This is a genomic window from Vitiosangium sp. GDMCC 1.1324, from assembly GCF_003044305.1.
Lineage (GTDB): Bacteria > Myxococcota > Myxococcia > Myxococcales > Myxococcaceae > Archangium.
The window spans coordinates 1-113,361 of the sequence record NZ_PZOX01000006.1; the positions used below are offsets into that span (position 1 = coordinate 1).

General features: G+C 68.8%; 96 protein-coding genes and 1 pseudogene (1 of these 97 only partly in view). 47 read left to right on the plus strand and 50 right to left on the minus strand.

The genetic code is table 11. The features are described from left to right. Positions 1-973 precede the first annotated feature (973 nt). On the minus strand, positions 974-1,822 hold the full coding sequence (locus DAT35_RS18925; protein WP_108068467.1) for an alpha/beta hydrolase: 849 nt from the start codon (positions 1,820-1,822) through the stop codon (positions 974-976). A gap of 131 nt (positions 1,823-1,953) precedes the next feature. On the opposite strand from DAT35_RS18925, the gene DAT35_RS18930 reads away from it, so the two are divergent. Continuing rightward, on the plus strand, positions 1,954-2,988 hold the full coding sequence (locus DAT35_RS18930) for an alpha/beta hydrolase (RefSeq protein ID WP_108068468.1): 1,035 nt from the start codon (positions 1,954-1,956) through the stop codon (positions 2,986-2,988). A 114-nt stretch (positions 2,989-3,102) separates the two neighbouring features. Here the strand turns inward: DAT35_RS18930 and DAT35_RS18935 are convergent, their stop codons facing one another. From DAT35_RS18935 to DAT35_RS18945, 4 genes and pseudogenes are all read right to left on the minus strand, one after another. Then, entirely contained in the window at positions 3,103-3,645 is a 543-nt protein-coding gene (locus DAT35_RS18935) for a hypothetical protein (RefSeq protein WP_146209775.1), read from the minus strand. A gap of 54 nt (positions 3,646-3,699) precedes the next feature. Next, a complete protein-coding gene (locus DAT35_RS60765; protein WP_233261561.1) occupies positions 3,700-4,188 on the minus strand; it encodes a hypothetical protein in 489 nt (162 codons plus the stop codon). 168 nt (positions 4,189-4,356) lie between these two features. Further along, positions 4,357-4,455 (minus strand): annotated as a pseudogene (locus tag DAT35_RS62395) (zf-HC2 domain-containing protein); the annotation flags it as partial. Between the two features lie 18 nt (positions 4,456-4,473). Beyond that, entirely contained in the window at positions 4,474-5,013 is a 540-nt protein-coding gene (locus DAT35_RS18945) for a sigma-70 family RNA polymerase sigma factor (RefSeq protein ID WP_108068471.1), read from the minus strand. A 130-nt stretch (positions 5,014-5,143) separates the two neighbouring features. On the opposite strand from DAT35_RS18945, the gene DAT35_RS18950 reads away from it, so the two are divergent. From DAT35_RS18950 to DAT35_RS18965, 4 genes are all read left to right on the plus strand, one after another. Then, positions 5,144-5,695: a DoxX family protein gene (locus tag DAT35_RS18950; RefSeq protein WP_108068472.1), complete on the plus strand. Its 552-nt coding sequence runs from the start codon at positions 5,144-5,146 to the stop codon at positions 5,693-5,695. 130 nt (positions 5,696-5,825) lie between these two features. After that, the gene (locus tag DAT35_RS18955) at positions 5,826-5,990 is read left to right on the plus strand and encodes a hypothetical protein (protein ID WP_199242961.1); all 165 of its coding nucleotides are present in this window, start codon (positions 5,826-5,828) and stop codon (positions 5,988-5,990) included. Between the two features lie 79 nt (positions 5,991-6,069). Then, positions 6,070-6,990, plus strand: a complete 921-nt coding sequence (locus DAT35_RS18960; RefSeq protein WP_233261562.1) for a fatty acid desaturase — start codon at positions 6,070-6,072, stop codon at positions 6,988-6,990. A 43-nt stretch (positions 6,991-7,033) separates the two neighbouring features. Then, positions 7,034-8,476 (plus strand): radical SAM protein, encoded by a 1,443-nt coding sequence (locus DAT35_RS18965; protein ID WP_108068474.1) that lies wholly within the window; start codon positions 7,034-7,036, stop codon positions 8,474-8,476. 59 nt (positions 8,477-8,535) lie between these two features. Here DAT35_RS18965 and DAT35_RS18970 read toward each other — a convergent pair whose 3' ends face one another. From DAT35_RS18970 to DAT35_RS18990, 5 genes are all read right to left on the minus strand, one after another. After that, positions 8,536-10,506 (minus strand): hypothetical protein, encoded by a 1,971-nt coding sequence (locus DAT35_RS18970; RefSeq protein ID WP_233261563.1) that lies wholly within the window; start codon positions 10,504-10,506, stop codon positions 8,536-8,538. A 12-nt stretch (positions 10,507-10,518) separates the two neighbouring features. After that, entirely contained in the window at positions 10,519-11,478 is a 960-nt protein-coding gene (locus DAT35_RS18975) for a DUF6624 domain-containing protein (protein WP_108068475.1), read from the minus strand. A 168-nt stretch (positions 11,479-11,646) separates the two neighbouring features. Further along, complete coding sequence (locus DAT35_RS18980) at positions 11,647-12,846, minus strand: extracellular solute-binding protein (protein ID WP_108068476.1); 1,200 nt, start codon at positions 12,844-12,846, stop codon at positions 11,647-11,649. After that, entirely contained in the window at positions 12,843-13,649 is an 807-nt protein-coding gene (locus DAT35_RS18985) for a hypothetical protein (protein WP_108068477.1), read from the minus strand. The genes DAT35_RS18980 and DAT35_RS18985 overlap by 4 nt, the downstream gene beginning before the upstream one ends. Positions 13,650-13,682: 33 nt before the next feature. Next, positions 13,683-15,377: a substrate-binding and VWA domain-containing protein gene (locus DAT35_RS18990; protein WP_108068478.1), complete on the minus strand. Its 1,695-nt coding sequence runs from the start codon at positions 15,375-15,377 to the stop codon at positions 13,683-13,685. Positions 15,378-15,596: 219 nt separating this feature from the next. Here DAT35_RS18990 and DAT35_RS18995 point away from each other — a divergent pair, with 219 nt between their 5' ends. After that, positions 15,597-16,415, plus strand: a complete 819-nt coding sequence (locus tag DAT35_RS18995) for a hypothetical protein (RefSeq protein WP_233261564.1) — start codon at positions 15,597-15,599, stop codon at positions 16,413-16,415. A 9-nt stretch (positions 16,416-16,424) separates the two neighbouring features. On the opposite strand, the gene DAT35_RS19000 is transcribed toward DAT35_RS18995, so the two are convergent. Genes DAT35_RS19000 through DAT35_RS19010 form a run of 3 tightly spaced genes read right to left on the minus strand, consistent with a single transcriptional unit; the run spans position 16,425 to position 18,426 of the window. After that, the gene (locus tag DAT35_RS19000) at positions 16,425-17,132 is read right to left on the minus strand and encodes a hypothetical protein (protein ID WP_108068479.1); all 708 of its coding nucleotides are present in this window, start codon (positions 17,130-17,132) and stop codon (positions 16,425-16,427) included. After that, a complete protein-coding gene (locus DAT35_RS19005) occupies positions 17,129-17,533 on the minus strand; it encodes a hypothetical protein (RefSeq protein ID WP_108068480.1) in 405 nt (134 codons plus the stop codon). Before DAT35_RS19005 ends, DAT35_RS19000 begins: the two co-directional genes overlap by 4 nt. A 26-nt stretch (positions 17,534-17,559) precedes the next feature. Then, positions 17,560-18,426 carry a WGR domain-containing protein gene (locus DAT35_RS19010; protein ID WP_108068481.1) on the minus strand — a complete coding sequence of 289 codons (867 nt, stop codon included), beginning with the start codon at positions 18,424-18,426 and terminating at the stop codon, positions 17,560-17,562. Between the two features lie 127 nt (positions 18,427-18,553). Here DAT35_RS19010 and DAT35_RS19015 point away from each other — a divergent pair, with 127 nt between their 5' ends. The 4 genes from DAT35_RS19015 (at position 18,554) to DAT35_RS19030 (ending at position 23,954) form a co-directional block, all read left to right on the plus strand. After that, positions 18,554-19,027 (plus strand): GNAT family N-acetyltransferase, encoded by a 474-nt coding sequence (locus tag DAT35_RS19015; RefSeq protein ID WP_108068482.1) that lies wholly within the window; start codon positions 18,554-18,556, stop codon positions 19,025-19,027. A gap of 125 nt (positions 19,028-19,152) precedes the next feature. Then, positions 19,153-22,320: a serine/threonine-protein kinase gene (locus tag DAT35_RS19020; protein WP_108068483.1), complete on the plus strand. Its 3,168-nt coding sequence runs from the start codon at positions 19,153-19,155 to the stop codon at positions 22,318-22,320. A gap of 220 nt (positions 22,321-22,540) precedes the next feature. After that, positions 22,541-23,395, plus strand: coding sequence for a hypothetical protein (locus DAT35_RS19025; protein ID WP_158501777.1), 855 nt, complete (start codon positions 22,541-22,543; stop codon positions 23,393-23,395). A gap of 34 nt (positions 23,396-23,429) precedes the next feature. Then, complete coding sequence (locus DAT35_RS19030) at positions 23,430-23,954, plus strand: DUF4240 domain-containing protein (RefSeq protein WP_108068485.1); 525 nt, start codon at positions 23,430-23,432, stop codon at positions 23,952-23,954. A 43-nt stretch (positions 23,955-23,997) separates the two neighbouring features. On the opposite strand, the gene DAT35_RS19035 is transcribed toward DAT35_RS19030, so the two are convergent. Then, positions 23,998-26,619 (minus strand): amidohydrolase family protein, encoded by a 2,622-nt coding sequence (locus tag DAT35_RS19035; protein ID WP_233261565.1) that lies wholly within the window; start codon positions 26,617-26,619, stop codon positions 23,998-24,000. A gap of 123 nt (positions 26,620-26,742) precedes the next feature. On the opposite strand from DAT35_RS19035, the gene DAT35_RS19040 reads away from it, so the two are divergent. Continuing rightward, on the plus strand, positions 26,743-28,107 hold the full coding sequence (locus DAT35_RS19040) for a sigma 54-interacting transcriptional regulator (protein WP_108068487.1): 1,365 nt from the start codon (positions 26,743-26,745) through the stop codon (positions 28,105-28,107). Positions 28,108-28,184: 77 nt separating this feature from the next. On the opposite strand, the gene DAT35_RS19045 is transcribed toward DAT35_RS19040, so the two are convergent. The 3 genes from DAT35_RS19045 to DAT35_RS19055 all read right to left on the minus strand — a co-directional run bounded on the left by DAT35_RS19045 (position 28,185) and on the right by DAT35_RS19055 (position 34,128). Next, entirely contained in the window at positions 28,185-30,170 is a 1,986-nt protein-coding gene (locus DAT35_RS19045) for an ELWxxDGT repeat protein (protein ID WP_108068488.1), read from the minus strand. Positions 30,171-30,329: 159 nt separating this feature from the next. After that, positions 30,330-33,134, minus strand: coding sequence for a kelch repeat-containing protein (locus DAT35_RS19050; RefSeq protein WP_108068489.1), 2,805 nt, complete (start codon positions 33,132-33,134; stop codon positions 30,330-30,332). A gap of 376 nt (positions 33,135-33,510) precedes the next feature. Next, positions 33,511-34,128 carry a TIGR02265 family protein gene (locus tag DAT35_RS19055; RefSeq protein WP_158501778.1) on the minus strand — a complete coding sequence of 206 codons (618 nt, stop codon included), beginning with the start codon at positions 34,126-34,128 and terminating at the stop codon, positions 33,511-33,513. 187 nt (positions 34,129-34,315) lie between these two features. Here DAT35_RS19055 and DAT35_RS19060 point away from each other — a divergent pair, with 187 nt between their 5' ends. Beyond that, positions 34,316-35,383, plus strand: a complete 1,068-nt coding sequence (locus DAT35_RS19060; RefSeq protein WP_108068491.1) for a PrsW family intramembrane metalloprotease — start codon at positions 34,316-34,318, stop codon at positions 35,381-35,383. Positions 35,384-35,407: 24 nt separating this feature from the next. On the opposite strand, the gene DAT35_RS19065 is transcribed toward DAT35_RS19060, so the two are convergent. Continuing rightward, on the minus strand, positions 35,408-35,938 hold the full coding sequence (locus tag DAT35_RS19065) for a hypothetical protein (protein ID WP_199242944.1): 531 nt from the start codon (positions 35,936-35,938) through the stop codon (positions 35,408-35,410). Then, positions 35,935-37,227 (minus strand): hypothetical protein, encoded by a 1,293-nt coding sequence (locus tag DAT35_RS19070; RefSeq protein ID WP_108068493.1) that lies wholly within the window; start codon positions 37,225-37,227, stop codon positions 35,935-35,937. Before DAT35_RS19070 ends, DAT35_RS19065 begins: the two co-directional genes overlap by 4 nt. Positions 37,228-37,297: 70 nt before the next feature. Here DAT35_RS19070 and DAT35_RS19075 point away from each other — a divergent pair, with 70 nt between their 5' ends. Together DAT35_RS19075 and DAT35_RS19080 are read left to right on the plus strand one after the other, a co-directional pair. Continuing rightward, positions 37,298-37,909 (plus strand): gluconate 2-dehydrogenase subunit 3 family protein, encoded by a 612-nt coding sequence (locus DAT35_RS19075; protein ID WP_108068494.1) that lies wholly within the window; start codon positions 37,298-37,300, stop codon positions 37,907-37,909. A 53-nt stretch (positions 37,910-37,962) separates the two neighbouring features. After that, positions 37,963-39,585 (plus strand): GMC family oxidoreductase, encoded by a 1,623-nt coding sequence (locus DAT35_RS19080; RefSeq protein WP_369945936.1) that lies wholly within the window; start codon positions 37,963-37,965, stop codon positions 39,583-39,585. Positions 39,586-39,591: 6 nt separating this feature from the next. Here DAT35_RS19080 and DAT35_RS19085 read toward each other — a convergent pair whose 3' ends face one another. Next, positions 39,592-42,015, minus strand: a complete 2,424-nt coding sequence (locus DAT35_RS19085) for a serine/threonine-protein kinase (protein ID WP_233261566.1) — start codon at positions 42,013-42,015, stop codon at positions 39,592-39,594. An 81-nt stretch (positions 42,016-42,096) separates the two neighbouring features. Then, positions 42,097-42,636 carry an SgcJ/EcaC family oxidoreductase gene (locus tag DAT35_RS19090; protein WP_158501779.1) on the minus strand — a complete coding sequence of 180 codons (540 nt, stop codon included), beginning with the start codon at positions 42,634-42,636 and terminating at the stop codon, positions 42,097-42,099. A gap of 76 nt (positions 42,637-42,712) precedes the next feature. Between DAT35_RS19090 and DAT35_RS19095 the strand changes: the two genes are divergently transcribed. Continuing rightward, on the plus strand, positions 42,713-43,204 hold the full coding sequence (locus DAT35_RS19095) for a MarR family winged helix-turn-helix transcriptional regulator (protein ID WP_108068497.1): 492 nt from the start codon (positions 42,713-42,715) through the stop codon (positions 43,202-43,204). Positions 43,205-43,235: 31 nt separating this feature from the next. After that, positions 43,236-44,570, plus strand: a complete 1,335-nt coding sequence (locus tag DAT35_RS19100; protein WP_108068498.1) for an amidohydrolase — start codon at positions 43,236-43,238, stop codon at positions 44,568-44,570. A 13-nt stretch (positions 44,571-44,583) separates the two neighbouring features. On the opposite strand, the gene DAT35_RS19105 is transcribed toward DAT35_RS19100, so the two are convergent. The 7 genes from DAT35_RS19105 to DAT35_RS19135 form a co-directional block, all read right to left on the minus strand. Next, positions 44,584-45,261 carry a hypothetical protein gene (locus DAT35_RS19105; RefSeq protein WP_108068499.1) on the minus strand — a complete coding sequence of 226 codons (678 nt, stop codon included), beginning with the start codon at positions 45,259-45,261 and terminating at the stop codon, positions 44,584-44,586. 400 nt (positions 45,262-45,661) lie between these two features. After that, positions 45,662-47,032: a hypothetical protein gene (locus DAT35_RS19110; protein WP_108068500.1), complete on the minus strand. Its 1,371-nt coding sequence runs from the start codon at positions 47,030-47,032 to the stop codon at positions 45,662-45,664. Further along, positions 47,029-48,441 carry a DUF1501 domain-containing protein gene (locus DAT35_RS19115; RefSeq protein ID WP_108068501.1) on the minus strand — a complete coding sequence of 471 codons (1,413 nt, stop codon included), beginning with the start codon at positions 48,439-48,441 and terminating at the stop codon, positions 47,029-47,031. The genes DAT35_RS19110 and DAT35_RS19115 overlap by 4 nt, the downstream gene beginning before the upstream one ends. Positions 48,442-48,458: 17 nt before the next feature. Beyond that, complete coding sequence (locus tag DAT35_RS19120; protein ID WP_108068502.1) at positions 48,459-50,255, minus strand: hypothetical protein; 1,797 nt, start codon at positions 50,253-50,255, stop codon at positions 48,459-48,461. 29 nt (positions 50,256-50,284) lie between these two features. Continuing rightward, complete coding sequence (locus DAT35_RS19125; RefSeq protein ID WP_108068503.1) at positions 50,285-51,316, minus strand: hypothetical protein; 1,032 nt, start codon at positions 51,314-51,316, stop codon at positions 50,285-50,287. A 102-nt stretch (positions 51,317-51,418) separates the two neighbouring features. Beyond that, positions 51,419-52,018 carry an MXAN_6652 family MXYO-CTERM-anchored protein gene (locus tag DAT35_RS19130; protein ID WP_108068504.1) on the minus strand — a complete coding sequence of 200 codons (600 nt, stop codon included), beginning with the start codon at positions 52,016-52,018 and terminating at the stop codon, positions 51,419-51,421. 248 nt (positions 52,019-52,266) lie between these two features. Beyond that, positions 52,267-52,779: a hypothetical protein gene (locus DAT35_RS19135; protein WP_233261567.1), complete on the minus strand. Its 513-nt coding sequence runs from the start codon at positions 52,777-52,779 to the stop codon at positions 52,267-52,269. A gap of 28 nt (positions 52,780-52,807) precedes the next feature. Here DAT35_RS19135 and DAT35_RS19140 point away from each other — a divergent pair, with 28 nt between their 5' ends. Further along, complete coding sequence (locus DAT35_RS19140) at positions 52,808-53,239, plus strand: hypothetical protein (protein ID WP_108068506.1); 432 nt, start codon at positions 52,808-52,810, stop codon at positions 53,237-53,239. 42 nt (positions 53,240-53,281) lie between these two features. Here DAT35_RS19140 and DAT35_RS19145 read toward each other — a convergent pair whose 3' ends face one another. From DAT35_RS19145 to DAT35_RS19165, 5 genes are all read right to left on the minus strand, one after another. Beyond that, positions 53,282-55,579 (minus strand): cell-cell cohesion protein MtsF, encoded by a 2,298-nt coding sequence (locus DAT35_RS19145; protein ID WP_108068507.1) that lies wholly within the window; start codon positions 55,577-55,579, stop codon positions 53,282-53,284. 23 nt (positions 55,580-55,602) lie between these two features. Continuing rightward, positions 55,603-57,294, minus strand: coding sequence for a VWA domain-containing protein (locus DAT35_RS19150; RefSeq protein WP_108068889.1), 1,692 nt, complete (start codon positions 57,292-57,294; stop codon positions 55,603-55,605). Positions 57,295-57,344: 50 nt separating this feature from the next. Continuing rightward, complete coding sequence (locus DAT35_RS19155; protein WP_108068508.1) at positions 57,345-59,303, minus strand: vWA domain-containing protein; 1,959 nt, start codon at positions 59,301-59,303, stop codon at positions 57,345-57,347. Positions 59,304-59,333: 30 nt separating this feature from the next. Further along, complete coding sequence (locus DAT35_RS19160) at positions 59,334-60,644, minus strand: thrombospondin type 3 repeat-containing protein (RefSeq protein WP_108068509.1); 1,311 nt, start codon at positions 60,642-60,644, stop codon at positions 59,334-59,336. Positions 60,645-60,809: 165 nt separating this feature from the next. Then, the gene (locus DAT35_RS19165) at positions 60,810-62,405 is read right to left on the minus strand and encodes a thrombospondin type 3 repeat-containing protein (RefSeq protein ID WP_108068510.1); all 1,596 of its coding nucleotides are present in this window, start codon (positions 62,403-62,405) and stop codon (positions 60,810-60,812) included. 268 nt (positions 62,406-62,673) lie between these two features. On the opposite strand from DAT35_RS19165, the gene DAT35_RS19170 reads away from it, so the two are divergent. After that, positions 62,674-63,918 (plus strand): AAA family ATPase, encoded by a 1,245-nt coding sequence (locus tag DAT35_RS19170; RefSeq protein ID WP_108068511.1) that lies wholly within the window; start codon positions 62,674-62,676, stop codon positions 63,916-63,918. A 24-nt stretch (positions 63,919-63,942) separates the two neighbouring features. Here the strand turns inward: DAT35_RS19170 and DAT35_RS19175 are convergent, their stop codons facing one another. Next, positions 63,943-66,204 (minus strand): MtsA protein, encoded by a 2,262-nt coding sequence (locus DAT35_RS19175; protein WP_369945888.1) that lies wholly within the window; start codon positions 66,202-66,204, stop codon positions 63,943-63,945. Positions 66,205-66,321: 117 nt separating this feature from the next. Between DAT35_RS19175 and DAT35_RS19180 the strand changes: the two genes are divergently transcribed. From DAT35_RS19180 to DAT35_RS19220, 9 genes are read left to right on the plus strand one after another with little or no spacing between them, the layout of a single operon-like run. After that, the gene (locus DAT35_RS19180; RefSeq protein ID WP_233261569.1) at positions 66,322-66,723 is read left to right on the plus strand and encodes a hypothetical protein; all 402 of its coding nucleotides are present in this window, start codon (positions 66,322-66,324) and stop codon (positions 66,721-66,723) included. A 42-nt stretch (positions 66,724-66,765) separates the two neighbouring features. Further along, positions 66,766-69,012: an AgmX/PglI C-terminal domain-containing protein gene (locus DAT35_RS19185; protein WP_108068514.1), complete on the plus strand. Its 2,247-nt coding sequence runs from the start codon at positions 66,766-66,768 to the stop codon at positions 69,010-69,012. A 44-nt stretch (positions 69,013-69,056) separates the two neighbouring features. Beyond that, positions 69,057-69,695, plus strand: coding sequence for an outer membrane beta-barrel domain-containing protein (locus DAT35_RS19190; RefSeq protein WP_108068890.1), 639 nt, complete (start codon positions 69,057-69,059; stop codon positions 69,693-69,695). Further along, positions 69,692-71,278 (plus strand): hypothetical protein, encoded by a 1,587-nt coding sequence (locus DAT35_RS19195; RefSeq protein WP_108068515.1) that lies wholly within the window; start codon positions 69,692-69,694, stop codon positions 71,276-71,278. The genes DAT35_RS19190 and DAT35_RS19195 overlap by 4 nt, the downstream gene beginning before the upstream one ends. Then, the gene (locus DAT35_RS19200) at positions 71,275-74,544 is read left to right on the plus strand and encodes a tetratricopeptide repeat protein (RefSeq protein ID WP_108068516.1); all 3,270 of its coding nucleotides are present in this window, start codon (positions 71,275-71,277) and stop codon (positions 74,542-74,544) included. Before DAT35_RS19195 ends, DAT35_RS19200 begins: the two co-directional genes overlap by 4 nt. Further along, the gene (locus DAT35_RS19205; RefSeq protein ID WP_108068517.1) at positions 74,541-75,059 is read left to right on the plus strand and encodes a hypothetical protein; all 519 of its coding nucleotides are present in this window, start codon (positions 74,541-74,543) and stop codon (positions 75,057-75,059) included. The genes DAT35_RS19200 and DAT35_RS19205 overlap by 4 nt, the downstream gene beginning before the upstream one ends. Next, the gene (locus DAT35_RS19210) at positions 75,056-75,694 is read left to right on the plus strand and encodes a hypothetical protein (RefSeq protein ID WP_108068518.1); all 639 of its coding nucleotides are present in this window, start codon (positions 75,056-75,058) and stop codon (positions 75,692-75,694) included. Before DAT35_RS19205 ends, DAT35_RS19210 begins: the two co-directional genes overlap by 4 nt. Next, positions 75,694-77,601, plus strand: a complete 1,908-nt coding sequence (locus DAT35_RS19215; RefSeq protein ID WP_108068519.1) for a tetratricopeptide repeat protein — start codon at positions 75,694-75,696, stop codon at positions 77,599-77,601. Before DAT35_RS19210 ends, DAT35_RS19215 begins: the two co-directional genes overlap by 1 nt. A 15-nt stretch (positions 77,602-77,616) precedes the next feature. Then, entirely contained in the window at positions 77,617-77,976 is a 360-nt protein-coding gene (locus tag DAT35_RS19220) for a DUF3565 domain-containing protein (protein WP_233261570.1), read from the plus strand. Between the two features lie 14 nt (positions 77,977-77,990). Here DAT35_RS19220 and DAT35_RS19225 read toward each other — a convergent pair whose 3' ends face one another. Further along, positions 77,991-78,845, minus strand: coding sequence for a DMT family transporter (locus DAT35_RS19225; RefSeq protein WP_233261571.1), 855 nt, complete (start codon positions 78,843-78,845; stop codon positions 77,991-77,993). A gap of 169 nt (positions 78,846-79,014) precedes the next feature. Here DAT35_RS19225 and DAT35_RS19230 point away from each other — a divergent pair, with 169 nt between their 5' ends. Continuing rightward, positions 79,015-80,475, plus strand: coding sequence for a hypothetical protein (locus DAT35_RS19230; RefSeq protein WP_108068520.1), 1,461 nt, complete (start codon positions 79,015-79,017; stop codon positions 80,473-80,475). A gap of 20 nt (positions 80,476-80,495) precedes the next feature. Here the strand turns inward: DAT35_RS19230 and DAT35_RS19235 are convergent, their stop codons facing one another. After that, positions 80,496-81,005 (minus strand): GNAT family N-acetyltransferase, encoded by a 510-nt coding sequence (locus DAT35_RS19235; protein WP_158501780.1) that lies wholly within the window; start codon positions 81,003-81,005, stop codon positions 80,496-80,498. A gap of 151 nt (positions 81,006-81,156) precedes the next feature. Here DAT35_RS19235 and DAT35_RS19240 point away from each other — a divergent pair, with 151 nt between their 5' ends. Continuing rightward, a complete protein-coding gene (locus DAT35_RS19240) occupies positions 81,157-81,720 on the plus strand; it encodes a hypothetical protein (RefSeq protein WP_158501781.1) in 564 nt (187 codons plus the stop codon). A gap of 81 nt (positions 81,721-81,801) precedes the next feature. Here DAT35_RS19240 and DAT35_RS19245 read toward each other — a convergent pair whose 3' ends face one another. Beyond that, positions 81,802-82,449, minus strand: a complete 648-nt coding sequence (locus DAT35_RS19245; protein WP_108068523.1) for a zinc ribbon domain-containing protein — start codon at positions 82,447-82,449, stop codon at positions 81,802-81,804. 70 nt (positions 82,450-82,519) lie between these two features. Further along, positions 82,520-83,797 (minus strand): alpha-amylase C-terminal beta-sheet domain-containing protein, encoded by a 1,278-nt coding sequence (locus tag DAT35_RS19250; RefSeq protein ID WP_108068524.1) that lies wholly within the window; start codon positions 83,795-83,797, stop codon positions 82,520-82,522. Positions 83,798-83,994: 197 nt separating this feature from the next. Between DAT35_RS19250 and DAT35_RS19255 the strand changes: the two genes are divergently transcribed. Continuing rightward, positions 83,995-84,339 (plus strand): hypothetical protein, encoded by a 345-nt coding sequence (locus tag DAT35_RS19255; protein ID WP_108068525.1) that lies wholly within the window; start codon positions 83,995-83,997, stop codon positions 84,337-84,339. Between the two features lie 2 nt (positions 84,340-84,341). On the opposite strand, the gene DAT35_RS19260 is transcribed toward DAT35_RS19255, so the two are convergent. Further along, entirely contained in the window at positions 84,342-85,001 is a 660-nt protein-coding gene (locus tag DAT35_RS19260; protein WP_108068526.1) for a hypothetical protein, read from the minus strand. Between the two features lie 65 nt (positions 85,002-85,066). Here DAT35_RS19260 and DAT35_RS19265 point away from each other — a divergent pair, with 65 nt between their 5' ends. Together DAT35_RS19265 and aat are read left to right on the plus strand one after the other, a co-directional pair. Then, positions 85,067-85,903 (plus strand): LEA type 2 family protein, encoded by an 837-nt coding sequence (locus tag DAT35_RS19265; RefSeq protein ID WP_108068527.1) that lies wholly within the window; start codon positions 85,067-85,069, stop codon positions 85,901-85,903. Then, positions 85,903-86,589 (plus strand): leucyl/phenylalanyl-tRNA--protein transferase, encoded by a 687-nt coding sequence (aat, locus tag DAT35_RS19270; protein WP_108068528.1) that lies wholly within the window; start codon positions 85,903-85,905, stop codon positions 86,587-86,589. Before DAT35_RS19265 ends, aat begins: the two co-directional genes overlap by 1 nt. Positions 86,590-86,614: 25 nt before the next feature. Here the strand turns inward: aat and DAT35_RS19275 are convergent, their stop codons facing one another. From DAT35_RS19275 to DAT35_RS19295, 5 genes are all read right to left on the minus strand, one after another. Further along, on the minus strand, positions 86,615-87,943 hold the full coding sequence (locus DAT35_RS19275) for a sensor histidine kinase (protein WP_108068529.1): 1,329 nt from the start codon (positions 87,941-87,943) through the stop codon (positions 86,615-86,617). After that, positions 87,940-89,781 carry an ATP-binding protein gene (locus DAT35_RS19280; protein WP_108068530.1) on the minus strand — a complete coding sequence of 614 codons (1,842 nt, stop codon included), beginning with the start codon at positions 89,779-89,781 and terminating at the stop codon, positions 87,940-87,942. Before DAT35_RS19280 ends, DAT35_RS19275 begins: the two co-directional genes overlap by 4 nt. A gap of 284 nt (positions 89,782-90,065) precedes the next feature. Beyond that, positions 90,066-90,620, minus strand: a complete 555-nt coding sequence (locus DAT35_RS19285) for a hypothetical protein (RefSeq protein WP_108068531.1) — start codon at positions 90,618-90,620, stop codon at positions 90,066-90,068. Positions 90,621-90,718: 98 nt separating this feature from the next. Further along, positions 90,719-91,447 (minus strand): immunity 52 family protein, encoded by a 729-nt coding sequence (locus DAT35_RS62400; RefSeq protein WP_108068532.1) that lies wholly within the window; start codon positions 91,445-91,447, stop codon positions 90,719-90,721. A gap of 15 nt (positions 91,448-91,462) precedes the next feature. Beyond that, positions 91,463-93,217 carry a Tox-REase-5 domain-containing protein gene (locus tag DAT35_RS19295; RefSeq protein WP_146209777.1) on the minus strand — a complete coding sequence of 585 codons (1,755 nt, stop codon included), beginning with the start codon at positions 93,215-93,217 and terminating at the stop codon, positions 91,463-91,465. Between the two features lie 132 nt (positions 93,218-93,349). Here DAT35_RS19295 and DAT35_RS62100 point away from each other — a divergent pair, with 132 nt between their 5' ends. The 7 genes from DAT35_RS62100 (at position 93,350) to DAT35_RS19330 (ending at position 99,752) form a co-directional block, all read left to right on the plus strand. After that, positions 93,350-95,584 carry a serine/threonine protein kinase gene (locus DAT35_RS62100; protein WP_158501782.1) on the plus strand — a complete coding sequence of 745 codons (2,235 nt, stop codon included), beginning with the start codon at positions 93,350-93,352 and terminating at the stop codon, positions 95,582-95,584. A gap of 103 nt (positions 95,585-95,687) precedes the next feature. Next, positions 95,688-96,629: a DUF2381 family protein gene (locus DAT35_RS19305; RefSeq protein WP_108068535.1), complete on the plus strand. Its 942-nt coding sequence runs from the start codon at positions 95,688-95,690 to the stop codon at positions 96,627-96,629. A 104-nt stretch (positions 96,630-96,733) separates the two neighbouring features. Further along, positions 96,734-97,216: a hypothetical protein gene (locus tag DAT35_RS19310; protein ID WP_108068536.1), complete on the plus strand. Its 483-nt coding sequence runs from the start codon at positions 96,734-96,736 to the stop codon at positions 97,214-97,216. A gap of 80 nt (positions 97,217-97,296) precedes the next feature. After that, positions 97,297-97,875, plus strand: coding sequence for a hypothetical protein (locus DAT35_RS19315; RefSeq protein WP_108068537.1), 579 nt, complete (start codon positions 97,297-97,299; stop codon positions 97,873-97,875). Positions 97,876-97,918: 43 nt separating this feature from the next. Further along, entirely contained in the window at positions 97,919-98,497 is a 579-nt protein-coding gene (locus DAT35_RS19320; RefSeq protein WP_146209778.1) for a hypothetical protein, read from the plus strand. A 43-nt stretch (positions 98,498-98,540) separates the two neighbouring features. Beyond that, positions 98,541-99,125: a hypothetical protein gene (locus DAT35_RS58205; RefSeq protein WP_146209779.1), complete on the plus strand. Its 585-nt coding sequence runs from the start codon at positions 98,541-98,543 to the stop codon at positions 99,123-99,125. Positions 99,126-99,167: 42 nt separating this feature from the next. Further along, the gene (locus tag DAT35_RS19330; RefSeq protein WP_108068540.1) at positions 99,168-99,752 is read left to right on the plus strand and encodes a hypothetical protein; all 585 of its coding nucleotides are present in this window, start codon (positions 99,168-99,170) and stop codon (positions 99,750-99,752) included. Between the two features lie 18 nt (positions 99,753-99,770). Here DAT35_RS19330 and glgX read toward each other — a convergent pair whose 3' ends face one another. After that, positions 99,771-101,903 carry a glycogen debranching protein GlgX gene (glgX, locus tag DAT35_RS19335; protein WP_108068541.1) on the minus strand — a complete coding sequence of 711 codons (2,133 nt, stop codon included), beginning with the start codon at positions 101,901-101,903 and terminating at the stop codon, positions 99,771-99,773. A 218-nt stretch (positions 101,904-102,121) separates the two neighbouring features. On the opposite strand from glgX, the gene DAT35_RS19340 reads away from it, so the two are divergent. Next, entirely contained in the window at positions 102,122-102,919 is a 798-nt protein-coding gene (locus DAT35_RS19340) for a DUF4142 domain-containing protein (protein ID WP_108068542.1), read from the plus strand. A gap of 56 nt (positions 102,920-102,975) precedes the next feature. On the opposite strand, the gene DAT35_RS19345 is transcribed toward DAT35_RS19340, so the two are convergent. After that, positions 102,976-103,524: a dual specificity protein phosphatase family protein gene (locus DAT35_RS19345; RefSeq protein ID WP_108068543.1), complete on the minus strand. Its 549-nt coding sequence runs from the start codon at positions 103,522-103,524 to the stop codon at positions 102,976-102,978. 201 nt (positions 103,525-103,725) lie between these two features. Here DAT35_RS19345 and DAT35_RS19350 point away from each other — a divergent pair, with 201 nt between their 5' ends. The 5 genes from DAT35_RS19350 (at position 103,726) to DAT35_RS58210 (ending at position 107,849) form a co-directional block, all read left to right on the plus strand. Further along, on the plus strand, positions 103,726-104,193 hold the full coding sequence (locus DAT35_RS19350) for a hypothetical protein (protein WP_146209780.1): 468 nt from the start codon (positions 103,726-103,728) through the stop codon (positions 104,191-104,193). A 129-nt stretch (positions 104,194-104,322) separates the two neighbouring features. Continuing rightward, a complete protein-coding gene (locus tag DAT35_RS59010) occupies positions 104,323-104,481 on the plus strand; it encodes a hypothetical protein (RefSeq protein ID WP_158501783.1) in 159 nt (52 codons plus the stop codon). A 142-nt stretch (positions 104,482-104,623) separates the two neighbouring features. Beyond that, positions 104,624-106,681 carry a cation:proton antiporter gene (locus DAT35_RS19355; protein WP_108068545.1) on the plus strand — a complete coding sequence of 686 codons (2,058 nt, stop codon included), beginning with the start codon at positions 104,624-104,626 and terminating at the stop codon, positions 106,679-106,681. An 82-nt stretch (positions 106,682-106,763) separates the two neighbouring features. Continuing rightward, a complete protein-coding gene (locus DAT35_RS19360; RefSeq protein WP_108068546.1) occupies positions 106,764-107,006 on the plus strand; it encodes a hypothetical protein in 243 nt (80 codons plus the stop codon). A gap of 96 nt (positions 107,007-107,102) precedes the next feature. Beyond that, entirely contained in the window at positions 107,103-107,849 is a 747-nt protein-coding gene (locus DAT35_RS58210; protein ID WP_158501784.1) for a hypothetical protein, read from the plus strand. A 15-nt stretch (positions 107,850-107,864) separates the two neighbouring features. On the opposite strand, the gene DAT35_RS19370 is transcribed toward DAT35_RS58210, so the two are convergent. After that, positions 107,865-108,626, minus strand: a complete 762-nt coding sequence (locus tag DAT35_RS19370) for a pilus assembly protein N-terminal domain-containing protein (protein WP_233261573.1) — start codon at positions 108,624-108,626, stop codon at positions 107,865-107,867. Positions 108,627-108,690: 64 nt separating this feature from the next. Here DAT35_RS19370 and DAT35_RS19375 point away from each other — a divergent pair, with 64 nt between their 5' ends. Next, complete coding sequence (locus DAT35_RS19375) at positions 108,691-110,022, plus strand: hemolysin family protein (protein WP_108068548.1); 1,332 nt, start codon at positions 108,691-108,693, stop codon at positions 110,020-110,022. Between the two features lie 3 nt (positions 110,023-110,025). On the opposite strand, the gene DAT35_RS19380 is transcribed toward DAT35_RS19375, so the two are convergent. From DAT35_RS19380 to glgA, 3 genes are read right to left on the minus strand one after another with little or no spacing between them, the layout of a single operon-like run. Beyond that, positions 110,026-110,496 (minus strand): hypothetical protein, encoded by a 471-nt coding sequence (locus tag DAT35_RS19380; RefSeq protein WP_108068549.1) that lies wholly within the window; start codon positions 110,494-110,496, stop codon positions 110,026-110,028. Beyond that, complete coding sequence (locus tag DAT35_RS19385; protein ID WP_233261574.1) at positions 110,496-111,416, minus strand: serine/threonine-protein kinase; 921 nt, start codon at positions 111,414-111,416, stop codon at positions 110,496-110,498. Before DAT35_RS19385 ends, DAT35_RS19380 begins: the two co-directional genes overlap by 1 nt. A 35-nt stretch (positions 111,417-111,451) precedes the next feature. Then, complete coding sequence (glgA, locus tag DAT35_RS19390) at positions 111,452-112,882, minus strand: glycogen synthase GlgA (RefSeq protein WP_108068551.1); 1,431 nt, start codon at positions 112,880-112,882, stop codon at positions 111,452-111,454. Positions 112,883-112,966: 84 nt separating this feature from the next. On the opposite strand from glgA, the gene pdxH reads away from it, so the two are divergent. Continuing rightward, positions 112,967-113,361 carry the 5' portion of a pyridoxamine 5'-phosphate oxidase gene (gene pdxH / locus DAT35_RS19395; protein ID WP_233261575.1) on the plus strand. 190 nt of this gene lie beyond the right edge of the window, so 395 of the gene's 585 nt are visible here — the first part of the coding sequence; its start codon is at positions 112,967-112,969; the stop codon falls past the right edge of the window.

The window sequence follows — 113,361 nt, forward strand, 5'->3', positions numbered from 1 at the left end:
GACTGCGGTTTCCGCAATCGTCTTCTTCTTGGGCTTGCTATTTGGTTTTCAAAGACCGAGTCGCTTGTTGCTGCCGCGACTTCGTGCTACCGTTTTCTTCACTTCTCGGCTGCACCCCGTTCAACTTTCGGGGCCGCCTTCTTTATTTTGAACCGGTTTCCCTGTCAAGCGACCGTTGCCGCTCTGTTTCACCGATTTGCCCCGGCCTGGATTAAACGCCGCGCCGTTGCGCTTTGTTTCTTCCTTTCGAGGAAGGGCGCGGAACCTTCTGCCTTTCCGCATCCTCTGTCAACTTGCTTCGTCGACTCTTTCTTCCGCCCCGCTCTGGCTTTGTCGCCTTCCGACTTCCGCCGTTTCGAGGGGACGCGGCTTCTACCACCACCGCATCTGGAGTCAACTTCGCTCGCTGACTTTCTATTTTGTCTTTCACTGCTTCGTCCGGAGGTCTCCGTCGCCGTTGCGACTTCGCCTTCCCGTCCGAGGGGACGCGGCTTCTACCACCGCCGCATCTGGAGTCAACTTCGCTCGCTGACTTTCTATTTTGTCTTTCACTGCTTCGTCCGGAGGTCTCCGTCGCCGTTGCGACTTCGCCTTCCCGTCCGAGGGGGCGCGGCTTCTATCACCACCGAGCCTGGAGTCAACAGCCTTCGTCGACTCTCTTTTTTCCTCTGACGCCTCGGAGAGGGGCGCGGCATCCAGGCTCACCACTCCCCCTTCGGGAGCTCCAACCGCCCACCGGGTAAGCCGCCCCTCACGGGACGGCGATCTCCACAGCCACCAAGCCGGACTTCTGCGTGCGGTTGACGCACGTCTTGAAGTCACAGCGAGAGCTCCCCGTGATGCCTTGGCCTGTGCGCCGGCCCGGCGCACAGCCCGCGCGTCACCCTCCAGCGGCCCTTCTTGGCCCCTCTTCACCAGCCCGCCTCCCTTCACAGGGCCCCCTTGCGTCCCATCCTCTACGCGTGGGTTTTCATCAGTGGCGCACGGCGTTCTCGTCGAGGAACCGCAGCACGGTGTCGGCGACCTCCTGCCAGCCGTGGTCGATGGTGAGCGAATGGCCTCGACCGGGCATCCCCACGAAGCGGGTGGGGTTCGGGTTGTGCTTGTAGCGTCCGTACGTAGCGTGGGCGATCTTCCACGGGACCGTGTGGTCCCGCTCCCCCGAGACCACCAACAGCGGGCCGCGGTCGCTCCGTTGGGTGTCGACGCGCGCCTCGGTGCGTGGGTTCAGGTTCGCGAACGCCATCTGGAAGAGCGCCATCCCGGAGGCGGGGACCGATTCGCGCTCGTAGAGGACCTTCGCTTCCTCTTCGGGCACGGCGTTGGCGAAGCCGTACCGGAACTGTTCGTACGTCAGCGGCACCCCGCGACGCCGATTCCGGGGATCGCGCAATCCAACCGATGCCACCTTCAAAGAGGAGAACGGCAACGGCAGCACGCCGCGAAACGGCCCGGGATCGATCGCCACCGCGCCGACGGCCAGGCCGCGGCCTGCGAGGATCTGGGTGATCAAGCCGCCGGTTGAATGACCGATCACGACGGGCTTCTGGTGAAGCTGGCCAATCACCTCGGCGAAGTGCTCGGTGACCTTGCTGATCGACTGTCCCGCGACGGCTTCGGGGTGGGCGCGAGCCTCCTCGACGCTCGCCGGATCGTCGGGCCAATCCGGTGCCAGCGTTGCATACCCGCGCTTCTCGAAGAGGTCGCGCCAGGGCTTCCAGCTTCCGGCGAGCAACCATAGCCCATGCACGAACACCACCGGCGTACGTCCCGAGGCGTTCGCAGCCCCAATCTCCTGCTGCTCTCTCTGTGTCAGTGCCATGCACCCACGTTGCATCCGAACGCGCGCGCAGTCAGCGGACGAGGTGAGGACCGGCTCGTCGCTCGCGTGTCGCTGCGTCAGCGGCGCTCCGGATGCACCGTTCAGTGAACCTCCAAAACGGGAGCATCGCGATGAGCAAGCCACTGGCATCCACCCTCGAACCGGACACCCGCGCGTGGCTCGAGAAGCTGCAGGCTGTGGGTGGAAAACCGATCTACGAGCTGTCGCCGAAGGACGCTCGCCAGGTTCTCTCCGACATTCAATCCGGCACCGACGTAGAGAAGCTTCCGGCCGACATCGAGGACCGCAAGCTCGGCGAGGAGGTGCCCGTGCGGATCGTGAGGCCGGTCGGCGCTTCGGTACCGCTGCCGGTCATCATGCACTTCCATGGCGGCGGCTGGGTGCTGGGCGGCAAAGACACCCATGATCGGCTGGTGCGGGAGCTGGCCAATGGAGCGCACGCCGCGGTGGTCTTCGTCGACTACACGCCTGCTCCGGAGGCGAAGTTCCCGGAGCAGCTCGAACAAGCGTACGGCGCGACGAAGTGGATCGCGGAGAACGGCGAGTCGCTCGGCCTCGATCCGACGCGGCTGGTGGTGCTCGGGGACAGCGTCGGCGGGAACATGGCGACGGTGGTGGCGATGATGGCGAAGGAACGCGGCGGGCCGGAGATCGCGTTCCAGGTGCTGTTCTACCCGGTGACCGATGCGAACTTCGACACGGGCAGCTATCGCGAATTCGAGAGCGGCTACTTCCTCGAGCGCGAAGGGATGAAGTGGTTCTGGGACAACTACCTGCCGAACCAGGAGAAGCGGAGCGACCGGCACGCCTCACCGCTGCGCGCGTCGATCGATGAGCTGAAGGGACTGCCACCCGCGCTGATCATGGTCGGCGAGCACGACGTGCTCCGTGACGAAACCGAAGCGTACGCGCACAAGCTGCTCACCGCTGGAGTCCCGGTCGCTGCGACCCGGTTCCTCGGAACGACTCATGACTTCGTCATGCTCAATCCGATCACGCACACGCCGGCACCGCGTGCGGCGCTCAGGCTGGCGACCGAAACGCTGCGGCGCGTGTTCGGCGAGGAGCGGCGCGCAGAGGAGAGCATTGGCGGCGTGGAGTGGGCCGCGATCCATCGCGAGGCCCAGCCATCGATGACGCATTGATGCGATGTCCGGGCGCGCCCTGGGAGTTCAGAGCCAGCGCGAGATGCTCCACCGCTTCCTCACGGAGGTGGTGCGGGAGCTCACGGTGCTGGTGGGCAACTCCTGGGGCGGTCTTCACGCTCGCGCGCCGGGGCCTCTTCGAGTCCTGGGTGCGTCTGGCCGGTCCTGAGACGGTGGTGGCTGCCAGCGCCAATAGAACCACCCCAGCGCGACACCATAGGTGAGGTGGGTCATCCAGGAGACCCAACGCGGTACATTCTCCGCCCAGAGATTGTGTCCGTTGAGCTGCCGTTGAATGCCCGGCATCAGGACGGACCCGTCGATGAGGAGCGCGAGCACGCCCACCAGGGCCCCGAGGAGAACAGCCTGGCTCCGGCGGAAGCGGCGCGGCGAGAGCCCGACCACGAGGCCGAATACCTTGGACCAGAGGACGCTTGGGCCCAGCTGGTGGGCGAGGAGCCCCGGCAGCACCGAGCTCATCGACACCTGGTGAAGCGCCGGCTCTCCCACGACCAACGCGGTAAACACCTGGAGAGGATAGAGCACGTTCTTCCCCCGGAGCACCGCCAGACACATCGCCATGGCGAGCATCGACAGACCCGCTGCCTGCCCGGACACCAGGCTGGTGAACATGGCTGGACGGGACGGGATTCGCATGGCGCACCCAAAGAAGATGGGCTCGTAGACACCCGGCGCCATCGAGCCACCGGGTCAGGAGGAGGCTATCTGCCTTTGAAGCTCGAGCAGCTCGGAGAGGCCAAGATCCGAGACGAGGGCGTAGCCCTGGTCACCCTCCTTCCAAAGAATGAGGCTGAAGCCTCGGACGGCTTGCGCGCGCGGGCGGGCAGGGAACGCGAGCCCCTCGGCGTTGACGACGAAGAGCGAGGCCGTGTGTAACCGCCGCTTGTAGACGAATACGGCGGCTCGACGATCGAGGAATGGCTCGACCGCCCCGCCCTGCAACGGGAACTCCGGGCTTCCCGCGAATCGCACGTTCGGAGCGAAGTCCAGCTTGCCACCAAACCAGGGCTTGACCTCGTGGAGGCCGCCCGTCACTTGGGCGAGCGGGGCGCCCTGCAGCACGCGCAGGTGATCATTGACGGTCTCGGTTTCCAGCTGCCGCAGCTCGGAGCGATGCTCGACGAGCATCGACGTCCCCCCGATCACCACGGCCAGCGCGGCCGCGAGGGCCCCTGCCATGGCGAAGGCTCGAACCTTCCTGACAGCCCTCCTGGTGACCGGGGCGGGAGCAGGCCAGCTCGCAGCGAGCCGCCGCTTGAGCGCAAGGGGAGCTGCGTACCGGGGCAACTTCGCCTCGAGCACCTCGGTCAGCGCGCGTTCAGCGGCGAAATGAGCACGGCAGGTGGGGCACCCGGACAGGTGCCGCTGAAGGTCGGCGGCCTGCTCGGCTGACGCCGGCCTCGCCAGATTGTCTCCGCTGAGCTCTCGCGCCTCGTGGCAATCCATTTCATTCCTCTATCGTCCTCAAGGACGATACGCAGCCAACCGCTTGCGAAGCTCCGCTCGAGCGCGGAACAACCTCGACTTGACGGTCCCTTCCGCGCAGCCCAACACGCGAGCAACCTCCGTTTCCGTCAGGCCTTCCAGGTCCAGGAGGATGACGGTCCGCCAGGCTTCGGGAAGCGCATGGACTGCTTCGGCAACCTCTTCAGCGACCAGCGCCCGGATCTGCTCGAACCGGGCCTCATCCGTGGTGTCTCCCACCGAGGGGGCCGGCTCGAGCGAGGCGTCCGCCTCGAGCGAGACTGACTCGGAAGACGAGCGTCGTCGCCCATCCAGGTAGGTGTTGCGGAGGATGCGGAAGAGCCAGGCCTTGAGGTTGCTTCCGGGCTCGAACTGGTGCGCGGCGCTGAGGGCGCGGGCGTAGGTTTCCTGAACCAGGTCCTCCGCATCGGAGGGGGTACGCACCAGCCAGCAAGCGAAGTTGTAGAGCGCGTCCGCGTGCTCAAGCGCGTGGCGAACGACCTCATTGGAATCGCCTCCCTCGATAGCGCTCACGCCCACGCATTAACCATCGCCTCCACCCCCTTCAACGCCCGAAACAGCAGAGGGTTCCCGGAGCATGGAACCATTTCGGGACTCCACCGTTGGACAGCTGAAGGGCGCATCGCCCTTCAGTCGCAGGGAGGCCACCATGAAGTTCGATGCAATCGTTTCATTCTTCACCCACCCTCCAACGTCGGGGCCGAAATCGACCCTGTTCATCCGGCTGATGGCCGGTGGGGTCTTTTTCTGGGAGGGTTTGCTCAAATTCGTCTACACCAACCAGGGAGTCGGCCGCTTCACCAAGCTGGGAATGCCCATGCCCGGCGTGCTCGCGCCGGCCATCGCAGTGCTCGAGATCGGGGGGGGCCTGCTCCTGATGAGCGGTCTCGGCACGAGGCTCATCAGCGTGCCCTTCATCGTCGAGATGATTGTGGCCATCCTCTCCACGAAGATCTCGCTCTACCTGGGCATCTCACCGCTCCCCAGACCGCCTGCGCCACCCTTCATGGGGCCCTGGGCGGTGCTGCACGAGATTCGTTCAGACTACGCACAAATCATGTCCTGCATCTTCTTGCTGGCGGCCGGCCCGGGCCCCTGGTCGCTCGACGCGCTTCTCCGAAGACGGCGAGCGGCAACCACCCGGCTGACTCACCTTCCACGGACCGACCCCCTTCGGCCTGCCCGGCCTGGAACTGCATGAGCCCCAAGAAAGGAGCCAAGCGGAGGTAGCAAGCCGGTCGAAGCGGGACCGACGACGACATGGGACGGAGCTTCTCTGGGGAGGGGGGGTGTTACATTCAGTGCAGGGTGAGCAACGAGCGGAGGAGTTGATGCGCAGCTGCGGTGAGCAACTCATCGAAGAGGGTCGACAGCAGGGACTGACCCGAGGGCGTGCCGAATACGTCCTGCGGATGCTCACCGCACGGGGCGTTGAGGTCGACGAGACGGCCCGCCAGCGCATCCTCCCCGGCGTGCTGGACGACTTCGCACAGTAGAAGCGAGCCCCCGAACGAAAGACCGTTCACCCTCGGGCGGATGCGCTGTCACGGAGCAGTCACGCCCTCTTTGAGACACATGCCGCAGGCCTGGGTCGTAGGCAGTTTCGCCTACGAGAACTGGTGGTCCGCCCATATGCCGCACGCCGCACCTTCCGAGCCGTCCCGCCGTCCTCACATCAACAGAGCCATCGTCGCCTACATGGTGATGGTGCACGGGCTCGCCGCGTCCGCGTTCTGGTTGCCCTGGCCTCCCTATGCGCTACCAGTAGCGCTCACGCTGTACGTGACGATCGGACTCGGCACCACGGTGGGGCTGCACCGGCTCCTCAGCCACCGCGCCTTCCGCTGCCCGCGCTGGGTCGAGTACGGGCTCGTCTCGGTGGCCATGCTCACCGGACAGGGCAGCCCCCTGCTGTGGGCCGCCACCCATCGCCTCCACCACGTCCATACCGACAGCCCCCAGGACATCCACTCCCCGCTGCGCGGCTTCTGGTACTCGCACATGGGCTGGATCCTCGATGACGACTCGACAGACCCCGAGGCCTGGCGCACCTACTGCCGCGACCTCGCCCACGACCGCTACTACCACTGGCTGCTGCGCTACCGGATGGTTCCCCAGGTCGTCGCGGTGGTGCTGTTTGGCGTGACACTCGGCTGGAGCGCGGTGCCCGCCTGCTTCTTCCTGCCGGTGGTGTGCTGGATGCAGAGCACCTACTGCGTGAACTCGGTGTGCCACGTGAAGGCGTTCGGTTTCCGGCGCCACGACACGCAAGACCACAGCCGCAACGTGTGGTGGGTCGCCGTGCTCGCGCTCGGCGAGGGCTGGCACAACAACCACCATGCCTTCCCCGGCTCGGCGCGCCACGGCCAGGGCATGTGGCAGGTGGACCCGGGCTGGGCCTTCATCCGGTTGCTGAGCTGGCTCGGCCTCGCGTGGGACGTGCGCCTCCCCGGCCAGCGAGCTCCCGAGCCCCCGCAGCACCTCCCGGCGGCCTGAAGCGCCCCCATTCCCGCCCTCCACTCCTCCCGAGGCACCCGTCATGCGGATCGCCGTCATCTCCACGTACACGCACCCGACCCGGCTACGCATCAAGGAGCCGTCCATCATGCAGTCCTCGGTGCCCGAGCTCATCGCCGGGCTCTGCCCCGAGGATGCGGACATCGAGCTCTACAACGAGAAGGAGGTGGACATCCCGCTCGACCGGGACTGGGACCTGGTCTTCTTCTCGTACCTGCACTCGTACTACGAGCACACCAAGGTGCTCTCCACGCTCCTGCGCCAGCGCGGCATCGTGACGGTGGCGGGCGGGCGCCACGCGAGTCACTTCCCGGAGGACTGCGAGAAGTACTTCGACGCCGTCATCACCGGAGAGCCCGAGCCCAACGTCCCCGCGCTCATCGAGGACTTCCAGAAGGACCAGCTCCGCAAGCGCTATGGCCTGGCCTCGAAGGGCGTCACGGCCATCAAGCCGTACCGCTACGACCTCATCGACTTCACGCACAACAAGGTGCGCCTGCCGGGCATCGAGGCCTCGCGAGGCTGTCCCTTCCACTGCAACTTCTGCGTGCTCACCGGGCACGAGCGCTACCGCTACCGTCCCGTGCCCCAGGTCATCGAGGAGCTCCAGACGCGCATGCGCTGGAACAAGAACTTCTTCGGGCTGATGGATGACGCGTTCGTCTTCCTGGACAACAACCTGGGGGGCTCGCCCAAGTACCTGCGCGAGCTGTGCGAGGCGCTCATCCCCCTGAAAAAGACCTGGGGCTGCGCGCTCACCTTCAACGTGCTCAAGGACGAGTCGCTGGTGAAGCTGATGGCGCGCGCGGGCTGCCGCTACATCTACACCGGCCTGGAGTCGCTCAATCCCGAGTCCATCGAGGCGATGAACAAGGGCCAGAACAAGCTGGCCGAGGTGGACGCGGTCATCCGGCGCGCGTTCTCCAGCGGGATCCTCCTGTCGTTCGGGCTCATCGTCGGCTCGGACGGCGACACCAACGAGTACCTGGAGAAGGTGCCCCAGTACCTGGCGGACCTGAGCTACTTCTCCATCACCTTCCTGGGCATCGTCTGCCCGTACCCGGAGACGCCCTTCTTCCGCGAGGTGGCTTCCGAGGGCCGGCTGCTACCCGGCACCCTCAGCCGTGACTACGACGGCTACACCCTCTGCCACCGCCCGAAGAACCTGCACCCCTCGGAGGTGGTGGAGCACTTCCAGCGGCTGTGCCACACGCTGGGCAGCCTTCCCAACATCGCGCGGCATTACTGGTCCAAGCTGATGATGAGCGACCTGCCGCGCTACCGGAGCACCATCCTCTTCTCGGGGCCGGAGATCCTCAGCATCCGCAACCCCGTGAAGAACCCGGCGCGGCGCTACATCGCGGGGATGGACCCCCTCGAGTCCTGGGACGCGCAGCAGATGGCGCGGCTGGGACTCGAGCCGCAGCGCATCGGTCCGGTAGAGTTGCTGGCCCGCGTGGGCTGAGTCATGAGCCGTACGGTGCGGACGCTCCCTCGGGGTGAGGGAGCGCCCGCGTCCGGGAGCTACTCGGGGTCACACACCCCATCGCAGGTGTGGACGATGACCCCGTCCGGCCGCAGGAAGCGGTCCACCTGCTCGCGGCCCTTGGCCAGGCGACGCACGCCCTCGTGCACCGCGTTGTCTTCCTTGGGGGGAGTGGCCACGGTGCCGGGCAGCGGCTCGGGGACGTTGAAGTTGAACTCCACGAGGCCCGAGCCGTTGAGAGGGCCTTCGCTGGAAGGCAGCGCGGGAATCTCCTGGGGAGCCGGCTTCAGCAGCGTCAGGCCCAGGGCACGAGCGTGGACGTGAGAGGCCACGTTCGGCACCTGCGCATCTCCCAGGCCCATCTGAGCCAGCACACGACGCTCCGAGGGCGCGCCCGGGTAGAAGTCCCGGAGCACGTGGGGCGCGTAGGTGATGGGGTCGATCCGGTCGAAGGAGGTCTGGAGCATCGCCGTGAACTTCTGCCGATCGAGCGGATCCGGCACCGACTGGGAGATGACGTCCAGGAAGGGCTGGAAGGGCCTGGCCCGGAACATCATCAGCGAGAAGCCCGCGCCGCCCACGCTGAGCACCCCGCGCTGCACATGGGGCGACAGTGCCAGGTACGTGCCTCCGAGGATGTGACCCTGGCTGATGCCGTAGTAGTACGTCTGCTCTGGGTCGTACGCGAGCTTGCCGCCAATCTGGAAGGCCGCCAGCGAGCGCAGGGTCGTCTTCGCCGCGTACGTCACGGCGATCTGGTTGGCCATGGCCTGATGGACGCGATCCGTGAAGAGCATCGTCTCGCTCGGCTTGTTGGCCATGGCGCCGGCGACGACGAGCCGATCCGGAGCCGACATGCCCCACCAGTCGATGGTGAACGACATCATCTTCGTGGCCTGGAGGAACGGACGCACGAAGCTGCCGTCCGCCTCGCCCTGTCCCCCGAAGAAGCCATGGCCGTACTGCAGGAAGCGGCCGGGCACGCTGGAGACATCGAGGGAGCGCGGAATCTGCGCGGTGAAGGGCACCTGTGTGGTGCCGTTCTGCCGCACACGGCCCAGCGCGTTGCGGGCCAGCGGCGCACCGGGCTGGTCGCTCTCCAGGAAGAGCGGAACCTCGATGGTGCCCTGGATGCGGCGGAAGACGTTTGCATCGACGTCCTCGGTGATGGAGGTGATGTTCACCGCGGGCGGAGCCGCGGCGAGGCGGTCCATCGTCATCCGGCGCACGTCGAGCATGTCACGGGTGACGTGCTCCTCGGACTCGGTGGTGAAGTCCCAGGCGAGCTGAAGGCTGGCGCGCTCCACCCCCGCCACCTCGAGCCGGGGGAAGATCTGCCCCTCATAGCGTCGGGTGAGGGGGTCGAGGACGGAGTCACCCGTCGTCTGGTTGTCCCGGATGCGGCGGAAGCCCTCGGGCACCGGCACGGGCTGGCCGTCCCGAGCGACGAGCTGGCGCAGCGCGATGATGTAACGGGTGCCGTTCTTCAGCCGCTCAAGGGGGCGGATGAAGAGCGCCCGGTGCGCGTCATCCGGAGCGTTGGGGTCCAGCTCCGCGAAGTGGAGCACGCCCCGGCCCGTCTCGGCCTCGATGAGGACCGTGGGCCCCTCCACCGCCGAGGTGGGTGAACCCAGGGCCGGCAGGTTGGCGTCGGACACACCGGCCGGGAAGAGCGCGAGGATGGGTGTGAGGTGGGACCAGCCGTCCGCCGGGTGGAGAGAGGTGACATCAATGGGCTTCCCCCGCGCGTCCTTGGGGAGCGCGGCGTCGGAGATGCGCACGCGCCGGCCCGAGGGCAGGGACGGGTCCGCCATGAGCCACTGGTCCGAGGGATAGGGCAGCAGGCAGTCCGCATCGGCGGCGATGGGGTTGCAACCCTCGGGGATGTCGAGCGGCGCGGGCCCGGATGGTGGCGGCTTCACCTCGTCCTCGCCACAGGCCGACAAGGCCAGGAGGGAGACGGGCAGCAGCCAGCGCCATGAGCGCATGAACAGAGAAGAACGCGACATGCCGGGTCTCCTCTACTTCGCGCCGCCAGAGGCCATGCGCTGCATCATCTCGTTGTACTCCGCCATGGTGCCCAGGCCCACGGCGGCGCGGCGCGCGTCCACTGTGGCCTCGTCCTCGATGGGGCGCGGCACCAGCTTGCCGTCCACTGTGTGGAACTGGGTGCCGTAGCGCTGGGGCTTGCCCTCGGCCACCAGGATGCGGTCCGTCAGGTAGGCGAGATCCTTCTTCGAGCCCTCGCCAGCCTCCACCGACTTCTCCAGCAGCGGCAGGCACTGCTTCTGGAAGGCCAGGTCGAGATCCGCATGCTGCACCAGGAGCCACGCGCCCTGGGAGGCCCGCTCGCCCACCAGCGTCTTCGTGGGCCAGCCCACCTGCGCGATGATCTCCTTCATCCGCGCGGTGTTCTTCACGTCGATGGCCTTCATGCGCTCGTTGGTCGCCGCGTCCTTGAACTGCGCCGCACCCGCCGCGCGCCGGGCGGCCTGGTCCTCGTCCACCATGCGCAGCAACTCATCGCGCAGTTCCGGCTTCTGCGCCGCGTTGCGCTTCTCATCGTTGGCGGCCACGCGCTCCACCACGCGGGCGAACGCGGGGTCCTCGCGCAACGAGGCGAGGTCTGGATCCTTCTTCATGTGCTCGGCCTCGGCGAAGCCGGCGTCCGCGGAGCGCTCGAGCCAGATGAGGGCCTCGGCCTTCTGGCCCTCGAGGGCGGCGGAACACGCGGCACCATAGAGGCTGTTCGCATTGCGGATGCCCTGCTCCCAAGCCTGGCGATAGAGCGGGAGCGCCTCGGCCGTCTTCCCACTCATGGCCAGCGCATCCGCCTGGCTCGCCAGCTTGCGGGCCTCGGCCGTGGGCGCCGGAGCTGCGGCCGGAGCGGCAGGGGCAGCGGCGGAAGTCTCGGAGGACGGGGTGTGGGCGCAGGCCGACAGCAGGCTCAGGGCGGCGAGCCGCACGATGAGACGGGTCATTCAGTCATCTCCTGGGGTGGGCCCGAGCCGACGGGATGCCGGCCCGGGGGCGCGATGGTAGCGGAGAGACTGACGAGCGCGCGGGCCACGGCCTGGCGCCGGTGACCATCACGCGGCGCGGCACGAGACCGATGAAAACCTACAGCCGACCTTCAGCGCGAGAGGCCCTCAGCGCGCTGCGGTGCCCACCACGCGCGACCACATGGTCAGCAGGTTGCGGACCACGGGCCCTTCAGGCACCTCGGCCACCGGCGGCACGTCCACCTGGATGCCCTGCGCCGCGAGCCGCGTGAAGGGGTTGGCCGCGTCCTGCGTCTTGAGCGGCACCGCGGGGTCCGCCGGCCGGAAGCCGAAGGCCAGCGCGCGCTCCTGCACCGGACGGCTGCGCAGGTACGTGAGGAACTTGCGAGCCGCGTCCTTCTGCTCGGGGGTCACCCAGTCGGCCTGCAGCACGGCCGCCGGGTGGTCGCTCCAGAGAGTGAGCGACGGGTAGTACACCTTCAGGTTGCCCCACCGGCCCTGCGCGTTGGCGAGCTGGGAGATGGCCAGGTTCTCGTAGACGACCGCCACGTCGTACTTCGACGGGCCGAAGCGCACCATGTCCGTCATGAAGGTGCCCGTGGAGGTCTCGAAGCGGGTGACGCCCTTCTCCAGCTCCTTCACCCACGCCTGGTACTCGGGCTTGAGCAGGTCGCCCACCGCCAGCCCCGAACGCTTGCCGTAGAACTCCAGCGTGGCCAGCAGCATCGCCTGCAGGCCCGAGTTGGAGCGCGTCGGGTCGGTGTGGCCCAGCTTCACGAAGCCCCACTCCGCCTTGCCGCCGATGGCCGGCCAGCCCTGGTCGCTGGCCACCGCCTTGTGGATGGCCTTCCACGACACCGAGCCCCCGGAGACCTTCTGCAGCACCTCGGCCCGATCCTCCCAGACCACGAACACCAGCGGGGTGATGACCAGCGGCTGCGGCACGTCGTCACCACTGGTGGCGAAGAGCTGCCCGCGCTGCGGGTCCGTCGACCAGTCCGACTCCAGCATGCGCAGCACGGCGCTGTCGGCCGGGCTCCACACCGTGGGCTTCTCCTTGCCGTCCAGGATGGCCTGGGCCGCGTCGAGCGAGCCCTTGCCCACCAGCTTCACGCGGATGGACGGGTTCTCCTGCTGGAAGCCCGCCACCGCGGCCTCCACCCACTCCTTCTTCTCCGTGCTGTAGAGGAACGAAATCTCCGTCACCGGCCCGGAGGACGGCGTCTGGGTTCGCGAGGCCTCGGCCCCGCCCTGCTGCTGCGCCTTGTCCTTGTTGGAGGACGTGATGAAGAGCACCGCGCCGACCGCGGCGAGGAACCCCAGGATGATGAAGACCTTGGGCTTCATGATGCGACTCGAACCTCCTTGAGCGATTGCAGGGTGTCCTCGAAGGCCTGGATCTCTCCGTTCATCCGGCCGAGCTCCTCGCTGAGGTCCCCGTACATGCTGTCCGTGGCCTGCGCGTCCAGGGCGCGCAGGCGCATCACCTTGGCGGGAAGCCCCTGGAAGGTGGCCGCGATGCGCGACAGGTTGGCCAACACCCGCTCGTGCGCCGCGTGAATGTCCATCAGCGCCGTCAGGTGCTCCTCACGAGCCCTGCGCGCGCTCTCGTACTGCTCCCGGGCCTCGGCGTCCCGCGCCTGCCGGATCTGCTCTCCCAACTGGCGCACCTGCTCGCGCACCGCTCCCGGGTCCACCGTGCGCAGATAGCGCGAGAGCTCCTCGCCACGCCGCACCAGGCGCACCGCCCGGAGCTCCAGCTCGCCCAGCGAGGACAGCGCCAGCCCCAGGTGTGACATCACCCCGTCCGGCGCGCCCTCCAACATGCGCGTCAGCTCCTCGCGCGCCTGGTGGATGGCCCGCACCCAGTCGCGGATGCGGGGGTCCTCCAGCCGGCCCGGGGCGGGCAGCTTCTGCTCCTCCTCGGAGCGGCCGGAGAGCGTCTCCTTCCAGAAGCCGGGCGACATCACGTCCCATGCCACCAGCGCGGCGTAGGCGGCTCCGCCCAGCGCGGCCACGGCCCACGAGTGCATGGCGGCGGCGATCAGCGCCGACGAGCCCGCCACCACCAGGTGGAGCGTGCTCCCCGCGGAGCGCGCCAGCACCTTCGGAAGGTAGCGCACCAACGTCGACTCACCCCGCTCTGCCATGTCCGCTCCGTCCCAGTCCCGTCATCCCGTCACTCAGAAGAAGGAGGCCATGTCCCGGTACACCTGGACGATGTCCTCCACGCTGCCCTTCGCACTGGAGCCCTTGGCCGCCTCGGCGATGCGCTCGAGCACTTGGCCCTCGGCGCCCTTGCCGTAGGCGATGGTGAAGATGCGCACCGGGCTCTCCTCGGTGGAGGCGGTCAGGCTCTTCTGCAAGTCCGCGAGGGTGAGGGTGCTGCTCTCGTCCTTGCCGTCCGTCATCACCACCACGGCGTGAATCTTCCCCGGCTCCTTGCGCGCCCGCTCCCGAGCCCCCTGCCATGCGGCCAGCGTGGCCGAATAGAGGGCCGTGCCACCCTCCGCGATGATGCCGTCGACGCGGCCGAGCAGCTCCGCGCGCCCTTCACCGAGCACCCTGGGGCCCAGCGGCGGGTACACGTTGTTGTCGAAGAAGAGCAGCGTCACCTCGTCCCTGTCCGACAGGGACTCCAGGAAGCGTCGGGCCCCCACCTTCGCCTCGGCGAGCGGGCGGCCCACCATGCTGCCGGACTTGTCGAAGACGAAGGTGACGTCCGTGGCCTTCTTCGTCTCGCGCCACACGGCCAGCAGCTTCTCCAGCACGTCCGCGCCGGGCACCTCCAGCAGCGTCTGCGGCTGCTTGGGGTCCGCCCCGTGCGCCGCGTCCACCGGCGCCGCGATGGCCACCGCGGGGTCCGCCGGACGGAAGCCCAGCGCCAGCGCGCGCTCCTGCGCCGGCCTCGCCTTGAGAAAGGTCATGAAGGCCTGCGCCGCCTCGCGCTCGTCGGCCCCCACCCAGTCCGCGTCCAGCACCGCGTAGGGATGATCCGACCAGAAGGTGCCCTCCACCGGGTACACGGACACCAGCGGGAACGGCGCGTCCGTCTGCTTACCGTAGGACTCGATGACCAGGTTCTCGTACAGCACCGCCGCCGACAGGTAGCCCGGGCCGCGCTGCTGCATCTTGTCCGAGAAGAAGCCGGTGGACTTGCCGTAGTGCACCACCGTGCCTTCAATCTCCGAGAGCAGCGCCTTCGTCTTCGGGCCCTCCACGTCCGCCACCGTCAGCCCGCGCGTCTTGCCCGAGCCCGCGTAGGCCTCGGCCAGCACCGACAACAGGCCCGAGTTGGAGGACTCGGGATGCGTATGGCCCAGCTTGAAGCGGCCCCACTCGGGGTGCCCGTACGCGCCCCACCCGCGCTTGTCCGCCGCCACCTTCATCAGGTCCGCCCAGCCAATGGGCTTGCCCGGCCAGCCCAGTGCCTCGGCCATGGGCTTCCACATGGCGATGACGATGGGCGAGAGCAGCAGCGGCTCGCCCTCCCCCACCACCGGCTTCGTCTTGCCCGTGGACGCCATCCACGCGCTGTTGAGCAGCGGCAGGTACGCACTGGAGGCCGGGCTGTAGACGTGCGCCTTGAGCTTGCCGGAGACGATGTCCTGCACCGCCTCGCCCGAGCCCATCGCCTTGCCCTCCACCTTGATGGGCCGGCCCGACTTCGTCTTCGCCCCGCTCTGCTCGAAGGCTCGCGCCTGCTCCTCGAACCAGCTCTTCTTCTCGCTGCCGTAGGCCACCGTCAGCACCAGCGCCGGCCCACCACTCACCGCCGACTGTTTGCGCGCGGAGGATTCGGAAGACGCCTGGCCGGACTCCTTGCAGGCGGCCAGCGACATCACCACCGCGAGCACTCCCCACTGCAGCTTCCGCATCCGGACGGTCCTCCCCTCGGGCTCCTGCGCCACGACTGTGTGACGCCGCGCCGAAGTGCCTCAACCGCCCACCGTGCTCCTCACCCACTTCTTGCAAGCCCGTGACAGGCCCGTCACGTAAGCTCGCCGACTGTCGGGTTTTACCCGTCCCGCCGGCGAACTGGTTGGAGGTCCAGCTAGAATCGACCGGACAGGCCACGTCCGATAGAGTCGGGAGCCATGAATTTCATGAGCCGGAAGCTGTGGATCCTCGGAGGAATGAGCCTGGCGCTGGGAGCATGTGCGGCGAAGCAGGTAGCTCCTGAGCGCTACACCCTGGGGCTGGCACGTGCGGAGTACCGCGACTACGCCCGGGCCCGGGTCGACGTATGTGACACGGAGCCCCAAGAGGTATCAGCCGAGCTGGCCTCGGTGAACAAGCTGCTGACGGACTTCCTGTCCTCCACGGAGCAGGTGAAGAACCCGCATTCGGTGGACCACGGCCGGGCCGTGGAGCTGCTGCAGGAGGCCTCGGGCTCGCTGGGCAAGGTGCTGGATGTGTACCAGGCCAACCTCACCGCGGTGGGCAAGTGCGGCTTCGCGAAGTCCGGAGCCTTCCCGGAGCTGACGAAGCAGGGCTCGGGGCTGCTGGAGCAGTCGCGGGCGCGGCTGGGAGACGCCACCCAGTTGCTCGCGGTGCAGGAGGCGCAGCAGAAGTGGCTGGCCGAGGCACCCCAGCGCAAGCAGACGGCGCGCCAGACGTGGTGCGCGAAGAACCCCGAAGTGGGCAGCACCGACCTGTACTACGCGCGCAAGTACGCGGATGGCCGCACCGAGTGGCTCTTCTGCGACGGCCACATCGTCCAGTCCGGCGCGAAGGGCGGAGAGCCCACCCTGGTGTCCCCCGAGGGCCTGAGCGCCAAGGACCGCCGCAAGGTGAAGCCGCCGCGCTACCTCGAGGCGGCGCAGAGCTACCCGGCGGAGGAGATGGACAAGCAGCCCACGGGCCTGGCGGGCACGTCGGCCCCCGCCCACAGCTCGGCCGCGGGCGGTAACTGAGCGGACGCGCTACGGCACGTACGTCACCGCCAGGTGGTTGGGGGTGAGCACCATCCGGCGCGGCAGCGCATTGCCGCCCTGGATGGTGAGGTCGAAGGCGAAGGGCGTCCGCAGCACGCGCTCGTTCATCTGCTGCCGCAGCATGCCCTCGGTCTGGCTGCTCGAGTTGGCCTTGAGCTTCGTGCGCGACGCATGGGCCTGGGCCAACAGGACGTTGTCGCTGCCCAGCGTCAGCTGCACCACGAAGTCCGCCACCACGCCAGCGGCCACGCCCGCCTGGAACTTGCGGACATCGTTCTGGTAGGCCTTGGGGACGCTGCCCGTGTAGCGGATGTTCTCTCCGCGCAGCTCGGCCCGGCAGGTGAGCGTGTTGAGCGGGCCGAAGCGGATGTCGGAGATGCGCTCGACGATGACGTCGCCCTCGAGCTGGTTGTGGAAGCTGCGCGCGGCCATCCTCACCGGGAGCATCTGCGAGGCGATCTGCTCCAGGGCGGCGGGCGAGTAATACAAGGTGAAGGAGCGCTCCGCCTTGCCGGGCGAGCGCAGCTCCTCGGTATAGGCCTGCGCGGACTGGAGGGCCCGGTTCATGTCCTCCAGTTCGCGGGTGAGGCGCTGGTTCTCCGTCTCCGCCGTCCGCATGCGCGTGGCGGCGCTCGTGCCGCAACCGGCTCCGGCGAGGGCCCACAGCGCCACCAGTCCCAGGCGAAGCGCCCTCATGGACGCACCACCTTGCAGGAGCCCTGGGACAGGCGCCACCCGCCCGCCGTGCGCGGTGCGGAGTAGGTCACCGTCATGCGGTTGGGCTGGCCACGCACCGAGAACTGGGCATGCACGGCGCCCGAGCGGGGCAGCCCCTGCACCTGCGCATTCGCGGGAGCCACGCCGACACAGGCGAGGTTGTTCAGTCCGGCGGCCCCTTCCGCCTGCGCCATCACCTGGAAGGACTGCTGGAGCTCGGCCGTCTTGCGGCTCAGCTCCGCCTGAAGCTCCTGATTGCGAGCCTCCAGCGCCTCCACGCGCTGCTCCGTGGAGGAACCCGAGGAGCGTGAGGCACCGCGCCCGGAAGCACACCCGGCCGCGCACAGCGCGAGCACGGGCACCCAACACCAGCGGGACATTCTCATGTCCCGCACGCTACCACCGCTCATCCCCCCAGCCGGGACAGGCGCTCGGCGAGGCGCGGGTCTCCCCCGGCATCCAAGGAGCGCAGCCACGCCGGGAGCGAGCTGCCTCCCGCCACCAGGTGTCCCTCGAGGTGCGGGCGCAACGCGCTCCAACGCTGCTCCCAGCCCTCGCCGTGGGCCCGGGGCCGCTCCTCCAACAGCGCCCCCATCCGCAGCGCCAGTTCCGGCTCTCCGAGCGCCTCGGCCTGGCGGGCCAGCAGGCCCGTGGCGGCCTGGGCCGGCGCACCGGCGGGAGCGCGCTTCCACTGCTCCAACGTCCGGAGGAAGGCCGAGGAGTCCAGCTCGGACAGCAGCTCCATGGCGGCCCACAGCGGCAACCGGGGCTCGCCCCGGGGCGCCACCACCTTCGCCATCAACGACGTGAACACCGGCTCCAACGCGGAGTGCCGGGCCGGGTCCACGCCCCCCAGCGTCCGGAGCGCACGCCGGGCCACCCGGGCCTGGAGCGCCACCTTCCAGCTCCGCCCCCCCACGAGCGCGTCGAGCGAGGTGAGTGCCGCCACGGCCGCGGTCACCTGCTCCGCCGTGGGCTTGCCCCCGCGCACCCGCGGAGGCAGCGAGAGCTTCGGAGCGGCCGCCGCCGCGCCCTTCGCGCCCTTGGGAGCCGCCGCTGGCGCCTCGGAAGACACCTCGTGGTAGCCCTCGCGCAGCTTCTCGGCCACCTTGCGCTCGTACTCGCGCCGCGCGCCCTCCTCGTCGGAGAACTCCTTCTCCTTGCGTTGTCCGTCGGTCCCCAGGCGCCCGTACACCACGATGAAGGTGTTGCCTTGGACCTCGGCCATCCAGAACTTCGCGCTGGTGCCCTCGACGAACTCGAACCTGCGCATGACGCGGCCCCTCTCCTTGCGGGTGTGCGGATTCCCGGCGGAGGCTACTACGGGCGGTGTTGGCTCTCCCACTCCAGATAATACGGAGGGGGCCCCACTTCGCGGCCGAGGCGCTAGTCTCGCGCGCATGATTCGCTCAGCGACCCCCGCGGATATCCCCACCATTACCCGGCTCGTCCGGGCCCTGGCCGAGTACGAGAAGCTCTCCCACGAGGTCGTCCTCCGCGAGGAGGACCTGCACCAGCACCTCTTCGGCCCCCGGCCCTACGCCGAGGTCGTCCTCGCCGAGGAGGGCGCCCAGGTGGTGGGCATGGCCCTCTTCTTCCACAACTACTCCACCTTCCTGGGCAAGCCGGGCCTCTACCTGGAGGACCTCTTCGTGCTGCCCGAGTTCCGCGGCCACGGACATGGCAAGCAGCTGCTGAAGCACCTGGCGAAGCTCGCCGTCGAGCGCGACTGCGGGCGCTTCGAGTGGGCCGTGCTCGACTGGAACACGCCCGCCATCGAGTTCTACAAGTCCCTGGGCGCTGTGCCGATGCACGACTGGACCGTCTTCCGCGTCGCCGGCGATGCGCTCCAGCGGCTCGCGCGGCCCACGTGAGGTGAGCCTGAACACCCTCCAGGCAGCCTGCCTCACGACACATGCCCACCTTGATTCTGGAATCAGCGCAACGATGAATTCTCGCTTCCACGAGGGCGTGCCATCCTGCGTGATAGCGAGGCTGCATGGGGTCCTTCGATGACAAAGAGCGCCGCACGCTCGTGACCGGCGACGAGCGCCGCACGGCCGTGCCCGAGGACCGGCGCACGCTCGTGACCGACGAGCGCCGCACGGTGGACCTCGGTGCGCAGAACGCACCAGGGCCTCAAGCCTCCACCCAACCCCATGAGGCACCCGCGCTCGGCCGGGGCACACCCCTGGACCGGTACGTGGTGTTGGATCCCCTGGGCCAGGGCGGCATGGGGATGGTGTATGCCGCCTACGACTCGGTGCTGGACCGGAAGGTGGCGCTCAAGCTGCTGCCGCCCGGTGACTCCGACGGAGGCCCCGAGGTGACGTCCGGGAGGGCCCGGCTGCTGCGCGAGGCGCAGGCCATGGCCCGGCTCTCCCACCCCAACGTGGTGGCCGTCTACGACGTCTACCAGCACGGCGCCCAGGTCTTCATGGCCATGGAGCTGGTGGAGGGCCAGACGCTGCTGCAGTGGCAGCAGGAGAAGCCGAGGACCTGGAGGGAGATCCTCACCGCCTTCCTGGCCGCGGGCCGGGGTCTGGCCGCCGCGCACGCCGCCGGGCTCGTCCACCGCGACTTCAAGCCCACCAACGTGCTGGTGGGCAAGGATGGCCGCGTGCGGGTGACGGACTTCGGTCTGGCGCGCGAGCACAACGCGCCCCCGGAGCCCGTGTCCGACGCGAGCGCGCCGTCCCCGGACACCAGCCCGGTCAAACCCCACAGCCTGCTGGAGCTGAACCTCACCCAGCGGGGCGCGGTGCTGGGGACTCCGGCCTACATGGCGCCCGAGCAGTTCCGCGGCGCCACCGCGGATGCGCGCAGCGACCAGTTCTCCTTCGCGGTGTCGCTGTGGGAGGCCCTCTACGGCGAGCGCCCCTTCGAGGGAGGCTCCCCCAGCGAGCGCCGGGAGAACGTGCTGGCCGGACGCATCAAGCCCCCGCCGCCCTACTCCAAGGTGCCGCCCTGGGTGAACCGGGCCCTGCTGCGCGCCCTCCACACCGCGCCGGAGTCCCGCTACCCCTCGCTGGACGCACTGCTGTCCATCCTGGAGAGGGACCCGGCCCAGGTGCTCCGCCGCCGGCTGTCCGTACTGGCCGTGGTCCTGCTCTTCCTGGGCTCGGGCGTGCTGGTGTGGATCTCCTGGCGCCAGCGCAACGTCAACCTGTGCACCGGCGGCCCGGAGAAGCTGGAGGGCATCTGGGACGCGCGGCGCCAGACGGCCATCGAGAAGGCCTTCCTCGCCACCCGCCTGAACTACGCCGGTGACACCTGGAAGCGCGTGCGAGGAGCCCTCGACACGTACACCACCGCGTGGCGGGACATGCACCAGGACACCTGTGCGGCCACACGCCTCCGGGGCGAGCAGTCCGAAGCCGTGATGACCCTGCGCATGGCCTGCCTGGAGAGCCGCCGTCAGGAGCTGGCCGCCCTCACCGAGGTCTTCACCGACGCCGATGCCACCGTGGTGGAGAAGGCCATCTCCGCCGCCAGCGCCCTGCGTCCGCTCCGGGGCTGCGCGGACGTGGAAGCGCTGATGGCCGAGGTGAAGCCTCCCGAGGACACCCCCACCCGAGAGGCCGTGGCGGCTGCCCGCGCCCAGCTCGCGCGCGTCAAGGCGCTCACCGAGGCCGGCAAGCTCAAGGAAGGCCTGGAGCTGGCCACGGCGGTGGCCGGGAAGACGAAGACGCTCGGCTACCAGCCCATCTACGCCGAGGCCCTCTTCATGCAGGCCTGGACGCAGATCCTCTCCGGGGAGCTCCAGGGAGTCCCTCCGCTGCTCATGCAGGCGCTGTGGCTCGCACACGCCTCGCGGCACGACACCATCGCGACGGCGGCCGCCGTGCGGCTGATGGGCTACTTCAGCAACCGCGGCCCCCAGGAGGAAGCCGAGCGCTGGGAGCACCTCGCGGAGGCCTCGCTCGACCGGCTGGGCGAGCAGGGAGAGCTGCGCGCCATCTTCCACAACAACCGGGGCCTGGCGCTCTACCACCAGGGCAAGTTCGCCGAGGCCTACGAGGCCTTCGACCGGGCCTTCGCCCTCGCGGAACAGGAGCTCGGCCCGGCGAACGCGACGACGCTGCGCTATGGCAGCAACGCGCTGGCCGCGCTGGACAACCTGGACCGCGTCGACGACTCACGGCGCGCGCTCGAGACGCTCGTGCGCCTGGGCGAGCAGAACCTCGGGCCCCTCCACCCGTTCCTCAACCAGCCCCTGATGAACCTGGCGAACATGTACGCCATGCAGGGACGCAACGCCGATGCACGCCGCATGCTCGACCGGGTGCGGGAGATCGGCCAGCAGGCGTACCGGAACGACTCGGAGGAGTGGGCGCACTTCCACATCGCCTATGGCGACCTGGAGGCCGCGGAGGGCCATGACGCCGCGGCCCTCGGACATTACGAAGAGGCCGTGCGCCGGTTCCGGGAGCTCACGCCGGAGAGCCAGTACCTGATGCTGGCCCTGGTGTGCGAGGCCGAAGCCCAGATGTCGCTGCAGCGGCTGTCCGAGGCGCAGCGGACCTTTGAACAGGTGGTGGAGCTGGCGAAGAAGGACCTGCAGCAGCACGAGCAGGTCTACACCAAGGCCCTGGGCGGGCTGGCGGACCTGTACGATGCGCGAGGCCAGTACGAGAAGGCGCTCCGGCTGCGCCAGCAGGCGCTGGAGCTGCGCGAGCGGGCGCTGGGCCCCGGACACAAGACCACGGCCCTCATCCGCGTGAGCATCGGCAACAGCTACCTCGAGCTGGGCCAGGCCTCGCGAGCGCTCGCCATCTTCGAGAAGGAGCAGCCCCTCTTCGAGAAGACGATGGGCGCGGACACCCCGGTCGGCGTGCTGCCCCTGGAGGGCAAGGGCGAGGCGTTGCAGCGGCTGGGACGGGCCACCGAGGCCATCGCCGTCCTCGAGCGCGTGCTCCGGGTCGTCGAGAGCCACCCGGTGCGTCCGGCGTACCGGGCCTCCACGCAGTTCGCCATGGCGCGCGCGCTATGGGATGCCGGACAGCAACCGGAACGCGCCCTGAAGCTCGCCCAGACGGCGCGCGCCACCTTCTCCCGCGCCCCCATCCTCCACGCCAAGGCGCTGGCGGAGCTGGAGGCGCTGTTGACGCGGTACGATCCGAAGGCCGCCACGCCCGGCTCCACGGCGATTCAGGCACCTCCCTGAGGGAGGTGTCCACCCACGCGCGCCACTGCCCGATGCTCGGCATTTCTCGAACAGCACGTGCTGGCAACTGGTGAACAGTACCTGCATCCCTGTCTGCCACCTGCCAACAAGAACTGATGTGCTCGCACTCCTCCGGGGTGAACAGCCCCGGCCCCCCACCCATCCCTGCATAAGGGATGGGTTGTAAAGGCCCTGGCCCATCGCACGCGAGGCGATTCCCATGCCCAAACTTCGATGGGCGATGCTCGTCTACCTCCTGCTCCTCCTCGGCTTCGCCGATAGTGCTGCCGCAGGCAGCAGCCAATTGCCTCGGGTCGGGTGGATCTACAGGATTGAAGGCCGTCTGGAAGGACAACCTGTCCTCTACGTAGGTTCCGCAGTGGACCTCAAACAGCGCCTGACCAGCAATCACAAATGGGCTGGACTGCTCCAGCAGGATGGCACGAAGGTCTATGCAATGGAGGTCTTCGCGGAACTCAATGTCCAAGCATCCAACAGGCAGACTCTGATGAGCGCGAGAAACGAAGCGCTGCGAGCCGCGGAGCAACGCGCCATGGATCAGGCGAGGGGACGAGTCGAGAGGTTCAACCAGGACTTGGCGCCGGGTGGGAAGGAAACGAAGATTCTCAACGAAATGAATGCCTCGGCAGACGCAGCCTCGTGGGAAGCCAGGCACAAAGTGACCACCAGCAACAGCTGGCAACTGATTGAAAGACGTCTCGCCGGTACCACAACCAAGGCGCTCGTGGCCCTGACACTTCTGGATGCTTATTTGATGTATCGTGACGCCAAGATGGCTCAGTACGTCATTGCCCCCTATGTCCTGGGGGACGAACAAGGATTCTTCACTCTGGAACAAAATCTCTCGCTACCTTCGCCGAGCTACCACAAGGCCTACCTGAGTGGCAGCGCGAAAGGGCAGCGAATCGAGATTTCGTCTTCTGACTTCCGAAGCCTGAGAGAGGAAGCAGAAGCACTCTGGGGCACAACGGACTGGAACGGTGACTTCGTTCCGGGTCTCCTCAACAGGAAGCTCCCAGTCATCAACGAACAGGGCGCGTCACGGATGGACTAGCCATCGTGAATCTTCACGAAGGAGTTCTTGCGCCATGAACCTCGAGCAGTTCTGGAAGATCATCGAGTCATCCCGGAGAAGGTTCGATTCAGGCCGGGTCGATGGGAACATGCAGCAGCAGCTCGAGGAGCTCAGGACGCTGCTGTCGAAGCTGCCACCCCAGGAGATTATCGACTTCCGCGACCATCTCTTCGCACAGATGGATGCGGCATATCATTGGGACCTGTGGGGGGCCGCGTACATCATCGCGGGCGGTTGCTCGGATGATGGCTTCGTGGACTTCCGAAGCTGGCTGATCTCGATGGGGCGCCGCGTCTTCGAGGACGCGGTGTCGAACCCAGAATCACTCCTCACGGTAGTCGATGCGCCTGGAATCGAAGACGTATTCTTCGAGGAGTTTCAATATGAGCCGGCGCAGGCCTACGAAGAGCTGACGGAGCGCGAGTTCCCTCCTTACGCAGGGCATTCCCCCGCTACCCCTGCTGGAAGGAAGTGGAGCGAAGACGAGGGGAACCTCGAGCAGAGGTTCCCCAGGCTCTGGGCAAAGTACCGACGGTGATAAAGCGCCCCAGCAGGTAACCACACCGCGGAACCGCCCCACCCTACTTCGACAGCGCGCGGTATTTCTCGAACAGGTCGCGCTGGCGGCTGGTGAGCGGCACCTGCTTGCCGCCCAGCCACATGCCCAGCGGACGGCTGCTCGACTCCAGCGGGTCCCCATTCCACAGCACCAGGTCCGCTACCTGTCCCGGAGCCACCTGCCCTCCCTCCACCCCGAAGGCCTCCGTCACGTTCGAGGTGATGGCACGCAGTGCATCCGCGTACGGCAGACCCCACGCCACCGCGTTGCCCGCCTCCTGCGCCAGCGTGCGGACCATGTGCGGCTCGCCCATGGTGGAGATGAGCACCTTCACCCCCGCCGCGCTCAGCAATGCCGCCGCGTCCAGCCGGCTGTTCAGGCCGTCGAAGCTCGAGGGCAGGTTCTGCGTGGGCTGCACGATGACGGGCACCTTCGCCGCCACCAACTCCGGCGCCACCATCCACGCCTCACGCCCTCCGGCGATGAGCAGCTTCAGGCCGAACTCCCGCCCGAGTGCCAGCGCCGCGCGGATGTCCGACACCTTGTTCGCCGACACCACCACCGGCAGCGTGCCCGCCAGCGCCGGCTGCAGCGACTCCAGATCCAACCGGCTCGCGGACAACGAGCGCATGCGATTCTGATCGAAGTCTCCCTTGCGCTTGTTGTACTCGCGCGCATCGAACAGCAGCTCGCGCAGGCGCTCCAGCACCAGGGCTCGTGGTCCAGACACCGCGTCACGGCCGCTGACGCCCAGGTTGATGTGCAGGGCCAGCGGCGCGCGGCGCACCGTGCCGTCCGTGGTCACCCACGCGCTCTGTCCGGACACCAGTCCGCCCCCCGGAATCACTCCCGCCGCCGTGACGCCGCCCAGCCGCGCCACGGGGAAGGTCTCCGCCGCGGGATTGAGACTGTCCACGGCGCGCAGCGCGGCGCGGATGGGCTCCTTGGCCGCCTCACCTCGCAGCGAGTCGTCCACCGTGGAGTCCTCCATGCCAATCTCCACCACGCCCAGGCTGGTGAGCGAATCCACGAAGCCCGGCGCCAGCACCCGGCCCTTGCCGTCCACCGCCCGGCACCCCGAGGGCACCGCGCCCGCCGCCCCCGGCTGCACCCGCGTCACCTTCCCGTTCTCCACCAGCACGAAGGCATGCGCCAACCACGTGCCGTTGGAGAGCACGGCCACGTCCTGGAACGCGGTGCACGCGGCCTCGGTCTTCAGCTCGAGCAGCCGGGAGCACTCCGCGTCCTTCGACGGCTCGCAGTGAGCATCGAGCCCCACGTCCTTCAGGGCCGGCGGCACCGAAGGCTGTGACACCAGCTTCGCCGAGGCCTCCGCGCGCTCGCCCAGCTCGAAGTCGCTCGCGGCCGCGGCGCCCTGGGCCCCATCATAGGTGACGACACCATCCGCCCAGACCCGCTGCGCGCGGGCATAGACGGACAGCGGGTGGTTCTTCCACAGCACCACGTCCGCCATCTTCCCCGGCTCCAGCGAGCCCGTCTTGTCCTCCACTCCCATCACCCACGCGGCGTTGAGCGTCACCCAGCGCAGCGCCTCCTCCTCGGAGATGGGGACGCCGGACTCGCGCGCCCGCCACATGGCCTTGCCAGCCTCCTGGTTGAGCCGCTGGATGCCCAACGCCGAGTCCGAGTGGATGACGGAGCGAGCACCCGCCTGCGATATCAATCCCGCGTTCTCGGGAATGCCGTCCCACGCCTCCATCTTGAAGCCCCACCAGTCCGCCCACGTGGCCACGGCCACCTGCTTCGCCGCGAGCTGGTCGCGCACCTTGTAGGCTTCCAGCGCGTGGTGGAAGGCGCGGATGGAGTAGCCGAACTCGTCGGCCACCTGGAGCATCACCGCCATCTCGTCCGCGCGGTAGCAGTGGTTCTGCACGAGGATGTTGCCGCGAATCACCTCCGCCAGGGTCTCCAACTGCAGGTCACGCAGGGGCGCGGGCCCCGCCTCCTCGGGCTTCTTCGCGTGCTTCTTCTCCCAGGCGTCCCAGCGCTCCATGTACTCGCGAGCCCGGGCGAAGGCCTGGCGGTAGCCGGCCACGTTGCCCATCCGCGTAGACGGAGCACGGTGCTGGCTGGTGCCGTAGACGCGGCGCGGATTCTCACCGCACGCCATCTTCAGCCCATCCTTCGCACCGGGAAAGCGCATCTCCGCCGCCGAGCGCCCGAAATGCAGCTTCACCGGGAAGCCGCGACCACCAATCAGGTTGGCACTGCCCGGCAGCACCAGCAGGGACGTGATGCCACCCGCCGCCGCCCGGCGCAGCCCGGGGTCCTGCGGCCAGAAGGAGTGCTCGGCGGACACCTCGGCCGTCACCGGAGCCGTGGCCTCGTTGCCGTCACTGGTCGAGCTGGTCTCCGGCGAGGCGTACACGCCCAGGTGGCTGTGGGCATCGATGATGCCGGGAGTCACGTAGAGCCCCGTGCCATCCACCTCCTCGGCGCCGGGCGGGGTGGCCACCTCCGCGTTGCGGCCCACGGCGACAATCTTCCCATCCGTGAAAGCGATTGCACCATCCTCGATGGCCGGGCCCGAGGCCGGCATCACCGTGGCGTGCCGCACCACCACCGGGCGCTCCTGACGGTACGCAACCTCCGTAGGAGCGGAACCGGCCGTACGGGCAGTCACGGAGGCAGGCTCGGCCGGAGAGTTGGAGGCCGAAGGAACGGTTGCGCAAGAGGTCAGCAACACCAGGGGGAGATAGCGAGAGCGCATGGCGCCCCTCGTATCACGATAGACTCGGAGTCGCTCATGACCTCCGTTCCCCCCGTCCCCATCCCCACGCACACGCTCCTCGGCGAGCGGGCTCGCGGAGACCGGCTCGCAGCACAGCAGTTCCACCTGGTGCTGCTGGACACCGAGCGCGCCGGGACCGTCTACCCACTCAGCGGTGAGGTGCTGCGCATTGGCAAGGCGCCGGAAAACGACGTCGTGCTCGACCATCCCACCGTCAGCCGCAATCACCTGCTGGTGCGCCGCCAGGGAGACCGGTTCCTGGTGCAGGATCTCGGCTCCACCAACGGCACATTCCTCGACGGCGCCCAGGTGCGCGAGGCCTACCTGCGCCCCGGTGCCCTCATCGAGGCAGGCGACGTACGGCTGCGCTTCAGCCCCCAGGTGGCCCCGGTGGAGATCGCCCCCTCGGCCGAGGACCGGCTCGGCGAGCTGGTGGGCCGCAGCGTGCCGATGCGGCAGATCTTCGCGCTGCTCCAGCGCATCGCCCCCACGGACTCCACGGTGCTGCTGGTGGGCGAGACGGGCACGGGCAAGGGCGCCGCGGCCAAGGCGCTGCACAAGCTGTCACCGCGCGCCTCCGGGCCGCTGGTGGTGTTCGACTGCGCCTCGGTGTCGGACTCGCTCATCGAGAGCGAGCTGTTCGGCCACGAGAAGGGGGCCTTCACCGGAGCGGTGGGCCAGCGCATCGGCTGCCTGGAGCGGGCCCACGGCGGCACCCTCTTCCTGGATGAGATCGACGACCTCGCGTTGGATCTGCAGCCCAAGCTGCTGCGCGCGCTCGAGGACCGGGAGTTCTACCGGCTCGGGGCGTCAACGCCGGTGTCCTTCGACGCGCACATCGTCGTGGCGAGCAAGAAGGACCTGTGGGCGGAGACGCAGGCGGGCCGCTTCCGCGAGGACCTGTACTTCCGGCTGTCCGTCTTCACGGTGACGCTGCCCTCGCTGCGCGACCGCAAGGAGGACATCCCCCTGCTGGTGGATGCCTTCGGAGGCCGGGAACTGTGGGAGCGACTGCCAGAGAAGGTGCGCGAGCAGTTCCTCGGGCACACGTGGCCGGGCAACGTGCGCGAGCTGCGCAACGCCGTCGAGCGGGCCCGGCACATGGCGGACATCCCCGAGCTGGCGGTGGAGGGACTGCTGCGCGAGTCCACTCCCGAGGCGCCCCCTCCCTCGGGCGAGCACCTGCAGGCGGAGTACTCGGGCCCCTTCAAGGCGTGCAAGGACGAGCTGGTGCGCGCCTTCGAGCGCGAGTACCTCACCCGGCTGCTGAGCCGCACCAAGGGCAACATCGCCCGCGCGGCGCGCGAGGCCGAGCTGGACCGCAAGCACCTCTACTCCCTGCTGCACAAGTACGGACTGGTGCAGAGCGAGGGAGAGTGAGCGCCGGTGCGGGCTCCCTCCGCCTCGCGGCGAGGCCGAGGTGAGGGAGCCGGGCACGCGTTCACGTCCGGCCGGGCCTACCGGGAGGAGCGGCGGCGGCGCGCCATCAGCGGAGCGAGCACACCCATCAACAGCCAGGGCGCATTCGCCGCGAAGCCCGAGGAGCAACCGCACCCGGAGCTGCCCGGAGCGGCGCTCACCTTCACGGTGAAGGAGCAGGTCGTCACGTTGCCCGAGGCATCCGTCGCGGTGACCTGCACCGGGTTGTTGCCCGGGGGGAAGGTCGCACCGGCCGGTATCGAGTAGCTGAGGGTGACGTCGGAAGCGGTGTCCGTCGCCTGCGCCGGCGAGTAGTTGATCACCGCGCCCGCCGCTCTGGTGGCGGTGGCATCCACGTCCGCCGGACAGGTGACGACGGGTGCCCGGGTGTCCCTCACCGCCACCGTGAAGGAGCAGGTGTTGGTGTTGCCCGCGGTGTCGGTGGCCGTGGCGATCACCACATGGTCCTTCACGGGGAAGGCCGTCCCGGACTCCTGGCTGTAGCTCACCATGGGAGCCTCCGAGCCATCATCCGTCGCCCGCGCGGGCTCGTAGACCACCGTGGTACCCGAGAGACCCGAGGCCTCCACCGTCACGCTCGCCGGGCAGGTGATCTCCGGTGGCGTGCAGTCGCCGAAGAAAGCCGGGGACAGCGCGTACGGCTCCCGCCCCCGCGTCCCGTCATCGGCGGAGAAGTAGAGGGTCCCGCCCGTGAAGGTCAGCTGCTGCGGATCATTCGTGGCCAATGAGGGAGCCGCCAGCCGGGTCCCCGCCTCCGTCCCATCCGTCATCCACAACTTGAAGCCGGTGCCATCGTCCGCCGCGAAGAAGAGCCACGAGCCCCCGGCCGACAGCCATTGCGGCGACGAGCCCACGCTCCCCGAGAGCAGGTCCTTGACGAGCACCGTGCCCGCCTCCGTCCCGTCGCTCTTCCACAGCTCGGCGCCATGGCTGCCATCATCCGCGGTGAAGTAAAGCGTCCCGCCCAGGTCGGCGAAGGCCCTCGGGCTCGAGCCCGTACTTCCCCCGGCGATGTCCTTGACGAGCCTCGTGCCCGACCCTGTCCCATCGCTCACCCAGGGCTCGACGCCGTGCTCGCCGTCGTCCATGAGGAAGAAGAGCTTGCCGCCCACGGCCTTCAGTCCGTCGGGCGCGAGAATCGTCTTGTCCGCGCCGTCCTTCACACGGACCGTGCCGGCTTCCGTCCCATCGCTCTTCCACAGCTCGTCGAAGGGAGAGCCATCGTTGGCCGTGAAGAAGAGAGTGCTGCCCACCACCGTCAGTTGACCCGGGTTGGCGTTGGTGGCCCCCGCGGCGATGTCCTTGACGAGCACCGTGCCCGCCGCCGTCCCATCGCTCTTCCACAGCTCGAAGCCATTGGTGCCGTCATCGGCGGAGAAATAGAGGGTGCTGCCCGACAACCGCATCGACCTGGCGGAGATGGAAGAGCGGACGCCGGGCAGGATGTCCTTGACGAGCCTCGTGCCACCAAACGTCCCGTCGGTCTCCCACAGCTCCCGGCCCGCCACATGGTCTGCCGCCGCGAGGAAGACCTTGCCGCCCATCACGATCATGTCGGTGATGCCACTGGCCTCCACCCCCTCGCCGATCTCCCGCACCATCGTCGTGCCCGCTTCCGTCCCGTCGCTCCGCCAGAGCTCGGACCCGTGCACGCCATCGTTCGCACTGAAGAGGAGCACCCCCCCCAGGTTGGTGAACAGGCTCGGCTTCGAGCCGGCCGAACCTCGGTTGATGTCCTTGACCATCACCGTGCCGGCTTCCGTCCCATCGCTCTTCCACAGCTCGCCGCCGTGCTCGCCGTCGTTGGCGACGAAGTAGACCGTCCCGCCGATGCGCAGGAAGGAGGAGGGTGACGCGCTGCCCGTCCCCGGAGCCACGTCCTTCATGGCCGCCGGAGGACGGCACCCGGGCGCCGGCATGGCCTCCGCATGGGCCAACGAGCCGCTCCCACCCACCAGCGCGAGCGCCAGAGGCCACCACCACTCCATGGACCCACGAGACATCCGCTTTCTCCTTCCCGAACCAAAAAACACGAGGGGCGCGGGGCCCGGGAAGTGTCCCGGAAGCCTCGCGCCCCTTGCATGAAAGCCTGCCACGCCTCGGTTTGCATCACCGGGAGGGCGGCGGCCGCCCTCCCGGTCCCTCGGCGAGGGCCGCTGCGATTACAGCTTCGTCAGGTCGTAGTACTCCGCCGACGCCTGGTCGTGGTTGCTGACGCCGCCCACCGCGAGCACCGTGCCGTTGTTGAGCAGGGTCGCCGTGTGCTTGTAGCGGTCCACGTTCATCGCCGCCGTGACCGACCACTTGCCCGTGGCCGGGTCATACAGCTCGGAGGCGGTCATGATGCCCGTGAGCTGGTGGTAACCACCGGCCACCAGCACCCGGCCATCCGGGAGCAGGTTGGCGGTGTGCCAACGGCGCGGGTCCTTCATGCTGCCCGTGGCCGACCAGGTGTTGGAGGCCGGGTCATACAGCTCCGCCGAGGCGCTCAGCGCCACGTCGATGCCCGAGCCGCCCGCCACCAGCACCTTGCCGTTGGGCAGCAGGGTGGCGGTGTGGGAAGCGCGGCCGGTGCCCATGCCCGCCACGGTCGTCCACGTCCCGGTGGCCGGGTCGTAGATTTCAGCGGAGGAGATGAGGGCCTCGGAGGCATCACTGCCGCCCGCCACCAGCACCTTGCCGTTGGGCAGCAGGGTCATGGTGTGGAATGCGCGGGCCGTGTTCAGGCTGCCCGTGTACGTCCAGGCGCCCGTGGCGGGGTCATACAGCTCGGCCGAGGTCAGCAGGGTACCGTCGTACTCACCGGTGCGGCCGCCAGCCACGAGGACCTTGCCGTTGGGCAGCAGGACGGCGGTGTGGTGGAAGCGCTGCTGGTTGAGCAGACCGGCCGGCCGCCACTTGCCCACCGAGGGGACATACAGCTCCGCGGTGGCGGTGGTGATGGGGCACTGACCGCCGCCCGTCACGAGCACGCGACCATCCTGCAGCTTGGTGGCGGTGTGGCCACGGTGGGAGGCCAGGGCGTTACCCGTGGCGGACCAGGTCTTGGTGTCCGAGTTGTAGAGCTCGGAGGTGGAGTTGAAGCCACCGACCACCAGCACCCGGCCGTCGTCCAGCAGGGTGGCGGTGTGCAGCATGCGCGGCAGGGCCATGCTGCCGGTGAGGATCCACCCGCCGCCGCGGTCCTCGCACGTGCCGGAGGCACCCGGAACCACGGTCACCGTACGGGTGGCGCTGCCGACCTTGCCGCTCGCGTCCTTCACCGAGTAGGTGAGGGTGTAGGTACCCGGCACCTTGGTGTTGACGGAGCCGGAGACGGTCACCGCGGACGTCAGGTCACCGTCGCAGATGTCGAAGGCCTGCGCGCCCGCCTCGACGTACGGCTTGAGGCACTCGAGCGTCACCGACGAGTAGCCCGTCAGCACCACCGTCGGAGCCTTGGTGTCGGCCACCGTCACCTTCGTGGTGCAGGTGGAGGTGTTGTTGAAGTAGTCCTTGGCCGTGTACGTCACGTTGGTGACGCCCACCGGGAACGAGTCACCAGTGGGGCTGCGGCCATAGCTCACGCCGCACGCGTCGGTCGCGCTCGGCTCGCCCAGCGTCACGGTGGCGCCGCCGTTGGAGCACTCGGCCGTCACGTCCTCCGGGCAGGTCAGGGCCGGAGGCGTGGTGTCGGTGACGGTCACCTTGGCCGTGCAGCTCGACGACAGGCCGGTCCTGTCCGTGCAGGTCAGCGTCACATTGGTGGTGCCAACGCCGTACGGGTTGCCCGGGGTCGCCACGCAGCCCACCAGGTCACCGTCCGGATCGTACGAGCCGTTGTCCACGGCGCCCGTGGCGCCGCAGATGGTGATGGCGGACAGGTTCAGGTCCTTGCACTTCGCCACCGGAGGACGGTTGAGGGCGACGGACTTGCACGAAGCGCTGCAGGAGCCGGAGCCGTTGCTGGCGCCCGTGTCGCACTCCTCGCCGGAATCCACCGTGCCGTCACCGCACCAGTGCAGGCGGCACACGGACGAGCAGACCGTGCCGGGCTTGCCGTTGTTGGCGCCCGTGTCGCACTCCTCGGGGTACTGCACCACGCCGTCGCCGCAGCGCACGGGGATGGCGCCGCGCGCCAGCACGTAGGGCACACCGTGCGAGCCGTCCGCGAAGTCCTTCGAACCCGGCAGGCGCGAGCCGTACGTCGGATCCCTCGCGATGACGAGCGGGGTGAAGTTGGCGGCCGGGTAGGAGTCGAAGGCCTCGTGCACGGAGCAGCTCCAGTTGGAGAGGATGCCGTCCGACAGGCCCGACAGGGCCGCGTGCGTGGCCACGATGTGGGCGTCGTCGTAGCAGCCCACGCCCGTCACGGTGAAGGTGCCGAACGGCTCGAGCACCGGCACCGCCGTCTTGGCCGGGAAGTCATGGTAGTAGCAGCTCAGGTTGATATAGGCGCCCGTCTTGCCCTCCTGAGCGGCGGCGAACTGGACGGCGTTCTGGGTGACCTGGCTCACCTCGTGGTACACGGGATCCGTTCCCACGACGATGACGTTGCCGTCGACCACCGGACCCCAGGTGTTACGGTTCTTCACCGCCGCGGCGATCAGGCTCGCGGAGGTGCTGCACGTGGGATCGCCCAGGATGATGGCGCGATAGCCGGCGAAGTCCGCCGACGTCTTCGTGGCCCAGACCGCGTCGGTGACGATGTCCACCGTGTAGCCCAGGCTCCTGGCGGCCTGCGCCTCGATGCTGTCGGTTCCGTTGGTGATGGTCCCCGCCAGGATGAGCACCTTGTTGGTGCTGCCCAATCCCTGCGGGCGCGTGCTGATGGCCACGGGGGCGACTGCCGCCTCCGACTCCTGGCCCGCACTGTTCGCATCCGACGACTGCTCGCCACCGCAGGCCGCGAGCAACAGTACGCTCAGGGCCACCAGCATCCGGTTGCGAACGCCGCTACAGCTTTTCTCGTGGGTATCAGACTGCATCCGTACCCCCTCCCCTTTGGTTCAGACGCATTGCTTCTCCTTGGAGATGCCCTGCGGCCATGGCGGTGAGCCCTTGACTCACCATTCGTTCTCGGCACTCCCGCTCCTGGCCGGATACGTCCGGTACAAGACGGGCAAATGTATTTTTACACCAGTAGCACCCGAAAAATAAAATCAATCTTTCAAGACGGCCATCCGGGCAATGCCGGAATATCGCCTCGATGACGCAAGTGCGGCCTTGGAGAGGGGATTGCCGTTCACTGCCAGGCGCAAACGCCTTCCCAGATGGAGGCAGATGTGCGTGCGGAATCCACTCCTGCGCTGAGGGACCGTGTCGCACCCGTGGCACCATCCGCCGCCACGCGGCTGGGGTTCTTCACTCCCAGGTAATCACGTACTCGTTCTCGGTGGGCCCGAGCGAGCGGGAGACGACCTTGGCGCCCTTCACCTTCGCGATGTGGAACAGCGACAGGAAGCCCGCTTCAATCCACTGACGGGGCATCAGGTCGTGCTTGATGATGACGCCACTCCTCGGGCCCGTCAGCGACACCTTGCATTCCGAGTTCTTCGACGCCGCCTCCATGGCCGCCGGCACGTTGCTGATCAACCGCCGGGGGTCTCCCTGGGCCATCAGCAGCAGCACCCTTCCCGCCGCGGACGCATAGAAGGTCTTGCACGACGCGTAGCCCAGCTCCCAGATGCCCTTCTCGAAGCTGCCGAGCTTCTCGGCGAGCAGCCACGACGCCTTGTAAACGAGCCGCATCAGCGTGTGGTGGGGGTAGTTGAAGAAATCCAGGACCCGCTCCTCGCCGATCTCCTCCAGGCAGCGCCGCACGGCGTCCTCGCCCAGGTGCAGCCGCACCTCGTCGATCACGCTGTTGAGGAACAGCCCGCGCATGAGGTCGGTGGGCGCGAGAAGGGAGAGGCGCCACCGCAACTCCTCTTCCGTACCGAGCTCGAGCTGGGGCGGTTCCGCGGTGGAAGGCTTGTCCATGTACATCCCTCTCGCTACGGTGGTTCCTCGACACAAGGCTACCCGGTGCGGCGGGCCCTGATAAAGGGCGGGCAGGGGGACGAAGCGACTTGAGTCGGATCAGGCACTGGGGGAAAAGGTTCTCTCACTGAGGGAGCGCGGGAGCCCGGCCGGTGTGGTGGCGAGGAGGCTCTGCTACGGTCCAGCCATGTCTGCGCTCGTGCTGGGGGGCTCGGCGATCATCCCGTCCCTGCTCTTGCTCTGGTACATCTACGCGGGGGACAGGAACCCCGAGCCTCGCGGGCTGCTGCTGAAGACGTTCCTGCTGGGGGCGGCCATCTGCGCACCGGTGGTCCCGGTGGCAACCTGGCTGGAGTCCCTGGGCGGGGGCTGGGAAGGGGGCGGGTGGAGCACGGCGCTGGTCCAGGCCTTCCTGGGCGCCGCCATCCCCGAGGAGCTCTTCAAGTACCTGGTGCTGCGCCGGTACGTGTGGAGCAAGCCCGCCTTCGACGAGCCGCTGGACGGCGTGGTGTACGGCGCCACCGCCTCGCTCGGCTTCGCCACGTTGGAGAACATCCTCTACGTGGGTGACGGAGGCGTGGGCGTGGCGGTGCTGCGCGCCCTCACCGCCGTACCGGAACATGCCTTCACCGGAGTCATCATGGGCGCGTTCCTGGGCCGCGCCCGGTTCGCCACCGACACGGCCCGGAGCGTCGGGTTGCGGGTCGCCGGCCTCGGCTGGGCCATCCTCCTGCACGGCACCTATGACACCTTCCTCATGACGCATACGGCCTTCGCGCTGCTGGCGCTCCCGGTCCTCCTCCTCGAGGTGGGCTGGGGCCGAGGCCTCTACAAGAAGCTCCAGGCCGAGCAACTCCAGGCGGCGGGCGCGGGAGTGGTGGTGACCGGGCAGTTGGGGGTGGTGGAACAGACCTGGGAGAGCGAGCGCGCCCAGGTCGTCGCGGACGGCCTGGGTCCCATCGAGGTCCCCACCGAGTGGAGGGCCACGCACGTGCGGCTGACCTCCCCTCCGCCCCCCACGCCCCAACGCACCTTCTGGTCCTGGCTCAAGCTGGGCCTGGGCGCCGCGGGACTGACCGTCTGTGGGCTGGGGTGGTTGATCATTTCCGCCCTCCTGTGGCTGCCCACGGACGGCGAGCCGCTGACCACGGGCGTCAAGGTCATCCTGGTGCTCCTGTGCACCGCCCCCACCGCCCTCTTCCTCTGGCTCTTCCACTCGGGACTGAGAGGCCCGTTCGAGCCCGCCCGGGTGTGAGGAAGAGGGCGTCTTCCGAGGGATTCAGGGCTGGGGCAGAGGCTCGGGACCGAAACCGCCGTCCAGCGCCAGGGAGGAGAAACGCCCGCTCAGGGTGCGGCCCGCGCCATAGCCCCCGTCCTTCTTGAAGGACATGGAGAAGTCCCCGCGCGTCGGCTCGCCCGGGTTTCCGCCCTCATCCAGCACCAGGTCGCCCTTGTCCACTGGCGCGAGCGTCCGAGCCGGCTCGCCCGCGGCCACGTGCACCACCGTCGCCCGCGCGTGCCCGGCTGGAGTCTCCCCCGCCAGGTCCACCTTCTGGCCCGGCTTCAACTCCAACCCCTCAGTGTCCACGCTCAGCCGCACCACCAGGTCCACATCCGTGGCCGTGCTGCGGTAGTAGCTCACCTGCAGCGCCTGGGTGTTGCGCTGCACCTCCACACGCGACACCTCCAGCGGGAACAGATCTCCCACGCTGCCGGACAGCGAGTTCTCCCCTCCGCACCCCACCAGCCCCGCCCACACGAGCGCGCCGGACAACCCCACCGCCGCGAGCACCCGCGTCACTTCCCTCACGGCTCCACCGCCAGCTTCACCACGCCCGTGTCCGGCGCACGGTAGGCCACCACCCGCTTGCCCGTGGACAGGAAGGCCAGCTTCGAGCCCCAGCCGCCCGCCGCGTCCACCAGCACGTCGCGCCAGTTCCCCTCGATGAGCGCGAAGATGCGCAGCTCGTCCACGCGTGGGTCACAGCTCTGCTCGTTGGCGCTCGAGCTGTTGGAGCAGATGTAATAGGCGATGTGCGGCTCATGCATCGTCGGGTCGAAGGCCAGCGACGGGTACCAGCCGCCCGCGCCCGACTGGAACACCGGATCCGGCTCCGTCCACGTCACGCCGTCCTTCGAGAAGGTGTAGGTGAGCTTGTTGCTCGTGCGGTCCACCGCCGCCACGCCATAGCCCACCTGGCTGTCCCACGCGAGGCTCGGGCCCAGTTGCGTGTCGTAGACCGTCTGCACGTGCAGCGGCGCCGTCCAGGAGCCATCCGCCTTGCGCTTCTGGAAGAGGATGTTGTGGCCCCGGGCGTCCGCGCCGTCCGTCACCTGATCATGCACCAGCGCCGGCTGCTTGCCGTCGCCGAGCACCATGGAGATGTGGCCGCCATAGCCCGACTTGGTGTCGGCCGACATGGCCACCATCTTGCGCCCCCAGCTCGTCGGGCCGCCCTCGGCCAGCTCGAGATCGCTCCCCTCCCAGTCCTGCTTGCCGAACTGGCCGTTGTGGCCATCGCGGTAGGCGACATAGGCCTTGGTGCCGTCGAAGACGATGGCCGAGTTGAGGCCCACCAGGAAGCCCGAGTCCGCCAGGTTGTTGCCCGTCGCGACGTCGTTGCTCTTGGTCGCCACGATGCGCGGCGTCCAGCTCCCGGGCCCGTTGCGGTAGGCCACCGCCAGGTCACTCTGCACCCAATCCACGGATTGATCGTTCCCGCCGCCGAGGTAGCTCACCGCCGCCTTCCCCGACGAGTCATAGGCCACCGACACGCCGTTGATCACCTCCACCGTGGCGACGACCTCGGGCTGGGACGCCTTGCCGTTCTTCCACTCGAGGAAGCGCAGCTCGTAGTTCTTCGTGTCCCCCACGCGGCTGAAGTAGGCCACACCCACCACATCCCCCGGGCCCACCGCGAGCGCGAGCGGCTGCAGCTCCCGGGCCGCCTCGTCGAGCACGGTGCGGGCGAAGGGGGACGAGCCGTTGAGGACATCCGTGTTGTCGCCAGCGTCCGTCCCCCCATCGGGGCGGGGCGAAGGTTCCGGGGTGCATCCCAACGCAAGCGCCAGGCACAGCGCCCATCCCTGCCGTCTCATGGAGCGTCTCCTTGGTTGCGAATCGAGCAAGGGCCCTATTCTACGCCACCTGGGCTAGGCTTGGGGCATCATGGACCGGCGCTCCTTCCTTCAGCGGCTGACCTTCTTCGGCGGCGGTGTGGTGCTACTCGGCAGCAGTGCCTGTAAGTGCGGTGAGTCCTCCGAGCCCTCGCGCACCCAGGCCGCTGCCCCAACCGAACCGCCCCACCTCTCCTTCACCCGGGCCGAATACGCCGTGGTGGCCGCCGCCTGCGAGCGCATCCTCCCGCGCGATGAGGACCCCGGCGCGAAGGACGCGGACGTGTCCGTCTACATCGACCGCATCCTGCAGACCCCCGAGCTCACACAGATGCGCACGGACTTCGCGCAGGGCCTGGCCGCATTGGAGCGACGCTCGCAGCGGATGTTCCAGGTGGGCTTCGCCCAGGCCACGCCGGCTCAGCAGGACGAGCTGCTCACCGTCTTCAAGGACAGCCCGGCGGGCAGCGGCGAGGCTCATTTCTTCGAGCTGCTCACGGTGCTGACGCTGGAGGGTTTCCTCGGGGACCCGTCCTACGGCGGAAACAAGGCACAGGTGGGTTGGAAGCTGGTGGGCTTCGATACGGTGGGCACGATGGCGTCCGCTCCGCCCGAGGGCCATGACGGCGCGAAGTGCCTGCACACCTGCGGGAGGCACCCGTGACAAAGGAGCCAGTGGACGTCTGCATCATCGGGAGTGGCGCGGGCGGAGCCCCCATGGCGCTGGAATTGGGGCGCGCGGGCTTCAAGGTGGTGGTGCTGGAGAAGGGGCCGCACTACCAGCCCAAGGACTTCATCCACGATGAAATCCTCAACAGCCGCCGCAACTTCTTCATGCCGCTGCCGTGGGAGGAGCCGCACCTGGTGCGCCAGGGCGCGACGGCCCGCTACGAGCGCACCAACTCGGCGTGGACGGCCAACTGCGTGGGTGGCGGCACGGTGCACATGAGCGGCTACTTCTACCGGCTCAAACCGGTGGACTTCCGGTTGCGCTCGACACTCGGCGCGGTGAAGGGGAGCACGCTCGCGGACTGGCCCATCTCCTACGAGGAGCTGGCGCCCTTCTATGACATGGCCGAGGCGGAGCTGGGCGTGTCCGGTGAGGTCGTGGCCCACCCCTTCGCCGAGCCGCGCAAGGGCCCCTACCCCCTGCCTCCGCTGGACGTGCACCCCATCGCCCGGGAGCTGGACCGGGTGGTGGGGGAAATGGGCTGGCACAGCCTGCCCACGGCGCGAGGCATCATCAGCCGACCCTACCGGGGCCGCGCGGGATGCGCCTACTGCTCGCTGTGCGGCAGCTACGGCTGCGAGATGGGCGCCAAGAGCGGCACCAACGCCAGCCTCATTCCGGCGGCGCTCGCCACGGGCAAGGTGGAGCTGCGCCCGCGATGCATGGCGCGCTCGGTGGAGGTGGATGCCCAGGGCCGCGCCCGGAGCGTGGTGTACCTGGACGCGGACGGAGAGGTGCAGGAGCAGCCGGCGAAGGTGGTGGTGGTGTCCTGCACGGCGGTGGAGAGCGCGCGGCTGCTGCTCAACTCCGTGTCCAACCGCTTTCCGCGAGGGCTCGCCAACGGCAGCGGCCTGGTGGGCAGGAATCTGATCTTCAGCTCGTTCGGCGAGTCGCGCGCCACCTTCCGGGTGTCGAAGCAGAAGGCGGCACGGCCCTGGCTGACGGACCCGGCGCCCTTCGTGAACCGGAGCGTGCAGGACTTCTACCTCCTGCCGGATGAGCGCTTCGGCTTCCGCAAGGGCGGGACCCTCGGCTTCATGTGGACGCACCCCAACCCCATCTTCGCGTCGGTGGGACTGGCGGGCAGTGGCAAGGACGGCGTCTTCGGCAAGGAGCTGAAGGACCGGATGCGGGCCTACCGGGACTCGCGCATCCTCCAGTTCGAAGTGTATGGCGAGTTCCTCCCCACCCCGGACACGTACGTGACGGTGGAGCAGTCGGTGAAGGACAAGTACGGCCTTCCGGTGGCGGCCATCACGATGGAACGGCACCCCATGGACTTCGCCGCCACGCGCTTCCTCGTGGAGCGGGGCGAGGAGATTCTGCTGCGCCTGGACCCAGACGACCTGCATCGGGTGGGTGTCGCCGGTGAGACGACCATCCTACAGCACGGCACGTGCCGCTTCGGGAACGACCCGACCACCTCGGTGCTGGACCGCGAGTGCCGGGCACACGAAGTGTCCAACCTCTACGTGGTGGACGGCAGCTTCATGCCCACGGCGGGCAGCGTGCCTTCAACCCTCACCATCGTCGCCAATAGCTTCCGCGTGGCGCACGGACTGGTGGAGCGGATGAAGCGCAACGAGCTCAACCGGCCCGCCAAGGGCTGAGCCCGCTCACGCGTTCCAGATGGCCTCGACACGGGCGCGCACCTTGCGCCGCCCCTCCGCGAAGCCCGGCAATGCGCGCAGCGGCTGAAGCGCCGGGCAGTGCTCGATCCACTCCAGGTCGATGAGCGCCGTGTCCGCGGCCCGCTGGAAGTACCTCAGCGCCTGCTCCGCATGGCCACAGAGTCCCAGAATCTCGGTGGAGATCTGGCACATCAACGAGATGAACCGAGGGCTGTTCGTCCGGGAGATGGCCTCGTCGAACATGGGAATCAACTCGAGCGCACTCACCTCGCCGAGCACCGCCGAGGCATAGGAGCCGGTGATGCGAGAGATGAAGTCCGTCTCGTCGGCCGCCGAGGCCTTGCCCCGCCGCAGCTCGTCCACGTCCCGGGTCCACGCGGCGACACGGACCCGCAGCGACGCGCCCGTGGTGCGGTGCGCTGGCGACGCGGCCAGCCGCTCCATCGCCCACCGGTAGTCGTCCATCTTCCCGCGCAGCGCGCTGCACCGGGCGAGCTCGAACAGCGCCGTCACCAGGCTGGGTGACAAGTCATAGGCCAGCCGCAACCGGACGAGCCCCTCCTCCGCGCGGCCCGCCTCGCACTGGAGGCTCCCCAGGTACTGCAGCGTCGGAGCATGGCAGGGCGCGATGTCCAGGGACGTGCGCAGAGCCGTCACCGCCGCGCGCCAGTCATCCTCCTGGGCGGCGAGCATCGCCCGCGCCAGGTGCGTCGCGGCCATCTCCGGCGCCAGGTGCAGGGCCCGCTCGACGCTGGCACGAGCCAGCGCGGCATAGTCCTTCGCGGAGTCCTTCATGCCCATGAACGACACGCGCAGGCTCGCGATGGCATGAAGCGCGAGGGCAGGCGAAAAGTCCGGCGCCAGTTCCAGGCATGACTCGAGCAGGGGCAGCGGCCCCTCGTCGGGCCCGCCCCGGAACGCGCCGAACAGCAGGGTGTTCGCCTGCCGGTAGAGCGCCAGCGCCTCGGGCGGAGTGCGCGCGCGCCAGGCCGCGAGAATCACCTCTTCGCGCAGTTCCTCGGCGATGCGCGGCACCAGCCGATCCTGCAGCTCGAAGACATCGTTGGAGGCGTGCTCGAACCGGCCACTCCACAGCTGGGTGCCGGAGTGTGCCTCGAGCAGCCGGATGGAGACCCTCACCGCCGGGCCCGCGCTCTGCACCGTCCCATCCACTACCAGTTCCACCCCGAGCTCGTGCCCCACGGTGCGCGGATCTCTCGCGTCGCGGAAGCGCGCCGTCACCCCGCTGCCGGGCACGCGCAGCCCCCGAGCCCGGGAGAGCTGGTCGATGAGCGCCTCGGTCAGCGAGTCCCCCAGGTACTCGGAGTCGCGCGGACCCTGGAAGCGCAGGGGCAGAAGGGCCACGCCCTGCTTCACCGTCGGCGTGGTGGTGCGGGGCGTGTTGCGCGTGGGGGAGCCGTGTGTGCCGGGCGCTGGGGTATGCGGCCCCGTCATCGCCCCTAGGGTGTGCTGGCCTGACAGGGTGGGCTCTCCCACGCTGACGAGCCAGTCCCTCAGCACCCCGGCCGCCTCGAGCGCATTCGCCGGCCGCTCCTCCGGTGTGCGGCCCAGGCAGCGGTGCACCAGCTCCGCCAGGGGCGCGGGGATGTTGGCGCGCTGCCTCGGGTCCGGCGGGGGCTGGCGCAGGCGGGCCATGGCGGCGGCCCACGGCGTCTCTCCCGTGAAGGGCACCTCGCCGGTGAGCATCTCGAAGAGCAGCAGTCCCACCGCGTAGAGGTCCGCGCGGGCGTCCACCGGATCTCCCGACACCTGTTCCGGCGCCATGTACATGGGAGTGCCAACGGTGCCCATGGTGCGCGAGGCCACCTCCCCCGCCACCGCGCGGGCGATGCCAAAATCCGTGAGGACGACGCGCCCACCGGACTCGACGAGGATGTTGGCCGGCTTGAGGTCTCTGTGCACCACCCCGGCGGCATGGGCCGCGGCCAGCCCCTCGCAGACAGCCAGGGCGATGCGGGCGGCACGAGGCGCCATCAACGGTCGCTCGCGGCCGAGCAGCGTGCGGAGATCCTCCCCCTCCACGTACTCCATGGTGAGGAAGGCCTGGCCCTCATGGGTCCCCAGGTCGTGCATCCTCGCCACATGGGGGTGGGTGATGCGACGGGCCAGACGGACCTCGCGGCTGAAGCGCTCGAGCGCATCCGGGCTGGCGTCCTTGCCAAGCTCCAGCGTCTTGAGCGCCACCACGTCGCCCACGAGGCTGTCACGCGCCTGGTACACCGTGCCCATGCCCCCGCGGCCAAGCATCCGCACGAGCGCATACCGCCCGGCGAAGAGAGGCCCGGACGCGACCTCGCTGGAGAGGGCCACGCCCGTGGTGGTACCACGGATGACGGTGTTGTCGGCCCCATCGAGGGCGGAGTCAGGGGGTCGAAAATTCTCAGGCACGGCGGACCCAATCTAACCCGCAGCCCCCCACCTCGCCATTCACCCCTGGTACAAAAATAAATAGGAGAGGAAGAAGGAGCCCTACCGCGACGGGCTCACGCTGTCACCCGCCCGGGCCGGTAGGGCGGACGAGGTCACGGACACGGGCCCCTTGGGAGCCAGGAGCATCAGCACCCGCCCCAGCAGGGTCTGGGCGAACGGGCGGTAGCGCGTGTTCTGGAACGCGGTGAAGCGCCACCGGCCCTCCCGATTGACGGCGACGAGCGTCTGGACGGAGAGCCGCCCGCGCGAGGGGCGCTTCTGACCCGCCATGAGGATGGCCCCCTTGCCGTGGACGAGGGCCACGCCCGGAGCCAGCAGGCGCACCGAAGCGGGCTCGCTCTCCAGGCGCGAGCCCTTCATGAACCGCTCGAAGAGAGGCCTGTGGTTTTCCGCGATCTCGGCGCGGCCCTTCAAGCGCGAGCCGTCGAAGACCACGTAATCGGCATCTTCCGTGAACAACGCCGCGTAGCCATCGGCATCACCCCTTCCCCAGGCGTCATGGAGCTGCCGCCAGAGGTCCAAGACAGCGGCCTCATCGGCGAAACTCTCGGACATCACCTTGGAATTCTCAGGGCTCACACTCACATCCTCCCCCTTTGCTCATCGAATTAGCTAAGTTTTTTAGATACCAACCCACTGAGCTAAGATCAAGGCGATGCCAGCCGATACATCCGGAAAGTCCAGGCGCGCCAGGTTGGAGCAGGAGCTCTGCGGCAGACTCGCCAACACGTTCAGCGGCGCGGTGGTGCTGTTCCATTCCGCACTCGCCGAGCGAATCGGAATGAACGTCACCGACTTCAAATGTGTGGCCATCTTGAATGAATCGGGTCCGATGACCGCGGGCCGGCTCGCGGAGCTGACCGGGATGTCGACCGCGGCGACGACGCTGGTGCTGGACCGGCTCGAGCGAGCGGGTCTCGTCCGGCGGGAGAGAGATCCAAATGACCGCAGGAAGGTCATCCTCCAACCCGTCCCCAGCCCGAAGATGGAGCGCGACATCGGACAGGCGATGGAGGATCTGGTTCACTCGATGACCGAGGTCACGTCAAACTACAGCGCGCCCCAGTTGGAGACGATCCGTGACTTCATGGATCGCACCACGCAGGTCCTGCAGCATGTCGCCACCCGGCTGAAGACTGGAACGTGAACAGCGCCCCTATCCCCGGAGGACCCCTTCGATGACGGACACCTGCATCCGCGACTGCCACGCGCTCGTCCCCGATGCGAGCGGCACACTCACCCTCGCCCGCCACCAGGACATCCTGGTCCGCGGCAACCGCATCGCGGAGCTCCGCCCCACGGGGAGCCCCGTCGAGCCCGGCGTCACCGTGCTCGAGGGGAAGCGGATGCTCGCCATGCCCGGGCTCATCAACACCCACGCCCACGTGCCCATGGTGCTCTTCCGCGGGCTGGCCGAGGACGTGTCCATCGAGCGCTGGTTCAACGAGTTCATCTGGCCACTGGAGAGCAACCTCACCGCGGAGGATGTCTACTGGGGCGCGCAGCTGGGCCTCATCGAGATGATTGAGGGTGGCGTCACCACGGTGGCCGACCACTACTTCTTCATGGACCGGGTCGCCCAGGCAGTCGAAGAGGCTGGCACGCGGGCCCATCTCGGGTGGGCCATCTTCGGCAGCCGGGGCTACAAGGAGCTCGCCGAGACCGCCGCCTTCGCCGAGCGCTGGAAGGGGGGCGCGGGTGGCCGCATCACCACCTGCATGGCCCCGCACGCGCCCTATACCTGCGATGACGGTTTCCTGCGCGCCTGCTCCGGGCACGCCAACCGGCTCGGCATCGGCATCCACATCCATGCCGCCGAGGAGATGAACCAGACGCTCGCCAGCGTGCAGAAGCGGGGACTGACGCCCATCCAGGTGCTCGAGGACACCGGAGTGCTCGGCGTGCCCACCCTCATCGCCCACGGCTGCGGCCTGCTGCCCCAGGACCTGGAGTTGCTCGCCCGCCGTCGCGACCACGTGGGCATCGCCCACTCCCCCAAGACGTACCTCAAGCTGGCCATGGGCCTCGCCCCCATCCGCGCCCTGCGCAAGGCGGGGGTAGCAGTGGGACTGGCTACCGATGGCGCCGTCAGCAACAACACGCTCGACCTCTTCGAGAGCCTGCGCCTCACGGCCCTGACACAGAAGCATGAGGCGCTCGACCCCGAGGTGATGCCGATTCCCGAGGCGCTCGACATCGCCACGAGAGGCAGCGCGGCCGCGCTGGGAATGGGCGACCGGCTCGGCACGCTCGCGCCCGGCTACCAGGCCGACATCATCCTCGTGGACACCCGAAGCGCCCACTGGCAGCCGCCCCACAACCTCATGGGCGGACTGGTCTACAACGCTCGGGCCAGCGACGTGCACACCGTCATGGTCGACGGCCGAGTCATCATGAGCGAGCGCCGCCTGCTCACGATCGACAAGGAGCGGGTGTTCGCCGAGGTGGCGAACACCATGGAGCGCCTGTCCCAACGCGTGCCCGAGTCCCGCATCCAGCGCTACCAGCCGTGAGGCACGTGGCGACTCACCCCGCCGAGCGCACGAGTTGGGGCTGGAAGCTGTCCAAGAGCGCCTCCATGAGCCGCTCCACATCATTCAGCGGCACGCCCTGGATGGTGAGGAGCGTCTTGCCGCCCTGGACGCTCGTCTTGAGCTGAACGCGGGCGCCCTGGGCGAAGTGCCGCGAGAAGCATTCCCGCATGAACTCGATGCGGGCGGTGTCCGCCGCGGGCATGGACGCCCGAGACGGCTGGCGCTTGTGCTTCACCGCCTGCTTCAGTTCCTCCAGGCTGCACTCGGAGAAGGGCTTCTGCGCCACGGCCCCGCCCTCCCCCGGCACGTCGATGGGCGTGGAGCCCGGATCGCCGGCCTGGAACTGGATGTCCGCCACCTGCGCGTAGGTGCGCAGCGTGGTCAGCTTCATCACGCCGTAGTTCCTGCACGCCTCCTCGGTGAACTCCCGGGCCACGGCGCCATACCGCGACAGGGTCGCCTGCGAGAGATCCTGGATGTGCTGGCTGAAGTAGGCTTGAGCACTCTCGTGCCCGTTCTTCTCCGCCAGCTTGTTGTTCACCGTGTGGTTGTAGAGTCGGCCAATGTTGTAGTGCCCGGCGTTGCCTTCCCTCAGGTAGGCGAGCATGGAGTCCCGCACCTGCTCGAGCGTCAGCTCGGAAAGGGTGTTGTTGCCACTCGTCTGGATCATGAAATACCCCCCACAATGTGGAGCGACCGCGGGAATCGCGGTCTGGCCCGGCCATGAGCAACGCCTGCGCCAACGGGGCACTTCGTGAAAACGAGCACTTGTGCGAGGGGCACGCGAAAGGGAATCCCCTCGCACGGAGGACCCATCCGTGAAGTGAGACTGCTCGGGTTCCACTTCTCACCGGTGAGGACTGAAATGAGGCGGGTGCGTTCCACTGCTCACCGGTGAGGACTGAAACGGAGCTCACGCGTTCCACTGCTGCTCACCGGTGAGGACTGAAACGGAGCTCACGCATTCCACTTCTCACCGGTGAGGACTGGAATGGAACGGGTGCGTTCCACTGCTCACCGGTGAGGACTGAAACGAGGCGGACTCCCTCCGCCTCCCACTTGGAGCAACCTCAGTTCTCCTGCGCTCCAGAGAGGAAGATCCAGTCCTCGATGGACTTGATGTCGGCCTCAGGCAGCGAGGCATTCCCGTTGAGCGGATTGATGGGCATGCGGCTGCCGGTGATGCTGCCATCGGCCGTGAGCTTGAGGTACAGGTAGCTCTTGTCCAGGCTGCCGGGCTGGATGAGGTTGAGCCCGGGCTTCTGGGTCGAGGCCTTCAGCACCCGCAGGTAGATGTCGTGGGAAGTGCCGCTCAGCAGATCCAACCCCGCCTGAGGGCTGCTGCCACCGTGGCAGCCACCACAGTTCGACTGGAGCAGGGGCAGCACGCGCCCACTCCACGTCACCCCCGAGCCCGCAAGGCTGAGAGCCGCCGGGTTCGCCGAGTACGAGCACTTGTTGTAGTCGATGGCCGAGGACAGGTTCCACTGCGTGGACGCCGGATCGAGCCCCTCGATGAAGCACATCAGCGCCAGCATGTCCGGCACGTTCGGCGGCTGGTTGGCCAGCGGCATGCGCGTGCCGGGAATCGTCGTGGCGTCCATGGTTCCGCGCAAACGCGCCACCAGGTAGCTCTGCTCGGGCTTGCCCGGGTTGATGAGCGGAACGCTGGTGCCCGTACGCGCGCCGTAGACGCCGTTGCGGTTCTGGTCACCTTGCACGATGCCGCTGGCCACCAGGCTCTCCACTGCATCGCGCTGGTTCTCGTTCACCTCGGCGAAGAGATGGCGGCGGTCATCGAGCACCCACCAGTTCGTCTTGTAGCTGGCGAAGGCCAGCGTCTGCACGTTGCCCTGGTCGTCGATGAAGTTGCGGATGAAGGTGCCCGTGACGTAGAGGCGATCCTGCTCCACGGGCACCGGATCGTGGACATACAGGTGCAGGCCCACGGTGCCTGAATCCGGCCGGTTGCCCTTCGGATCCAGCGCCGGCGTCTCTCCCGGGACGAGCTCAAACCAGCCGATTTCAATCTCCCGGAAGGACTGCTCGGCGAAGCGGAAGCGGTCACCCAGACGCTCGCACCGGTCGAACACACCGTTCCAGTTGCCGGACTGCACGTTGCACGGAGCGCCGATGGCGGCCACGAAGGTGCCCGCCGTGTGCAGGTCCGGGTACTCCTTCTGGTTGTGGCACACGCCATTGGTGCCACTGCAGGTGCGCATCACCAGCTTGCGGTGCACGTCGAGCCCGGTGGGGTACGTCAGCTGTGCTGCCAGCACGTCCGCGTCCGAGCCCGTGTACGGCGTCACCTCCGTGGACCCACCCGTCGAGGGGCGATGCGGCTCGAACGGGATGGAGCCCGGGTCCTGCTTGTTGGGATCCGACGAGCCACAGGCCAGCGCCAGGGCTCCGAGGGTGGCAACGAGAAGGGAGCGCGTCATGCGAAGAAGTCCTCGATGGGGGCGTCCGCGGGGAAGACGCCCTGGTGGTCCGCCCCGAGCATGTCCAACATCGTCTTGAGCACGGAGCGGTACGAGTACACCTTGCCCGTGGCCTTGAGATTCGAGGCATTCACCGAGCCGAGGTTCTTGCCTCCCTTGCCAGCGCCGGTGATGACGCCCCCCATGAAGGGCATGGACATCCACCGGGTGGCCAGGTCGGGGCCGTGGTCGCTGCCGTTGGCGGAGTTGAAGCGGCTGCCGCCCGTGGTGCGGCCGAACTCGCTGCCGAGCACCACCAGCGTCTTGTCCCAGTACGTACCGCCCTCGGGGTGCTCCATCTTCTGGAGGGCCGTGCGCAGGCCGCTCACCAGCCGGTTGGCCGAGTCCATCTCGTCCGGGAGCTCGACATCCTCGCGCGAGTGGAAGTCGTAGCCGCCCTGGTTGAGGAACACCGCCGGGCAGCCGAAGTGGAAGAGACGCAGCGCGAGCGCCGCCCGCTGGCCCGTGGTGTCCGTGCCCAGCAGCGTCCGCAGATCCTTGTTGGAGATGCCGTCCACCACGTCATTGCTATCCGTGCTCACCCGGAGCATCGGGTCGCGGAAGATCTTCCCGTAGTCCCGCGTGGCCTGGCGCGTCTGCTGGTAGGTCTCCACGCCTCCGCGCAGCGCCGTGTGGAGTCGATCTCGGAACCGGGCGTCCATCTGGTTGGCCACCTTGGAGGCCCACTTCGGCAGGGTCGAGTCCGGGTCCTCGCTGAAGCGCTCGAAGCTGCTGCCCTCCAGCACCGGTGGCCGGTAGGTGGCGTAGTCGCCCGCCCCCGTGGCCATGCCCGCCTCGCCCAGGCTGAAGGCCGGCAGCAGGGTGACACCTCGCGAGGCCGCCTCCTTCACGCGCTCGCGCACCCCGTAGTTGACGAGCGTCAGGAAGCCCGTGGCCCCGCCCACGTAGCCCGTGAGGAAGCGCTCCAGGCCCGTGCCATGGCCACCGTCCGCACGCGCCGAGAAGGGCTCGTGGTCCACGCACGGCAGCACGCACATCTCGTTGGAGAACTCGGCCACCGGCTTCATGCCCAGCTCCCGGCGCGGCTTGTTCTCCTCTCCGTCCAGCCAGCTCGCGCGCTCCAGCAGCTTGCCCACGCCCCACTCGGTGCCGGACGCGCGCTTGCTCGAGCTGCCAAAGGGGTTGAACTCCCCGTCCACGTCTCCGTTGAAGGCGGTGGTGAAGCGGAAGCCGCCGGACAGGCGGATGTAGATGAGGTGGCGCACGGAGCCGCGCCCGGAGGTCTGGGCACGGGCCTCGCCCGGCAGCCACAGGTGGGGAAAGGCCAGCGCGGCGGCGCCAGCACCCAGGCCCTGCAGCAGCCGGCGGCGGCCGAAAGTGACGGACTTCGTGTCATCGGAGTCGGACATGTGAAAGAGCTCCGGGGCTAGTAGAAGACGCGCTCCGCGCTGGTCAGCAGCGCGAAGCAGAAGGGACGGGCGAACTCTTCCGCCGAGCAACGGGTGAGGGCGCACTCGGTACCCGCCTCGCGGGCCTCGGCCTTCTCCGTGTCATCCGGCGAGCGGCCGAGCAACAGCCGGTACTGGTGGGTGGCGATCTCCTCGGCCTCGGCCGCGGTCACCGCGCGGTTCGAGCTCATGCCCGCGGGCAGCAGCTTCTCCACCGCGGCCCCCTTCACCTTCGGGTCCAGCGTGGGGTTGCACAGCGTCTGCACGAAGGAGAGCTGCGTGGCGGTGGTGAGGATGCTCACCACCCGGAAGCGTCCACCCGTCACGTTCTCCGGGCAGCCGCCCAGGGTGCGCGCCAGCTCCGAGTAGCGATCGTCCAGCTCGCCCTTGTCGTCCAGCTTCCAGCGCGACTCCTGCAGCAGGCGGTAGCCGGCGACGCTGCCCGAGCGCAGCAGATCCTCCGGCTGGCTGATGCGGTGGTCGCACCCGGGCAACTCCATGCCCGTGTTGCGCGCCATGGAGTCGAGCCACACCTCCGCGTCCACCTGCTTCAGCGGGCCGTACGTCCACCGGTAGGCGTTGACCGAGGCGCCCTCGGCGGACTGGAGGTAGGCCGCGGAGGTGGCCACCGCGTAGTGCACCGAGCGGATGTCGCCGTCGTTCTCCAGCAGCCAGCGCACCAGCTCCTGGCGCACCTCGGGTACCTTCGCGGACAGCTCGTAACCCAGGTACTGCATGAGCACGTCATCCACCGCGCGCTCCCAGAAGGCCATGTCGCGTGCGAGGACGCGGCCGGGAATCTGCAGTTTCGCCCACTCCTCCGCGTTGAGCAGGCCGCTCCACAGCGTCAGCTCTCCCAGGTTGGGGTCGCGTGCGGCGCGCAGGTCCGGGGTGAAGATGAGCTCGTTGTAGCCCCACAGCACGCTGGCGCACTCGCCCCGGGACACCTCGTCCACGGCTCCGTTCTTGTCCAGGCAGCGAAAGCGGATGAAGGCGTCCGGCATGCGCATGCCCAGCTGCGGATGATCGTAGTAGCCCGAGTGCCACAGCTTGTAGAGGCGCGCCATGTCCGCGCGCTCGTGCTCGAAGGGCGGGCGGCCCAGGAACTGGCGGAAGAGCGCCTCCGCCTTGTCTCCCGGGTCCGCGTAGCGGCGGGTGAGCACCGGGTGGGCGCTCACCACCGCCGCGAACAGATCATACGGCACCAGCCCGCGGTGCAGCTTCGCCACCAGCCGATCCATGTCGTAGATGGCCTGAAGACTCGTCACCTCGTTGCTGTAGAGGAAGCGATCCGCGGCGCGGCGCTGCTGGATGACGATAAACTCGTCACTGTCCATCAGCCGCTTCACCGTAGCACCCCACCCGCCCGAGCACGTGGACTCGGCCTCGTCCGCCGAAGGCACGCGCCCCAGCATGTCCACGAAGAGCCGGCGGCAGGCCTCGGCCTGGACGATGGGACGGTTGGATAGGCCCACGCCCCACAAGCTGCGGCACAGCCCTCGGTTGACGGGGTTCTGCAAGCCCGCCCCGTTGCAATACGCCACGCAGTCCGCGTCACAGTCGGGCGGGCGCGTGTCGTTGGGCAGCGCCGACACCGTGCGCGCCGCGGGCAACACGTCATCACCGCCCGCGAAGGTGCCCGAGGTGAGGGGCGGCCCGTTGCCCACCATGCCACCGGGACCGGAGGCCATCTGGTCCGGCTCGAAGGTGTAGGTGGGCTGGCACGCGGCCAGCACCGCGAGCACGGGGAGGAAGAGCGTACGAGACACGGCCATGCGCGACTCCCAACGGAAGGTGGTGCGCTTCAGAGCGAGAACTCGGCTCCGAGCGAGAGACCCAGGCGCAACGCCAGGGTGCTCCAGTTCTTGGTGTAGTTGAACCCGGAGATCTCCTGGCTCGTGGCGAAGAGGTACTGCTGCTCGACCTGGCCGAGCACGTCCGCGCGCAGCCAGATGCGCTCGGACATCCGCCGCCGCGCGCCCACGGACGGGCCCACCAACCAGCCCACGCGCGGCACGCTCCACACGCTCACGCCCTGCTCCTGGAGCCGGCGGATCTCCGCCGAGAACTCACGGCCCGGAATCAGGAAGGACAGTCCGGCGCGCGCGGCGAAGACGACCTCCATCTTGTCGGCCACCGGCAGGCCGTACTCCCCGGTGGCGAACACCTCGTTGAGCAGACCGAAGCCGAACTCCCGGTCTCCTCCCGCGGCGTAGTTGCCGAAGACGCGCAGGCCCGCGCCCACCCGCAGCCGCTCGCTCACCGAGGGCACCGAGCTGTTCAGCCACGCCGTGACGGACAGGAAGCCCGCGCTCGAGTAGTCGAAGGACTCGTCCCGGCGCGAGGTGTCGATGCCGAGCTCGCCGCTCATCCGCGAGCTCTCGAAGAAGAGATCAGGCCCCACGCCAATGCGCACGCGGCCCGGAAAGATCGAAGCCGTAGGTTCCGGTGCCGCGGCGGCGCGGACCACCGGAGCGGAGCGGACCACAGGCGCAGGCCGGGGCGCAGCAGCGGCCTTGGACTCCGCAGCGGGCTTGGACTCCACGGCGAGCCGGGCTGGCTCCTCGGCGGCCTTCGCCGCCTCCGCGGGCGCGGGAGCGGCCTTCGTCTCCTCGGCCGGCGGAGAAGGCTCTGGCGTCGAGGCCGCCGGCTGCGAGGCCGGAGAGGTCTTGGACGCGCCCGCCTTGGACGTGCCCGTCCGGGAGGACTTGGAGGCCTTCTTGGACGGAGCAGCCTCGACAGCGGGAGCGGCAAGCACCAGCAGCGCCGAGAGGAGGCCGCAGCAGACGCGAGGGAGCGGCTGGAACATGTTGCGCGAGCGGAGGGGGAGCAGCACGGGGGACTCGGATTCAGAAGAGACAGACCACGGGGGTCAACTTCAGGGTCCCCTCCTCCCGGTCTCACTCGGACACGGGAGGAGAGGGGTACAGCGGGAGGCTCAGGCGCGACGGCGGCGGAGCAACGTCATGGTACCCGCGAGCAGCGAGAAGAGCATCACGGGCGCGCCACCCGTGGCGGAGCAACCTCCGGTATCCTCCTCCGGCGCGGCGGTGATGGTCACGGTCTTCGACGTGGTCGCAGAGTTATCCAGGGTCACGGCGCCGTCACCGTTGACCGAGTTGCCGGCACCGAAGATTTTCACGGAGCCCGCCGACTGGGGAGCCACCAGCGAGAAGTCGAAGCGGATTTCGCCGCCGCTGGCGGGCTTGGGCGCGGTGTGGGTGAGCTCTCCGCTCTGGAGCTTCGAGCCCGTACCGGCCGCGAGCGTCGCCGCCGTGTTGTCCACGGCCACGTCAAAGCCACCCTTCACCCCCGCACCGCCGCGGATGATGAGCGTGTAGTTGCCCGTCGCGCCTGCCTGGAGCGAATCGGGACCCGAAATCTCGACCGTGGGCGCGGCACCGCCACTGTGGCACGTGGTGCACGTCTGCGCCGTCTTGCCCGAGTAGCCGGTGATACCGGTGGAGTTGGCCAGGGCCGGGACAGACATCAGGCACGCCGTGAGCACACCCGCAACGCCGTACGACTGGAACCTCATACAACCTCCGTGAGAATGAGTTCTCTTTTTAACTCGCTTCGCCCCATCCTCATATGGCCCCCTGACACCTCGCGTCGGCATCGCCGGATCCGGACCACACGGTCGAACAAGAGCGCTGTGGCCGCAAAGGCTCCCCACATCTGACGGCGCTGGAGAGCAAGCGCACACACCCACCGTGAGCTTGTTGCAGCAGCAGGGAGTGTGTCCGTCTCATGAGGGACAGGGAGGCATGCGGCGAGGACGGCGGCTCAGCGGTTGCGCTGCGGCACCACCTCCACCTTCAGCACGTAGCGCGCCTGCATGTCGGAGGAGAACTCGATGAGGTGATCTCCCACACCGGTGAGGTCCGCCTCGCGGGAGAACTCGCCCTGCTTCTCCATCAGGTCCAGCGCATTGCGCCCGCTGATGGACTGCCGGATGCGCGCGCGGCAACCCTCCTCGTGGAAGGTGACGACCGTCTCCTCACCCGCGGCGAGCACCTCCTCGAGGAAGAAGCGCACCCGAACGGTGGAGGCCTCGGGCACCTGGATGATGAAGCGGCCCTGGCCGGGGAAGCGGCCCTCGGCATAGCTCTCCGGCCCGAGGATGCATCCGGCCATGGTGCCGCACACGGGCCAGGCGGCATCGCACGTGTCCTCGACACGGCTGCCGATGAAGTCGGCCCGCGAGCCTCCACATCCCAGCCCCAGCGCCGCGGCTAAAAACAAACCAGCCAACGGCTGGGACCCCTTGCGAAAGGTTGTTAGAAAATGGGCCAGCATTCGAACCTCCACTGAAGAGGAACCCTTCATGCGTCTGCGTCCCCTGTGGCTTTCCATCATCTTCCTCGCTCTCTCGGCCTGTGGAAACGACGACGGTCCGTCCGAGCAACCTGAGCTGTACGTGGACCGGGACTCCATCGGTTTCGGACAGGAGTACGGCACGGGAGCGTACGTGAACCAGGAGATCTCCGAGTCGCTCTACATCGAGAACAAGGGCCTGCAGGCGCTGGAGATCACCGAGGTGACGAAGAGCGGCCCGAGCCAGTTCACCATGACCCTGCCCGAGGAACTCGCCAAGGGAAGACCGGTGCGGCTGGAGTATGGCAAGCGCACCTTCATCCAGCTGAGCTTCAAGCCCACCGAGGCGAAGAAGTACGAGGGCAAGCTCCTCATCAAGTCCAACGCCGCCAACACGCCGCAGAAGGAGATCGTCATCTCCGGCGTCGGCTTCAAGCCCTGAAGCAGGAGTGGGGGCGCTGCGCGAAGCGCCCCCACCCCGGGCTCACGGCTGCCGGGTGAAGTAGCAGCCCGGCGCCGCACCGCCATCCGCAGTCACACCGCCATCCGGAGCAGGGCAGGAAGCAGTGCCTCCGTCGAGCCGGGTGTACGACTTGGGATAGCTGGTGTACGCGGTGCGCAGCGTGTAGTCCGCCTGTCCGTAGTCCGTCCGGTCCACGCCGCCCACGGCCACCATGAGGGAGCCTCCGCGGAGGAAGCGCGGCTCGAAGCAGGAGCAGGCGTAGGGCTGCACCGTCACCTTGGTGGACGTGGACCCACGCTCCAGCTTGTACAGGGGCTGCAGGTTGCTCAGGCTGCCGCTCGGCGAGTGCCACGCTCGCAGCGGATCACCCCGGTACGCGAGCGTCAGCGGCGCCCCCGCGGTGCCGGTGGACACCGGCGTGCAGCTCGTGCCCCCATCCCCCGCCCGGTCCCCGTCGCAGAAGGTCAGGTCCAGCGACAGCCCATAGGGCGTGCCACCATCGGGCAGGTTGTCCACCTCCCACTGCAGCTCCCAGGTGCGGTCCATCGGCGAGGGGAGGGCTTCGGGCAGCTGGAAGACGAAGGTGTCCAGGTCGGTGGGCACGGCGTCATAGTCCTCGGGGCCGCGCACACCCTGCCCCTTCGTCGGATCATTGCCGACGAGCCGGCCCAGGCCATACGAGATGGAACCGCTCACCTCGTAGGCCCCACCGGCGGGCGGCGCGGGGAAGGTCGCGGCGGAGTCGTCGCTGGCCAGCAACTTGGTCGACGGCGTCTCCGTCGTGCCACTGCCCTTGCGGCTGGTTTCGTCCGTGTCGTCCCGCCACTCCACGTCCAGGCGGTAGTCCTTGTCGTCCGCCCAGCTCGTGCCCTCGTCCTGGACGAGGAAGTAGTAGCGCACGGTGGCACCGTGCGGCGGCACGGGAATCACTCCCTCGAAGTTGCGCAGGTTGGAGAAGTACTCGGACTCATCGCGCGAGGAGCGCAGGCACAGCGGCGCGCTGTTGTTGCACCAGCCGTTCACCAGGGGCGTCACGAACGCGTCCGACCCATAGCCGTTGCCCTTGGGGCACACATCCACCTTGCCGACACAGTCGGCGGCCGAGAAGCCCGGCACCTCGGTGAGGACGCGAACCAGACGATCCGGCGTCTCGGGCAGCGGCGGGAAGCGGCCCCCCGAGGACAGGGACACCAGCCGGTAGTGCAGCACGGTGTGCGTGCTGTCCGTGGGCACATCCACCGCGTACCAGTCCTTGTCCGGCACCGAGCCCAGGCGTCCGGTGAAGGACGTCGTCCGCGTGCCGCTGCTGAGGGTGGCCACCTTGGCGTGCGACATGTCGTCGTTGTCGGTGCCGGTGTCGTTGGGGTCGCCCTCGCTCAACACCTTCACGTCCACCGTGTACTTCAGGCGCGTGTCCCCGGGCACAGGCTCGCTGGAGGTGCCGCTGTTCCAGGCCTGCACCAACACCTGCCACTTCCCCGCCGCCTTCACCCGGCGCGCGGTGGCCAGGTCGACGGCCAGCACGTTGGTCCGGACACGGCTATCCACCTCGGCGGTGCCGTCCGGGCGCAGCAGCTTGTACGCGAGGATGTACGCGGGCGGCGGCTGCGGCGAGAGGCTCGGCGCCGTCACGTGCACGTAGACGATCCTCCCGGCGGGCACGTCGAAGGAGAAGCGGTCCACATCTCCCGCGGTGGCCAGGTAACCGGAGGCACTCCCCACCAGGATGCCGCCCTGATCCGTCAGCGCCACCGGCGTGGCCGCGGCCGCCGTGTCGTTGGGCTCGTTCGTGTCCGGGTTGTCCAGCACCTCCACCGTGAGCGAGTACGGGTTGCGCGCGTCGAAGCCGGGACGGCTGGGGTTGGCCGGCTCGTCACCGAGCAGGAGGAGCACCTTCGCGTTCTTCTCGGCTTCGGAGATGGGGATGAGGAACTCGACCGGCTTGGGCTGCCCCTGGCCGTGTACGTCCACCCGGCGCGGCGCCAGCGCGGAGCCATCCTGGCGCAGGAGGCTGACGGACAGGTTCACCGCGGTGATGGGCGTGGCGTAGACAGCGGTGACACGCAGCAGCGAACGGGGCCCCACCGTCGAGGGCAACTGCACGCTGTACCAGTCGGTGTCTCCGCCGAAGGAGAGATAGCGGTCCTCCAGGGGCTGGCCCAGCGTGAGCTGGCACTCGGGCGAGCTCAGCGCCTCCTCGCGGGTGTTGCAGAGATCGGGGACCTCCTGCTCGCCCGAATCCGGCGGGCCATCCGGCTGCGAGGGACAGGCGGTGAGGACGAGCAGAACGAGCGACAGCAGTCGGACGGAGGTGGACATGGCGATCAGTGATGACGCCCTGCTCAGGGCGTGATGGGAACGGGACGGGTGGGGCAGCCGTCGATGAAGTCCTCGGAGCTGACGTGGATGACGCCGTCCACGGGAGACTTGATGCCGCCCAGCGGGTAGCGCGCGCTCCGGACACGGAAGTGGCGTATCAGCGTGCGCGCGGTGGGGTCATCCGCGGGCACCATGGCAGCCGAGAGATAGATGTCGTTGTAGCCCGCGCCAGCCACCACCGTGCCGGCATCGTCCGTGTCGCCCTGGGTGGGGGCCAGCAGCACGTTGTCCACGCGAAAGTCGTAGCACTGGCGGCCCAGCTCGTCCGGCGGCCCCGCCGCCTTCAGCGCGTAGCGGTAGCCGTCCGTGGACAGGTTCGCGGTGTCCACCTCCACCGGGCGCGTGTGCATGCGCAGCTCGGAGCGGCTGACCACCCCGTCGTTGTCCGGGTCTTGATCCAGGTCGATGCTCGCGCCCTGCGTGCCCCCGAGCCACTCCACCCCATCCGGAATGCCATCGCGGTCGCTGTCCACGCGCTCGGAGTTGGTGCCAATGAACTGCTCGTCGCAATCCAGCACCCCGTCGCAGTCCGAGTCCACGCCGCGCAGCGCCAGCGGGCAGCCGGGATCCAACCCACCGCCGTCCGGCCGCGCGTAGCCGATGGGGTTGAAGTCCACGCCCAGGTCCTTGTAGTGGACCTCGACTCCATCGCTGAAGCCGTCCCCGTCGGTGTCCGCCTTCGCCGGGTCGGTGCCTACCTCGGCCTCGCGTGCGTCGGTGAGACCGTCGCCGTCCGTGTCCGCCTCACCCAGGGGGCTGCCCGGGGGCGCGGAGAAGTTGGAGGCCACCAGTTCCTTGAGCACAAAGGCGCGCCGCACCTGGCCGAAGCGGAAGTCCAGGAAGTTGATGGGCTCGTCGTTGCGGAAGTCGCGGAAGTTGCCGCCCCCCAGCTCCGCCATCTTCGACAGACGCTCCGCGTTCTGGTTGATGAGGAGCATGGGGCAGCCTCCATCGCCCTCCAGGTCGCATGACGTGCTCACCGGCTGTATGGGCAGGAAGACGTGCACCGTGTTGACGCGCACCTCCTCCACCAGGTCCCGCAGCTGGCGGATGCGCACCACGGCATCTCCCTGCAGCAGCTCGTCGTCCTGGTCGGTGGTGGGCTTGCCGTCGGAGAGGAAGATGACGGAGTAGCGCGCCTGGGCCTGGGCCTCCGCGCCACCGGGCTTGAGCCGGCTCTGGGAGATGTCCCGATTGATGAGCGCGTAGATGTCCGCGAGCGGCTTCACGAAGTCGGTGGCGTCGCGGTTGGGCGAGGTGTCCGGGTTGCGGTAGGTGAGCAGGCGCTCGATGAGGTTGAGGCGCTTGTTGCTGTCCAGCTGGGACACCCGGACGAACCCATCCACCGCGTCCGGCGGCGTGCCCGACTGGGTGAGGTAGGCCGTGGTGCTGCCGGCGAACACCATTACCGCCAGCTCCACCTCGTCGTCATTGGGCAGGCTGTCGATGAGCTGCACCAGCGCGGTGGCCCGCGTGCCGTCCGGATCGCTCACGTTCATGGACTGGCTGGCGTCCAAGGCGACGACGATCTTGATGGGCCGCACCACCTGGTTGCTGCCCAGGGTGCACACCTGTCCCTCGAGCGAGACAGCACGGTCCACCGGCACCTCCTGATCCCTCCGTCCGTCGTAGAGGTAGGAGTCCGTGCACGCCATCACCGCCACCAGGGTGCCCAGTCCCAACGCTACCGCCACTGCCGCGCGATTCACGGGTGCACTCCCACGCAGCGGCTGCGGTACTCACTGTCCTCGTTGAGCTGGTCGGGTCTCACGAAGTTGCCATCCTCCAGCGTCAGCTCGGGACCGAGCGGCACGCGCACGCTCGGCGGAGCATACTGGGCCCAGGCGCACGCCGTCTGCCACACGCCATAGTCGGTGGCCACGCCGCTCTCGGGAGCCTCGGCGAACCACACCTTGAAGAGGTTGTAGCCCTGCGGCATGCCCGCGCGCGACGGCGGTGAGACGAGCTGCAGGTTGGACACGGTGAAGTCGTAGCAGACGCTGCCATTCCCCTGCACCTCGGCCTTCACCTCGTACTGGTAGCCGAAGCGCTCGTAGAAGGCCGTGTCCCTCCGGGTGGGGTTGCTCTCCGCCTTCAGTTCCTGCTCATCGGGAATCCCGTCCCCGTCCGTGTCGATGCCCGACACGTTGGGGGTGAGTGGATCCAACCCGTAGCGGGCCTCCAGCTTGTCCGGCATGCCATCCCCGTCGCTGTCCACGATGCCCGAGTGCGTGTGCAGGTAGTCCTCGGCGTACTGCGACAGCCCATCTCCGTCCGTGTCCGCGCAGCGACAGCCAAGCGTCAGGGGGGACAGCGGATCACACCCGCGCGTGTCCTTGGAGTTGGCCGCCACGAAGCCCTGGTCGGAGTGCAGGGACTCGAAGCCATCACTGAAGCAGTCCCCATCACTGTCCTCCGTGTAGGCGTTGGTGCCCAGCGAGAAGCTGTTGTCCAGCGTGTCCGGCACGCCATCCCCGTCGCTGTCCACCACGCGCGCCTGGTCTCCCGGCACCGAGGTGAGCGACTGCACCATCAACGTCTTCATCACGTTGCGCGAGGCGAACGACGAGTAGTCCAGCGCGCCCAGGCCGATCTCGGAGATCTCCGTGAAGTTGTTGAACTCCTGGTACACGCCGCCGCCCAGCTCCGCGAAGCGCTTGAGCAACCACGAGGAGATCTTCTTCGCCTCCTTCGGGTACTGCGCCGGCGACACGCCCGGGTAGGTGCCGTAGAGGTCCTGGCAGATGGGGCCGCAGGCGCGCACCGCCTCCTCGTTGAAGAGGAGCACCGAGTGCATCCGGATGTCGCCCACGTTGTGCTGCTGCTTGAGGTCCATCAGCTGCCGCACGTAGCTGAAGAGCTGATAGTTCTGGTTGCGGTCCGTGCCCGCGATGTAGCCGGTGATGGCGTCCGGATCCTCCGGGTCCATCAGGTTGCAGAACTCGACCGCGCTGGAGGAGTCCGCCCACGTCAGGTCCGGCTGGTCCGGCGAGGCGTACTGGGTGAGGCTGTCATTGGCCGAGCAGCGCGGATACGGCGTGCCGTCCGTGAGGAAGACGACGACGTAGCGGGTGCGCGGCAGCTCGGCCGGGCGCGACTTGGCCACGTCGGTGATGTCGGCGGAGATGATCTTGTACGCCTCGGCGAGCGCGCCCTGGTAGTCGGTGCCCTTGCCCAGCTGGCTCTGCAACCCGCCAATGTACGTGTCGATGCCGGAGGCCGCGGTGGGCCGGGCGAAGCGGTTGCCCGAGCTACCGGGCCACGGGTTGCGGATGTTCGTCTCGAAGGGGACGATGGAGACCTGCACGTTGGGCTGGGCACGGAACTGCTTCACCAGCCGGCGCAGAGCGCGCACGCGCGCGGGCTCGGTGACGCCCGGCGGGACGATCGCCTGAATCTCGGCGCGCTCGCAGAAGCCCGAGCCCTCCTGTGAGCCCGGCGGGTCCGACACGCACATGCTGCCGGACTGGTCGATGATCATCACCACCTTCACCGGGAAGCCCGCCGCGTCCGGCGTGTTGGTGCACACGCGGCCCTTGAGTGTGAGCCGGTCATCCAGGTTCGTCTTCTCCTGGGCGAGTGGCTCGACGAGCGAATCGGTGCAGCCCGTCAGGAAGGCCAGGAGGCCCGCCACGAAGAGCGTCTGGAGTTTCAAGCGGCGCATTCGGTGCGGACCTCCCTGGGACAGCGGGTATCAGGAGCGCCGGCGGCGGCGCAGCAGCGTGGCGAGGGCGGCGAGCGCGAGCCCCCCACCGGTCGCGGGGAACGCGGAGCAGTTCCAGCCGCTGACGCTCTCGTTGGCCACCTTGAGGGCCAGCTCCGAAGTGGACTCACGGCGGCCGGGGAAGGCCCGGTCATCGAAGGCCAGCTTCGCCTGGAGTTGGAGGACGTACTCGCCATCCTCGTCCGCGGTGAAGGTGGGCTTGCTGCCGTCGACATAGGCGTACTCCCAGTGGCGGCTCATCGTCACCGCGCCCTGGGGGTTCTCCACCACGGCCTTGGAGCCAGAGGGACGCTTCGTGACGGTCCAAGTGTACTCGATGGCCGCGCCGTTGCGGTTGGCGAACAGGGGCAGGCGCGCCTTCTCGCCCTTCTTCAGCGCCAGCGAGCCACCGCCATGAACGGTGAAGGGGAGCTTCGGATCCAGGCAGTTCTCGGGGTCCGCCGGGTCGATGATGACGCAGTAACGGGCATCGCACGCATCGCCCACGTGGTCGCCATCGTCATCCGCCTGGTCCGCGTTGGCGTTCAGGGGGCAGTTGTCGGCCTCGTTGAGGACGCTGTCGCCGTCCTTGTCCGGGTCGCACGGATCACCCACGCCATCCCCGTCCGTGTCGTGCTGGTCGCTGCTGGCCAGGCTGGGGCAGTTGTCGAAGGAGTCCAGGACGTTGTCCCCGTCCCGGTCCACGTTGCACTGGCTGCGGTCAGCCGGCTCGACCTGGTCCGCGTTGGCCACGCGCGGGCAGTTGTCGTCGCCGTCCAGCACGCCGTCGCCATCATCATCCGTGTCGCAGACGTCGCCCTTCTTGTCCCCGTCCAGGTCCTCCTGGCCCTTGTTGGGCACCAGCGGGCAGTTGTCGGCGTCGTTGGCAATCCCGTCGTTGTCCTTGTCCGGGTCGCAGTCGTCGCCGAGCAGGTCGCCATCCGCGTTGCTCTGCTGGAGGTTGGCGAGCGAGGCGCAGTTGTCGCAGGCGTTGCCCACGCCGTCGCCGTCGTCGTCCTCCTGGGAGCGGTTGGAGACGAAGGGGCAGTTGTCGCGGTCGTCCGACTTGCCGTCGCCGTCCCCATCATCCGTGTAGGCCAGCGTCTTGCCGTCGTCCGTGTAGGCCACCCACACCGAGCAGCCACAACCACAACCGCAGCCGCCGCCCTCCTCCTTCGGACGACCGCACTGACTCCCCAAGCACTCCGGGTTGTCAGCACCGTTGGTCTGGGCCGGCGCTTGCGTCGGCATCAGGAACAGCACCCCGAGAACCAGGGCAGGAACAATGCGCGAGTGTTTCATGGTGACTCCTTTCAGCGCCGGACAGCTAGCAAGAGCCGATCCGCTGGCCAGGTTTCGGGAAGGGCTGGAAATTCGCGGGTTTGGATGAGGGGCTGGAGACGATGGACAACGAATGGGGGGAACACCCCCCATTGGCCCTGGGGGGCGGGCCCCACACCTGGGGGCTCAGGTCCCCAGGATGAACTCCTCGGGAGTGAAGGAGCGGGTGCCGGCGGGGACGCGGCCCTCCTGCTCGGTGTAGCGCAGGGACTCGATGCGCAGCGCGCCGATGCCCGAGCCGCGCGGGTCATTGTCCCGGCCCACCTGCATATAGAGGTAGATGTCGTTGGTGCCCGCGGGGATGCGGCGGCCGGGGATGATGGGGTTGGGGCGCTCGAGCGTCGGCACGAGGGTGATGTTCTCCGCGCGCACCGCGTAGCAGGCCCGGCCGTCCTCGGAGGGAGCCGCCTCGGTGATGGAGTAGCCATAGCCGCGCTCGGTCTGGAAGGCGGTGTCGGCGCTGAGCGGGTCGGTGTGGGCCTCGGCCTCGTTGATGTTGGGGATGCCGTCGCGGTCGCTGTCCAGCAGGTCCTCGGGGACGAGCGGGTTGGTGTGGGTCAGCGCCTCGACGAGGTCCGGCAGGCCATCACCATCCGTGTCACCCACGCACGGGTCGGTGCCCAGCACGCGCTCCTCGCAGGTGTTGAGCCGGTCCCCGTCCTCGTCCAGCGCCGAGTTGCACCCGGGGATGATGTCCACGTGCCCCGGCGTTGGATCCAACCCCATGCGCAGCTCGATGCCGTCCATGAGCCCGTCCTGGTCGCTGTCCGGGTTGGTGGGGTCCAGACCGCGCGCCAGCTCGTCGGAGTCCGCCACGCCGTCCCCATCGCTGTCCGGGAAGAACTGGCCGGCGCGCACCACCACGTTGCGGTTGAAGGCGAGGAAGCGCTTCATCTTCAGGTTGCTCTGCAACGACGCGTAGTTGATGCCGCCGAGCGCGGTGCTCAGGTTGACGAAGTCCGTCGTCACGGGCTCGGTGCCACCGGCGTTGGCGATGGCGGCCACCTGGGCCGCGGTGGTGGCATCGGCCGTGTTGCGCACGTAGACGGGCTGCACGGACACCTCGCCGGCGCCGAACTTCTCGACGAGCGCCTTGAGCTCCCCGGTGACGGCCGCCAGCTCGCAGCGGCTGCAGGCGGTGGTGTCCGTCAGCTTGCTGCAGCGCGAGTCGATGCCCGCGTTGAAAGCCGGGTTCTCGCAGCTCAGGTCCGCGCTCGTCACCAGCAACACGACGAGGTAGCGGGTACGGGCCACCTCGCCCGGGCAGCCCGTCTGCATGTCGCCGGAGAGGATGCTCTTGGCCAGCTTCAGCGCCGAGCGCATGCTGGTGGGCCCCGTCTCCTGGTAGGTGGCGTAGCGCGGGATGGAGGACTGCAGGGCGGTGGCGCCGTCGAAACGGCCCAGCAGGCCCGTGGCCACGGTGTGGAAGGCCACCAGGCTGAACTTGATGTAGGGCACCGAGAAGCGGCTGGAGAGCGAGCCGAGCGCCTCGGTGACGGAGCCCGTCATGTCCGAGGGCAGGCCCGCCCCACCCTGCACGGCGAAGAGGACCTTCACGGGGAAGGCCTCGCCGCCCGCGAGCGGCACGCAGGCATTGCCACTGAAGTCCGCCCGGTCCCTGCCACTCGGACCACGGCCATCGAGCGAGTAGAGACCCGCGTCGGAGCACGACAGCAACAGCACCGGCAGCAGGAGACACGCAATCCGCGGGAGGGCACTCATTCACCGGGATTGTAGACCCCAGCCCGCGCGGCGAGCGCAAGTCTCAATATCCCGTCAATTCCAGGATGCGGAAATGTGCCACGAGGCTGAACGACGGCGCTCGGGGTCGCTGGGGGGTCGCACACGCAGTCGATGGGAACGCACAGGAGCGAACCAACTCCCTGTCCGATGGGGAGGGAGCCCGAGCGTCCGCCGCCTGGCGGATGCCCACAAGTCGGTCGGGTGAGGATATGGTGGGTGCCCTACCCCGTTTACGCCGGTCTTCCGCATGTACCTGCGCAGCCTCACACTCCAGAACCTCAAGCTCCTGCGGGATGTCGCCATCTCCTTCACCCGCTCGGATGGGGAGGTCCGCCCGTGGACCGTCTTCGTGGGGGAGAACGGGCTGTGCAAGACGGCCATCCTCCAGGCCATCGCGCTCGCCGCGAGCGGCTCCTCGCTGGGCAGCGAGCTCGCGGACGTCGCCGCCCTGCCGGATCGGCGGCAGCCCTCCACCGAGCTGATGCTGATTGGTGCCGAGTTCACCTTCGGCCAGGAGGGCCACAAGGCCCGGAGCTACCCCGGCCTGGAGCGCAAGCACTCGCTGGCGCCCTTCGTGCGCAGCTCGATCGCCGCCAAGAACACCTGGCGCGAGCTCGTGGGTAGCTCGCGCTACGTCGGAGTCGAGCACACGCAGGTCTTCGACCCCATCCGAGAGGCGCGCCGGACGCAGTTGCCGGGGTGGTTCGTCGCGGGCTACGGCACGGCGCGGTCGCTGCCCCGCCCCAATGCCATCCAGGGCGAGGGCCTCTCGGACCCCATCAAGCAACGCCTGGCGAACCTCTTCGACCAGGGCGGGCTGATTGCCACGGGCTTCGCGGACGTCTTCGAGCCGGCCCAGGCGAAGGCCTACACCCGGGTGCTCCGGCAGGTGCTCGTGCAGGGCAACCTGCTGCCGGGCGTCATCGACCTGGAGCTCCAGAGCCACGGCACCGTGCGGACCCGGCAGGACTTGCTGGAGGCCCACCGCTTCGAGCTGAACGTAGGGGGCAAGAGCCTCAAGGTCCCGGCCACATGGTTGTCCCACGGGTACCAGGGAGCCATCGCCTGGCTCGCGGACCTGATTGGCCACATCCTGCTCGAGGCGGGCAGACCGGTACCGCCCGAGAAAATGGAGGGACTCGTCCTCGTGGACGAGCTCGACCTGCACCTGCACCCGCGCTGGCAGACGTCGCTCGTGCCCGCGCTGAAGAGCGTCTTCCCGCGGCTCCAGTTCATCGCCACCACCCACTCCGCGATGCTCCTGCCCGGGCTGGACAAGGACGAGGTGCTCGTGCTGCGCCTGGACGAAGAGGGCAACGTCTACGTCGCCGAGGCACCCGCCTCGCCCTCGTGGCTGACGGGCAGTGAGATCTTCGATGCGTTCTTCGACAGGAAGGGCAAGCCCGGCACGGCTCCCCCCCGCGGCAAGCAGCCCGCGCCGGAGAAGAAGCCGCGCACCGGCAAGGCCCCGGCCCGGACGAAGCGCAAGTGAGCGCCGTCGCCGAGTAACGGCTGGCTACAACGAGAGGAGCCACGCCAGCAGATCATCCTGCTCCCCGGGCGTGAGCGCCTTCATGTCTCCGTGTGCGGGGCCAGACATCTCCACCACCGCGCGCAGGGGGAAGCGCGTGCCCACCACCAGCCGGTTGCCCTCGCGCACCTCGAAACCCGCGGTGCCACTGCCCAACATGGGCCAGACGTCCCACGCCCCCACCAGCGAGGGCGGCCCGAATCCCGGCACCAGGGACTGCTGCTCCAACCGCAGGGGCAGCGCGTTCGGCGTCCCCACCTCCAGGAAGCGCCCGCGCGTCTTCGAGTCCTGATCCAAGGTGAAGAGGGGCGCGGGGTGGCATGCGACACAACCGCCCTTCCCTTCGAAGACATCCCGTCCCCTCGAGGGGCTCCCGCGCCGCCCGTCCGGCAGTTCCACCGTCTCCAGCGGCGCACCGTGCTCGTCCCGGAAGGGGTTGGGCGGCGTGGGCAGCAAGGAGACGTAGAGGGTGAGCGCCTCCACCTCCGCGTCCGTGAGGTCCGGGTTGTGGAAGCGGTTGCGGCTGCCCACCGTACGCATCGTCTCCGCCAGGCTGAACGTGCTGGCCGGGGTGAAGTACGGCGGGGTGTCGCGGCTGCCGAGCGCCGTGGTCGAGCGGTAGATGCGCATGGGCCGCGTCTTCGCGAAGAAGACGCCCCCCGTGTGGCCCTCGAGGTGGCACGTATCACAGCTCATCGCCGTACGGCCCAGGTCCGCGAAATAGAGCACCTGCCCCTGCCGCCGCTTCTCCTGCGTGCGCATCTCCGTCACCGGCCACTGCCGCATCACCCTCGCGCGGCCAGCGCGGGCCTCGGATACGTCCACCACCGCCACCGTCCCGGTGTGCCGGTTCAACACGTAGAGGGTGCGCCCATCCGGCGCCAGCGCGAGCGACCTCGGACCCGCGTGGAGCTCCACTCCGGCCCGGCCCGCCGTCCCGAAGTCCGCCCCAGGCCGAACCAGCGGTGTGCCCTCCGGCAGGGGCATGGGCAGCACCTGCAACACCTTCAGCTGACGCGCGTCCAGCACCCGCACCAGGCCCAGCCCCACGTCCGCCGCGTACAGCAGCCCCGCCTCGTCATCGAGCGCCAGCCCCTCGGTGATGCCCGCGCCGAAGCCCCGGTGCCGCACCACCTCGCCACGCTCCGGGTCCAGCTCGGCCACCCCGCCGTTGGGACTCACCTCCATGCGCTCGGCGTTGGGCCCCACGTTGGGTCCCACGCTCGCCAGGAAGAGGCGCCCCAGCTTCTCCGAGGCCACCAGTCCCCGAGCGGCCGTGCCTCCCATCACCTGCGCGGAGTAGCGCTCCGTGCCGCCTCCAATGATGGGCACGCCGGGCCGGGGCACCAGCGTCGTCCCGGGTGCGCCATCCTCCTGCCGCAGCAGCTCCACCTGTCCCGTCTGCAGGCTTCCCACGGCGAGCTGCCCCTTCCAGCGCGCCAGCTGCCGTGGATTCGGATCCACCTTCGCCGTCCATACCGCGTGCCCGTCTTCCAGCGAGAGAGCGTGCACCGTGTCCCGCACATGCTCGGCCACGAAGGCCACGCCGCGCGCTCCATCCACCACGAGCCCCAGGGCCCCGGCTGGCGCGGGCAACACCTTCGGCGCGCTCCCGGGCGCATCCAGCGCATACAGGTGCAGCGCCCCGGCCCAACGGTGGGCCACCGCCAACCACGGGCGGCCGCCCGCGTCCACGTAGGTGGCGAGCGCGCTCGGCCCATCCCCCATCACCCGCGGCTCCACGTGCCCACTGGAGACATCCAGCGAGAACACCGTGTCCGTGGGCGGCGAGGCGATGAACAGCGTGCGCCCATCCGGAGAGAGCACCATCGCCGTCAGGTCCGGGAAGGCCGAGTCATTCACCACGGTGAGGCGCGCCTCGCCCTCGGGTGCCATGTCCGGAGGCCCGGCCAGCCGCACCGTCACCACGGCCTGCACCTGATCCGCCGCGCTCCCAACGCCCGCGGGCAGCTTGGCGTAAGCGTGCCGCGCGTCCACCACCGTGAGCGGCAGTTCGAGCGACAGCGGCGGCCCCAGCACCAGCCGCAACCCTGGCGCCAGCCCCTCCCCCTGAATGGCGAGTGGCTGCGCGGTTTGGTTGCTCGTCAAACGAGGCCCCACCGACTCGAGCCGCGGGTGAGGCACGGGCCCAGGCCCTGCGCCGTGGCGCCACAACACCACACCCGTGGCGGCCAGGAGCACGAAGCAAGCGGCAATTGCCGCGATGATTTGAATCGAACGTGTCACGAGAACCCCGCCCGGGAAGCAGGACTCCAACTTTTTCAGCCTAACCACAAGTTACGGTCTACGCGTTGACAGATTGGTACACGCATCGCTTAACCTGCCACTCTGATGCGGCGCTTCATGCTCTCCTTGGCGATTTCGGCCCTTCTCGGCCTCCTCCCCACTCCCGTGGACTCCGACGCATGGGCCCAGGGCCGTACACGCTCGGCGAAGGCCAATGCTGCCGCCAAGGGCAAGAACCGCAAGACCCCGTCCCGGACCGAGTCGCCGAAGCAGGTGGAGCCGGCCTCGGCCCGGGTGAACGACCCCGTCTCTGGCGACCCCGCCCAGGCCGCCTCGGGAGCCCCGCCCACGCGAGGCCCCGCCCGCATCGACTTCGATGACCGGCTCATCCAGGGCCAGACCAACAAGTCCGGGGCCGTCTACCTCTACGATCGCAAGGAGTTGAAGACGCGGTCGATGATCCGCGAGCGGGAGAACTTCCGCTCGGAAATCGTGTCCACCGTCTACGACCAGCCGTAGAAACCCGGCCAGGGAAGTCCACCACGCCAGGGAGGATTAGCGTTGAGCGGTCAGCAGACGGTTCTCCAGGTCGTCATCCTTCGCGACGGACTCCTCGTGGGCACCGAGGTGTTCACGCCGGGCTCGTACGCGCTCGGCTCGGACCCCTCCTCGGACCTGCGGCTGGACGACGCCACCGTCGCTCCCCGCCACGCCGTCCTCTATTTCCAGAACGGACGCGCGGCCATCCAGGATGCGGGCTCGCCCCAGGGTGTCTACGTCAACGGCCACCGTGTCTCAGCGTGTGAGATCCGCTCGACGGATGAGGTGCTCTGCGGCCCCTTCGTCCTGAAGACTCGGGTGCTCTCGCAGCGGCCACGAGACAACCGGGCACAGCCGCCTCCTGAGGTGGCCGCCCTGCTCGGGAACGCGCCTCCCCCGGCCCCGGCGCCCATGGCCGCCCCGGTGCCCCCGGCCCCCGTTCCGCAACAGCTCGCCGCCACCCAGCCCATCGCGAGACCCTCGGGTCCGGTGAGGCCCGTGGCACCCGCGCCGCCTCCGCCCGCGGCCACCGTGCCCATCTCGCGGGGACCCGCCGCCGTCCAGGGAGCCGCTCCCGCGGACGTCATGCCCCTGCGCCCCGCTCCGGCGCAGACGCCTCCGGGCGCCACCGCCGTCTATGGTGGGCCCGGAGCCTCGGCCGTGCCAGCGCGCGCCGTTGCGCCGCCCGCCGTTGCGCCGCCCGAGTCGGACCCCGTTCCCGTGGGCACCATGCCCTCGGCACGGCGCCGCCCGCCCCAGCCCGTCCAGGCCACGGGTCCCTCGCTCGTGCTCGCGGATGAGCTGCTCGAGGACGTGCCGTTGGACCCGGTGCCCACGCAGGCGCCCGCCACCGACGCGCCCCAGAAGCAGGAGAGCGCAGCGCTCGACCGGCCCACGCACGCACCGGGCCTGGACGCGGGCCGGGGTGGCCCCGCGCATCTCTACCTGGAGCTCTACTGGGGCGCCGTGCGTCGCGATGCGCGCCGCTTCGCTCCGGGGAAGAAGCCCATCCAAGCCTCCGCGGACGAGCGCGCCCCCATGCCGCTGTGGGGCTTCCAGCTCCCGGAGGAAGGTTTCACGCTGGCCGAGTCCGCCAGCGACGCCTTCCGCCTCTACGTCCCCAAGGGGTCGAAGGTGGAGCGCAGCGGCCCGGGTGGCCGCTTCACGGCGGTGGCGGCCAACACCCTCGAGGCCGAGGGCGAGCGCCGCTTCGTCACCCTGCGCCAGGGCACCGCGGCACGCCTGTCCCAGGGGCAGATGTCGCTGGTGGCCTATGCGGCACCGCTGCCCGAGAAGGTCCGCATCAACCCGCTCAAGGGACTGCCCTGGCTGGCCATCGGCAGCTTCCTCTTCCTCACCGCGGCCCTGGGCGGCTTCATCGCCTTCATGCCCAAGGCCCCCGAGGGCGCGGACTTCACCCAGAAGAGCCTCCCGCCCGTCGCCCTGCGCCTGCTGGCGCCCGAGCCGAAGAAGAAGGAAGAGGCCAAGAAGAAGCTCGAGGCCATCAAGGAGAAGACCAAGAAGCAGGTGGCCAACAAGGAGACCAAGGCGCCGACACCTCCGCAGCCTCCGCCTCCCAAGGAGGAGAAGCCGGTGCAGGTGCCCAAGGCGGTGGCCGCCGCGCCCGAGACTCGCGCGCTCAAGGCCCTGGCGAAGCTGTCGGCCGCGGGCCCGGCCACCAATGACCTGTTGGCGGCGGTGGACAAGCTGGGCAGCGGCCCGGGCAGCAAGAACGCGAAGAACTCCAACTTCAAGCTCTCGGGCCTCATCGGCAAGGCGCCCATCGCCAACGCGGGCCTGGGGACGTTCGGCCTGGGCGGTGGAGGCAAGGGCGGTGGCGCCACCCTGGGCGCGGAGATTCTGCGCGGCAAGGGCGGCGGCGGCATCGGCGCGCTGGGCGCGGGCGGCGTGGGCAAGGGCAAGGTGGGCGGCACGGTGACGAAGGCCACCGCGCGCACCATCGCCGCGCAGGGCTCCATCGACCGCGAGGGCGTGGCCAAGGTGGTCAACAGCCACCTGCAGGAGGTGTACGCCTGCTACGAGCGCGCGCTGCTCAAGGAGCCGGGCCTGGCGGGCAAGGTGGTGCTGGAGTGGACCATCGGCACCAACGGCCGCGTGGTGGCCACCAAGACGAAGTCCTCCACCCTGCGCAGCCCCTCCGTCGAGGCCTGCATCATCGGAGGCCTCAAGGGCTGGACATTCCCGCCCGCCAAGGGCGGCGCGGTCATCATCACCTATCCGTTCATCTTCAACTCGGTCGGCTACTGATGCGCTCCCTCTCGCGTCCGGCCGGCCTCCGCCAGGACCGAACCGTGCGATACGCCCTGCTCCTCCTCTCGAGCCTTCTGCTCCCCGGCTTGGCCCGGGCCCAGGCCGAGGCCCTCGAGAACCCCGGTACCGTCTCCGCCGTCCAGGAGCGGCTCTACCGGATGAACCACGAGCTGACGCTCGGCGTGGGCGTGCTGCCCGCCGATGCCTTCTACAAAGGCCTCATCGGCAGCCTCGGCTACACGTACCACTTCAGCGACAGCTTCGCCTGGCAGGTGGGCCGCGGCAGCTACAGCTACAACCTGAAGACGAGCCTGCGCGAGCAGCTCGAGCGTGACTTCAACGCCTCCCCCACCAGCTCCGCCTTCGAGGATCAGGTGCAGTGGATGGTGGGCTCCGACCTGGTGTGGAGCCCCATCTACGGGAAGATGGCCATCAGCAACCGCTCGGTGGTGCACTTCACCGCCTTCCTGCTGGGCGGCGCCACGGTGATGAAGCTCGAGCGCGCCGACGGCTTCCGTCCCGCCATCAACCTGGGCCTCGGACTGCGCGTCTTCACCAGCCAGAACGTCTCCTTCCGGCTCGACGTCACGAACAACACGGTCTTCGCGGGCGCCACCCGTCTCATCCAGGTGCCTACCGTCCAGCTCTCCACCGCGTTCAACTTCGGCGCCACGGAATGACTCCCCGCCCGCTCCTCGCCGCGTTCGTCTCCGCCGCGTTGCTCGCCGCGCCCACGCCCGCCAGGGCTCAAGCCGGTGGTGCGCCCGCGGCGTCCCCTCCCCCTGCTCCTGCCGCCGGTGCGCCAGCGCCGCAGCCGGCCGCGCCCGCCCCAAAGGAGGCCGCCTCGAAGGAGGCCGCGCCCGCCAAGGAGGCCCCTCCGCCACCCCCCGTCGAGAAGGTGTCCGACGAGGTGTTCGACAAGGCGCTGGCCAACTACTTCGCGGGCAACCCGCGCGCCGCCGCCGGGCCGCTCTACGCCTGGCTCTCCTCGGCGGCGCGCACCCATGAGAACTACGCCTGGGGCCAGTACTTCCTGGCGCGCAGCCTCATCGACCTGGGCTTCACCCACGCGGGCGGCGTGTACCTGTCCCGCATCGCCCGCGAGCGCTCCAACCCCAACGTGCTGCCCCGCGCCCTGGAGACCCTGCGCGAGCTGACGGACCGGCCGCACGACGAGGTGATGATCGACGAGCAGGTCTTCGGCGCGCTGGACCTGGGCTTCCTCCCCGAGGAGGCAGGTGCCTACGCGCACTACCAGCAGGGACTGGTGGACCTGCGCGTGGGCAACGAGCGCTGGGCCAACACGCACTTCTCCAAGCTGCCCGAGGGCACCGCCGAGGCCAGCCGGGCCCGCTTCGCGCTGCTCGTCACCCGGCTGCGCGAGGTGAAGGAGCCCAACGACGAGCTCATCGAGGACTTCCTCGGGTTGTCCAAGGACGAGAAGCTCACGCGCGAGTCGCGCAACGAGGCGGCGCTGGCGGTGGCCCGTCTGCGCTACGAGCGCAAGGACTACAAGAGCGCGCTGGAGGCCTATGGGCTGGTGAAGCTGCAGGAGCTCGAGCCGGGCCGGGCCACGCTGTACCTGGAAGAGGCGTGGACGCGCTACAAGCTGGGCGAGCTGCGCGCCTCGCTGGGCATCCTCACCACGCTGGACGCCCCCTCCTTCCGCGACGAGTTCCTCCCGGACAAGTACCTGCTGCGCGCCCTCATCTACCGGGACCTGTGCCACTACCTGCCGGCCAAGCGCGCGGCGAAGGAGCTGACGCGGCGCTTCGCGGACTCGCTGGAGGCCATCCGCGCCCGCGACGACCTGACGCAGGACGTGCGCCTGCGCCGGGCCGCGAGCGCCCATGGCGCCACGAAGCGCGCCGCGCGCTTCCTGGAGGTGCTGGACCTGGAGGGAGAGCGCCTGGGCCGCTACGCGGGCAGCTTCGGCGAGCGGCTCTTCACGGACCTGACGAAGACGTATGACCTGGCGCACGCCGAGGCCCAGCGCATCTACCAGGCGCGGCTGGAGGAGGCGGTGCGGCAGGAGGCGGACACGCTGCTGCGCGCGGCCGAGCAGGTGCGCCTGATGGAATACGAGGTGGGCCTCAAGCTGTACGAGCGCGTGAAGAAGGGCGCCAAGGTGGTGGCGCCTCCCGACGAGGAGCTGCTGTCACCCTCGCAAGTGGGCTTCACCTTCGACGGCGAGTACTGGAACGACGAGCTGCGCTCGTACCGCGTCCGCCTCGAGAGCCGCTGCATCCAGGAGAATCCATGACCGGCCCCATGACCGGCCTGCTCGTCGCGGCGATGCTCGCCGCCAACCCGGGCTCGCGCCCTTCTGGCCCCGTGGGCGTCAACCCGCTGGTGTCCAAGGCAAAGGAGCGCGAGGAGCTCATCGAGAAGCTCAAGCGCGACATCTTCAAGGTGGACCGCGCCCTGGGCGAGACGGAGCGCCTCATCGCCAAGAGCCGCAACGCGCCCTACCTGCCGGACCTGCAGTTCCGTCTGGCCGAGCTGTACGTGGAGAAGAGCCGCTACGTGTACTACCTGCAGGCGGAGCAGCGTCCGCCCGGGGCCAGCGGCGCCATGGTGTCTCCCGAGACGCGCCTGCTCAAGCAGAAGGCCGTGCAGATGTACTACCGGCTGCAGCGCGAGTGGCCGGACTTCCACGACGGCGACAAGGTGCTCTTCTACCTCGCGCACGAGCAGCGCGAGCTGGGCTCCTTCGACGAGATGCTCAAGACGCTGGATGACCTGGTGCGCAAGTACCCGAGCAGCCCGTTGCGGCTCGAGGCGCTCCAGATTCTGGGCGACTACCACTTCGACAAGGCGGACCTGGCCACCGCGGAGAAGCAGTACACGGCCATCCTGGAGGCGCCGCCCTCGCCGGTGCACGACCTGGCCCGCTACAAGATGGGCTGGATTCGCGTGAACCAGGGCAAGCACGCGGAGGCAGTGCCCTTCTTCGAGGCCGCCGCGGCCAGCGCCCCGCTCCCCGGGGTGGACGTGCAGAAGGCGCTCAACGTGAAGCGCGAGGCGCTGTTGGATCTCGTCTACAGCTACACCGAGGCCCGCCCCGCCAAGGGCGCGCTCAACTACTTCGAGAAGCTCAGCGACAGCCGGGCCACCTATGCGCTCGCGCTGGACAAGCTGGGCAACCGCTACTTCATCAAGGCTCAGTACGAGTACGCCATCCCCGCGCTGCGCAAGCTGATGGAAATCCAGCACGACCCGGAGATGGACCTGGAGCGCAGCCAGAAGCTGTACGACGCGCTCAAGGCGTCCAAGGGCAAGGTGATGCCCGAGCCGGAGGACCTGCGCTTCCTGGTGCGCGCGGCGGTGACGAGCAAGATTGACCCTCAGAAGGACGAGGCCGAGCGCAAGAAGGACCTCGCGGAGCTGGAGGAGATGGCGCGCGACCTGGCCACGCAGCTGCACGTGGCGGCGCAGAAGAAGGAGGACAAGGCGCTGTACCTGAAGGCGGCGGCGGCCTACCACGAGTACCTCGGGCTCTTCCGGCCGGAGCAGTACGTGCGGACGATGATGAAGAACCGCGCGGAGGCGCTCTTCGCCGCGAAGGACTTCCCCCAGGCCGCGCGCCAGTTCGAGGAGCTGGCCCGCTACGAGGAGAAGGCCAAGGACGCCAAGGGCGTGGAGGCGGCCATGTACGGCGCGCTGCTGGCCCACTTCTCCACGGTGAAGCCCGAGGAGGCGCAGCGCCGTAACGCCTTCGAGGTGGCGGACGCGCGCCAGGCCCTCAAGCTGATGGGGGCGGACTTCGTGTCGCGCTACCCCCAGAGCCCCAACGTGCTGGAGGTGAAGTTCAACATCGCCCGCGCCTACTACGAGGACGGTGAGTTCCCGAAGGCCGCCGAGCTCTTCACCGCGTTCGCGCTCACGCACTCCTCGCACAAGGACGCCTCGGTCGCGGGCAACCTCGCGCTGGACAGCTTGCGCCAGGTCAACGACTTCAAGGGCCTGGAGGAGACGGGCAAGAAGTTCATCGGCTCGCCGCTGCCGGTGGCCTTCCAGAACGACGTGAAGCGCATCCTCACCCAGACGCGCGCCGAGGCCCTGGACGAGCTGGCGCTGAAGAGCTCGCAGGAGACGGGCGACGTCATCGAGGGCCTGATGAAGGTGGCCAACGAGAACAAGGGCGCGGAGATTGGCGAGAAGGCCCTCTATGGCGCCTTCACCGCGGCGCGTGACAAGAGGGACCTGGGCCGCGAGCGGGAGATCGGCAAGCGGCTCATGGACGAGTACCCGAAGAGCCAGTACATGCCGGACGTGCTGCTGACGCTGGGCCGTCACGCGGCGGAGGCGGCGGCCTTCACCGAGGCGGCGGGCATCTTCGAGTCGGTGGGCGCGAAGCTCGGCTCGGACGTGGCGGCCGTGGACGGATGGATTACGGGCGCGCGGTTGCGCCAGGCACTGGGCCAGTTCCGCGAGGCGGCGAAGGACCTCGAGGCGGCGTCGGAGGTGGCGGGGGCGCGCAAGGCGGAGGTGATGGTGTTGCTGGCCGAGGCGCACCTGAAGTCCAAGGACTACGTGAAGGCGAAGACGGCCGCGGACGTGGCGCTGAAGCTGGACAAGACGAGCGCGGCGGCGGTGGCGGTGCTGGCGGAAGTCCAGGCCACCACGGCGGTGAAGGATCCGCCGGACGCGCTCATCAAGACGCTGACGGCGGCGGTGCAGGGCCCCAACGGCCAGACGGAAGAGGCGGCCCGCGGCCTGTGGTACCTGGGCGAGATCCTCTACCGCTCGTTCAAGGACCTGCCGGCGGACAAGGTGGAGGAGAAGGTGTCGGCCCTGCAGGGGCTCGAGGGCGTGTACACGCAGGCGGCGTCGCTGGGGTACCCGGAGTGGGCCGTGGCGTCGCTGTGGAAGGTGGGCCTGTCGTACGCGCACCTGGCGGACGTGGTGGAGGCCACCCCGACGCCGGCGGGAGCGTCCGCGGCGGACACGCAGGCGTTCCGCAAGGCGGTGGCGGAGCAGGTGACGCCGCTGCGGCAGCGGGCGCAGGGGGCCTTCGAGGCGTGCGTGTCCCGCGCCGAGTCGCTGGAGGTGTTCAGCGCTGCGGTGGTGGGCTGCCGGACGAAGAGCGACACGGCATCGCTGCCAGTGCCGGTGGCGGGCGCGGCGTCGCAACCCTCCTCTCTCGAGGAGCTGCGCAAGAAGGCGGAGACGACCCTGTCGGCGGAAGCGCTGGAGGCGCTGGGCCTGGGCTACCTGGGCGCGAACCAGTTCGGACTGGCGCAGCTCACCCTGGGGCGCGTGACGGAGCTGCAGGACACGCGGGCCTCGGCCCACAACGCCCTGGGCTGGGCGCTGCTGAACCAGGGAGACGCGATGGGGGCGCGCGAGGCCTACGCGAAGGCGCTCGAGGCGGACCCCACGTATGACAAGGCGCGGCTGAACCTGGCGGCGCTGCGCTGCCGCTTCGGAGATACCGAGGGCGCCCGGCGCGAGCTGTCCGTGCTCAAGGACGTGGGCAGCCTGAACGGGCCCGACATGGACTCCGGGTGGAAGGCGTGCAAATGAGCTCCCGGGTCGCGAGCACCCGCTCCCGCTGGGAGCGGGCCAGGGTGAAGGTGCTCCCTCTCGCCCTGGTCACTGCCCTTTCCTCCTGCGCTCCCCACAAGACGCTCGAGGGCAGCGTCACCGAGCGCCTGGACCTCTCCTTTGAGCGCGTGGAGGCCCTCGCCTCCAAGACCGAGGTCTCCGTGAGCTTCCTCCGGCCCCAGGGCGCGGGGCAGGACACCATCCTCAAGGTGGCGGCCAGGCTGGAGGGTGTCTCACTGGAGCCCCGGACAGCCATCGACCTGGCGCAGCGCGTGGGAGGCGCCGAGGGCCCACAGCGCGGGGCGGTGAGCCGCAGCGTGCTGGAGGAGCCAGTCCGCGCGTTCCCGGAGATTGCCCGGGGCGAGCTCGTCTTCGACGGCTACCTGGACTCGGGAAAGACCGTCACCGGCGAGCTGCACATCACCTTCGTCAACGGCACAGACGTCTATTCCGGCCGTACCATCTTTGGCCGCTTCGAGGCGACCGTTCCATGAAGCGCACAGTCCTGCCTTTCCTGCTGCTGCTCGCCGCCGCGTGCGGCCCCCGCTACGGGATGCGCGTCCCGGACAAGCTGGTGGAGAAGCTGCCCTACGAGAGCCGCATCGAGCTGCTCGAGTCGGAGAACGACCTGGCACTGGCCATCGACAAGGTGGACGAGGCCAGCAATGAGCTCCTCCGCGCGAGGGACTCCATCCGCCGGGCCAAGGCGCGCCAGTCGGCGGCCAGGGACGAGGAGAGCCGGGCCCCGGACGAGGCCTCGCGTGAGGTGGCGAAGCTGGCCATCGAGGAGTCGAAGGCGCGCGTGGAGTACCTGCGGGCCAAGCAGCGCGTCAACGTGGGTCTCCGGGACGTGGAGCAGCTGTCGCTGCGCTGTGCCTTCGCGCGCTTCGAGCTGGCGCGGCTGCAGGCGGCGCGCAAGGCGAAGGTCCAAGGCAGCGAGAAGCTGGACCCGAAGAAATTCGAGGACCAGGTGTCCCGGTGTGAGACCAAGGTGAAGGAGGAGCGCGCGGAGTTGGCGGAAGACAGTGCCCAGGAGAAGACAGCACGGGAGGCCTGGGAGGTGAAGAAGACTGCCCTGGCGAAGAAGACTTTCGACGCACGCGCGAGCCCCTACGTGGAGATCCTGTGATGACGCGAGTCGGCCTCCTCGTCTTCCAGCTACTCACCGCCCAGACCCCAGAGCCGGAGGCGACGCCCCCGGCGGACGCAGCCACGGAGACCCCTCGTCAGGCCGGGTTGCCGGCCGACACGGAGCGCCTCTACCGGCTGGGGACGGCCTTCCTCGCACAGGGCCAGCCCCAGAAGGCGGTGCCTCCGCTGACGAAGCTGGTGGAGCGCGAGCCGGACCTGCTCGCGCCGAAGCTGGCCCTCGCGAGGGCCCTGCGGTTGACGGGTGAGACGGACAAGGCGCGGGCCCTGCTCGACGCGGCCATCGAGACCTGGCCCAAGGAGGAGGGGCTGCGGGCCGAGCGCGGACTGCTGGCGCGGATGCTGGACGAGCGGGACACGGCCATCGCCCAGTTCTCGCTGGCGGTGGAGATGTCGCCCAAGGACGCGGAGCTGCGCTTCAACCTGGGCGAGGCCCTGCAGCGCGCGGGGAAGGCGGATGAGGCGATCGCCGCCTACCGCGAGGCGCTGAAGCTGGACGAGAAGCTGACGGCGGCGCGGGTGAACCTGGGCAAGGCGCTGGCAGACAAGGGACTGGCGGGCGAGGCCCGGGAGACGCTGCAGGAGGCCACGCGCCTGGCGCCGAAGGACGCGGAGGCACACTACAACCTGGGCGTGCTGCTGATGCGCGAGGGCACGCTGGACGCAGCCATCTCCGAGTACGAGAAGGCCCTGGCGGCCGCGCCGAAGCACGCCCTGGCGCTCAACAACCTGGGCGTCGCCCAGGACTCGCAGGGCAGGTACGAGAAGGCGCTGGACTCCTTCCGCAAGGCGGTGGCGGCGGACCCGAAGTACGCGGAGGCGCACTTCAACCTGGGGATGGCGTACTTCCGGAAGAACGACCACATCCGCTCGACGAAGCACTTCGAGAAGGCACTGGCGCTGGAGCCGCGGCGGGCGAGCGGCCCGTACACGCAGCTCGGGGCGAGCTACCTGGCGCAGGGCAAGCGGGACCGGGCGGTGGAGGCGTACAAGAAGGCGCTGGAGGCGAGCGCGGAGGACGGCAAGCCGAACACCGAGGCCTACCAGGGACTGGCGCGGGCGTACCTGGGACTGGGCCGGGTGGACGAGGCGGTGGACACGCTGAAGAAGGCGGTGGACAGCTTCCCGAAGGAGCCAAGCGCCCGGGCGGCGTATGGCGACGCGCTGCTGGCCAAGGGCGACATGGACGGAGCCATCGCGCAGTACGAGGAGCGGCTGGACCTGGAGCCGACGACGGACGCGCGGCTGGCGCTGGCGAAGGCGTACGCGCGCAAGCGGGTGGGAGCGAAGGCGGTGCCGCTGTACGAGGCCGTGCTGGCGGAGGAGCCGGAGCAGCGGGCGGCGAAGCTGGGCCTGGCGGACCTGTACCTGTCGATGGGGAACTACGACGGGGTGGAGAAGCTGCTGAAGTGGGCGGACGGCGAGGAGCCTGACACGGCGGCACTGGCGCGGCTGGGCATCCTGCACTCGCGGCGGGGACGGCCGGACCTGGCGGTGCCGGAGCTGGAAGAAGTGGCGAAGAAGGATCCGGCGCAGCTCGAGGCTCGCGCGGAGCTGGGCTTCCTGTACCTGCGAGGCGGGGACAAGGACAAGGCGGTGAAGGTGCTGGGCGAGGTGGTGGCGGCGGAGCCGAGACACGTGCTGGGGCTGCTCTACCTGGGGCACGCGCTGTACCAGTTGGGGAAGCCGAAAGAGGCGGAGCAGTCGTTCCGGGGCGCGGCGCAAATGGACCCGGCGTTCGGCGAGCCGCACTACGCCCTGGGCCAGTTGCTGGAGGCGGCGGGCAAGCTGCCGGAGGCGAAGGCGGAGTACGCGAAGGCCGCGGAGCTTCAGAAGGACCACCCGGACGCGGCGGCGGCGGCCAAACGCCTGAGCAGCACGAAGTAGCGAGCCGAGGGCCCGATGAAGCAGAAAATCACCGGGTTCCACCTCGACAGTGAGAACCACTGGGTCGCGGACCTCGAGTGCGGCCACCGGCAGCACATGCGTCACGACCCGCCCTGGATGGAGCGCCCGTGGATTCTCACGGAAGAGGGCCGGCGCAGCCGCCTGGGTGTCGAGCTCGAATGCAAACGCTGCGACGAAGCCGGCCGCGCGGTCGCCGAGGCGGTGCGCAAAGCACTGATATCGGCGGCCCAGCAGGCATACGAGGATGGGGGCATGAGCGGCCTTTGCGCCGAAGGCCGGTGGGACCTCGCATTGGACGCGCTCGGCGCGGCCGATCTCTCAGAGGCAATCCGCCGCGCGCTCGAAGCGAAATGAGGGAAGGCCCAGCCTCATGACCGAGGCCACCCCAACAGCACGGCCCCGAGCATCACCAGTCCAGCGCCGGCGAGCTGCCGCCGTCCCATGCGCTCGCCCTGGAGAGCACCGAGCCCAAGCGCGAACGCGATGGACGTATTGCGCAGGGTGAGCACGGCCCCCGTCCCGCTGTTCACGAGCGCGATGAGCAGCAGCGAGAACGACAGCGTGCACAGGACGCCCGCCGTCACGAGCAACAGGGGACGGGTCATCACCTTCCGTCGCAGCGCGCCCCAGCCCGCCTCTTCCCGGAGGCGCACGAGGACGAGCAGGGGAAGGGCCACGCCGAGCGACAGGGTGAACAGGGCCGGAGGCTGCGCGCCCTCGCCCAGGGCCCGCTTGTAGCTGAGGTTGTACCCGGCGATGCATGCGGCGCTCACGAGGGCCCAGAGCACCCCCTGCCCCACCGCGCCCCGAGGCAGCACGAGGTTCATCCCCGCCATGCCCACGGCCACCAGGGCCGCGCCGGCCACGGACCCCGGCGTGAGCTGCTCGCCCAGCCACAGCACGGACACGGGCCAGACGAGCAACAGCGCCCCGCCTCGGGACACCGTGTACGCGAGCCCCAGCGGAGCCCGGCGCAGCGCCCTGGCGAGCGTGAGCAGATAACCGCTCTCCAACACACCGGCCGCGAGGCTCCAGAACAAGGCCCCGGACGAAGGAAAGGCCGCGCCCTGGAGGCCGAGCGCCCACAGCCCTCCGCACACCACGGTGACGGCGATGACACCCACCACGGCGGACTCGGGGTCCTCATGACGCTTGAGGAGCGCGTTCCAAAGTGCGTGGAAGAACGCGGACGACAGCACGAGCACCAGCGCGGTGGGACTCAACGAACCTCCAGGAGACGAGCCCACACTGCCATGAGCGCGGATTTTATTTTTCTTTGAGACAACGAGGCGCTCGGACCATCCTCCTGGAAGAAGCGACTATTCGGTTTTCATTGCTTTTCAAAAAGAACAGTGAAGCCGGATAACCCCCCGTCGTTCCAGGAGTTCATCCATGCGCTCGAAGTGGTGGTCCACCTTCATGACGATGATGTTGGGAGTAGCACTCGCGGAAGGCGCTGCGTTCGCGGAGCCTCCCCAGGAGCCCGCCGCGGCGTCCGCGCGTATTGCCCTGCCAACTGGCACCAGCGCCGTGCGCTGGACGGAGGAGCTCACCACCGGAGAGGGCTCTGGCGAGCTCGTGCGCACCCGCGAGGGCCTGCTGTTCGAGCCCTACGCCGTCATGCGCAGACCCGAAGGGCAGTTCCAGCTCACGGGCCTCTACACCTTCCCGGCCCGCAGGCTGGAGCAGCCCGTGGACACGATCCGGCCCGTGCTCCAGGCGCAGAGCGCCCTGGGGATGGGGGTCGAGGTGGATGTCCGGGTGCGTACGGCCAACGGCGCCTGGACCGAGTGGAGCACCACCCGCTCGGGAGAGGCCGTGCGCCTGCCCCGGGGCGGCACGGAGGTGCAGGTGAGGCTCGCGCTCCAGGCGGACGAGCACGGCCGCGGCCCCGTGGTGCGCGAGGTGAAGCTAGAGGGAACGCTCGAGGGGGGCACCGCCTCGCTGAGCGACGTCCAGACCCTGGCGACGCCGTTGACCTACCGCATCTACGCCACGCGCGAGGGACTGGTGGGCGGCACGACGGCCAACGGCCATGTCATCAAATCGTACGATCGTTTCGTGGCGCTGCCGTCGCGCCGGGCCCTGGCGAGCAACGGAGGCAGCGAGTACCAGGTGCGCATCTGCTACCCGGTGACGGGCAAGTGCGCGACCACGTCCGTCTGGGACATCGGGCCGTGGAACACGAAGGATGACTACTGGAATGTCTCGAGCACCCGCGAGATGTGGAAGGATCTGCCGCAGGGCAAGCCCGAGGCCCAGGCCGCGTACCAGGATGGCTACAACGGCGGGTATGACCAGTTCGGGCGCCGGCCGGCCAATCCCGCGGGCATCGACATCGCCGATGGGACGTTCTGGACCGACCTCGGGATGAGCGACAACGACTGGGTCAACGTGACGTACCTGTGGACGTCGGGCGGTGGGACGAGCACGGGCCTGATCATCGACAGCAACAACAGCAGCAACGACACCACCAAGGGCTACATCGAGGTGTCGGCCAACTGGATCTCCGCGTCCTCGACGGCGGGCTACTACGGCTCGGGCTACTACTACGCCAGCACGCAGGCCATCTCCGACCCGGCGACGTTCTGGTTCTACCTGCCGGCGGCGGCCACCAAGACGATCGACGCCTGGTGGACGGCGGGCACCAACCGCTCGGCCACGGCGCCCTTCATCGTCTGGAACGCCAGCGGCACCAAGCTGGCCACGGTGAACGTGAACCAGCAGCTCAACGGCGGCCAGTGGAACACGCTCGGCACGTGGAGCTTCACGGCGGGCTGGAACAAGGTGCAGCTGAGCCGCTGGACCACGGAGGACTCCGTGGTCATCGCCGACGCCATCCAGGTGCGGTAGCGAGGCACGCCCCCCGGGCCTCACTCCCGGGCAGGCGCCGTCCGGTTGCGCGAGGACTCCCCCAGGGGCTTGTAGAGCCGGACGGTGTCCTCGCCGTAGCCCATCCGTTCGTAGAAGCCTCGCGCGTTGCCGTTGCGCGAGAAGACGTTGAGGGTGAGGTGGCCGAACCCCTGTGCGAGTGCCCAGGCCTCGGCCGCCTCCATCAACGCGCGCCCCACCCCACGGCCCTCGCCCTCCTTCGACACGGCGATGTCCGAGATATGGCCGTGCCGGAGCTCCGTGAAGTAGTCCGTCTGCGGCTCCAGGAAGATGAAGCCCAGCCGCGTGCCCGCCGCGTCCTCGGCGATGAGCATCTCCGTTCCGGGAGGCCGCGCCGCCAACACCCGCTCCAGGTTCCGCACGAGGATCCCCGTCATCTGCTCGCCGTCGCGCCACGGCGGTGGGCCGAACTCGACGAAGCGCGGCGCCACTCCCACGAGGAACTCCCGGTCGTCGGGCCGCGCGGGCCGGATGTGGATGGGCTCGGACATGGGGCCGCGAGGCTCGCCCGGAGAACCCCGACGGTCAACGCCCTCTCGCGGAGCGGCCATACGGCCAGCGTCCATGGCTCCCCAGATGGAAGCACGGCGGAGGCCTCCCATCTTGAACAGACGGAGTCCACGAGGAGACGCGGGGGGAGGCATGAGATTCGGAACGAAGAGTACGTTGGCGGCCGCAGCGGCCCTGCTCGTCATGGCCGGGTGCGAGAAGCGAGAAGCGCGAGAGCAACAGCGGGAGACGGTCGCGGCTCCGGAGCAGTCGGAGCCCGGCACCACGAGCCAGGGCCGGGCCGCCGCTCCACCAGGAGCCCGGCAACAGAGCGCTCGCCAGCAACCGAAGCCCCCGGAGCCTCAGGCCCAACCCAAGCCGGACGAAGCCGGGGCGAGCGCGACACAGTCACAGCAGGTGTCTGGTGAGGTGCTCTCCTTCGCGGAGAACGAGCTGCACGTGCTGTCGGGGAGCAATGACGTGCGGATGCTCGTCACTCAGGGAACAGAGGTTCGCGTGAACGGCCGGCCAGCCACCGCGGCCGATATCCGTGAGGGCGGCGAAGTGCGCGCCACCTACAAGTACGCCGAGGGCCAGCCCGTTGCTCTGGTCGTGGAGTTGCAGCGCCCCGAAGGCACCGCGCCCCCAGCAAGTGACGAGGCCCAGCAGCCAGAGTCACTCCCGGAGCGCGTGCCACACGAGAAGAGCCAGGACTGAGACCCGGCTGGGAGCACACCCGAGTAGTGCCCCTCCCCGACCCGCTCCCGGAGCGCGGGGAGCGGAGCCCAAGAGGAACGCTCAGCCGCCCCGGGGCGTGCCGCAGTCGGAGCAGAAGCGGGCGTTGGGCCGGAGCTCCGTGCCGCACTGGGTGCAGTGCGCCTTCGCCGCCGCCAGGGGCTTGCCACACTCGGAGCAGAACTTCCCGCCCTCGACGCGGGCGTTGCAGTGAGGACAGGCCGAGGCCGCCACCGAGCGGTGCGCCTTCATGTCCAGCGACTCCACCTGGTCCACCTTGCGCGCCTTGTCCCAGGCCTGCTCCACGGACACCTTGGCCTGGATGTGCGCGGCCTCCTCCTGGAGGTTCGGGGCGCACTCCTCGCACAGGCCGCGTGCCTCGTTCCAGCACGCCTGCGGGCACACCCACTGGCCACAGCGGGTGCAGTGCTTGAAGTGCTTCTTCCCCTCCTCCACCGCCTCGGCGTAGGCGTCGTCCCAGGCGCTCCCGCGCAGCGCGTCCTTCACGTGCTCGCCCGCGTAGGCCGCTCGCGACAGCGTGCCCCCGAAGAACGAGCCCGCCGCGCGCAGGAAGCCCGTCGCCATCCCCATCTTGTTCGCGATGAAGGGCGACATGTGCCCATTGCGGCACTTGTCGCAATGGAACTCGAACTGGAAGCCGTAGTTGTTGGAGCGGTCGGTGTAGTTGCGGGTGAACTGGATCATCGCCATCGGCGCGAGCCCCCTGTGGCAATCGAAGCACCCGTCACGCTAGCACGGGCCCGCCCGCCCCTTGCGGGGTCTACTTCTTCCACACCGCCCAGTTGTTGCCGGAGGTCACCAGCGTCCAGCCGGTGCCCGGCGACCAGGACGTGGAGCCGAGCTTCATCGCCAGGCTGCCGCTGTTGCCGGCGATGGTGGCGGCATACAGGTTGGTCTGCGCGGCCACGATGGTCACGGCCGAGGTGGACGTGACGCCCTTCTCCTTGCGCGCCGCGATGAGCGTCTTGATCTTGTCGCCGTAGGTGGCCCGGTCCCAGTCGTAGTAGTGCACCCAGTAGACGCAGGGGATGCCCGGGTGGGTCAGGATATAGGCGTAGCCCTGCATCACCTCCTGGTTTCCATTGGGGAAGGGCCAGTGGTTCTGACCACCGCTCGGGAAGCTCGGGCCGGTGTCGTGGTTGTCCACGAACGTCACCGACTTGGCGGGCCACCAGCCGATGGCGCCCTGGGGCTTGCCGTCGGTGGCCTTCAGCCGCCCATACTCGCCGTACTGCGCGGCCTGCTGGAGGATGCCCTTGGTGGTGAAGTCGAACGCCCCCGAGTTGCCTCCTGTGGCGTTGATCCAATCCATGAGCTTCTGCCGGTGGGGATTGACGTCGTTGAGGTTGAGGTCCGTCCACAGCTCGCCCACGGAGAAGTAGGGAGCGGTGGCGGAGTTGTAGCTGCCCACGTACGAGCCGGCGTAGCCCTTCACGTAGTCGTAGCGCCAACCGTCGTAGCCGATGCTGGACTTCATCCAGCCCAGCCAGCTCTTGATGTCGCTCTGGACGGTGCCGTTGGTGTGGTCCAGGTCTCGCGCGGCGCTGAAGCCGTCACCGGTGTCGGCGTTGCCGGTGGCGCCCGTCCACTCGTCCCCCTTCACCACCGCGGATGCGCCCCAGGTGGGGTTGGTGAAGTCGGCCCAGTTGGTGGTGCCCACGCGGTGGTTGATGACGATGTCGCCAATGGCCTTCACTCCGTAGGTGTGCAGCGCGCCGATGGCGGACTTGAGCTGCACGTCGGTGCCGTAACTGCTGCTCTGGACGTAGAGCTGCCGCGGCAGGTAGCCCTCCTTGGCGGCCGAGTCGCCCGAAGGCGGCAGCCACACCATGGTGAAGCCGCTGGCCTTGATGTCCGAGGCCTTGCTCTGGATGACGCCCCACCAGGGCGAGGTTTCCGTGGAGCGCCAGTGGAAGCCCTGCAGCATCACGTCGCTGCTGTTGCCGTCCAGCGGGCCCGCGTGGGCGGCCGATGCCACCGCCAGACCCAGGGCCCACGACAACGACACCACTGCGCCAAGTACCCGCTGCTTGAACATTCCTGTCTCCACGGAAACTGAGAAGAAGCGGGCAAGCGATTTACAGGCTTTTTGCTAGTCAAGCGAGCAGGCGAAACCCGTGAAAACGCCACACGATTGTCAATGTCGGATAATCCGCACTCCCTTCACGAATGCATTAGAATCGTTTGGATTCAATCCAGCGGGAGCGCATCTCGCGGGGCGTTAGGATGGGAGCAATGGCCGAACAGTCCCCCCCCTACTGGGTCCTCATCTCGGTCCTGTTCAGCTCGCAGCCGTTGTCGCCCACGCTCGCCATGACGCTGCACCAGGCGGCGTTCGACCTCTACCGGCGCGGCGAGTCGGTGCAGCCGGTGGCGGGAGATCTGCTCACCGGCAAGGTGCACAACCTGCGCAAGGACGTGCAGATGGGCTCCATCTCGGGCCCCGCCTTCGAGGCGGAGATCGAAACGGAGCGCGGCTCCGGCGTGGTGCGCTTCCTGCTCACCCGCCAGGGGCTGGAGATGATGCAGGCCCAGCCTCCCGAGCCGCCCCCGCCGCCGCGCCCGAAGTACCTCAACTGAGCTCAGTGCACCCGGACCTTCTCCACGCGCTCCTTGCGCGGGGGCTTGGGCTCTTTCGGGGGATGGGGCCGCTTGCGCGTCATCATGCGGACGATGCCGTAGTAGAGCTGCTCCTCGGTGTACACCTTGCGCACCCCGGGCGTGCCGGGGACGTAGGCGGGCCCGGGCCGCTCCAGCCACTGCAACACCCGAATCTCCCCCGAGGACGCGAACGTCTTGAGCAGCTCGGGCGGGCACTGCCGGAGGTAGCGGCGCACCAGCGGCCGCAGCCGGCGGGGGAACTCCTTGCCCAGCACCGAGTGCCTCCGCCCCGCGTGCAGCGTGCCGTCGAAGCGCCGCGACATGTGGAAGAGCTCGTGAATCACCGTCTCGATGCGCCCCTTGGCCGTGGACGAGCGGAAGAAGAGCGGGCGCAGGGTGATGCAATAGAGCATCCGCTTGCCCTTGATGCGGACGATGGGCTTGCGGCGTCCGGAGCGGTCCGTGCTGCGCCCACCCCGGAAGCACAGCGGCTTCACCGTGCCGCGCGAGGCCCGGCGCGCCTCGCCGGCAATCACCAGGATGCGGCTGGCCCTCACATGGGAGAACTCCGGCATCTTCGCGGCGATGTCGCGGATGAGTGTGCGGAGAGCATTGTTGAGGTTCGGGCGGCGGTGGGCCACGGTGTAGTCAACAGTGTACTCGAAAACCCCTTGAGGCCAGCCGGAACCATCCCCACCCTCGCGCCATGCGCTCCGCCCCGCGTGCCATCGTCCACCTCCTGACGCTCGCGGCCTGGGTGGCCGGGTGTGCCTCCACGCCGCCCCCCACCCCCCTGGGCCCCCTCTCGCTCGACTCGGAAGAAGCCTCCGTCTCCTCCCAGGGCCTCACCGAGGTGGGGCTCCGCTACGCCGGCCAGCTCATCAGCCCCAGCCCCGCCGTGCTGGAGAAGGCGGAGTACGAGCTCGTCTCCGACGGGCAGGTGGTGGAGAAGGGCTCGGCGCCGCTGGGCGTCGCGCTCGCCGGCAACACGCCCACGCCCTTCTCCTTCCAGGCCCAGGCCGCCTACGTGCGCACCCCGGAGGACCTGCGAGCGCTGAGCCAGCGGGGCGGCACCCTGCTGGTGGCGCTGCGCGGCACGCTGACGGTGCGCGCGGGGGAGTCGGTGCGGACGCTCCCCTTCGCCGCCTCCCGGGCGGTGCGCGTGCCCCGGCTGCCGGTGGTGCGGGTGGAGAGCCTGGAGGGGGCGCGCTACTCGGAGGAGAAGGTGGACCTGCTGCTGCGCCTGGGCGTGGAGAACCCCAACCCCTTTCCCCTGAGGGTGGAGGAACTCTCCTGGGCCATCACCGTGGGTGGCCGGAAGCTGGGCGAGGGAACGCAGGGCAGGTACGACACCGTGGACGCGGCGGCGACCGGGGTGTATCCCGTGGAGGTGGCGGTGACGAAGGAGACGTGGGGGCAGGACGTGAGGGCGCTCATCGCCAAGGGGACGCTGCCGTACGAGGTCGCGGGCGAGCTCACCGGCCCGCTGGTGCGTGTCTCCTACTCGCTGTCCGGAGACGTGAAGCTCAACGTGTCGCGGTAGTGCCCATCTATCTTCTCGGAGACGACCCGAAGCTCTTCCCTCCCCCGGAGTGGGCGGACCGCAGCGGGCTGCTGGCGGTGGGGGGGGACTTGAGCCCCGAGCGGCTGCTCACCGCGTACTCCCGGGGCATCTTCCCCTGGTTCAACGAGGGCCAGCCGCTGCTGTGGCACTCGCCGGACCCGCGCTTCGTGCTGGAGCCGGACAAGCTGCACGTGGGCCGCTCGCTGCGCAAGATGCTCAAGGCCGGCACCTATGACATCCGCTGGGACACGGCCTTCGAGGACGTCATCTCCGCGTGCGCCGACACGCCGCGCCCCGGGCAGGACGGCACGTGGATTACCGACGAGATGCTCGAGGCGTACGTCACCCTGCACGAGCTGGGCTTCGCGCACTCGGTGGAGGCGTGGGCGGAGGGCGAGCTGAAAGGCGGCTTCTACGGCGTGTCGCTGGGGGCGGCCTTCTTCGGCGAGAGCATGTTCGCGCATGCGCCGGACGCCTCGAAGGTGGCCTTCGCCACGGCGGTGGAGCGCTTCCGCGAGTGGGGCTTCCACTTCATCGACTGTCAGGTGGAGACGGAGCACCTGGCGCGCTTCGGGGCCGAGCCCTGGCCGAGGAGCCGCTTCCTCCAGGCGCTCGAGCGGGCCCTGCGCGAGCCCACCCGGCGCGGCAGGTGGACGGCGGGCTGAGAGGCCGTGCCACCCCGGGGCATGCTCACGCCAAGCGCTTGTGCTCCAGCGAGGCCGACGCCACCACTTCCGCCGGAGCAGCGGGCAGCACCACCCGGAAGGTGGTGCCCTGGCCCGGAGCGCTGTCCACGGTGATGTCTCCACCGAGCCGCGTCACGATGCCGTGGCAGATGGACAGGCCGAGCCCCGTGCCGGTGCCCACGGGCTTCGTCGTGAAGAAGGGCTCGAAAAGGCGGCTCAGGTGTTCCGCCGGGATGCCGCTGCCGTTGTCCTGCACCTCCACGACGATCCGGCCGTCGTCTCTCTGCAAGATGCCGAGCCGGATGAAGGGATCCTCCCGGCCCCGCAGCGCATGGGCGGCGTTGACGATGAGGTTGGTGAACACCTGCCCCAGGCCGTGCTCGCTGCCCAGCACGGGCGGCACCGCGTGGAAGTCCCGGACCAGACGAACGCCCGAGCGCAGGGCCTCCGAGGCCATGGAGATGGAGAGCTCCGCCACCTCGCGCACGTCCACCGGGTCTCTCGGTGGCTCGTCCACCCGGGCGAAGATGCGCACGTCCTGGACGATGCGCGCGATACGCTCGGCGCCGAGGATGGCGTCCTTGCAGGCCTCCCTCAGGTCGTCCCGCGCCCCCACCGACCCCTCCGGGCACGGCAGCACCTCGAGCCCCTTCACGACGTGGCGCAGGTTGGACAGGATGAAGCTCAGGGGGTTGTTGACCTCGTGGGCGAGTCCCGCCGACATGCGCCCCAGCGCCTCCAGCTTCTGCGCGTGCATGAGCCGGGCATTGGCCTCCGCCAGCGCCCGCGTCCGCTCCTCCACCATGCGCTCCAGGTCCTCCAGCCGCTGGTGGCTCGCGCGCAACAACTCCCACTTCTCGCAGAGCGCGTGCGCCATCTGGCGCACCTCGATGTTGTCGAACGGCTTGCGGAGGATGAGCAGCCGCTCGCTCGTGCCCAGCTTGCGCGCCAGCTCGTCCCACGAATAATCGGAGTGGGCCGAGCAGAGCACCACCTGGAGGTCCGCCTCCTCGCGCCACATGCGCAGCGTCGTCTCCACGCCGTCGATGCCCGGAGGCATGCGGATGTCCACGAAGGCCAGGGCATAGGGGCGCCCCTCGACCACCGCTTCGCGCACGCGCCGCAACCCCTCCTCGCCCCCCAGCGCGAAGTCCAGCTCGAAGCGGGTGGAGCTGCTGCGCGGCGGCAGCGCCCCGAAGAGCATGGACTCCATCGCGTCCAGCGCCTCGACGTCATCTTCGGGCCTGGCGAGGATCTTCCGGAAGTCCTGGTGGATGGAAGGGTTGTCGTCGACCACCAGGATCCGGCGGCTCTCCCCTGCGGGGGGACTCATGCACTGGCCTCCTGCCCACGCATGGGCAGCTCGATGATGAAGGTTGCCCCCTGGCCCCGTCCCCCACTCACACAGCTCAGCCGGCCGTTCATCTCCTCGGCCGCCAACGCACTGGCGTGCAAGCCAAAGCCGTGCCCGTCCTTCTTCGTGGTGAACCCGTGCGCGAACAGCCGCGCCAGGTTCTCCGGGGCGATTCCCACCCCGTTGTCACCCACCTCGATGCGCAACCGCTCCTCGCCCTCCCTCCGCACGCGGATGGAGAGCTGCTTGTCCTCGCGTCCACACTCCACCAGCGCCTGACGCGCGTTGTTCAGCAGGTTCACCAAGATCTGCAGCAGTTTATGCCGGTCCAGGGGCACTGGGGGGACCTCCGCGTATTCGCGCAGGATGCGGATACCCGACCGCTCATAGGAGCTGGCGTGCAAGCGTAGCGCGTCATCGATGAGCGCGGATACGGGCACCTGCTCCACCTGGCCGCCGAAGCGGGCGTGCGCCTGCTGCATGCTCACCACGGCCCGGATGTGCTCCACGTTGCGGATGAGCCCCCGCATCTCCTCCAGAAGAGCCGCCTGCTCCTCCACCACGTGCCGGGCGGCCGAGGAGAGGTACTCGGGAAGCTGACGGCCCCGGGGGTCCTCCGCCAGGAAGGCGGACAGGTCCGCCTCGTGCTCACGCAACAGGTCCGTGGCCCGCACCAGCAGCGGGGCCCGCGAGCCATGCAACCGCTCGGCCACGAGCAGGGCCGACACGTTCACGCTGTTGAGCGTGTTGCCCACGTTGTGCAACACGCCGGTGGCGATCTCCGCCATGCCCGCCTGGCGAGACACCTCCATCAGGCTCCGGTGCAGCTCGCCCAGCTTGGCCTCGGTCTCCTTGCGCTCCGTGATGTCCCGCCCGAAGGCCGTCACCCCCACCGGCCGGCCCCCCTCTCCCAGGATGGGGTAGAGCGACAAGTCCAGCGCGACGGTACGCTCCCCCGCCCGGAAGGACACCTCATAGCGGACGGAGTGGCCCTGGAGGGCCCGGTTCAGCTGCGCCTGCCACTCCGCCCGCTTCTCTTCGGAGCTCTGGGCCACCAGCCGATCCCCCATCCGCGCATCGCGCCCGAAGGCCTCGAGGAACAGCCGGCGCGCCGCGGTATTGGCGATGATGAGGCCGCCCTGCGGATCGAGCGCGCTCACGGGATCATCCGTGCTCTCGATGAGGCTGAGCAGCTTGCGCTCGCTCTCGAGCACCGTGGCGGCCGCCTCGTCGCGCGCCATGCGGAACAGCGCGCTCAACCCGTAGCCGAGCAGCAGGATGACGGAGTCGAGCACCCCGGAGATCCACATCTCGGGCCTGGCGAAGAGCGGCGCCCGGGCGCCGAACTCCGACAGATAGAGCGGGAGGAGGACCGCCGCGTTGAGGCAGAAGAATCCGGTGACGAGGAGCCCCGTGCGCACCCCCAGCAGATACACCGAGAGTGCTGGGATGAGCATGATGGTCGCGTGCGCGCCGATGGCGGGACTGGGCATGGCGAAGGTCGCCAGCATGTAGCCGCCCACGAGGAGGCCACACACCAGCAGTGACGCGGCCCGGAGCGAGCCCCAGCGGCGCAGGAACACCAGCGCCAGCGCGAAACCGGACGCCAGGCCGAGCCCGACCCCAAGGCGGGCCTGGACATCAGGCTCGAAGAACGGAGCCGAGCCCGCCACCATCAGGCTCACCACGAGCAGGAGGAGCGTGGCGCCCACCAACAACCGGTAACGGCCGAGCTCGCCCGGCGGCGACTGGCGCTGCGCCTCCGACAAGAACGCATCCAGCCGCCCGAGCCACCAGGTCCGGGGACTCTGAGCCATGAAGAAACAACCTCCCTGAACACCGGGTGCCCAGGAACTGTGGACCCGCCCGGAGGAGGGGCACTCCATCCGTGAGTCAAAGCCTTGGGATCATCTCACAGGGAAGACGGGGACTGCCATGCGAGGAAGCCACGAGCCCGCCCGTGCTCATGGTGTCCGAGTGCCTGCCCGCCCCGGTCCCAGAGTGACGAGCGCGCCTGCCTGCTCACACCCCGGGTGGAGGAGACGCCGGGTGCTCTCGGCCATGCGCGGCAGCTCGCGTTCGCGCCAGGTGTCGAGGGAGTTCACAACTTCCCGCGCACGATGACGGTGCGGTGCCCCAGTTGCTCCGCCACCTCGCGCTCGAACTGCTCCGACAGAGCCGTCCAGTTCCAGAACTCGAGCCCCAGGTTGCCGAACCCCCAGGGCCATTCCCCGCGCCACTCCGTCAGCCGCTCCGGCCTGCCGCACTTCGGGCATGCGTAGCTCACCGAGTCATCGCCTTCGTACCAGGCGTCCGCGGCATCGGACCAATCCTCCCCTGGAGAGAACCGCTCCCCACAGGCGCGGCACGTCAGCTCGGTATCGGTGGACCAGAAGACCGTCCGTCCGACGGCGATGTGAAGACCGATGTCCACGTCCAGGTCCTCGTCCATCTCTTCTTCGTCCAGACCGTGCTGCGCGAGCGTGGTCCGGTAAGCGGGTCCCGGCCGATACAGGGGCTCGTCGTCGAGCTCCAGCGACGGGGTGGGCTCGATGATCTCCCGCGCGACGAGCCAGTCCCGGAGCCGCTCGGCGAGACGCGGAGCCTCGTCCTCGGATACGTCTGGAACCACGATCTTCTGGAAGTAGTCGCCCATGACCTGGGAAGTTATGCCGCGAGCGGGAACGGGAGCCTGCTTTTCGGAGAGGGGCGCGGAGAGACGGCCGGCCGCTGCCTCACGAGACCGCCTTCGCTTCACGCCCTCGTGGGGCCGGAGGCGCTGAGGTCCTTCAGCAGCCCCGCCCGATCGAGCAACCCGCGTACTTCGTCGGCCAGGGCCACATGCGCCGGGTCATGTCCGTTGAAGCGCTCCGGGGTGAGGATGACGAGCGAGCCCTTGTCCTCCACCGGCTCAACGCGCACGGGCGCCGGCAGGGGCGGCACTTCCCCCCGGCGGCGAGAGAAATACATGAGCCACCCCGTGCGCGGAGGGCCTACGGGCTCATTGCGCAGTTTCTGGTAGGCGTCGGAGAAGACACTGCCATCGTCTGGCTCCCAGGCCAACACCATGGCGCGCATCACCTCGGTCAGCACGGGGGTGGTGAGCACGCGCTCCATCTCTGGCCCTGCCCAGGGAAGATAGAGGAAGCACCGATTCGGAGCGAAGCTGGCCGCAGAACCACAGCGGAGCATGACCATACCACCACGGCCATCCTCCTTGTGCCCTGTCCAGGCCGAGAAGCTGAACCCGTCTTGTCCGTCCGTATATGCTCTTCTCCGAAAGAAACGCTCGAACGCCTCGGTGGTGGGCTCGAACTGGAGTTGCAGTGCCTTCTTGAGCGAGTCCGCCTGCTCGAACCAATGGGCATAGCAGGGGTCACAGCGGGAGAGGGATTGGAAGAATGTCGCCGCACGCCGGGAACACTCCTCGGCGGGGTCCTTGCGGCAGGTCCAATAAACTCCGGCGTTATAGGAGTCTTCCATAAGAGACAAGCTTCACTATGGCGGGGTATAGATCACGTCAATGCCCTTGATCTTCGCCTCGTCGAAGAGCTTTTTGAGGATGGCGACCATGCGGGGCTCCGCCACGTGCCAGCGGATGGGAACACCGTTGGCCACCCGCTCCTGTCGCTCTGCCTGCCTGACGAGCCGCTTCGCTCCCTTGAAGTATCGCTTGGGGTTGAGGTTCGAATCGAAATGCTTGTCGTAGCCCAGGCCCTTGGTCTCTTGCAGGATACCGTTTACCACGTCGCGGCCATCAAAGTCCGCCATCTCGCCATCGCGGATGACGCGGTACACCCAGCCCCTGGGCGCCTTCGTCACCTTGTGCTGGAACGCTCGCGAGCGCTCGGACATGTTCTCGTTCTTGGGCACCCACTGGCCCGGCCCGCCCACCGGCGGCGTCCAGGGGCCACCGCCCGCCACCGCCACGCCCACCGCCGCCATGTGCAGCACGTACGTGGCGCTGAGCGCTTCTCCCGCCACGGCGATAGCGCGCCCGGGTATCGCCACCAGCCGCAGTGCCAACTCGCCCTTCCCCGTCAGAGACAACAGGGGCACGGAGAGATGGCTCAGCTTCTCTCCCCACGCGGCCGCCGTGGCCGCTCCCTCGCCCGCGGTGCCTATCGTCAACAGCACGTGCGTGGTGAGCCGTGAAATGATGCGGACCCGCTCGCCGCGAGGCTTGTGGCGGAAGGACTCCCAGTACTCGGGGGCGTTCTGGGCGAGTTCGCGCACCGCGCCCGGCAACCGGGTGAGGCCCTCCAACGTGTCCACCGGGTGAACGAAGGTATTGACGAGTCCCTGCACCGAGTCCACCAGCGCCAGCCCCGCTCCCTCCAGCGCGGGCAGCAACACCCCGTCATCCGGCACGTAGGGGCCGAGCGGCTGTGCTCCTCGCGGCACCTCCAGCTCCGAGTCCACCGGCCAAAGCTGTCCGCCCTCAACGGCATAGAAGGGGCCCACCTCGTAGCGGCCCGCGCGCAGCGTGCCGCCCCCGGCCAGCCGCACCTCGCCCACCTTCTGCACCGCCTCGCCCGTCACGGGCCGCACCAGGTAGCCGTCAGGCCTGAGCATCCGCAGCCGGTGGAAGCGGTCCATGCGCGCGTGCAATTCCTCGCGCGACACGGGCCCCGCTCCCGTGGCCACCTCCAGCAGCAGGTGCACCGCCATGCGCCGCTGAGCGAAGTCGCCCAGCGTCACCTCCGCGTTCAGCAGGTGCGGCAACAACCGCAGCGCCTGCTCGGGAGACAGGGTGCGTCCATCCATCGGCAGCGCGTCGGCGGGCACTCCCACGTGCACGAGGAAGCCCTGGAAGTAATCCAGGCTCATGGGCACGGTGTAGGGACGCCCATCCCCCACCCCGTCCGGCCAGCCCACCTGGCCTTCGTCCCCGTCGTCCAGCGGGTCATCCCCTCCGGCCGTTACCGGGCGGCGAGCCTGCGAACGAGATGGGACCGGGAGTTCGCCCTCCACGACTTCGGCGGAACGTGCCTCCTCGTCGAAGTCGTCCTCCGGATCGTCGTCCACATCGGCGGTGGGCGAGTCGTCTGGAACAACGGCCTGAACGGTGGCCATCGCGGGCCGCTGCACCTGGACGCGCGGGAAGCCTGGCGTCAGGGAGTTGTGACGCAGGCCCGGCAGCAGTCCTCCCGGGGCCGCACCAGTGGCACACCCGGCCAGCACCATCAGAGCCAGTACGGCAGCACGACGTCCCCACTCACGTGAGCTGGGGCCAGGGGAATGCGCGGGCATGACGAGCCTCCCAGGAAAAGCCGCACTCTCCGTTCTACCTGCTCAAACTGACATTTCCGCCCTGAGACGCCCGCGGGTGTCCATGAGGTCTCAGCGGTCATGTTAGGGTGGCCCACCTCGGAGGTGGTGCGCATGAACGAGTCCGGTGCGGGTGGGCCCATGGAGGAGCGGGAGTGGCAGCGGGTGGCACGGCCACCGTTTCGCGAATCGCCGGAGGAGCACCTGCCCCAGGTGGGCATGGAGGTGGCGGGCTACCGGCTGGAGAGGAGGCTGGGCAAGGGGGGCCAGGGCACGGTGTTCCGCGCCCGGCGCGAGGGCCGGCTGTTCGCGGTGAAGCTCATCTACCTGCGGGACGGGGCGCACTGGGCCTGGCGCGAGCTGGACGTCATGGTGAAGCTGTGGCGCGCCGGAGGCCTGCCACTGGAGGGACACGGCCTGTGGCCCGCCCGGCGGCCCCGCTTCCTCTTCCTCGTCACCCCTTTCGTGCGCGGGCTGCCGCTGGACATGTGGACGCGGGTGATGAACCCCACCGCGCGCAAGATCGCGGAGTTGATGCTCCAGGCCGCGCGGCTGCTCCAGGCGGTCCACGCGGCCGGCGTCATCCACCGGGACGTGAAAGGGGCGAATCTGCTGGTCTACGGCGAGGATCGGCTGGTGCTGGTGGACTTCGGCGTGGCCACCTACGAGGGCGCGCCCACGGTGACGGGGCCCTTTCCCCCGGGCACCTGGCCCTACCTCAGCCCGAGGGTGTGGCGCGCCTGGCGCGGCGAGGAGGAGTCGAGCGATTGCCCGGGCGATGACGTGTGGGCACTGGGCGTGGAGCTCTACCGGATGCTCACGGGCCGGCTGCCCTTCCAGGGCAGGGAGGGCGCGCTGGTACAGGCCATCCTGCACCAGGAGCCGGAGGCGCCGCACACGTGCAATCCCCAGGTGCCGCGGGGGCTCGGCGAGGTGTGCCAGCGCATGCTGTGCAAACAGCCCGGGGAGGGGTACGCGGATGCGCGGGCGTTGGAGGTGGCGCTGGAGGAGGCGTTGAGACAGGCGGACGCGGCGTGGGACGAGCCGCTGTTCGAGGCCTGGAGTCCCCAGCACGCCACCACCTTGCGACAGGCCGACCTGTACCTGGCGGGCGAGGCGCTGGAGGCGCTCTACGAGCGGCTGGCCTCCTACGAGCGGCGGCCCGTGCGGGGCAAGCCCCTGCCCCCGGATGAACTGCCCACCCTGACCTCGCCAGGAGAGGAGCCGCCAGGGCCCGAGGCTCCGCAGGAGGCGCCGCCCGCGTGCGCCGAGGCCCCAAAGGAGGCCATGCCGCCCGTCGCGCCGGAGGTGGTGCCGGGAGCGGACGAGGCACGGGTGGATGCATTGCCGCTCGCGCCCGCCGTGGAGTCCTCCCGGCCTCCGGCACCTGGGGTGGACGAGGCACCTTCCGCGAGTGTCGCCGCGCCGGTGGCCACCGCGAAGCCACCACCACCCGTGAGCCTCCCGGAGGTACCCGCCGCGCGCTCGCGATGGGTGCCCTGGGCCACCGGTGTGCTGCTGGTGCTGGGCCTGTGCGTGGGGCTCGCCGTGTCCCTGGTTCCGCGCGGCTCCGAGCGGCCCATCTCACCAGAGGGGACACCACAAACCACATTACCGCCGGAGTTCTACCCGGTCACCCTGGAGCCGGGTGGCCAGGAAGTGGCGCCCCCGTGGAAGCGGCCGGAAGGTGATGGCGGCGCAGCGCCGGAAGCGGCACCCACCCCTGCGCCCGTCGCCCGTGCGACGCCCCCCGAGGACACGCGCGTGAAGACTCCACCGAAGGCATCCACCCCTCAGCAGTCCAAGCCGCAACCGAAGGAGTCGCGCAGCTCGGCCGGCACGGCGGGCGCGATCGCGATCACCTGCACGCTGGCCACCGGCTGCCCCAGCCCCACCGCGACTCAGGTGCGGCCCACGCCTCAGCCGGCCGCCCCGTGTCCGGAAGGCGCCTTGCAGGCCATGAAGGAGTTGGGCCTGCTCAAGCGCAGGGACCGCACTGGGTTTGTCTACTTCCCCGGGATTGAGGACACCCGGCAGAACGTCACGGTGCGCTCGGGCCCCGGCGCCAAACTGGTTCTTCGTACAACGACCTGGGGGATGCTGCCGCAGGGCACCGTGCTCTCCGGGGAACTCTTCGTCGAGCGGGAGCGCGTGTACGGCCGCTTCACCCAGGCCCACACGCCGGAAGGACACACGTACCCGGTATGCCTGGAGCTCTATGACTCCACCCGGGACGACCAGTGGGGCGTGCGCCGGGAGCCGGGCGGCACCGCCGACACCGCCAACATCGCTGGCGGCACGAAGCTTGAGTCGGTCGAGGAGTTCCAGCCGGTGGGGGAGCGCGAGTAGCGCACCGGCCGCGGACGGGCCGGACACGGGCGGACGGGAGAAGCAGCGAGGTCAACGTAGGAGGTCTCTGTTAGTCTGAGCCACTCCGGAGGTTCTCCCGCCCATGTCCGCGCCCCTTCCCGCCCTGCCCCTGCTGTTCGCGCTCCTCGCCACCCCGCCCGCCATCGCCCAGCCCTCCACCGAGGAGTGGGACCCGGGCGGCGAGCGGCACGTGGAGCTCACGGCGGACAGCGCCGAGCAGGTGCCCCCAGTCCCCATCGGACCCAATCGCGCCACCACGTTCGTATTCCACGCCCCGCTGCTGCCCGGAAGCGTGGTGGTGGAGGGGCGAGAATTCTTCTCGTCCGTGACGGTGGATGAGGGAGCGGGAGTGGTCAACGTGCTGCCCTCGGGGGCGCTGCCGCCGGGGCGGGAGTTGATGCTGACGGCGCGCTTCGCGGACGGCGCGCTGCCCGAGTGGGCCCGGTTGCGGCTGGTGGTGAGCGCCACCCGCGCCGAGCGGCAGGTGGAGGTGTACCGCCGGCCACGCTCCGCCGAGTCCTACCGTCAGGCTGAGCAGCAGGAGCGCGAGCGAGCCGAGCGGTGCGAGGCACGGCTGGTCCAGGTGGAGGCTCAGGGGCAATACGCCGGGGGATTCATGGGCCTGTTCGATGCCGGCCTGCTCGGCGAGGGCAAGGGCATCGCGGTGAAGCCCCTCACCCAGGACATCACTCAGCGACCTGGGGAAACCCTCCGGGTGCAAAGTGCCTGGAGCTACCGCGCCGAGAAAGCCAACACGGTGGCGGTGGAGTTACGGCTGGAGAACAAAAGCAAACAATCCTGGACGGTGGAGGGGGTAGAAGGGGCGGAGCTGGTGAGCGCGGAGGGCGAGCGGCTGCGAGTTCTGCGGGTGCATCTGCCCACTCCCCTTCTTCCGGGAAGCGAGGGCCGACTCGTGGTGGAAGCAGAGGCCACGAAAGCTCAATCCCGGGGCACCTTCCTCCTGAAGCTGGGAGAGGCGGGAGGGCCGCGTACCATCACCGTGCGCAATGTGACATTCCCGTGAGGGTTCAAACCCAGACACTCCATCCTGAAGTGATGACGGCCTCACGCGTCCCAGACAAGCAGGTCAGATCCCACTGGCAAGCTGTCCGTAGCAAAGGAGGCCTCATGCCTATCCGGCTCACAGTCGTTGCGCGTGGGATTCTGCTGTCGCTGGCGATTCTCGGAGCAGCCCAGCTCGCATGCGTCGGCGGTCACATCCCGCCGTCCATGTTCCAGTTCCAGAACGTCGTTCCCTACAGCGGCGATGGCAACGAAACAGGTGGATGGAAGGTCGCTCAGGTGCTCATCCTGCTGTCCCGAATTTCCCCCTCGTTTCCTGAATCCGCCACCTGCGACATCGAGGTGGGCGTTCCGGAAAGGAATAAAAAGGGGTGGGTTCTGGACGAATTCGCACAAACGGCGGCCGCCAAGGCGGCGGACGAGGCCGCACGCATCGTCCTGCGGGAGCAACTGCCAACCGCCCTGGCCTGTAAGCAGTTCAGGGAACACATGGAGCGAATCCTGACGGAGCTGGATGTCGGCCCCATCCCTGGAGCCAAGGTCACCAAGTTCAGAGCGGTAGGCGTCCACCCAAAGACGTTCCCGTGAAAGCGGAAGCCCCACGCGTATCGAACAAGGTAGAAGAGCCGAGCGCCCACTCCAACGCAACGCATCGGGGAACTCCGCGCATGAATCCGGAACTGACGGCCGACGCACTCGTCCATCTCGTCCACCGCTACTACCCGGCTGGCATCGACAGCGACGATCCTCTCTACGATGAGTCAGAAGAGGGCCAGCGCCTCCAGGCGCTGATCCAGAGTCACGTGAAACCCTCACCAGCCTGGAAGGGCTTCCTCGAGCGGCTCCGTCGCGAGTTCCCTGATTGCAGTCTTTGGGACACGACCATTCCGTACCATGACCCTTGTTACAGCGTCCGTGTCTCCCTGCCGGGGTTCGTCGTCGGAGACCCCCGGTACGACTGCGTCGTGTGCCTGCTGAGCCAAATCGCCCCGGTGTACGCCCTCTACGCCTCCCATTCAGATGAGAGCAGACCCGGGGGGTACTGGCTGCGCTTCCCACCGTTCCCCCCCGAATTCCAGTCCCACGAAGCCCGGCTCGCCGCGATCATCGAGTCCACCTTCGGATTCACCCGCCTGCCTAACGACGTCCTCTTCATCCCCGTACCGGACCTCGTGCCCCGAACAGCCAACTACGGGCTCGGCAAGGCTCAGCTCATCGACTGCCTCTTCACCAGGCACCGCTGGTGAGCCGCCTCGGTCAACCCACGGGAGCGAACCGAGGAGTTCCTCAATGCATCCGGAACTGACGGCCGACGCACTCGTCCATCTCGTCCACCGCTACTACCCGGCCGGCCTTCATAACGAGGATCCTCGTTACGACGTGTCCGAGGAAGGCCAGCGCCTCGAAGCGGTCATCCAACACCACTTGAAGCCCTCGCCCGCCTGGAAGGGTTTCCTCGAGCGGATCCGCCGCGAGTTCCCCGATTGCAGTCTCTGGGACACCACCATTCCACGCCATGACCCCTGCTACAGCGTCCGTGTCTCCCTGCCGGGGTTCGTCGTCGGAGACCCCCGGTACGACTGCGTGGTGTGCCTGGTGAGCCAAATTGCCCCGGTGTATGCCCTCTACGCCTCCCATGAGGATAGGAGTAAGCCCGGGGGGTACTGGCTGCGCTTTCCACCGTTTCCCCCCGAGTTCCAGTCCCACGAGGCCCGACTCGCCGCGATCATCGAGTCCACCTTCGGCTTCACCCGCCTGCCCAACGATGTCCTCTTCACCCCCGTACCGGACCTCGTGCCCCGAGTAGCCAACTACCAGCTCGGCAAGGCACAGCTCATCGACTGTCTCTTCACCGATCACCGTTGGTGAGCCTCCTTGGTAACCCCACCGGAACGAACCGCAGAGTTCCTCAATGAATCCGGAACTGACAGCCGACGCACTCGTTCAACTCGTCCACCGCTACTACCCAGCCGGTCTTCGTAATGACGAGCCTCGGTACAAAGAGTCAGAAGAAGGTCAGCGCCTGGAAGCGCTGCTCGAAAGCCACGTGAACCCCTCGCCAACCTGGAAGGGCTTCATGCAGCAGCTCCGTCATGAATTTCCCGACTGCTTTCTCTGGGACACGACCATTCCACACCATGACCCCTGCTACAGCGTTCGTGTATCCCTCCCGGGATTCAAGACAGGAGACCCCCGGTACGACTGCGTCGTGTGCCTGCTGAGCAAGCTCGCCCCGGTGTACGCCCTCTACGCCTCCCGCATGGAGCGGTCGACGCCCCCCGAGCTGAAAAGCTGGCTGCGCTTTCCACCGTTTCCCCCCGAGTTCCAGTCACACGAGGCCAGGCTCGCCGGGCTCACCGAGTCCACCTTCGGATTCACCCGCCTGCCCAATGACGTCCTCTTCATCCCCGTACCGGACCTCGTGCCCCGATCAGCCAATTACGGGCCCGGCGAGGCCCAACTCATCGACTGCCTCTTTACCTGCCACCGCTGGTGAGCCTCCTCGGTCTGCCCACGGGAACGAACTGCAGAGTTCCTCATGAATCCGGAACTGACGGCTGACGCGCTCGTCCAACTCGTCCACCGCTACTACCCGGCGGGACTCCTCGTCGATGAGCCTCAGTACAAGAACTCGGAGGAAGCCCAGCGCCTCAGGGCCCTGCACCTGGCCAACGCAACGGGTTCGCCGACCTGGAAGGAATTCATCCAGCGGCTGCGCGAGGAGTTCCCTGGTTGCTCCCTCTGGGACATGACGGTGCCCTTTCTCGACCCCTGCTACATCTGCCGAGTGTCTCTCCCGGGACGGGTGAAAGGAGCCCCCATCTACGACAGTGTCGTCTGCCTGCTGAGCCAGCTCGCCCCGGTGTACGCCCTCTACGCTTCCCACGTGCACAGGACGAATCCTCCCGAGCGCAAGAGCTGGCTCTGCTTCCCACCGTTCCCCCCCGATTTCCACGCACACGAGGCGAGGCTCGCCGGACTCATCGAGTCCATCTTCGGCTTCACCCGCCTATCCAACGACGTCCTCTTCACCCCCGTGCCGGACCTCGTGCCACAGACGGCCAACCTCGGACTCGGCGAAGCGAAGCTCATCGACTGTCTCTTCACCGATCACCGCTGGTGAGCCCCGCCTCGCGCCCCGTCACTCCCCCGAAACCTCGCGGAAGACGGCGAGGGACCGTCCGGTCAGCTCGAAGGCGCCGGCGGGCACGGGCTCCTCGGGGCCTCGCTGGTCATCCGCGGTGTAGAACTCGATGACCCACCGGGAGCCCTCGGCCGGGGGCGGCACGGTGAAGCGGACGGGCTCGTGGTGGGCGTTGAGCAGCACCAGCAGCGCGTCCCCGATGATGCGCTGGCCGCGCTCGTCCGGCGAGGGGATGGCGTCGCCCCCGAGAAGGAACGCGAGCGAGCGAATGAAGGGCTTCCTCCAGTCCTCCGGGCTCATCTCCGTGCCATCCGGGCGGAACCACGTCAGGTCCTTGTACTCCGAGTCCCAGATGTGTTTGCCCTGGAAGAAGCGTCGGCGTTGCAGCACCGGCTGGCGGTGGCGGAACTGGATGAGGCGCGAGGTGAACTCCAGCAGGGCCCGCCGGCGCTCGTCGAGGTTCCAGTCCACCCAGGACCGCTCGTTGTCCTGGCAGTAGGCGTTGTTGTTGCCGCCCTGGGTGCGTCCCATCTCGTCGCCAGCGACGATCATCGGCACGCCCTGCGACAGGAAGAGCGAGGCCAGCAGGTTGCGCTTCTGGCGCTCGCGCAGGGCGATGATGTCGCGGTCTTCCGTCTCGCCCTCCACGCCGCAATTCCACGCCTGGTTGTCGTCGGCGCCGTCGCGGTTGTGCTCGCCGTTGGCCTCGTTGTGCTTGTGGCTGTAGGTGACGAGGTCGTGCAGGGTGAAGCCGTCATGCGCGGTGACGAAGTTGATGCCGGCCTGGGGCCGGCGCCGCGCCTCCTGGTAGAGGTCCGCCGAGCCCGCGAGCCGGTAGCCCACCTCGCCCGCGAGGTTCTCATCACCCTTCCAGTAGCGGCGCAGGGCGTCTCGGTACTTGCCGTTCCACTCGCGCCAGGGCGCGGGGAAGCCGCCCACCTGGTAGCCGCCGAGCCCCACGTCCCATGGCTCGGCGATGAGCTTCACCCGCCCGAGCACGGGGTCCTGGTTGATGATCTGGAAGATGGGCGCGGTGGGAGAGAACTCGCCCTTGCCCACGCGGCCGAGCACGGTGGCCAGGTCGAAGCGGAACCCATCCACATGCATCTCCTCCACCCAGTAGCGCAGGCTGTCCACGATGAGCCGCGCGGTGTGGGGATTGGAGGCGTTGAGGCTGTTGCCGCACCCGGTGAAGTCCAGGAAGTAGCGCGCCTCCGGCATCAGCCAGTAGTAGGAGGCGTTGTCGATTCCCTTGAGCGACAGCGTGGGCCCCAGGTGGTTGCCCTCGCACGTGTGGTTGTAGACGACGTCGAGGAGAACCTCGATGCCCGCCGCGTGCAGCTCCTTCACCATCGCCTTGAACTCGTTGACGACGCCGCCCGGCGTGCGGCGGCTGGCGTACTGGTGCTCGGGGGCGAAGTAGCAGAGGGTGTTGTAGCCCCAGTAGTTGGACAGGCCCTTCTCCCCCAGGAAGGAGTCGTCGGCGAACTCGTGCACCGGCAGCAATTCCACCGAGGTGACGCCCAGCTCGAGCAGGTGCTCGATGACGGCCGGGTGCGCCAGGCCCGCGTAGGTGCCGCGCTGGTGCTCGGGCACCTTCGGGTGGCGCATGGTGAGGCCCCTCACGTGGGCCTCGTAGATGACCGTCTTGCGCCAGGGGACGTCCGGGCGGCGATCATTGCCCCAGTCGAAGTTGTCGCTCACCACCACGCACTTGGGCATGCCCGGGGCGCTGTCGCGCTCGTCGCGCATGAGGTCCTGCTTCTCGTGCCCGAGCACATAGCCGAAGACGGGCTGGGACCAGTCCACCTCCCCGTGGAGTGCCTTGGCATAGGGGTCCACCAGCAGCTTGTACGGGTTGCAGCGGTGGCCCTTCTGCGGCTCGTAGGGACCGTGCACGCGCAGACCATACAGGGTGCCCGATTCCAGCCCCGGCACGTGGCCGTGCCACGTGCAGTCGGTCGCCGCGGGTAGCTCGAACCGCTCCACCTCCTTCGATGGGTTCTGCGGATCGAACAGGCAGACCTCGACACGGGTGGCGGCCTGCGAGAAGACCGCGAAGTTCACCCCCGTCCCATCGAAGGTCGCGCCCCGTGGGTACGGCTTTCCTGGCCATACTTCCCTGGTCATACGCGTTGGAGTCCTTTCAAACGGAGTGCCCGCCGAATCTGGGGGCGAGCGCCCGGAACCGCACGCTTCCGTCCGACCGGGGACAGGTACAGCGTCCACCAGCCATCAAGAGAGAAGCCCCATCGTGTGGTTCCGCACGCATGGCACTCCGGGCCAATGAAGTCCGGCCCCAGCTCGCTCAACGTGCGCGCCCGTTTTCCTCACCAGGGAGTACGCACATGAAGCTCACGATTCAGGGTCTGCTTGTCGCTGGCACGCTGCTCATCGGAGGCTCCGCGCTCGCGCAGCAGGCGGGCAAGTCGCAGGAGGTGAAGAAGGGCACGGCCGATGTCCGGGGGTTCGTGGTGCCCACCGACGAGAAGGCCTTCCTCGAGCGGGTGCACCACATCAACCAGATGGAGATCAAGCTCGGCCAGCTCGCCCAACAGAACTCCACGAATCCGGACGTGAAGTCCTTTGGCGAGCGGATGGTGCGTGAACACACCGAAGCCGACCAGAAGGTGGTGTCCCTGGCCCAGAACCAAGGCCTGAAGCTGTCGGACATGCCCACGCCGTTGAACGACATGGAGAAGAAGGTCATGGCGGCCAACAAGGCCATCCATGAGGCGCTCCAGACGCTCAAGGGCGAGCCGTTCGACTCCTATTACATCTCCAGCCAGGTGGGAGCCCATGACGCCGCACTCGGCAAGCTGATGGCGGGCAGGCAGGCGATCACCGGCAATGCCCAACTCACCTCGCTGATCGACGAGCTGTCCCAGCACGTCGTCCAGCACCGGCAGCTGGCGTACTCGGTGCTCGGCAAGCTGGGCCCGAGCATGGGAGTCGGCGGCGCGGGGGAGAGCGGCACCACCGGCTCCGGCATGCACAAGGGCACCGAGCATGGCACGGGCGGCCACATGGGCACGCAACCGGGCAGCGGCTCCATGGGAACGGGGAGCACGGGCACCGGCAGCACTCCGAGCACCGGCAGCACTCCGAGCACCGGCACCCAGGGCACGCCGCAGCCCAAGAAGTAGCGCGGCTCCCTTCACGGGCCTCGGTGCGAGGGAGGAGGGGCGCTCGCGCCGGAGCGTCAGCCCACGGACGGAGATGGCCGCAGGTGGCTGTAGGCGAGGTCGGCCAGCTCATCGAAGGAGGGCGTGCTCCAGGGGAGCGACCGCGTCACGCGGCGCTCCTCGGCCCAGAGCATGAAGGTCTCGAGCTGCTCGGGACTCGGGGAGACGCGGGGGCGCGCGCGTTTGGCCAGGGAGAGCGCCTCCAGCGGTGCGTGACCGAGCTCCACCAACACACAGAGGGCCAGCAGCGCGCTGCGGCCGATTCCATGCTCGCAGTGGATGTAGACCTTGTGGCCCTGGGACAGGTGGCCGTGCACCCACTGTACGCCCTGGTCGAGCATCTGCCGGCGGATGGAGCACAGGTCCTCGGTGGGCAGGTGCAGCAGGGTGATGCCGTGCTCGCGCAGGACGCGCTCGTTGTCACAGGCCTCCCGGCGCACGTCGACGATGTGACGGATGGAGAGCCTCCGGGCCAGGTGCTCCGCGGCCTCGATGGGGAAACGCCCCCCCACGGCCAGCTCGGGTGTCACCCAATCCAGATTCAATGCCCAGGAGTGTTGAACCATCCGCGCGCCCCTCCCCCGCCCTCGAACATCGGGCCCCCGTGCGCCGCCGATGCTCGAAGCTAGGCACCGGTTCTGCCGGAATGACCGAGCACTCCGGTACGTTGACAGCACGCCCGCCTGGTCCTTGAAGCATCCGAAGCGAAGGGCACCTTTCGCCGGTGCCGTCCAGGTGGTAGTGATGTTCAGGAAGCATCAGCTCACATGGGAATCAACCACCGCTCACACCGGCCCGAAGCACGAGGGGCGCGATGGATGGCACTGGTGGGCGCGGTCTGCGCCCTCGGTCTGACCGTCCTGGTGGGCGTGTGCGCATCGGTTCCGGGTGTCCGGCCCATCGAGCATGTGGACGGCCGCTGGGTCCCCATCACACAGGAGGCGCAGCGCAAGGGCTCCGTCTCCGCCGATCTCCCCGGGCGCCAGGAGCGGCTGGTCGGCGTCCACGAGTCGTCGGCCCAGGGCCGGCTGGAGCTTCCACGTCTCACCCCCAAGCCCATCCCGCCTCACAAGCGGGTGGAGCCCCGCCACGACCTCGCGCAGGAGCCAGCGGTACGGCTCGCGGTGCACGCGAGGACACGCCTCTCGTACGTGGTGACAGCGAGCCACGGCCGGATCGCGGATCGGCCGGTGGTCGCCAACTGCCCCGCGCAAGGGCCTCCGCGGACCGCGTGACGTTCCGGTCCCCGAGGTAGACACGCACGGCCGCGAAGCCCCGCTTCGAACGGGACACGTCCGGCCGCGCTCGTGACTTCATCCCTTCACTCCGGTGCGCCAGTTTCCCTGGTGCGCGTGAGGCTCGCTTTGCGCAAAGAACAAGACGTCTCCCCTTCCTCCGCATCCATCGACACCCCCAACCCGCCCACGGAGCACGCGCACTGGCAGGTGGCGCGGCTCATCGTGGCCATGCTCGTCTGCGCGCTCATCGTTGGCGCGGCCATCGCGTACGACAAGTTCGGCTGAGCGGGAACGGGAGCGCCGGTACCACTTGACCGGCGGAACCGGCGCTCCCTACCCCGTCCACCCACTGTCCCCCCGAGCAGCCGCTCGGGTGGCCCGACGATTCCATTCCTCCAGTCCAGTTTCCTCTCAGGGGGTGCTCGCCATGCATGGTGCTCACGACTTCCTCAAGGCCCTCGCGATGGTGCTCTGCGTCGCGGCAGTGACGTCCGTCGTCTTCCAGCGACTGCGTCAACCCGTCGTCCTCGGGTACATCATCGCAGGGCTCATCATTGGTCCCCACGTCCCCATTCCCCTCGTGGCGGACCCCTCCATCGTCCAGACGCTGTCGGAGCTGGGCGTCATCCTCCTCATGTTCTCGCTCGGGCTGGAGTTCAGCCTGCGCAAGCTCTTCCAGGTGGGACCCACGGCGGGCCTCACCGCCGTCATCCAGTGCAGCCTGATGATCTGGCTGGGCTTCGTCGTGGGCCGGGCCTTCGGCTGGACGGCGAAGGAGAGCATCTTCACGGGCGCCATCATCGCCATCTCCAGCACGACCATCATCGCCAAGGCCTTCGCGGAGCAGGGTGTCCAGGGCAAGCTGCGGGAGATCGTCGTCGGCGTCCTCATCGTCGAGGACCTGATCGCCATCCTGCTGATGGCGACCCTCACGGCCATCTCCACTGGCGCGGGGCTCTCGGCGGGGCAGTTGACGCTCACCGTCGGCCGGCTGGCCCTGTTCCTGGTGGCGCTCGTCGGAGTGGGGTTGCTGATCATCCCGCGCACGGTGCGCGCCGTGCATAAGCTCGACCGTCCCGAGACGATGCTGGTGGCGAGCGTCGGCATCTGCTTCGCCGTCGCGCAGCTCGCGCAGGCGTTCGGCTATTCGGTGGCGCTGGGCGCGTTCCTTGCGGGCTCGCTCGTGGCGGAGTCCGGCAAGGAGAAGGATGTCGAGCACCTCGTGCAGCCCGTGCGCGACATGTTCGCGGCCATCTTCTTCGTGTCGGTGGGCATGCTCATCGATCCAGCGCTCGTCGCGCGCCACTGGGTGGCCGTGGCCGTGCTGACCGGCGTGGTCATCGTGGGGAAGTTCGTGGGCGTCGCCCTGGGCGTGTTCCTCACGGGCAATGGCACGCGTACGGCGGTCCAGTCGGGCATGAGCCTGGCGCAGATCGGCGAGTTCTCCTTCATCATCGCCGGCCTGGGCCTGTCGCTGAACGCCACGGGACAGTTCCTCTACCCGGTGGCCGTGGCGGTGTCCGCGATCACCACCCTCACCACGCCCTTCCTCATCCGGGCCTCCGGTCCGGTCGCCAACTTCGTGGACCGCAAGCTGCCCAAGCCCATCCAGACCTTCGCGGCGCTCTATGGAAGCTGGGTGGAGGAGCTGCGCACCGCGCCTCCGCGCCAGACCGCCGGCGCGAAGATCCGCCGGATGATCCGCCTGCTGGTGCTCGACGCGGCCCTGCTCGCGGCGATCATCATCGGGACGTCCGTGTGGCTCAACAGAATCACCTCGGCCCTCGAGAGCCGTATCGGGCTGGACGCCCCGGTGACACGCCTGCTCGTCATCGGGTTCGCGACCCTGCTCGCGGCGCCGTTCTGCGTGGGAATCGTCCGGCTCGCCCGTGCCCTGGGAATGCTGCTCGCGGAGACGGCCTTCCCCACGGGGATGGAGGGCAGACTGGACCGGGCCGCCGCGCCACGCCGCGCGCTCGTCGTGACGCTCCAGCTCGCGAGCGTCCTCATCGTGGGCGCGCCCCTCGTCGCCGTCACGCAGCCCTTCCTCCCCGGAGTGCTCGGCGGGGCCGTGCTGCTCCTGCTGCTCGTGGTGCTCGGCGTGGGGTTCTGGCGCAGTGCCACCAACCTCCAGGGACACGTGCGCGCGGGCTCACAGGTCATCGTCGCGGCGCTCGCGGCCCAGTCCCGGGTCAGCAACGAGAAGCATCACGAGGGGACCCTGAAGGACGTGCACGCCATCCTCCCGGGGCTCGGCGAGCCGACCCCCGTCCGGCTCGAGACGGCCAGCCCCGCGGTGGGACGGACGCTCGCAGAGCTGAACCTGCGCGGGATGACGGGCGCCACGGTGCTCGCCATCAAACGCGGCGAGCAGGAGGTGGTCGTCCCCACCGCGCACGAGCCGCTGCGAGCGGGAGATGTGCTCGCGCTGGCGGGCACGCACGAGGCCATCGACGCGGCCCGGACCGTGCTCGACGGGCGTTAGGGGCCGCGCATCGGAATGTGTCTGGGAGTGATGCTAGGATACACCCGCTGTACGAATGCAGCATCACGACAGGGGGACACAGATGAGCCAGGAGCACGATCGCAACATGGCCGGACAGGCACGGGCGCAGCACGCGGAGGACCAGCGGCGCGTCCGGGAGCTCGAGGCCAAGAAGGAGCAGATCGAGCGCGGTGGTCACGTCAAGGACTCCAAGCAGTACATGGAGAATGAGCGCGAGCTCGAGCAGGCCCGCAAGGACGCGCAGGCCTCCAAGGCTTCGGCGGACAAGCTGCAGAAGAACTACGACGACAAGTACAAGCGCTGACGCCGTAGGGAAGAGCAGCACCCGAGCCGCTCCCGGCCCGTCATGCCCCGGTCACGCGGTGTGACGGGCCGCCCTCGCCACCCCAAGGACCACCCCATGTGCATCTTCACCCGTGCCGTCGAGCACGTATCGGACACGAGCATCTTCGCGCGCATGGACGGCGCGCGGCAGTACCTCATCTACGACATGCGGATGACGTCCTCCGAGGACACCGCGATGACGCTGCCCATCCCCGTGGCGCCCGGCGCCCGCGAGGACGCGGTGCGGTTCATCGCGCTCGATGAGTACAAGGACTTCTTCCAGGACATGCGCGCGGGCTTCCCGGTGGCCACCCGCCTCACCCGGAACGCCGTCCCCACGCGCTCGCGCGGGCCGGCGCTCGAGGTCCAGACCGTGGGAGCCTTCGAGGCGTCCTTCGTCCCGGGGCTCGCGGACTTCGAGCGGTTGGATCCACGCTTCCGGCTGCCCACCGAGACGTGGACCCGCCTGGGGCGCTATCAGGACTTCGGCTTCGTGGTGTTCAAGCTGCGCGCCGGAAAGGCCCTCCAGGTCCACCCGATGGCCTTCTCGTTCCCCACCCGGGACCCGGAGCAGCTCTTCTTCCCCACGGTGCATGTGCATGACGGGAAGATCCACGGGGAGGCGGAGTTCGATCACGGCCTCTACTACCAGGCGGAGAACGGCGGCCGCCCGAAGTTCAGCAACGTGCTCAAGTCCGAGAAGCCGGCCCAGCAGTTCCTGCGGGTGGAGCGGACGGGAGGCGCCGTGCGCGGGGACCTACCGTGCCACCGCATCGAGCTCCGGGGCGTGCACAAGAACCTGGACACGCACGTGAAGCTGTAGGCGGCCCGGCCCTGCTCAGCGGCCGGCGTCGGCGGAGGTGCCCGCGTCGGGCGGTTCCGGCCGCTGCACGGTGACGCGGTCCTCCAGCGGTACGCGCCCCACGGACTGGCGGAACAGCTCCCACAGCGCCCGGCGATGGCCCTCCGGCGTGGTGGTGCCCTCGAGCACCACCCCCGCCCCGTGGAAGCTCGCGCTGAGGCCCAGGCCCTTCAGCGTGGGCGCCAGGACCGCGAGCTGCTCCTGCAACAGGGGCAGTTCGAAGGTCAGCTCCAGCTCTCGCGCGAGGTACGCGTCCGTCTTCAGCAACGTGCGCAGGGCCTCGCGGCAGCGCGCGTCCTTCACCTCCGCCGTCAGGGAGCGCTCGGAGCCCTCGGAGGCCTTCAGCCCCGGGCAGGCCTTGCGCGCCGCGGCCAGCTGTTCCTTGGAGGGCTCGGGCTCGGGAAGCCGTCCCGGCGCACCCACCACCAGCCGCCACACCGCGAACTTCCCCTCCGCGTACAGCAGCAGCAGCGTGCGCCCCGGCTTCACCCCCGTGAGCAGCAACTCATTGCTCCCCTCGAGCACCTCCGCCGTGGCGATGGACGGGTCCTCCACCTCCACCCAGTCCACCACGCTCAGCTTGTGGAAGCGCTCCTTGCCCACCTCCAGGGGCACCCACAGGTCCACCGGCCAGGCACTGGCCCGGGGGGGCAGCAGCGCCAGCAGGAGGGCGGCCAACGGGGCGAGCCATGGGAAGACCCCCATCGGGGAGAAGAAGCGGCTCACTGGTGGACGCATCCGCATCCATATCCTCTCGGAAAGTGTGCGAGTCCTCTTACCACGGGGTATGTAGAGAAACCCTATGCCTACCTGGGTCCTCTGGACCGCCTGCCTGGCGCTCGTCGTCCTCCGGGGCTTCATCGCCGCCGCCGAGTCCGCTCTCTATGGGACCTCCGACCTGCGAGCGCAGGAACTGGCGAAGTCCCACCCTGGCGCCGGCGGCCGCGTGCTGCGGCACAAGACCGAGCGCGAGGCCACCGCCACCGCTCTGCGCGTGGGCATGGTGCTCAGCGGCTTCCTCGCCGCCGCCATCGGGGCCTTCGTGCCGCCGCAGCTGCTCGACTTCACCCGCCTGGGCGAGGCCCCCTGGCTGAACCTGGCCACCGTGCTCGCGGGCTCCCTGCTGGTGGGCCTGCTCGCCACGCTCGTCGAGGTGACGATGCGCGGCCTGGCCAATGCCGGCCCCGAGCGGTGGGCCCTGCGCCTGGCCTGGCTCGTCTCGCTGCTCACCGTCCTCTTCTATCCGCCCATGCGCCTGCTCATGGGTCCCATCAACCTCGTGGCCCGCGGCTTCGGCCGCACCCTGCGCTTCGAGCCCCCGCCCCCTCCGCTCGAGGAGTTGGAGAAGCTGCTCGCCGCCCAGGCGGCCAAGTCGGAGGTGGACCAGAGCGCGCCCCAGCTCATCCGCTCCATCTTCGAGCTGTCGGACAAGCGCTGCCGCGACGTGATGGTGCCGCGAACCGAGGTGGTGTGCGTGGACATCTCCACCCCGCCCGACGAGGTGCTGCGCCTGCTGGCCGAGGAGAACCACTCGCGCATCCCCGTGTACCGGGACGACGTGGACCACATCCTCGGCGTGCTCCACGCGCGGGACTTGATTCCGCTGCTCCAGCACCCCGAGCTCATCGTCCTGCAGGACACCATCCGTCCGGCCCACTTCGTGCCGTGGCTGAAGCCGATTGGAGATCTGCTGCGCGAGATGCAGCGGCAGAAGATCCACATGGCCATCGTCGTGGACGAGTACGGCGGCTTCATGGGGATTGTGACGTTGGAGGACATCCTCCGGGAGATCGTCGGCGACATCGGCGACGAGTTCGAGGTGGAGGAGAAGCTGGTGGAGAAGCAGCCCGACGGCAGCGTGCTGGTGGACGCGGCCATGGACGTGGAGCGCTTCAAGCAGACGTTCGGCTTCGCGCTGCCGGACGGCGACTACGACACGCTGGGCGGCTTCCTGTCCTCGCTGGCCGGCCACCTGCCGGACGTGGGCGAGCGCTTCACCTACAACGGCTGGGTCTTCACCGTGCACGCCAAGGAGGGCGCGCGCATCGACCGCGTGCGGATGACGAAGCTCAAGGCGCCCACCAAGGAGCCCACGCCCACCAAGGAGCCCGCGACCCAGGAGCTCAAGGTCTGAGCCTCACTCCGGCGCGGGCACCACGGGCCGGAAGTACGCGAGCCTCAGGGTGCGCTCGGCGCGGAAGGGCAGCAGGCGCACCGTCTCCCCAAAAGTCAGCGCCACTCCGCCGCTCACCTCCACCCGCCAGGTGCGCGGCTCCACGCCGGACCCCGCGGGTTCGGACTGCAACGGGAAGGACACGGTCAGGGGACGCCGCTCGTCCGCGGCCAGGGGCTCACGCACCCCGCGCGTGCCCACCGCATAACGCCGCCCGTCCATGCGCAGCTCGAAGTCCACCCCCGTCACCTCCGCGTCCCAGAAGGTGGGGTTCTCCACGTCCAGGCGCAGCGTGAGCTGGCCGGAGCCCTCCGGCGTGAAGGCCAGGCCCACCTCCTCCACCCGCACGGCCTTGTCCATGGCATGCGGGCGCAACGTCACCCCGGCGCACCCCGACACCCACGGCAGCAGCAGCAACCACGCGAGCCGGTGCATCAGCCCCCCAGGAGTGGCTTGAGCGCCTCCACCGAGAGCGGCCACCCGGCCCGGCGTGCCAGCACCTCCAGGGCGCGGATGAACTCCGCGGCCGTCTGGAAGCGCCGCGCCTTGTCCGCGAAGAGGGCCTTGCGCACCACCTGCACCGCGTAGTCCGGCAGCTCCGCCTGGAGCATGGACAGCAGCGGCGCCCGCGCATCCCTCACCCGGTGCATCAGCTCCGCCTCGTTGTCCGCCGTATACAGGCGCCGGTTGGCCAGCAGCTCCCAGAGGATGACGCCCACCGAGTACAGGTCGCTGCGCGCGTCCACCATCTGGCCCAGCACCTGCTCCGGGCTCATGTAGGGCAGCGTGCCGCGCAGCGCTCCCGCGTCGCCCCGCATCACCCCCTCCACATCCGCCACGCCGAAGTCGGTGAGCTTCACCTCCCCGGCCACGCTCAGCAGGATGTTGGCGGGGTTGACGTCGCGGTGGACGATGGTGCCACCGCCCTCGCCCACCTTCGCGCGGTGGATGTAATCCAGCCCCTTGAGCAGGCACCAGGCGATGTAGCAGGCGGCCTCCGGCGGCATCGCGGCGCCCGCCTTCACCAGCAGTTCCTGCATGAAGCCCAGCGTCCGGCCCGGCACCAGTTCCTGCACCATCAGGTAGTCTGGCCCCGCCTTGAAGAGGCGGAAGGTGCGCACGATGTTCGGATGGCGCAGGCGCACCGTGAGCTTCGCCTCGTCGACGAAGGCCTTCACGTAGGCGCCATCGTTGCGATACGTGGGCAGAAGCCGCTTGAGCACCACCTCGTCCGGTTCTCCCGGCGAGCGCTGCGTCGAGGACTTTGCCCGTACCTGGTACACCTCGGCCATCCCGCCTACTGCGAGTCGGCCGACGACCTCGTACCCACCCAGGTCCGCTGCTTGCTGCGACACTCCCTCAGCCTACCCTGGTTTTTATTGAAGCCCCACTATTCCGTCAGCAGGGAAGCGAAGAGGCGCTCGTACTTGCGTGCCGAGGCGGCCCAGGAGAAGTCCCGGGACATGCCCCGGCGCCGGAAGGCCCGCAACCGCTCCGGCTCGGCATAGAGGGCTTGCGCCCGCCGCAGGGCCGCCAGCAGCGCCGAGGGGTGGAAGGCCTCGAAGAGGAGGCCATCCCCGTCCAGCCCGCCCTCCACCGTGTCGACCAGGCCCCCCGTGGCCCGGACGATGGGCACGGTGCCGTAGCGCAGCGAGTACATCTGGTTGAGGCCACACGGCTCGTACCGGCTGGGCATGATGAAGAAGTCCGCCCCCGCTTCCACCAGGTGGGACAGCCCCTGGTCGAAGCCGACGAAGGTCCCCACCTGCTCGGGGAACTGCCGCTGGAGGGCGCTCAACCCTTCCTCGTAGCGGCCCTCGCCGCTGCCCACCGCGACGAAGCGGATGTCCGAGTGGAGGGCCTGGGGCAGCACCTCCAGGAGCAGATCCACCCCCTTCTGCCAGGCCAGCCTCGAGACGATGCCGAACACCGGGGCCTCGGTGTCCGGCCGCAGCCCGAAGCGGCGGAGCAGCTCGCGTCGGCAGGCGGCCTTCCCCACCAGGTCGTTCGCCCCGTAGCGCGCCGGGAGGTACGAGTCCGTCTCCGGGTTCCACTCCCCCACGTCGATGCCGTTGAGGATGCCGGTGAGCATGCCCTGACGCCGTCGCAGCAGCCCGTCCAGGCTGGCGCCTCCCTCCGGCTGTTGAATCTCCTTGGCGTAGGTGGGCGACACGGTGGTGAGGGCGTCGGCGAACTGGATGCCCCCCTTGAGGAAGTTGACGGTGTCGTAGAACTCGAGCCCCTGCTCGGCGGTGAAGAGCTCCCAGGGCAACCCCAGGTCCTCCATCACGTGTTTGCCGAACTGCCCCTGGTAGGCCAGGTTGTGGATGGTGAGCACGCTCCGGGCCCGGGCCAGGGACGTCCCCTGGTAGCCGCGCTGGAGCGCCACCGGCACCAGCCCCGTCTGCCAGTCGTTGACGTGGATGATGTCCGGGGTGAACCCCAGGCGCTGGGCGGCCTGGAGCGCGCCCATGGAGAGATAGGCGAAGCGCCGGTGGTTGTCGCCGAACTCGCCCCACGCGTCCCCGTAGATGCCGCCGCGGCCGTAGAAGTGCTCGTTCTCCAGGAAGAGGATGTCCAGGCGGGGCGCCTGGTGCAGGGAGAGGATGGGTCCGCGCACGGTGCCGAAGGGGAAGCGCAGCTCCAAGTGGTGGCCGGTGGGGGTGAGGCGCTCGGTCTTGATGGACGCGTAGCGGGGGGTGATGACCTTCACCTCGTGACCGAGCGCCGCGAGCTCCGCGGGCAGGGAGCCGGCCACGTCCCCGAGTCCGCCCGTCTTGGAGTAGGGCGCGACTTCGGAGGACACAAAGAGAATCTTCATGGAATGAGACGATGCCGTGTGGGGCGGACGAGTCAACCCCAACGCGCGGCTCGCACTCCGGGAACGGGTTGGTATGGTGGGGGCGTGGAGATACCCAAGGATCCCTTCGAACGCTTCGCGGCCCTCTACGAGGAGGCGAAGCGCGTCATTCCCGTCGACCCCAACGCCATGGTGGTGGCGTCGGTGGGGCCCGATGGCAGGCCGTCCACGCGCGTGGTGCTGTTGAAGGACTTCGACGCGCGGGGCTTCGTCTTCTACACCAACCTGGAGAGCCGCAAGGGGCGGGAGTTGCTGGGCCACCCGTGGGCGTCGCTCTGCTTCTTCTGGCAGCCGTTGGAGCGCCAGGTCCGGGTGGAGGGACGAGTGGAGCGGGTGTCGGACGCGGAGGCGGACGCGTATTTCCAGAGCCGGGCTCGCGGCAGCCAGGTGGGTGCGTGGGCGAGCCAGCAGAGCCAGCCGTTGCCGTCGCGCGAGATGCT

Bases quoted from the DNA above. Each gene is read 5' to 3' on its own strand.
- DAT35_RS18925 (WP_108068467.1), bottom strand. From the start codon at position 1,822: ATGGCACTGACACAGAGAGAGCAGCAGGAGATTGGGGCTGCGAACGCC.
- DAT35_RS18930 (WP_108068468.1), top strand. From the start codon at position 1,954: ATGAGCAAGCCACTGGCATCCACCCTCGAACCGGACACCCGCGCGTGG.
- DAT35_RS18935 (WP_146209775.1), bottom strand. From the start codon at position 3,645: ATGCGAATCCCGTCCCGTCCAGCCATGTTCACCAGCCTGGTGTCCGGG.
- DAT35_RS60765 (WP_233261561.1), bottom strand. From the start codon at position 4,188: ATGGCAGGGGCCCTCGCGGCCGCGCTGGCCGTGGTGATCGGGGGGACG.
- DAT35_RS18950 (WP_108068472.1), top strand. From the start codon at position 5,144: ATGAAGTTCGATGCAATCGTTTCATTCTTCACCCACCCTCCAACGTCG.
- DAT35_RS18955 (WP_199242961.1), top strand. From the start codon at position 5,826: ATGCGCAGCTGCGGTGAGCAACTCATCGAAGAGGGTCGACAGCAGGGA.
- DAT35_RS18960 (WP_233261562.1), top strand. From the start codon at position 6,070: ATGCCGCAGGCCTGGGTCGTAGGCAGTTTCGCCTACGAGAACTGGTGG.
- DAT35_RS18965 (WP_108068474.1), top strand. From the start codon at position 7,034: ATGCGGATCGCCGTCATCTCCACGTACACGCACCCGACCCGGCTACGC.
- DAT35_RS18970 (WP_233261563.1), bottom strand. From the start codon at position 10,506: ATGTCGCGTTCTTCTCTGTTCATGCGCTCATGGCGCTGGCTGCTGCCC.
- DAT35_RS18975 (WP_108068475.1), bottom strand. From the start codon at position 11,478: ATGACCCGTCTCATCGTGCGGCTCGCCGCCCTGAGCCTGCTGTCGGCC.
- DAT35_RS18980 (WP_108068476.1), bottom strand. From the start codon at position 12,846: ATGAAGCCCAAGGTCTTCATCATCCTGGGGTTCCTCGCCGCGGTCGGC.
- DAT35_RS18985 (WP_108068477.1), bottom strand. From the start codon at position 13,649: ATGGCAGAGCGGGGTGAGTCGACGTTGGTGCGCTACCTTCCGAAGGTG.
- DAT35_RS18990 (WP_108068478.1), bottom strand. From the start codon at position 15,377: ATGCGGAAGCTGCAGTGGGGAGTGCTCGCGGTGGTGATGTCGCTGGCC.
- DAT35_RS18995 (WP_233261564.1), top strand. From the start codon at position 15,597: ATGAATTTCATGAGCCGGAAGCTGTGGATCCTCGGAGGAATGAGCCTG.
- DAT35_RS19000 (WP_108068479.1), bottom strand. From the start codon at position 17,132: ATGAGGGCGCTTCGCCTGGGACTGGTGGCGCTGTGGGCCCTCGCCGGA.
- DAT35_RS19005 (WP_108068480.1), bottom strand. From the start codon at position 17,533: ATGTCCCGCTGGTGTTGGGTGCCCGTGCTCGCGCTGTGCGCGGCCGGG.
- DAT35_RS19010 (WP_108068481.1), bottom strand. From the start codon at position 18,426: ATGCGCAGGTTCGAGTTCGTCGAGGGCACCAGCGCGAAGTTCTGGATG.
- DAT35_RS19015 (WP_108068482.1), top strand. From the start codon at position 18,554: ATGATTCGCTCAGCGACCCCCGCGGATATCCCCACCATTACCCGGCTC.
- DAT35_RS19020 (WP_108068483.1), top strand. From the start codon at position 19,153: ATGGGGTCCTTCGATGACAAAGAGCGCCGCACGCTCGTGACCGGCGAC.
- DAT35_RS19025 (WP_158501777.1), top strand. From the start codon at position 22,541: ATGCCCAAACTTCGATGGGCGATGCTCGTCTACCTCCTGCTCCTCCTC.
- DAT35_RS19030 (WP_108068485.1), top strand. From the start codon at position 23,430: ATGAACCTCGAGCAGTTCTGGAAGATCATCGAGTCATCCCGGAGAAGG.
- DAT35_RS19040 (WP_108068487.1), top strand. From the start codon at position 26,743: ATGACCTCCGTTCCCCCCGTCCCCATCCCCACGCACACGCTCCTCGGC.
- DAT35_RS19045 (WP_108068488.1), bottom strand. From the start codon at position 30,170: ATGTCTCGTGGGTCCATGGAGTGGTGGTGGCCTCTGGCGCTCGCGCTG.
- DAT35_RS19050 (WP_108068489.1), bottom strand. From the start codon at position 33,134: ATGCAGTCTGATACCCACGAGAAAAGCTGTAGCGGCGTTCGCAACCGG.
- DAT35_RS19055 (WP_158501778.1), bottom strand. From the start codon at position 34,128: ATGGACAAGCCTTCCACCGCGGAACCGCCCCAGCTCGAGCTCGGTACG.
- DAT35_RS19060 (WP_108068491.1), top strand. From the start codon at position 34,316: ATGTCTGCGCTCGTGCTGGGGGGCTCGGCGATCATCCCGTCCCTGCTC.
- DAT35_RS19070 (WP_108068493.1), bottom strand. From the start codon at position 37,227: ATGAGACGGCAGGGATGGGCGCTGTGCCTGGCGCTTGCGTTGGGATGC.
- DAT35_RS19075 (WP_108068494.1), top strand. From the start codon at position 37,298: ATGGACCGGCGCTCCTTCCTTCAGCGGCTGACCTTCTTCGGCGGCGGT.
- DAT35_RS19080 (WP_369945936.1), top strand. From the start codon at position 37,963: ATGGCGCTGGAATTGGGGCGCGCGGGCTTCAAGGTGGTGGTGCTGGAG.
- DAT35_RS19095 (WP_108068497.1), top strand. From the start codon at position 42,713: ATGCCAGCCGATACATCCGGAAAGTCCAGGCGCGCCAGGTTGGAGCAG.
- DAT35_RS19100 (WP_108068498.1), top strand. From the start codon at position 43,236: ATGACGGACACCTGCATCCGCGACTGCCACGCGCTCGTCCCCGATGCG.
- DAT35_RS19105 (WP_108068499.1), bottom strand. From the start codon at position 45,261: ATGATCCAGACGAGTGGCAACAACACCCTTTCCGAGCTGACGCTCGAG.
- DAT35_RS19110 (WP_108068500.1), bottom strand. From the start codon at position 47,032: ATGACGCGCTCCCTTCTCGTTGCCACCCTCGGAGCCCTGGCGCTGGCC.
- DAT35_RS19115 (WP_108068501.1), bottom strand. From the start codon at position 48,441: ATGTCCGACTCCGATGACACGAAGTCCGTCACTTTCGGCCGCCGCCGG.
- DAT35_RS19120 (WP_108068502.1), bottom strand. From the start codon at position 50,255: ATGGCCGTGTCTCGTACGCTCTTCCTCCCCGTGCTCGCGGTGCTGGCC.
- DAT35_RS19130 (WP_108068504.1), bottom strand. From the start codon at position 52,018: ATGAGGTTCCAGTCGTACGGCGTTGCGGGTGTGCTCACGGCGTGCCTG.
- DAT35_RS19135 (WP_233261567.1), bottom strand. From the start codon at position 52,779: ATGCTGGCCCATTTTCTAACAACCTTTCGCAAGGGGTCCCAGCCGTTG.
- DAT35_RS19140 (WP_108068506.1), top strand. From the start codon at position 52,808: ATGCGTCTGCGTCCCCTGTGGCTTTCCATCATCTTCCTCGCTCTCTCG.
- DAT35_RS19145 (WP_108068507.1), bottom strand. From the start codon at position 55,579: ATGTCCACCTCCGTCCGACTGCTGTCGCTCGTTCTGCTCGTCCTCACC.
- DAT35_RS19150 (WP_108068889.1), bottom strand. From the start codon at position 57,294: ATGGCGTGCACGGACTCCTACCTCTACGACGGACGGAGGGATCAGGAG.
- DAT35_RS19155 (WP_108068508.1), bottom strand. From the start codon at position 59,303: ATGCGCCGCTTGAAACTCCAGACGCTCTTCGTGGCGGGCCTCCTGGCC.
- DAT35_RS19160 (WP_108068509.1), bottom strand. From the start codon at position 60,644: ATGAAACACTCGCGCATTGTTCCTGCCCTGGTTCTCGGGGTGCTGTTC.
- DAT35_RS19165 (WP_108068510.1), bottom strand. From the start codon at position 62,405: ATGAGTGCCCTCCCGCGGATTGCGTGTCTCCTGCTGCCGGTGCTGTTG.
- DAT35_RS19170 (WP_108068511.1), top strand. From the start codon at position 62,674: ATGTACCTGCGCAGCCTCACACTCCAGAACCTCAAGCTCCTGCGGGAT.
- DAT35_RS19180 (WP_233261569.1), top strand. From the start codon at position 66,322: ATGCTCTCCTTGGCGATTTCGGCCCTTCTCGGCCTCCTCCCCACTCCC.
- DAT35_RS19195 (WP_108068515.1), top strand. From the start codon at position 69,692: ATGACTCCCCGCCCGCTCCTCGCCGCGTTCGTCTCCGCCGCGTTGCTC.
- DAT35_RS19200 (WP_108068516.1), top strand. From the start codon at position 71,275: ATGACCGGCCCCATGACCGGCCTGCTCGTCGCGGCGATGCTCGCCGCC.
- DAT35_RS19205 (WP_108068517.1), top strand. From the start codon at position 74,541: ATGAGCTCCCGGGTCGCGAGCACCCGCTCCCGCTGGGAGCGGGCCAGG.
- DAT35_RS19210 (WP_108068518.1), top strand. From the start codon at position 75,056: ATGAAGCGCACAGTCCTGCCTTTCCTGCTGCTGCTCGCCGCCGCGTGC.
- DAT35_RS19215 (WP_108068519.1), top strand. From the start codon at position 75,694: ATGACGCGAGTCGGCCTCCTCGTCTTCCAGCTACTCACCGCCCAGACC.
- DAT35_RS19220 (WP_233261570.1), top strand. From the start codon at position 77,617: ATGAAGCAGAAAATCACCGGGTTCCACCTCGACAGTGAGAACCACTGG.
- DAT35_RS19230 (WP_108068520.1), top strand. From the start codon at position 79,015: ATGCGCTCGAAGTGGTGGTCCACCTTCATGACGATGATGTTGGGAGTA.
- DAT35_RS19235 (WP_158501780.1), bottom strand. From the start codon at position 81,005: ATGTCCGAGCCCATCCACATCCGGCCCGCGCGGCCCGACGACCGGGAG.
- DAT35_RS19240 (WP_158501781.1), top strand. From the start codon at position 81,157: ATGAGATTCGGAACGAAGAGTACGTTGGCGGCCGCAGCGGCCCTGCTC.
- DAT35_RS19245 (WP_108068523.1), bottom strand. From the start codon at position 82,449: ATGGCGATGATCCAGTTCACCCGCAACTACACCGACCGCTCCAACAAC.
- DAT35_RS19250 (WP_108068524.1), bottom strand. From the start codon at position 83,797: ATGTTCAAGCAGCGGGTACTTGGCGCAGTGGTGTCGTTGTCGTGGGCC.
- DAT35_RS19255 (WP_108068525.1), top strand. From the start codon at position 83,995: ATGGCCGAACAGTCCCCCCCCTACTGGGTCCTCATCTCGGTCCTGTTC.
- DAT35_RS19265 (WP_108068527.1), top strand. From the start codon at position 85,067: ATGCGCTCCGCCCCGCGTGCCATCGTCCACCTCCTGACGCTCGCGGCC.
- DAT35_RS19275 (WP_108068529.1), bottom strand. From the start codon at position 87,943: ATGAGTCCCCCCGCAGGGGAGAGCCGCCGGATCCTGGTGGTCGACGAC.
- DAT35_RS19280 (WP_108068530.1), bottom strand. From the start codon at position 89,781: ATGGCTCAGAGTCCCCGGACCTGGTGGCTCGGGCGGCTGGATGCGTTC.
- DAT35_RS19285 (WP_108068531.1), bottom strand. From the start codon at position 90,620: ATGGGCGACTACTTCCAGAAGATCGTGGTTCCAGACGTATCCGAGGAC.
- DAT35_RS62400 (WP_108068532.1), bottom strand. From the start codon at position 91,447: ATGGAAGACTCCTATAACGCCGGAGTTTATTGGACCTGCCGCAAGGAC.
- DAT35_RS19295 (WP_146209777.1), bottom strand. From the start codon at position 93,217: ATGCCCGCGCATTCCCCTGGCCCCAGCTCACGTGAGTGGGGACGTCGT.
- DAT35_RS62100 (WP_158501782.1), top strand. From the start codon at position 93,350: ATGAACGAGTCCGGTGCGGGTGGGCCCATGGAGGAGCGGGAGTGGCAG.
- DAT35_RS19305 (WP_108068535.1), top strand. From the start codon at position 95,688: ATGTCCGCGCCCCTTCCCGCCCTGCCCCTGCTGTTCGCGCTCCTCGCC.
- DAT35_RS19310 (WP_108068536.1), top strand. From the start codon at position 96,734: ATGCCTATCCGGCTCACAGTCGTTGCGCGTGGGATTCTGCTGTCGCTG.
- DAT35_RS19315 (WP_108068537.1), top strand. From the start codon at position 97,297: ATGAATCCGGAACTGACGGCCGACGCACTCGTCCATCTCGTCCACCGC.
- DAT35_RS19320 (WP_146209778.1), top strand. From the start codon at position 97,919: ATGCATCCGGAACTGACGGCCGACGCACTCGTCCATCTCGTCCACCGC.
- DAT35_RS58205 (WP_146209779.1), top strand. From the start codon at position 98,541: ATGAATCCGGAACTGACAGCCGACGCACTCGTTCAACTCGTCCACCGC.
- DAT35_RS19330 (WP_108068540.1), top strand. From the start codon at position 99,168: ATGAATCCGGAACTGACGGCTGACGCGCTCGTCCAACTCGTCCACCGC.
- glgX (WP_108068541.1), bottom strand. From the start codon at position 101,903: ATGACCAGGGAAGTATGGCCAGGAAAGCCGTACCCACGGGGCGCGACC.
- DAT35_RS19340 (WP_108068542.1), top strand. From the start codon at position 102,122: ATGAAGCTCACGATTCAGGGTCTGCTTGTCGCTGGCACGCTGCTCATC.
- DAT35_RS19345 (WP_108068543.1), bottom strand. From the start codon at position 103,524: ATGGTTCAACACTCCTGGGCATTGAATCTGGATTGGGTGACACCCGAG.
- DAT35_RS19350 (WP_146209780.1), top strand. From the start codon at position 103,726: ATGGGAATCAACCACCGCTCACACCGGCCCGAAGCACGAGGGGCGCGA.
- DAT35_RS19355 (WP_108068545.1), top strand. From the start codon at position 104,624: ATGCATGGTGCTCACGACTTCCTCAAGGCCCTCGCGATGGTGCTCTGC.
- DAT35_RS19360 (WP_108068546.1), top strand. From the start codon at position 106,764: ATGAGCCAGGAGCACGATCGCAACATGGCCGGACAGGCACGGGCGCAG.
- DAT35_RS58210 (WP_158501784.1), top strand. From the start codon at position 107,103: ATGTGCATCTTCACCCGTGCCGTCGAGCACGTATCGGACACGAGCATC.
- DAT35_RS19370 (WP_233261573.1), bottom strand. From the start codon at position 108,626: ATGCGTCCACCAGTGAGCCGCTTCTTCTCCCCGATGGGGGTCTTCCCA.
- DAT35_RS19375 (WP_108068548.1), top strand. From the start codon at position 108,691: ATGCCTACCTGGGTCCTCTGGACCGCCTGCCTGGCGCTCGTCGTCCTC.
- DAT35_RS19380 (WP_108068549.1), bottom strand. From the start codon at position 110,496: ATGCACCGGCTCGCGTGGTTGCTGCTGCTGCCGTGGGTGTCGGGGTGC.
- glgA (WP_108068551.1), bottom strand. From the start codon at position 112,882: ATGAAGATTCTCTTTGTGTCCTCCGAAGTCGCGCCCTACTCCAAGACG.